The organism is Bradyrhizobium sp. ISRA442 (genome assembly GCF_038085055.1).
In the GTDB taxonomy this organism is placed as follows: domain Bacteria; phylum Pseudomonadota; class Alphaproteobacteria; order Rhizobiales; family Xanthobacteraceae; genus Bradyrhizobium.
In genome coordinates, this window is sequence record NZ_JALGCN010000007.1 from 108,759 (window position 1) to 223,737 (window position 114,979).

Consider the following 114,979-nt stretch of genomic DNA (forward strand, 5'->3'; position numbering starts at 1 on the left):
CGATCGCCTTGGCGCGAACCGTCGGTAGCCACTCGGCTTCACTCATCGTGAGCAGCTTGTCGCCGTGCTCCTTCGCGAGGGCGGCGCCGACTGGCTTGAGATAGTCGCCCGGATAGAGCCCATCGGGGATCGGGCCGATGCTCTCGCCCAGCGCCTCGCGATACCTGAGGAAGGCGGACCGTGCCAGCACGTCGACCTGGGCGCCGGCATCGTTGATGTAGTACTCGCGCGTCACGTCGTGGCCGGCGAACTGCAGCAGGCTGGCCAGCGCATCGCCGAACACGGCGCCGCGGCAATGGCCGACATGCATCGGTCCGGTCGGGTTGGCCGAGACATACTCGACATTGACCTTCGACCCGCCATGGATGCGGCCGTACTCGCCGCCCTCGCGCAGCACGGTCCGCAGCGACTCGGTCCAGGCGGCGGGCTTCAGCGTCAGGTTGATGAAGCCGGGACCGGCGACGTCGACCTTGGCGATCAGCGCGTCAGCGCGGAGCCGCTCCGCAATCTGCTCGGCGAGGTCGCGCGGCTTGGTCTTGGCTTCCTTCGCCAGCACCATGGCGGCGTTGGTCGCCATGTCGCCATGGGACGGGTCGCGCGGCGGCTCGACCACCACGCGCGAGAAATCGATGCCCTCGGGCCAGTTGGCTTCCGTCGCGAGTGCGCGGCAGGCGGCGTGCACGCGCGCGAGCACGTCGGCGAACAGGTGCAGAGATGAAGGTGTGTCGGGCATGGGCGCCGCCTAACGCAAATCCGGGGTCGAGTCAAAGAGCCGCTGGTGCTCGGTCAGGGCGAAACGGTCGGTCATTCCGGCGATGAAATTGCCGATCCGGCGGGCCCGGTCGCCCTCGCTGTCGCCCTCCGCGCCCAGCAGCCATTCCGGCGGCAGTTCGGCCGGCGACGTCAGGTATTTTGCGAACAGGTCGAACAGGATCTGCTCCGCCTCCTCCATCACCCGCATCACCCGCTTGTGGCGGTACATGTGCTGATAGAGGAAGGCCTTGATGGCGGCCTCCTCCTCGGCCACGGCGGGCGGAAACGCTATCAGCGCCCGGCTCTGCCGGCGCACGTCCTGGGCCGACTGCGGCTTGACGGTGGCGAGGTTCTTTTGCGCCTCCGCGAATACCGCGCCGATCAGGTGCGAGATCAGCTCGCGCACCAGCTCGGCGCCACGCCTGACGTCCTCTAGATCGGGATAGTGGGCCGTAGTCTCGGCGATGATCTCGGCCGTGAGCGGCATCACCCTGAGATCATCGAGGTGGAACAGGCCGGCGCGCAGGCCATCGTCGATGTCATGGGCGTCGTAGGCGATGTCGTCGGCGATCGCGGCCACCTGCGCCTCCAGCGAGGCGAAGCTCCACAATTCGAGATCATATGTCCTGACGTAGTCGGCGATACCCACGGGAACGCCGTGCTCGCGGTAACGCCCGACCGGCGCGCCGCTACGATCCGTCAGCGGGCCGTTGTGCTTGACGATGCCTTCCAGCGACTCCCAGGTGAGATTGAGCCCGTCGAACTCGGGATAGCGGTGCTCGAGCGCGGCGACGACGCGCAGGGTCTGGGCGTTGTGGTCGAAGCCGCCGAAGCTTTTCAGGCACGCGTCGAGCGCCCGCTCGCCGGCGTGACCGAATGGCGGATGGCCGAGATCATGGGCCAGCGCCAGGGTTTCCGTGAGATCCTCGTCCAGTCCAAGCTGCCGGGCCAGCGCACGGGCAATCTGGGCAACTTCCAGCGAATGGGTCAGCCGGGTGCGGTAGTGATCCCCCTCATGGAACACGAACACCTGGGTCTTGTACTTTAGGCGGCGGAAGGCGGTGGAGTGGATCACACGGTCGCAATCGCGCCGGAACGGGCTGCGAGTCCGGCTCGGCGGCTCCGCAACCAGCCGGCCGCGGCTGCGATCGGGATCGCAGGCATAGGGCGCGCGGGGGGCAGCCATTCCGACAGACACGACGAATTTAGTCCCTATCCATTTGATTCTGCGGACCCTTGCACTTAACTATGCCGGACGCGGGATACCAAATGAATCGGTAAAGTGAATTCGGTATGACGCGCGATCGGAGACGAACGATGACAACTGACGTGACCATCAGCGACCGCGCCGCCCGCCGGATCGGGGAAATCCTCAAGGGCGAGGGTTCCGGCGCGATGCTGCGGATCTCGGTCGAGGGCGGCGGTTGCTCCGGCTTTCAATATAAGTTCGACATCGACCGCGCGCGGGCCGACGACGATCTCGTGATCGAGCGCGACAACGCGGTGGTGCTGGTGGATTCCGCGTCCCAGCCGTTCCTCGCCGGGTCGGAGGTCGATTTCGTGGACGATCTGATCGGCGCCTCGTTCCGTGTCAACAATCCCAACGCGACCGCCTCGTGCGGCTGCGGGACGAGCTTCTCGATCTAGACGCCTGCCACGGTTTTCCCCTCGCCCGCCAACTCCGCTTCGAACGGCGCCTCCGGCTGAAGTGGTGCGTCGTCTGACGCCACGTGGTTCAGCGCCCGCAGCAGCGCCGCGATCAACGCAGGCTGGCGCAAAGGTTTTGCCAAAAAGTCCGACATGCCGGCCTCGCGGCAGATCTTGACGTCCTCGGGGAAGGCGTTGGCCGTCAGTGCGATGATCGGCAACGCTGCGAAGCGCCCGCCCTGCGCGCGGATCGCACGGGTCGCGGCAAGCCCATCCATGTCGGGCATGCGCACATCCATCAGGACCACGTCGTAGCCGACTTCGGAAACGGCCTCCACGGCCTCGACGCCGTCGGTCACAACCCGCAGCTCGACGTCGAAGGCGCCGAGCATCTTGCTCACGACCATGCGGTTGACGGCGTCGTCTTCCGCGACGAGCACGTTCAACGGCCGGTCGAGATCAGCGATGCGGGCTTTGAGCTCGTCCGCCTCGTCGCGGCCGGCCTCCTGGTCGGAGGCCAGCGCCTGGCCCCAGGGCAGCACCAGCGTGAAGCGGAAGGTCGATCCCTTGCCCGGTGTCGAGGTGACGCCGATGGTGCCGCCCATCTGCTCGATGATGCGCCGGGAGATCGCGAGCCCAAGTCCGGTGCCGCCGAAACGGCGGCTGATCGAGGCGTCGGCTTGCGAGAAGTCGGTGAAGAGCTGGCCGACCTTCTCCGGTGCGATGCCGATGCCGCTGTCGGTCACGGTCCATTCTACGGTGGCGAGCAGGTCGCGCCGCGCCTGGCAGGTCACGGCGATGGTCACCTCGCCGGTGTCGGTGAACTTCACCGCATTGGAGGCGAGGTTGAGCAGCACCTGACGGATGCGCGCGACGTCGCCGCGTAGCGCGGGCGGCAGGTTGGGATCGAGCTCGACCTTGACCGCCAGCCCCTTGCTCTTGGCGCCTGCCCGCACCACGGTCGCAACCGTCTCGACCAGCGCCCGCGGCGCAAAATCGATCGCCTCGAACTCGAAGCGCCCAGCCTCGAGCTTGGAGAGGTCGAGGATGTCGTTGAGGATGCGCTGCAGATTATCGCCGGATTCGCGGATCGTGGTGACGGCCTCGTGCTGCTCCGGATCAAGCTTGGTCTCGAGCAGCATCGTGGCAAGTCCGAGCACGCCGTTCATGGGCGTGCGGATCTCGTGGCTCATCACCGCCAGGAAATCCGATTTCGCGCGGCTCTCGGCCTCGGCCTTCTCGGCGCGCCAGCGCTCGGTCACGTCGCGGCCGAAGCCGCGATAGCCAAGGAACTGGCCGTCGCGGTCATAGGCAGGCTTCGCAGTCAGCGACCACAGCCGCGCCTCGCCGCCGGCGACGACCTTGACGCTCATCTCATGCAGCGGCTCGCCCTGCTCCATCAGGCCGACGACGTTGTAGGCCGCCGTCTTGTCCTCGGGACAGAGCATGTCGAGGACATCGGCGAAGTGCGATCCCTTCAGCAGCGGAAGGGGGAGCTGCGCGACGGCGGCAAAGCGCTCGGGCACGTCGGTCAGATGTCCGTCGGCGTCGGTCTGCCACAGCCAGTCGCTGGCGTTTTCCTGGAAGTCCTTCAGCAGCAGCGAAATGATCTCCGTCTGCCGTTCGAGCGCGAGCTGTGCCTTGAGATTGCCGAGGAAAAGGTTGCCCTGCGAGACGATGTTGCGCGCCATGAAAAACGCGAACAGCAGCAGGAACACCGAGGTCACGAGGTAAGGCCCGGCGCCGCACAGCAGCAGCGCTCCGGCGCAGGCGATCGTCATGGTCGCGAGATAGACAAGGCCGGCGCGGGGGAAGGTCGACAGCGTGAAGGCACCGCCAGACATCATCCCGACCATCAGGCAGGCGAGGATGAGCTGGCTGGTCGGCTCGACGCGGCTGAACAGCGCGAGCGGCAGCGTGCCCCAGATCGCCGCGAGGAAAAACGCCCGACGCATCATCTGCCGCATGGCGCCGCTCGAGGCCTCCTGCGGCGCCTTCTGATGCGATCGCTGCCATGAGCGCACCGCGAGCGAAGCGGCGGCGGCGAGCGTCAGGCCCCAGACCGCCAGGAAGCCGTTCCAGCCCCTGCCCCAGAACAGGATCAGCACGATCGCAACCGTGAGCAGGTTCACGGCCATCGTCACGGGGATGAGCCGCATCACCGCGTCGATCTGCTTGGCGCGGATGCGGCGCATCTCGCGCTCGCCGAGATCGGCGGTCAGGCCATCCTCGATCTCGAAGCCGCCGAGCCAATACAGGAACGCACCGACAAGGCCGTCACGCGGCTGATGTCGACTTAAGGACTTTTCCGGCCATCCCATCCGAGCAACCTTTTCGCCAATCAATGGCCCAGAGCCGGCTTAAGCCGGGTTAATTTTGTGGGCGATTTTGTGCCCGCCGGGGCGCCGCCTTGACGGGCGCGTTTGCAGTTTGTTCTAACGGTGGCCTCTCGCCTGGAGCCGCCCGACATGTCCATCAGAGTAGCTACTTGGAACGTGAACTCGGTCCGGCAGCGGATCGACCCTCTCCTGACCTGGCTTCGGGAGTGCCAGCCGGACATCGCCTGCCTGCAGGAGATCAAATGCGTCGACGAGGCCTTCCCGCGGCTCGAAATCGAGGCGCTCGGCTATAACGTCGTCACCCATGGGCAGAAGACGTTCAACGGCGTCGCCCTGCTCTCCAAATTCCGTTTCGACGAGACCAAGTCGGGGCTCGCCGGCGACGACGAGGACGCCCACGCCCGCTTCCTCGAGGGAGTCGTGACGCTCAAGCGCGGGGTGCTGCGCATCGCCTGTCTTTATCTGCCCAACGGCAATCCGGTCGGCAGCGACAAATATCCCTATAAGCTCAAATGGATGTCGCGACTTCTTGAGTATTCGAAGGAGCGGCTTAAGACCGAGGAGCCGCTGATCCTCGCAGGCGACTTCAACGTTATCCCCGCCGCCCGCGACGTCTACAACCCGGTCGCTTGGACCGAGGACGCCCTGTTCAAGGCCGAGACACGCGAGAGCTTTCAGTCCCTGCTCGGCCTCGGCCTGACCGACGCATTACGAGCGGTCACCGACGAGCCGGGGCTCTACACCTTCTGGGACTACCAGGCCGGCGCTTGGCAGAAGAACCAGGGCCTGCGGATCGACCATCTGCTGATGTCGCCGCAGGCGAGCGACCGGCTCGCCAATGTCGGCATCGACAGCTATGTGCGTGGCTGGGAGAAGCCCTCGGACCACGTGCCGGTGTGGGCGGATCTGGATCTCGAGGCGGTGTGAACTATGGTCTGATGGCGGGCACGGCGCCGAGGCGCCTTCGCCCACCCCACGGCGCAGTGATCACTCCCGGCGGCCCTGCACCCACTGCTCGAGCATTTGCAGGCACATCGCACGGTCGTCGTCGGAGGCTTTGGCGAAGGCGCGGTTATAGCTTTCCTTGATCCAGGTCTCGTCGGCCCCGGCGCTGTCGCGCGCCAGGGTCAGCCACATCAGGCCGCGCGCGGCCTGCCGCGGCAGGCGGTCGCCGTTGAACAGCATCTGGCCGAGCAGCGCCTGCGCCTCGTGCTGGCCCTTCTGAGCCGCAAGCCCGAGCCAGCGCGCGCCATAGCGGAAATCCTCGCGGGAGGCGTCCGGCGTCTTCAGGTACAGGCGGGCGAGATCGTACTGCGCATCCGCATTGCCGAAATAGGATGCGGCATAGGAGAACATCTCTCGTGCCCGGTCCGGGTCGGCCTTGATCTTCGAGTTCGGGATGCCGCTGAGATAGTAGCGGCCGAGCGCGACGAAGGCGTTGGCCACGATCTGCGCCTGCGGCGCCGACGGGCTGTCCTCGGCATGGGCATTGGCGATCCGGCTGAAATATTCGAACGCGCGCAAGTCGTCCTGCGCGACGCCGTCGCCATTGGCGTACATGCGGCCAAGCTTCCACTGCGCGATCGGATGGCCGCCTTCGGCAGCATATTGCAGGGCGCTGAGCGAGGTTTCCTGGGTTACGGCCGGCGGTACGGCCTTGCGCAGTGCACCGGCAGCGTTCGGTGCTGCCGTGACAACCGGGATAGCCGTATCCTTCTGGTTGACCGGCGCACCGTCGAAAGCGAGCGCAGGCGCGGCCAACGCTAAAGCCCCGAACGCAAACGCAACTATGGTACGCCTAGATGTCCGCATAGCACTGCTTCTCGTGCGCGCCACCCGGATGGGTTACTGCCCCACCGAGCGCTGGCCCAACCTGCTGAGCATACTTCCAGAGCGCACCCGACGTATGGTTAGTCGCGCGAGGCCGCCACTTGGTCTGGCGCTGAGCCAGCTCATCGTCGCTCAATTTTACGTTAAGGGTACCGGCGACCGCATCGATCTCGATGATGTCGCCGTCCTCGAGCAGCCCGATCGGGCCGCCGACGGCCGCTTCGGGCCCGACATGGCCGATGCAGAAGCCGCGGGTGGCGCCCGAGAACCGGCCGTCGGTGATGAGCGCAATCTTGCCGCCCATGCCCTGCCCGGTCAGCGCCGCTGTGGTCTGGAGCATTTCCCGCATACCGGGGCCGCCTTTCGGCCCCTCGTAGCGGATCACGATGACTTCGCCTTCCCGATAGGTGCGCTTCTGGACCGCCTCGAAAGCGTCCTCCTCACGGTCAAAGCACCGGGCCGGACCGGTAAACCTGAGGTTGGACATTCCCGCGACTTTCACGATCGCACCTTCTGGCGCCAAATTGCCCTTCAGACCCACCACACCACCGGTGACGGTGATCGGCTTGTCCGCCGGGTGCACCACATCCTGGTGCGGATTCCACTTCACGCTCTTGAGGTTTTCGGCGATCGTGCGGCCCGTAACGGTAAGGCAGTCACCGTGCAGGAAGCCGTTGTCGAGCAGCGTCTTCATCAGAAGCGGTATGCCGCCAACTTCAAACATGTCTTTGGCGACATAACGGCCGCCCGGCTTCAAATCCGCGATATATGGTGTCTTTTTGAAGATTTCGGCGACGTCGAACAGGTCGAACTTGATGCCGGCTTCGTGAGCGATCGCCGGCAGGTGCAGCGCAGCATTGGTCGAGCCGCCGGAGGCGGCGACCACGGCAGCGGCATTTTCCAATGACTTACGGGTAACGATATCGCGCGGCCGGATGTTGTCGGCGATCAGGTCCATGACCTTCTCGCCGGCCGTCATGCAGAAGGCGTCGCGGATTTCGTAAGGCGCGGGGGCGCCGGCCGAGTACGGCAGCGCCAGCCCGATGGCTTCCGAGACGGTCGCCATGGTGTTGGCGGTAAATTGCGCGCCGCAGGCACCGGCCGAGGGGCACGCCACGCGCTCGATCTCGTCGAGGTCCTCGTCGGACATGGCGCCGACCGAGTGCTTGCCGACCGCCTCGAACATGTCCTGCACCGTGACCTGCTGCCCGCGGAAATTACCGGGCAGGATCGAGCCGCCGTAAATGAAAATCGAAGGCACGTTGAGGCGGACCATCGCCATCATCATACCGGGTAGCGACTTGTCGCAGCCGGCAAGGCCAACGAGGGCGTCATAGGCGTGGCCGCGGACCGTCAGCTCGACGGAGTCGGCAATGCATTCGCGCGACGGCAGCGAGGACCGCATGCCGTCATGACCCATGGCGATGCCATCGGTCACGGTGATGGTGCAGAATTCGCGCGGGGTGCCACCGGCCGAGGCGACGCCCTTCTTCACCGCCTGGGCCTGGCGCATCAGGGCGATGTTGCAAGGCGCGGCCTCGTTCCAGCAGGAGGCGACGCCGACGAAGGGCTGGTGGATCTGTTCGGTGGTCAGACCCATGGCGTAGAAGTACGAGCGATGGGGGGCGCGCGCAGGGCCTTCCGTCACGTGACGGCTCGGCAGCCTGCCCTTGATGTTCGTCTTCGCGTCCATCGCAAACCAGTTTCCCCAGCCAACCCTTTCAGACCCGAAAAGTTAGACCCAAGATTTGAATCGACCCTGGGATTTTTCTCGTCGTCTGCGCCGGCCGCCGTGTGCCCCTAAAACATTAGAGGGATTTTATTCATGTTAGGGTGTGGCCAAAAAGCGGCGCTGATGCGAACGGACTGCGGTGAGGGCTAAATCGCAAGAAACTGTTGCATGGATAGCACGATCGTGGCTCGCAAGACACGGACAGGCTTACTGACATACCTCTCGAGCGAGACCGATCCACAATCTCAGATTTCGTGACGGCGTCTGCGCGCCTGTGTCCGTCGCGATGATCGGACGCACATGAACTGAGTCGCTGCTGCTGTCCCTCTCCACTGTCATGGTCGGGCTTGTCGGCCATCCACGCACCGCCCTGCGTGAGGGTAGATGTGGATGTCCGAGGAAAGTCCCGGGCATGACGACCAAGGTTGTGACGTGCACCTGTCTCCACGTCGTCATTGCGAGCGCAGCGAAGCAATCCAGACTGCTGCCGCGGTGGGGTTCTGGATTGCTTCGCTGCGCTCGCAATGACGGAGAAGGTGCGGGGTCTCGACTAGTCCAAATCACATTTCAAATCGCAGACACACCTTCGCCTTCTCGCGGCGGATTTCGCCCGAGCTTTGCTTCGTCTTGCCACCCCCTTTTAGCCAAGAGGGCGCAGGGAAGGCCGGATGCCGGCTGGCACCCGAAAGATCCGCTGTGCGCATGTAGCGCAAAGGAGATGCACAGCGGCAGACAGGTGAAGCCCAACACACGGCCTTCCCTGCGCAGTGGGTTGACGGCTTATGCCGCGCTCTCCCGGGAGCCGATTTCCTTCTGGCCTCCCTCACTCCGCGAATTGACGGTGCCGTCCGCCCGGTTGGGCTCGCGTGCACCTCCGCGAGAGCTTGACCGTAGCAACGACGGCCAGGACCACCCGGTTTTGCCGTACGCGCGTTCGCCGATCGCCACAGGGTTCGACGGCGTCGTGCACGTAGCCATCGAAATGTTGGCGAGACGAACCTTACAGCGCCGCTCGTCTGCACGCTGCCCTCGGGCTCACAGGGACGACCCGCCCTGCCCGCGCCTCTCGTGCCGACGCTGCCGCGTCCACCGCAACCCGGCCCGCGAAATCGCGACGACGTACGATCGCCCCTCTTGGTGAGCCGGGATGGCCAACACATACGACAAATCCGAATTTCGGTAAAGCGGAATCCTTTCGCGACGCAGGCTTGACAACGGCCAGTCGTCGGAAAGCATCAAGTGTTTTGCCCGTCGGGCAGATCAAAAACCTTTATTCGGCAGCTCGCTGGATACCTCTCGATCCGGTGGAATGGTTCGCGGCCCGCTCCGCGAACCTCGCATAGAGTGCTGGCAACACGACTAGCGTCAGCACTGTGGCGGTTAACAAGCCGCCGATGACGACGGTGGCAAGCGGCTTCTGCACCTCGGCGCCGGTCCCAGTCGCAAGCGCCATCGGCACGAAGCCGAGCGATGCCACCAGCGCCGTCATGACGACGGGACGGAAGCGCGTCAGGGCTCCGTCGCGTATTGCCTGAGCAAGTGGCACACCTCCGTCGATCAGCGACCGTATCTGGGTCAACATGACCAGACCGTTGAGCACGGCGACTCCGGACAAGGCAATGAAGCCGACCGCGGCAGATATCGAAAACGGCATACCCCGCAGCCACAACGCGGCGATCCCGCCGGTCAACGCGAGCGGTACGGCACTGAAGACGACGAGCGCATCGCGCGCCGATCCCACTGCCCCGAAGAGAAGTAGGAAGATCATCGCGAAGCATGCTGGGACGACGATGGTTAGCCGCTGGCGCGCGACCGAGAAGCTCTCGAACTGTCCGCCCCATGCCAAGTAGCTCCCCGGCGGCAACTTCACCTCTTCCCCGACTTTCGCTTGGGCCTCAGTGACCAGCGATCCGATGTCCCGCCCGCGGACCTCGGCTGTCGTGACGACGCGCCGCTTGCCGTTCTCGCGACTGATCTGGTTGGCCCCTTCGGTCTGGTCAAACGTTGCGACAGCCCGCAAGGGCACCGTTGGCGCAGGCGCGTTCGGGTTCGAATGCGGCAACGGCACCGGGAGGCTTTCGAGCGCGGAGATGTCGCCGCGCAGCGCGTCGTTCAGCCGGACTACGATATGGAAGCGCCGGTCTCCCTCGAACACCAGCCCCGCCGCGCGCCCGCCGACGGCAGTCTCGATCAGGTCCTGGACGTCTGCGAGATTGAGGCCCCGCCACGCGATCTCAGCCTTGTCGATCCGGATCTCCAGGAACGGCAGCCCGCTGGTTTCTTCGACTTTCACGCTTTCGGCGCCCTCGATCTTTCTCAGGACGTCCGCGATGCGGGACGCCGTGCGCTGCATCTCGGTGAAATCATCGCCGAACACCTTGATGCCGAGATCCTCGCGGACGCCGGCGATGAGCTCGTTGAAGCGCATCTCGATCGGTTGCGAGAAGCCGACCTTGTTTCCGGGCATCTTGGTCGCCTCCGCCTCGATCTCTCGGATCAGATCGTCCTTCGTCATCGACGGGTCCGGCCATTCGCTTTGCGGCTTGACGATGATGTAAGTGTCGGACGCGCTCGGCGGCATCGGATCGGCTGCCAGGTCCGGCGTGCCAGTGCGCGAGAAGACGAACGCGACCTGCGGGAACTTGCTGATCACCTTCTCGATCTCGAGCTGCATGGCCTGAGCCTGCGCCAGCGCCGTACTCGGCACGCGCTTCACCTCCATGACGATGTTTTTCTCGTCGAGCGTCGGCGTGAATTCCTGACCAAGGCGGGAGAATACGACGAGCGATGCGGCAAATAGGACGGCAGCCGATGCGACGACCAGGCCGGTATTTGCGATGCTACGCGACAGGATCGGCGCGTACGCGTTCTTCAGCCACCGAACCACAAAGTTCTCGTTCTCCCTCACCGGCCTGGTCAGGGCGATCGCAGTTGCAGCGGGGACGAAGGTAAGGGAGACCACGAAGGCCGTGGCCAGCGCGATCATCACCGTGAGGGCCATGGGCTCGAAGGTCTTGCCCTCTACGCCGGTGAAGGCGAGCAGCGGGACGTAGACGAGGATGATAATGAGCTGGCCGTAGACGGTCGGTCGGATCATCTCGACCGCTGAATCGGTGACCGTCTTGAGTCGTTCGTTACGCGTCAGGGTGCGCCCCAAGGTGACCTGCCGTTCGGCGAGGTGCCGGAGACTGTTCTCGCAGATGATCACCGCGCCGTCGACGATCAAGCCGAAATCGAGCGCGCCAAGGCTCATCAGGTTCGCGCTGATGTGCCCCCGCAGCATTCCCGTCGCCGTCAACAACATGGTGACCGGAATGACGCAGGCGGTGATCAGGGCCGCCCGGAAGTTGCCAAGCATCAAAAACAGCACGGCGATCACTAGCAGCGCGCCTTCCGCCAGGTTGGTCGCGACGGTGCGGATCGTGGCGTCAACGAGCTGCGTACGGTTGAGCACCGTCCGAGCGTGGATGCCCGGGGGAAGCATCTTGCTGATCTCCTTGATCTTGGCGTCCGCCGCAGCGGCAACGGTGCGGCTATTCCCGCCGATCAGCATCAGGGCCGTTCCAAGCACGACCTCGCGGCCATCAACGCTGGCGCTTCCGGTTCTCAGCTCCTTCCCGATGGTGACTTCGGCCATGTCCCTGATCCGCACCGGCACGCCGTTGCGGGTCGAGACCACTATCTGTCCGATGTCCTCGACGTTCTCGACGCGCCCGGCGGCGCGGACTACATAACCCTCGCCGTTCTGCTCGATGTAGTTGGCGCCCCTGCTGGCGTTGTTGGCTTCGATCGCCTCGATGACTTGCTTGAAGGAGAGACCGTAGCCGACGAGCTTCACGGGATCCGGCTGCACCTGATACTGCTTTACGAAACCGCCGATCGCATCGGCGCCTGCCACCCCAGGCACGGTCTTCATCTGCGGACGGACGATCCAGTCCTGTACCGTCCTGAGGTAGACCGTCCGGCGAAAATCGTCGGCCAATCGCTCGCCCTCGGGGGTGAGATAACTGCCGTCGCTCTGCCAGCCGGGCTCGCCATCACGCACGACCGCGGTGGCGCCGGGCTTTTCGTACTCTACGGCCCACCAATAAATTTCGCCTAGACCGGTCGAGACCGGCCCCATCTTCACCTCGACGCCCGGCGGCAGCGAGGATTTGGCGTCGTTGATGCGTTCGGCGACGAGCTGCCGCGCGAAGTAGATGTTCGTGCCGTCGACGAAGACGATGGTCACCTGCGCGAAACCGTTCCGCGAGAAGGATCGCGTCGACTCCAGGCCGGGTATGCCGGCCAAGGCCGTCTCAAGGGTGACCGTGACCTGTTTCTCGATCTCGACCGGGGTCAGCGCCGGCGCCACGGCGTTCACCTGCACCTGGACGTTGGTCACGTCGGGAACCGCGTCGATCGGCAGTCTGGTCAACGACCACACGCCGGACGCCGCGGCAACCAGCACCACCAGAAGAACGAGCCAGCGACGCCTGACGGAGAAATCGACGATACGCGCGATCATCTCAGTCCTCGTCGCCCGGCTTGGAGAGCTCGGCCTTCAATGGAAAAGTATTCGAAGCCGCGATCGTTTCGCCGGCGGCAAGCCCGGACGTCACTTCGACCATCCCATCGTCCCGGCGACCGAGCACCACGTCCCGCTTCTCGAAGCCGTCGGAGGTCCGCACGAATACGACCTTCCGCCCATCCACGGTCTGGATGGCGGTCACCGGCACCACCACCGGGACCTGGCGCGACTCCACGGCAATGGCCGCCGTCACGAACGAGCCGGGCCGCCAGAACCGATCCGGATTATCCAGGACCGCCACGACGCGTGCGGCCCGCGTTTCCTTGTCGAGCAGTGGGCTGACGAAGATGATCTTGCCCGTCCCGACGCCGCTTGCGCCACGAATGGACACTGCGACGCTCTGCCCTTCGCGGACCGCCGGCAGATCGGAGGAATTAACCGTCATCTCGACCCAGACCCGGCTGAGGTCGATGATGACGAAGAGCTCGGTCTCGAGGTTGTCCCTCCCGACGGCGGTCCCGAGTTCAACCTTGCGTTCCACCACCCTTCCGGAGATCGGCGCACGGACGTTCTGAAGTCTCAGCGTCCCCTCGGGCGCCTGTGGGATCGCGGTAATCTCGCTTTCGTCGACCCCGAGCGCGAGCAGCTTTTGCCGGGCGATGTCGAGACGCATCGCCGTCTGCGATGCGGCGTTGCGCGACCTGATGTACTGCTGCTCGGGTATCGCCTTGCTACCGTCCCAGGCAGCCTTGTCGCGGGCTGCCAGATCCTGCTGCAGGTCATTCGACAGTCGGGCGGCCATGTATTCGCTCTTCGCGTCGGCCACTTCCCGGCTCTCCAGCGCTCCGAGAACCTGGCCCTTCTCGACCTCGTCTCCAATGTTCTTGCGGAGCTCGGCGACGGTTCCGGACAGCTTCACCGACACATGGGCGACGCGGTCGGCGTCCGGTGCGATGACGGCCGGGACCGACAATCTCGTCGCCATCGTCGCTGGCACAGCCTTGGCCTGCTCGATCTTGGCCAACGCGATCCGCTCGTCGTCCATCCGGATGATGGACTTCCGCTCCTCCGCCTGCGATTTCGAGTGCTGCGGCGGCTCCGCCGCGGCCAGGCCCACCGTCTTGCGCAGCGCCGATACGCCCGGTCCCCAGGCCGCGAGCGCGCCCGCTGCGACGACGACGGCGAGACCCAGCGTCCAAATGAACTTTCGAGAGGACATCGGCCGACTTCCGGTCAGAGGTAGCGCGAGATCGCCTTGAACTCGGCGAGCACGTTCTTGGTCGGCTTCGAGGAGCCGCCGTTGGCCGCGACGTCGAGGCAGTTGTCGACGTGATCGTGGATGAGCGTCCGCTTCGCTTCCGTGATCGCTTTCTCGACCGCGTGAAGCTGCTGGGCGAGGTCCAGGCAGGATCGGCCGTCGTCGAACATCTCGATGACGCGGCGAAGGTGCCCCTCCGCGCGCTTTAGGCGCTTGACGATCTGGCCGTGGCTTTCGTGGACGTGCTGTTCCGTCATCCTGCTCATCCTATCCTCTAGGAGGGGATACTCTAATCCGGATTGGGCGGAGCTGCGACTCCTCCACCGAAGTTGACCTTCGCGGCACTTAGCCGAGGCACTGGGGCGGCTTCAGTCGCTTCGCCACCTTGCGCCCTACGTTTCAGTGGCTTTGATCGTCCTGGTCAGCATTTGCACTGGGTCGGCGGGCTTGCACCAACTCCTTTCGTAATGCGTTTCGAGCGGGCGCCTCAGCGCGCAGCGACAATATGCCCTAATCGGCCAGCACCAGGACGCCACCATGCCTGGGCGAGATCACGTAAAGCCGGTCGGGCGCCACGATCGCCGTAGTATGCGCACCCTCCGCCGTGACCGTCTGCATTCTGCTTCCGGTCCTCGGATCGATCGTCTCGATCACGCCGGGGTCACCGATCGCCACATGCACGCGGCCGGTCGCCGGGTTGAAGAACGTTACGTCAGGCGGTCCGGCAATCGGCCATATGTTGGTGACTTGCCCGGATGTGCTGTCGACTTCGACCAGATCGCCGCCATCGCAGGCCGCGTAGAGACGATTGCGCGCATGATCGATATCGAGACCATGCGCGCCCCCGGACGGCAGCGGCCAATGGACGATGTCGTCCAAGCCGGGCAATCGCGCCGTCAGGATCATCGACGGTTCGCGGATGCAAAGGAACACACGCTGGGCGTTCGCGTCGGTGACGCACCAGCGCGGCCTGCCCGGCAGATCGATCGCCCGCTGTGTCACCTCCCTCAAATTGATGACCTGCAGTGTCGGGCCTTGATGGGCATCGCCGATGCAGGCGGCTATGCCGATACCCGATCGCTTGACGAGCGCCGCGCCGTTCGGCCGCGGCCCCGATGGGAAGACGCCCTTGATGTCATAAGTGTTGGCATCCATCCACGTGATTGTCGCGGCACCGCGATTGGTCGTCAGGATATCGCCGTCATCGGCGACGGCACCGGCGATCGCCGGAAATCCCGGAAGCGTCGCAATGTGCTTCTGCGCATCATGGTCGACGACTTCGATGCAATCGCGCGCCGTGTGAGCAATGAAGACGCGACGGGTCTTGGAATCGAACGCGGCGTGATCGAAGTCGCTGTCCAAACCGTTGGGTATGGGGACAACGCCAAAAGTCGTCAGGGGCATGCTCGCCTCGTCAGCTAGCGGGAAACAAACGGCGACACGGAGACGATCAACGACAGTCCCGAGAACAACAGAAGCACCAACACGGTCTTGCGGAACGTCTCGTCGTCAATCTTTCCGAATAGCCTGAAGCCGGACCAAAGGCCGGCGATCATAAAAGGGACGCCGAGCGCGTAGAGCGCCAACGTGTCCCTGGTAATGGTGCCGGCGGCTGCTTGAGACAGCGAGATCACCACGAATGCCGAGAACAGCACCGGCTGAAACACCGCACGCTGCACGTCCTTGGACCAGCCCCGCCATTGGCAGGAGATCGTCGAGATCACGCCGCCGAGCCCGGTCAAGCCGCCAAGCAAACCGTTCGACAGGCCGATCGCGATATCGGCCCCGGTTCCGATCTTCATCGGAGCGAACGCGGGCCGGAGCAGTCCGTAGATCGCATAGGCAATCAGCAGGACCCCGACCCCAAATCGAAGGTAAGCGGGATTGAGGTAGGTCAGAATGCCGACGCCGATGGGTACGCCGACGACGGTCCCGAGTGCGAGTGGCCACGCCTTTCGCAAGTCGAGGACATGCCGCAGCTTGAGGACACCATAACCCTGCGTGAGCAGACCATAGCCGGCAATCAAGGTGGCGGTTTGAACCGGCGTGATGATGTGCAGCCATACGCCTGACACGACGAGGCCCATGGCAAAGCCGGAAAAGCCGCTGACGAAACCGCCGACCAGGGCGGCCAGAGCAAAGACAACGAAGACGAGTTCGTCCATAGGATCGCTCCCCCGAAACGAGGCGGCGAACGCTTGGATGGATACCCATCTGATGGGGAGGTCGCGGATCCCCAAACTGCATCAATTTATACTGCCGTGCCGGCCGTCAGCCCTTCGTGCTCGCAGTCTTGTCGAGCGCGGCGCGCAGGCCCTTGGCGAGCTTGATTGCGTCGTCGTTCGCCCAGAAATGCATGAAGAACATCCGTGGCTGCTCGTTCAGCATGTGGCTGTGCAGCGCCGTCACCTCGATCCCGTTTGTCCGCAATGCGGTGATCACCGGGTTCACCTCCTCACCCGTCAGGATGAAGTCGCCGGTGATTGCGGCTTTGCCGGCGCCGGTCGGCTGGAAGTTGATGCCTATTGCAACGCCCATCGGCCCGACCGGGGTCAGCGCCATGCCGTCTTCGGTGATGGGATCTCGCCGTGGCACGTTGAATTGATAGACGCCGCCATTGGCCTGTCCTTTGACACCGATGATCTGATCGAGCTGCGCCGTGTCGAGATCGACCGCAGGCGGCGGATTGGCCGGTGCCGCAGCCGTCAGCGGGGTCTTGCTCTCGGCAAGCGCATCGCGGATTGCCGAGGCGAGCTTGGCCGGATCGCCGTGTCCCAGGATATGCATGTAGAATGTTGCGGGGTTTGCCCGCAGCAGGTGGTTATGCACCGCGGTGATCTCGATCCCGCTCGCAATCATCTTTGTCATCACCGGACTGATCTCGGATTCCAGCAGGACCAGATCGCCCATGGCCATCACGCCGTCGTGGGCCGGTTTGAATGCGACCCAGCCGCCGAGCGCGAGTGCCGGCTTGATTGTCACGCCGTCGAGCGTCACGGTAAGATCGGACCGCGCAAACCCGTAGCGATGCACGTCGCCGCTGACGGCGGGTTTTCTGCCCAACGCCTCATCGACCTTTTGCCAGTCGACATCCGGCGCGGCTTGCGCCGTCGAAACGAATGCTTCGGCGAACTTGCGCCAATCGGCGATGTACGCGGTCGTGCCGAGGGCCAAGAGGCAAGCGCTGGCGGCAATCAACGCTGAGATTCTGCTGCGCATTGTTCTGCTCCTTGAATTGGATTTCGGAGGCTCTTGCAGACCTCGCACACACTCATTTCTGCGGCTTGATCTGGCCGCTGCTGTCGACGACGAGCCGGACTTGCTTGCCGTCCTTCACCGCCCGGACGACCATGCCTTCAGCGGTCGACTTGATGTCGCTGACCTCCGAATAGCCGGCGGCCTGAATCTTGGCGACAAGCTCCTCTTTGGTCAGGGCTTGCGCCGGTCCGGCCGCAATCGCGAGCAACATGGCGGCAGAAGAAATGACCCGTTTGCGCATGATTGTTCTCCTGGTTGTAACTCTCTGCCCCAGGTGAAGTTCGTTCGATCGCCGGTTTCCGCGGCCCACACGGCGCGGATCAACGGCGTCGATCATCGTCGGCGCGCTGGTGGTGACACCGATCGGTCGGGAAAGCTTGTCGGGAAAAACTGAGCTGTATGTAGACATGCTGCGTCCTTCGTGATCAGGACGCGATTCTTCGGCATGTCGCCTCGCGGGGAGATCGCTTTCCCCGTCGCGCGAATTAAATATCCGCCGCGCGCGATGTCAACCCGCGCGCGTTCACGATGGGCAAGGAACCGAGCCGCACCTTTTCAGTTTGCTGGACGTGAAGCCCGCCCGATTTAGGCGCTCAGCTCCGCTCCACGATCGAAACGCGCGAAGAGCGCGCTCGTCAACGAACCTAACAGGCTCCAGAAAACCAGACTGGTGAGCGTCACCGCGACCATGAACTGATGCGACAGCGAGCTCGGCACGTTGGTCTCGACGTGTTCCAGCTCGGGCGCGCCGATCAAATGTGGCAACGTCAGCAGGATCACGCCGGCGATTGCCGCAGGCACCGAGCGGCGGAAGACGATCATCGCAAGGCCCGCAGCCGTTGCCAGCACGGCGGTCAGCCACCAGATCTGGCGCGACAGCAGCGGTGCGGACGGCACGCCCGGCAGTTCCGGTGGCAGGCCGAGGCCGGGCGCGATCGTGAACACGGCAAAGCCAGCCAATCCCCACATCAGACCTTCGTGCCAGGAGATGCTCTCGCCGATCGCTCCACTGCGGACAGCGAAGAAGCCCGCCAGAAGCAGTGCGAAGCCGATCGCGGTCAGCACATTGGCGGCCGCCGTGTAGGCGTTGCGCTCGAGGCCCTCGCGCGGCTCCCAGGCCCCGGCCCCGTGGTCATGGTCGGCGTGGCTGTGCCCCGCGTGATCATGGCCGGTCGCGGCCGCTTGCGGCGCCGCAGCAGCCTCATGCTGGTGCGTCTCCGCGGCCTTCTCGAAGACCTCGGCCTTCAGGATCAGGGGGACGGTGCCGAACTGCTGGACCGCCGTGACGATGAGACCAACGATGAAACCGGCAATGACCGACGAGAAGACGATCGAGCGAAACGTGCCCATGCCACCCCGGTCAGTGGCAGGGGAAAGCGTTCGAATGGCGCACGTCGTGCGCAGCATTGTGGATGACATCGATGTGGGAAAAGCCCACGACGCCGACGACGAAGAGGCCTAGCACCATGGCCATCAGGGCTTGCGAAAGCCGTCCCACCTGCACGGCCGCGACCGGCAGATGCGTAACCTGGGCATTCGTGAGCTGGGATTGGCTCATAGCTATTCTCCACTTGCGATTTGGGCGTCTTCTAGCAGCTTCCGGGCGATGTCGCGACTGGTAAGATGCACGCTCGTGCCCGCCGGAATGCCCTTGCGGGCGATCTTGGCACCAGCGGCGGCCCGGAAAGCCCCCTCAAAGCGCCGGAAATAGCCGAGGCAATCCTCGACCGCGGGCTCGGCGCCGAGCAGCGTCCGGAACGCGCCCCGATGCACGGCGCAAATAGCGCCATGCCCCCGGACCGGAAAGACCAGGGAGGTGATGTCGGCGCGCCAGTGCACCTCGTCGTTCAAGTCGAGATCGCGCGTTGCTGCCCGAGCTGATTGAGCAGGCGGACGATTTCGCAGGCCGCAACGAGACTGATCAGCCAGACGGCGCTCAGCAACCCAAGCCGCGTCACGATGGCAGCAGTAAAAGCCATCTCCCCGCCGAGGAACGGCGTGACGGCAAACAGCGCGAGCTCATAGGCGGAATAAGCGCAAGCGAGCGTGAGCGTCAATGCCAGCGGCGTGCGGTTCGGCGGCAGCACGCGGAGAACGGCCGACGAGACGGCTGTAGCAGCGAGCGCGGCGGCGCCGACAACAAAACCCCAGGCGATGGTGCTGGCATCGACGGGATAGTGCAGTGCGCCGAAGCCGATGGTCTGATTGACGAGCCAAGCGCCGGTGACGACCAGCAGCGCCGGACGCAGCGGCAGCATCGCCGCCGCCACCACGGCGAAGGCCGCGAACGGTGTCGCGCAGGCCAGCGCAAAGCTCGCGAGCGCGCACGATACGGTCAGCAGCGCAAAGCAGAACAGCGCCGCATGGCGCGGCTCGACCGGACACATACGGCAACGGTCGGCGTGAACCGGCAGGATGTCGAGAGCCATGAACGATCTCCTTGCCGGACGTCTTAGCACATTTGCCGAGGTGCGACAGGGATTGACGGCGAAGCCGAGCGACGCAGCTTTCCCAAGACTACGTCGACGCGCGAGACGACGCGGCTGCGCTGCACCGTGACCGAGAGCGCAGCAGCTCAGGTCCGCCCTCTCGGACGCTGAGCCTGGGCCCACGCCATCTCAACGTCGCGGGGCGGAGCATCGAGCCGCCGGACCGGAGTCAGCTCGCCGGATGCCGAGATGATCGCGGTCTCCTCGCGGTGGCAGCGCGGGCAAACGAAGCGAACTTCGTGCGGCGACGCCGACCAGCTCGACTGCTTGACATTGGCCGCCATCGGCCAGGCTTCGCAATGCGCGCAGGACACCAGGAACCGACCGGGATCGAGCATACCCATCTTGAAAGCCTCCGGCCTGCCCGCCTCCCCAATGATTAACTCGCGTGAATCGTTCCGGAATCAGCCTTCACGGTGGGCCTGCGGCTCAGTGCGCGCCCTTGAGCGTGCAGGACGTCGTGCAGGTGACCGTGGTGCCGTGGTCGCATGCCTTGCAGGCGTTCACGCATTGTGCCATGTCGCGCGGATTGTAGGAGCTGTAGTTCCGCACCGGGCATGCCGCTGTCGAACCTGTGACGTCTTGCTCGGGCTCGCAAGCCGCCGTCATGAGCGCAAGGAAGATGACCGCAGAAAGCCGCATGGGATCGCCCTGTGAGACACTGGCAAAAGCGACGTCCTCGGGGCGCACGCCATGTGGCAACAACCCCGGCATTCCCACCGGGAGCAGTCGCAAATCACGACGCTCCGCATCCATGAGGATGCGCGCCAAATGTTAAAAACGGATTGCCGGCGTCAGGCCGCGGCCTTGCTCGCGATGACCTGCCGCATGTCGTTCGCGAGCTGGTAGTAGTGTCCCGCGAGCTTGAGGTAAAATTCGCGCTTGGCGCTATCGGTGGCGAGCTTGGCGATCAACTCGCATTCGGCGGTGAGTGTCTCGAAGCGTTCCAGCCTGTCCTGATGCTCTGTCATCGCCGTGTCCCCATTTTACGCAACAAGGACACTAAACCTAAGCCCGGGAAATAGGTCACTGCCAACATCGTTATTAGGTAGCATCAATTTTTCCCGGCGCAGGCAGCGCCGGCCGGCGCGAAGGACTATTTGCTGTCCATTCGCCAGGCACCGTCCCAATCGGCGGACGGCGGCTTGGCCTCAAACTGCGCGATGCGAGCGAGCATGGTACGTGACGGGCCATCGCCGGGGACGCTCTCCAAGGCGGCATTGAAGGCGGCGCGCGCATCGTCGAAACGGCGCGTGCGATAGGCGGCAAGGCCCTCGGCATAGCGGGCCCGCAGGCTGGTCTGCGCCTCGGTCAGCGCGCCGGCTCTTCCCAGCACCTCGAAGACGGCTTGCGGAATGCTCTGGCCCACGACGACGAGACGGTCGACCTCGCGCAGCTCGCAGCGCGACCCGATCGCATCCGCCGTCGTCTGCGAGATCAGGATGCGGGTACCGTAAGCCTTGTTGACGGCCTCCAGCCGCGAGGCGAGGTTCACCGCGTCGCCCATCACGGTGAAGCTCATCATCAGATCGGAGCCGATGCTGCCGGTCAAAACCTCGCCGGTGGCGATGCCGATGCGCAAGTCGCATGGCGCCGGCATGGCGCGAATGCCGAGCAGGTCCGGCAACTGCTTCTGAAGCCCGGGCACCTGGTCGGCCATGTCGATGGCGGCAAGGCAAGCAAGTTCGGCCTGCTCCGCATCCTCGATGAAGGGCGGGCCCCAATAGGCCATGATGGCATCGCCGATATATTTGTCGATGATGCCGCGATTGTTTCGGATCGGGCCGGACATCACCGTGAAGTAGTGGTTCATGACCTTGACGAGGCCGCGCGGGGTCATGCCCTCGCTCATCGAGGTGAAGCCGCTCATGTCGCAGAACATGATCGTCATCACGCGGCGCTGGCCGTCGATGGCGACCTCCGGCCGGTCAATCAGCCCCTGCACCACCTTGGGATCGATGTAGCGGCCGAAGGTCTCGCGGATGCGCTCGTTCTGGCGCAACTGCTCGATCATGCGGTTGAAGGCGCGGGCAAGCTCACCGATCTCGTCCTGGGTCGAGACGGTGATGGGCTTGTCGAAGCGACCCGCCTCGACCTCGCGGGTACCGGCGAGCAACAGTCGCACCGGCCGCGTGATACCGCTGGACACTAGGAGCGCAAAGGCAAGCCCGACGATCGCCGCGAGCGCCGTCACGATGCCGGAGATGATGATCGCCTGATGCTGGTGGCGGATCACCTGCGCGGTACTCGCGAAAACCTGTGACAGCATGTCGGCGCGGACGGCGTCGATGCGCTGGGTGAAGAGGTCGCGGAGCGTATCGATATGCGCAAGCGTCGCTCGCGCCTCCGCCATATCCTTGTTCACGTCCTTGGCGTCGAGCAGCCTGAGCAGCTTGGCGTGGTCCTGCTCGAGTTCGCGGCGAAGTTCTGTGACCGCGTTTTCGACCCGGGTCTCGATGCGCGCCAGTGCGGCATTGTCCGAGGGCGTGCTGGGATCGTCGATGATCGCGAGGATCAGTTTCCGCGCTGCTTCCGCCTCCGCCGCGATCTTGCTGTCCTCGTCCCGGAACTCGCGAAGGCGCGCTGCATAGGCCTCCTCATCCGAGGGCGTCTGCATCCTGACGATCACCATGCGTCGTAGCGCCAGCGCCCGCTCCAGCGAATGGATATTGGCACGCGCGAGGTGGCCATAGGCGGGAATGTAGCGGTTGGTCAGCTCATCCAGGAGATGACCGACGCGGCTCGACATCACCATCGACAGGATCGCGGTGACCAGCATCAGGATGATCAGTCCGAGGGCGATACCGACGATCTTGCGCCGGATCGACTGGTTGAATATCGGCATAAGTGCAAGCAAAGGGCTGAAGAACGGCTCGGGAACCTCAATACACCGGATTTGACCGTGGGAACACGTGCAATCTGACCGCGAAAGCGGGCGGCGGGCGCGCTGAAGCGGCGCAACTGGTGCGTGCGGCAAGACCAAATCGAAGTCCTTCCCCTCCACCGGAAAAGTTCCCGCTCGTTCCATCCGTTTTTTGCCGCAATGTTGCGTGAGCGTGACCGGCGCGAAACGATGCCCTATCATCACTGCCGCATCGCTTCTGAGTCTCAAGCCGCATCCGATCGCGGACCTTGGTTTGTAGTGGTTTCGCAGGGGGACCATCGAATGAACCAGTGCCTACGCTCGCTCGCGTGTGCCCTCGCCATTGCCGCGCTTGCTCTGATCTCGACCGAGGCAACGGCGAGAGGCAGTCACAAATCATCCGCACCGAAGAAAACGCATGAAGCCAAGTCTGGCAACAAGGCTGGCAAGCAGCGCCATGCCGCAGCGGGCAAGGCGCGGCACGGCAAACAGGCCGAAGCCAAACGCAGGTCGAAGAAGCCGGACGACGATGAGCCCTCGGACAAGCCGACGGCACCGCCCCTCACCGGCGACCTCGCCGCGCTGAAGGATGCAATCGACCTCGCGCGCAAGGGCAAGACCGGCGACGCTACCGCGGCGCGCGACCGGATCACCGACCCCGCGGGGCAGAAGCTCGCGGAATGGTTCATCCTGCGCCACTCCGAGACCACGGCGAATTTCGACCGCTACGCAGCCTTCATTGCCGCCAATCCGGACTGGCCGAGCAGCGCGCTGATGCGCCGGCGCGCGGAAGCGCGGCTCTGGCAGGACAAGAGCGCTGCGGCCACCGTGCACAAATTCACGATGGACCGGCCAACCAGCGCCAAGGGCAAATTTGCGCTCGCCCGCGTGCTGCTTGCCGAGGGCGATCGCGACCGCGCGCAAATCCTTGTCCGCAGTGCCTGGCGCACCGACGAACTGTCCGAGCGCAGCGAAGAGGATGCCTATGAGGCGTTCGGCGATCTCCTGACCGCGGACGACCATCGCGCACGCATGGACAAGCGCTTGGGGGCCAAGGACTACGCCGGCGCGAAGCGCGCGGCCAAGCGGCTCGGCAGCGACGAGCTTGCGATCGTCAAGGCCTGCGCAGCGGTCACCGGCAAGGCGAACAAGGCCAAGGACTATCTCGACGACGTGGCGACTGAAACGCGCCGCGATCTCGGCTACGTGCTGTGCCGCGCGCAGTGGCACCTGCAGAAGGACCACATCGATGATGCGGCCGAGGTGATCCTCGCAGCCGCGCCCGCCACCATGGCGGCCCAGGATACCGACGCCTGGTGGCGCGAGCGGCGCCTTCTGGCGCGCAAGCTGCTCGACCAGGGCAAGTCCAGGACCGCCTATGACGTGGTGCGCACGGCCGCAGTGCCGGAAAAGGAGGTCTATCGCATCGACTACCACTTCATGTGCGGCTGGATCGCACTACGTTATCTCGACGACCCCAAAACAGCGATGGCGCACTTCGCCTCGATCGACGAAGGCTCGGTCAATCCGATCGCGCTGTCGCGGGCCCATTACTGGCGCGGCCGCGCCGCCGAGGCGATGGGCGCGACGGCCGATGCCCGCCAGAGCTATCAGGCGGCGGCGCGTTATTCGACCGCCTATTACGGTCAGCTCGCCCGCGCCAAGCTCGGCCTCCACCGGATCGAGCTGCGCGCGCCCTCGCCCGTACTGGCCTCGGCCGACACACCGCCCGCAGACGAGCGCGTGCGCGCGGCCGACATGCTCTACGCCATCGGCGAGCGCGACGTCGCGTTCTATTTCGTCGGCGATTTCGCCGAGCAGAGCAGCGACGTAGCCGCCCTCGAGGGGCTCGGCGAGCTCGCTGGCCGGCACAACGACGCCCACGCAATGCTCGAGATCGGCAAGTCGGCGCTGGCACGCGGGCTGGCGCTTGACCATTACGCCTTCCCGACCATCGGAATCCCCGCGCACAAGCAGATCGCGCCCGAGATCGAGCAAAGCGTGATCTACTCGGTGGTGCGCACAGAAAGCTCCTTCGACCAGCGCGACAAGTCGCCCGCTAACGCGGTCGGCCTGATGCAGGTGACGCCGGAGGCGGGGCGCGACACGGCCAAGCGCTTCGGGGTGAGCTACGACTGGGACCGCATGGTCTCCGATCCCGTCTATAACACGCAGATGGGCGCGGCCGAGCTCAGCGCGCTTCTGTCGGAGTATCGCGGCAACCAGATCATGACCTTCGCCGGCTACAATGCCGGCCGCGGCCGGGTGCGCGACTGGGTGCAGGCGCATGGCGATCCGCGCGACCCCAATGTCGATCCGGTCGACTGGGTCGAGCGCATTCCGCTGTCTGAGACGCGCAACTACGTGCAGCGCGTGATGGAGAACGTGCAGGTCTATCGCCAGCGGTTCGAGGGCATTGGCGTTGCGACAGCGAAGTCCGAGCAGCGCGTCCCGACGCACGAAGTGAGCGCGGCCCCGACGGCATCGGCCGCAGCCCCCGCGCCCTAGGCGTGCACCGCCGGGGCTGGACGCGGCGCGACGCTGGACGCGGTGACTGCGGCCGACGGCTCTGCGCGGCGCGCATCATTCGGCTAGCCGTCACCTCCTTCCCTGGTCAGAAGGTCGTGCGTGCGCAGATATGCCTCGGTCAGCGAGCGCGAGAGCGCGCCCATGTGCATCATGCAGCTCCAGCCCGAAATCGCCGCCAGCACCGTGATCGCTTCGAGCGAGCTGCGATAGGGCCAAAGCATGTCGATGGCCGTCTGGTGATATCGACGGTAGCAATCGTAGTCGCAATACCGCTCTTGCTTGGATACATGCCGTACGTAGCTCGACCCCAGCGGCTGGGCGCACGCACTGCAGGCTGCGCCATGGCGGGGACATTCCTGATTGACGAGCATGAATCTCAACGCCGTGTCCTTTCCTGCCGAAAGGTGCATGCACCGATCGTCTCGCCGCAACCTGCTCAAGACGCCGCTCGCGCGCGCTCCCCGATCGACGACACCGCTTCGTGATGACGCGCGTAGCATGCGTGGTCGCAGTAGGGCAGCGATGTTCGGACGTCGCGCAGATAGCCGCCGCTGATCTCCTCGCAGCACCACAGGCAGAACGTCTTGCGAAACGGCGTCCTGCCATTCACCAGTATGAACCTCACGTGGCACCTCCCAGCGCGAAGCAGTAGACCGTATCGACCATCGAGGCGGACGGCGGCGGCGCGCAAAGATGATTGCGGCCGTCGGGATTGTCTCTGTTGCGTTCAACCTTCTGGGGCGGGATGAGGATGTATTTCCCGTCTTCCCGGCGGCGCGCGTAGATCCTGCCGTCGACGTACCGTATCTCGGTCGGGTAGCAATCCGCGTCGTTGCAGCAGCTCAGCGCTGGATTGTCGGGCATGTGCCAGCCCGAATAGAACTTCTCGTGCAGCAGTAGATCCTGCGGCGGATGGTGACGATGTGCGCCGTCCTGCCCAGCCTCCTCAGCCTCCACCGCCGTCATCGACGGAAGCGAAAGCATCATGACCAAGAGGAGCTTGCAAGCACGGCGCACCGCACGACCTCCCGATTCAGAGTCTGCCGAATGGACCACATCCGGCGGCCGATCCTCACGCCGCCTGAAATCGGAACAGCCAGCGGCGGTCGCGCTCGCGACGCGCCCTGAAGTGGTCGAGACATTTCCTCGAGCAGAGCGGCGCTTTCCAGGAATAGTATCGGATCAGACCAAACTTCCCGCCACAGACGGCGCAGCCTTTGGAGTCAGCGCGGCGCTCGGAGTGTTCAGACCTATCGCACATTGTCCTCTCCTTTGACCTCTCGGGGGTCCTGGCTTCCTTGTGCGCAAATGCGCGGTCACCACGGTCGTCACGGAAAATGCGGCTTCTCAATCGTGCCCCGCCAATTCATCCGGGAAGTCAGGGCGGCGGAGGCGGAGCCCGGCTCTTTGGGTGCAGCACACCGAGCTTCTCGGCAATTTGTGCTCCGCAAATCGACTCCTCTCGATTGGCCGCAAGACTATTCCCCGCGCAACCGCTCGCTCAATTGTACGGAGGTAAATGCGCGCTAGAACTAGGGATGGGCGAGCTATACGTAGGTTTGTTCCGTAGTACTCCGGAGCTTTTGCCGACCTCGCGCAACGAGACGGCGCAACGCTCGCAGGCTGCACGGTGCCCGCGAAACGGACGCAAAGCCCGGCTTTGGTCAGAAGGAGAATTGCTCCCCTTGTTCCAAAGTGCTCTACTCACATCGACCATGCGCGCCGGGACGCCTGCGATGATGCCTGGCCAGATCGCAAAATTTGGGAATTCGGCCGCACAATTGCTGCTCGGCGGCCTCGCGGCGCTTCGATCATTCGGCAATGGCGAGAAGGACAAGCCCGCGGTCGGAGATGATCCGCGGCAGGACATCAGCGATCTGCGCGACGCCGTGAAGCAGTGGCGCGAGGTGTTCGAGCACAATCCGGTCATGTACTTCATGGTCGATCCGGCCGGAACCGTGCTCAACGTGAATACGTTCGGCGCCGCACAGCTCGGCTACACGGCGCCCGAGCTAATCGGCCAATCCGTGCTGAACGTCTTCTTCGAGGAGGACCACGACGCCGTCCGTCGGTGCATCGCGTTGTGCCTGGAAACCGTGGACCAGTCGCATACCTGGGAGATTCGCAAGTTCCGGAAGGACGGTTCGGTGCTCTGGGTCCGTGAAAACGCCAAGGCGATGCTGCGCGGCGACGGCACGCCGATCGTGCTGGTCGCCTGCGAGAACATCACCCAGCGCAAGGAAGCGGAGGATGCGCTCCGGCAGAGCGAGGCCTACCTCGCCCAGGCACAGGAATTGAGCCGCACCGGCAGCTTCGGCTTGAGCCTCGCGACAGGCGAGGCCGTCTGGTCAAGGGAGACCTTTCGCATCTTCCAATGCGACCCGGCGACAAAGCCGACCCTGAACTTCGTCTTTCAGCGCATCCATCCCGAAGATCGCGACACGGTCCGAAGGACGCTTGATCGGGCTTACCGCGAAGCAGAGGATTTCGACCACGAATATCGCCTGCTGATGCCGGATGGATCCGTCAAATATCTGCACTCCGTGGCGCGCGCGGTGCGACATGCGTCCGGGCGCATCGAGTTCGTCGGGGCTGTCACCGATGTCACGGTTGCAAAGGAGGCGGAACAGAGGCTGCGTCGCAGCGAGGCCTATTTGGCCGAGGCCCAACGGCTCAGCCACACAAGTAGCTGGGCCTGGGACGTGCGCCGTCAGGAGTTCGCCTACCGGTCGGCTGAACTGTACCGCCTGTTTGGATTCGAGCCGGACCAGATCGATCTACCGGCGCGGGCTTTCCAGCAACGTATCCTGCCCGAGGACTTTCGACGAATTGTCGAGGTGGAAGCCCAGGCAATCCGGGAAAAGAAGCCCTTCGAAGTCGACTTTCGCATTGCGCGCCCGGACGGCTCGATCAGACGTGTCCATACCGAGGGGCATCCCGTCATAGGGAGCGACGGCGAAGTGATGGAAATCATCGGCACACATGTGGACGTCACCGAGCAGGTCGCCGCCAAGGAAGCGCTACAAAGGGCATTCGACGAGCTCAAGACATCCGAGCAACGATTCCGCGACTACGCCGAAACCGCATCGGACTGGTTTTGGGAGACCGGCCCGGACCACCGCATCACGCGGATATCGGAACACACCGATACGTCCACCGCCCCGCCGACGGGTTTGATCGGCCTGACCCGTTGGGACATTCCTCCCGATGCCGAGCTCGAGCCGGAGAAGTGGGAGCAGCATCGCGCGGCGCTCGATGCCCACCTTCCGTTCCGCGACCTGATCTACCACAGCAAGGATCGCAACGGATCTCCAATCTACGTGCGCACCAGCGGCAAGCCCTTCCATGACGCGAGCGGCAATTTTCTCGGCTATCGTGGCGTCAGCACCGACGTAACGGCGGCGATCCGCGCCGAGCAGGCCGAAGAAGCGCTGCGCAGAGCGCAAGCCGAGCTTACCCACGTCACGCGCGTCACGACGCTCGGCGAGCTCACGGCCTCGATTGCCCATGAAATCACCCAGCCTATTGCCGCCGTGATCTCCAATGCGGACGCCTGCATCGGCTGGCTCGGCCGCCAACCTGCTGATCTGAAGGCTGCGCGCCGTTCCGCGGAATGGATCGTCGAGGATGCCAATCGGGCCAGCGAGGTGATCCGCCGGATCAGGGCACTTGCGAAGAAGACCGAGATCGAAGTGGGTCCACTCGACATCAACCAGGTCGTCAGGGAGGCGGTGGCCCTCGTTCGGCGCGAGCTCGCCACCCATGCTGTGTCGGTGCGAATGGAGTTGACGTCCGACCTGCCCAGCATTTGCGGCGACCGGATTCAGCTCCAGCAGGTGCTGATCAACCTGGTGATGAACGGCATCGAAGCCATGCAAACCAATGTCGACCGCCCGCGCGAGCTGACGATCCGCTCCAGCCGGGCGAGCGATGACGGCGACGGCCGGCTGCTCCTCACCGTGACGGATTGCGGTGTCGGTCTTGGCAAGGACGTAGCGGACCGCATCTTCACGCCCTTCTTCACCACCAAATCAGGCGGCCTGGGGATGGGGCTCTCGATCTGCAGATCGATCATCGAGGCTCATGCAGGTCGGCTTTCGGCCTTTCCCAACGACGGAGGCGGTGCAACATTCCAGATCGCCCTGCCCTTGCCGCACGAGGACACGTCGTGATCGACCACCCCAAGCCGACCCAGACGCAGGCGAGCGCCGATGGTCCGATCGTCCTGATTGTCGACGACGATCCGTCGATGCGTCGCGCACTCACCAATCTCTTTCAATCGGTCGGCCTCAAGGTCGAGGCCTTCGGCTCGGCGGCCGAGATCATGGACGCCAAACCGCCGGCGGTGCCGAGCTGCCTCGTGCTCGACATCCGCCTACCGGGCTCAAGCGGCCTCGACCTCCAGGCGGACCTCGCCAAGGCCAATATTCACACGCCCATCATCTTCATCACCGGCCATGGCGATATTCCAATGACCGTCAGGGCGATGAAAAGCGGCGCGGTCGATTTTCTGACCAAGCCGGTGCGCGACCAGGACATGCTGGATGCGGTGCAGGCTGCGATCGAACGGGATCGCAAGCGGCGCGATGCGGAGAAGTCGGTCTCGGGCGTGCGGTCCCGCTTCGAAAGCCTGACAGTGCGCCAGCGCGACGTCCTCACCTTGGTCGCGTCCGGCCTGATGAACAAGCAGGTCGCTGCCGAGCTTGGCTTGGCGGAGATTACCGTCAAGATCTATCGCGGGCAGATCATGCGGAAGATGGGCGCGAAGTCATTGGCCGATCTCGTCAGAATGACGGAGGCACTCGGGATCTCTCGCACCAGGGGGAACCTGCAAACCTAAGTATGCTTTTCAAGTTCGCTCCGGGGGCCCACTTTCCAGTGGGCGGCTGCGCCAAGGTCGGCGGCTCCCCGATCAGGAGCGATCTTCTTGTCAGTCCCTTCGATCATTTCTGTCGTCGACGATGATCCATCCGTCCGCCTTGCGACGAACAATCTCCTGACGTCGCGGGGATACACGGTCTACACCTTTGGCTCCGCTCGCGAATTTCTCCAATCGGCCGAACTCAACACGACCTCCTGCGTGATCGCGGATGTACAGATGTCGGCCATGAGCGGCGTTGATCTGTTGACGCATATGCGCGGCCTCGGCCGCCGCACGCCCTTCATCTTCGTGACGGCCTTTCCGGACGATGCCGTGCGTGACCGCGCATTGAGAGCCGGCGCGATCTGCTTTCTCGCCAAGCCATTTTCCACGCCCGCCCTGATTCAATGTCTGGAGACGGCGCTGTCGGCGCCCGGTGACGCCGCCATCTGATGCGGCCACACTCGCCCTGGCGAGGCGCCTCAATCCACCTTGATATTGGCGGCCTTGATGATCGGCCACCATTTTGCGATCTCGGCTTTCTGGCGTGCGCCGAGGGCTTCTGGGGTGAGCTGATCCTTGGGCGTCATCTCCAGGCCCTGGTTTTCAAGCTGCTTCTTCACCGCGGGATCGTTCAGCGCTTCCACCGCCGCGGCGTTGAGCTTGGTCACGATCTCCTTCGGCGTGCCCTTCGGCACCCACATTCCCGACCACAGCGTCATGTTGAAGCCTTTAAGACCCGCCTCTGCCGCGGTCGGAATCTCCGGCGCCGAGGACAGGCGCTTGTCGTCGCTGATCGCATAGGCGCGGATGGTGCCGGCGCGGACCTGGTTGATCGAGTTGGAGGTCTGGTCGACGATGATGTCGATCTGCCCCGCGATGAGATCGTTCAGGGCGGGGCCGGTGCCGCGATACGGTACGTATTGCAGCTTGATGCCGGTGACGCTTTCGAAATAGACGCCGGCTATGTGGCTGCCGGAGCCCGCGCCGGCCGTGCCGGCGGTCGCGGGTGACGGCCGCGATTTGAGCCAGGCCAGCAGGTCCTTCAGCGAGGTCGCAGGCACGGCATTTTTGCTGACGACGATCATCGGGTTGCTCGGCAGCAACACCACCGGTTCGAGATCGGCAACCAAATCGTAGTTGAGCTTGTAGACGGCGCCGTTGGCGACATGGGTGCCGAGATGGCCGAAGGAGATGGTGTAGCCGTCGGGCGGCGAATGCACGGCACGGCCGACGCCGATCGAGCCGCCGGCCCCGGTGACGTTCTCGATCACCACGGCCTGTCCGAGCGTCACCCGCATCCGCTCGGCAAGCACCCGCGCCATCGCGTCCGAGGGGCCGCCGGCCGCGAACGGCACGATGATGGTGATGGGGTGTGAGGGAAAATCGTCGGCACGCGCAACGCCCGTCAACGCGAGAATGCCGATCAGCCCGGCCCAGACGGCCTTCTTCATTGTCGTCTCCCCAGCAATGTCATTCTTATTTTTTGTCCTCTCCCCGCGTAGGGGAAGAGGGATCATTCGTGACGTATTGCCGCGCCGGAGCGCGTTCGTCGCGCTCCGGCCGCTTGGTCCCGCGCTAGAACTGCGAGTAGTCGATCGGCTTGTGGCGATCGAGCGTGCGGGTGACCGGCGGCAGCGGATATTTCAGACCGGTCGCGCAGTTGAACAACATCACGCGATCGGTCTTGCCGACGCGGCCGTCGGCCAGACTCTGCTTGTAGGCGGCGTAGGTGGCGGCGCCTTCCGGGCACAGCAACAGCCCCTCCTCGCGCGCAACCTCGTTCAGCGCGGACGAAATCTTGTCGTCGTCGACCGCGATGGCAAAGCCCTTGCTCTCGCGCACGGCGCGCAGGATCAGGAAATCGCCGATCGCCTGCGGCACGCGGATGCCGGAGGCGATGGTGTGGGCATCCTCCCAGCGCGTCGCATGCTCGGTGCCCGCCTCATAGGCGCGGACCATCGGCGCGCAGCCCGACGCCTGGACCGCGACCATGCGCGGGCGCTTGGCACCGATGAAGCCGATCTTCTCGAGCTCATCGAAGGCCTTCCACATGCCGATCAGGCCGGTACCGCCGCCGGTCGGGTAGAAGATCACGTCGGGCACGTCCCAGCCGAGCTGCTCGGCGAGCTCCAGCCCCATAGTCTTCTTGCCCTCGATCCGGTACGGCTCCTTCAGCGTCGAGGTGTCGAACCAGCCGACCTTGGCCTTGCCCTCGCCGACGATCTTGCCGCAATCGTCGATATAGCCGTTGACGCGGTAGACGGTCGCGCCCTGGAGCTCGATCTCGCTGACGTTCACCTCGGGCGTATCGGCCGGGCAGAAGATCGTGGTCTTGATGCCGCAGGCCGTCGCATAGGCCGCGACCGCGGCGCCTGCGTTGCCGTTGGTCGGCATCGCCATGTGCTTGATGCCGAGCGCCTTGCCCATCGACACCGCCATCACCAAGCCGCGCGCCTTGAACGAGCCGGTCGGCAGGCGCCCCTCGTCCTTGACGATGATCTCGCCGCCGCCGAGTTTTGCCCCGAGCTTCGGCAGCCGGATCAATGGCGTGGTGACCTCGCCGAGCGAGACGATGTCCTTGCATTTGCGGACCGGCAAAAGCTCGCGGTAGCGCCACATGTCCGCCGGACGTTGCGCCAGCGCATCCTTCGTCAGCGCCTTCTTCACGCCGGCGAGATCATAGCGCACCAAAAGCGGCTTGCCGGCCTTGGAGAGGTTGTGGACCTGGTCGGCGGGATAATGGTCGCCTTCCATCGCGCATTCGAGATGGGTGACGAAGGTCGGGCGTTCGATGGTGAGGTTGTCGTTGTCTTGCATGGGTTCGTCCCTCTTCTTGTTCTGGTCTATTCCCTACTCAATCCGTCACCCTGAGGTGCCGGAGCGAAGCTGAGGCCTCGAAGGCCGACGGCCCGCCTGCGGAATCCTGGCCGTTCATCCTTCGAGGCGCCCAGCGCGTTGCGATGCACTGCGCAGCTCGCACCTCAGGATGACGGGACTGCTATCGCCGCGCGACGCGGATCTTCAGCCCGATCAAATATTCAGCACCCGCCCGTAGGCATCCAGCACGGCTTCCTTCATCATCTCCGATAGCGTCGGATGCGGGAAGACCGTGTGCATCAGTTCCTCTTCCGTCGTCTCCAGGTTCATGGCGACCACGTAGCCCTGGATCAGCTCGGTGACCTCAGCGCCGATCATGTGCGCACCGAGGAGCTGGCCGGTCTTCTTGTCGAAGATGACCTTGACCAGCCCCTGGTCCTCGCCGAGCGCGATCGACTTGCCGTTGCCGACGAAGGGGAAGCGGCCGACTCGGATCTCGCGGCCATTCTCCTTGGCCTTGGCTTCGGTCAGGCCGACGGAAGCGACCTGCGGATGGCAATAGGTGCAGCCCGGGATCATGTTCTTTTCCATGGCGTGCGGATGCAAGCCCTTGATCGCCTCGACGCAGATCACGCCCTCATGCTCGGCCTTGTGGGCCAACATCGGCGGCCCGGAAACGTCGCCGATGGCGTAGATGCCGGGAACGTTGGTCTTGCCGTAGCCGTCGATCACGATACAGCCGCGGTCGGTTTTGACGCCGAGCTTTTCGAGCCCAAGATTCTCGATGTTGCCGACGACGCCGACCGCCGAGATCACACGCTCGAACTCGGTGGTGACCGGCTTGCCCTTGCCGTCGTCGATGGTCGCAACGACGCTGTCGGCCTTCTTCTCGAGCTTGGTCACCTTGGTCGAGGACATGATCTTGATGCCCTGCTTCTCGAAACGCTTTCGCGCAAGGCCTGCGATCTCTGCGTCCTCGACGGGCAAGATCTGCGGCAGCACCTCGACCACGGTCACATTGGAGCCCATGGTGTGGAAGAAGGAAGCGAACTCGATGCCGATTGCGCCGGAGCCGACGACGAGGAGCGACTTCGGAATCCGCTCCGGCACCATCGCCTCGAAATAGGTCCAGACCAGCTTCTTGTCCGGCTCGAGCCCGGGCAGCACGCGCGGCCGCGCCCCGGTCGCGACGATGATGTGCTTGGCCTGATAGGCCCCCTCGCCGAGCGCGCCCTTCGGTGCCTCGACGTCGGACTTCTTCACGGTGATCTTGCCCGGCGCATCGATCGAGGCGGCGCCCCAGATGACGCTCACCTTGTTCTTCTTCATCAGGAAGCCGACGCCGTCGTTCAGCCGGCTCGAGACGCCGCGCGAGCGCTGCACCACGGCTTTCGCATCGAACGAGACTTTCTCCGCCGACAGGCCGTAGTCCTTGGCGTGCTGCATGTAATGATAGATCTCGGCCGAGCGCAGCAGCGCTTTCGTCGGAATGCAGCCCCAGTTCAGGCAGATGCCGCCGAGATAGGACTTCTCGACGATCGCGGTCTTGAAGCCGAGTTGCGCGGCACGGATCGCGGTGACGTAGCCGCCGGGGCCGGAGCCGATGATGATGACGTCGAAGGATGTATCGGCCATGCTGTACGCTCGTTCCCGTTCGACCGGCCTGAATGTTCGAGACCGTCATTGCGAGGAGCTCTTGCGACGAAGCAATCCAGCCTGCCGGTAGCGCCCTGGACTGCTTCGCGGAGCCTGCCATCGGGCTGCGCTTTACGCAGAACCGATGGCTCGCAATGACGACGCGGATGCTTTCGTCGTCACACCATCATCATGACGGGGTTTTCGATGAGCTGCTTGAAGGCGCCGATCAGCTCGGCGCCGAGCGCGCCGTCGATGGCACGGTGATCGCACGACAAGGTCACGCTCATCATCTGCGCGATCTCGATCTTGCCGCCACGGACCACGGGGCGCTCTTCCGAGGTGCCGACCGCGAGGATGGTCGCGTGCGGCGGGTTGATCACAGCGGTGAAGTGGTTGATGCCGTACATGCCGAGGTTGGACACGGCCGTGGTGCCGCCCTGGTACTCCTCGGGCTTCAGCTTGCGTGAGCGGGCCCGCGCCGCAAAATCCTTCATCTCGTTGGAGATGGTCGAGAGTGTCTTGGTCTCCGCCTTGCGAATGATCGGCGTGATCAGGCCGCCGGGCATCGCCACGGCGACGCCGACGTCGGAATGGTGATGCTTGACCATGCCGGACTCGGTCCAGCTCACATTGCAGTTCGGGATCTTCTGCAGCGCGACCGCCATCGCCTTGATGACGAAGTCGTTGACCGAGATCTTGTAGAGCGGCTTCTTCTCCTTGTCCTTTGGAGCGGCCGCGTTGATCTCCTCGCGCGCGACGAGCAGCTTGCCGATGTCGCAGTCGATGGTGAGGTAGAAGTGCGGGACCTGCTGCACCGATGCGGTCAGGCGCTGCGCGATGGTGCGGCGCATGCCGTCATGCGGGACGATGTCGTAGGAGCCGGGCTCGAACAACGCCAGGATCTGCTTGTCCGACATGGTTGGCGCGATTGCGGGACCGGCGGACGGCGCGGCTCCGGGCGCCTTCAGGCCCTTGCCGGACTTGGCCTGTTCGACATCGCGCGCGACTACGCGTCCGTGCGGGCCAGTGCCCGTCACCATCGCAATCTCGATGCCGGCGTCCTTGGCAAGCCGGCGCGCCAACGGTGACGAGAACACGCGGCCGCCCTGGCCGTTGCCCTGCACGGCGGGTGTTGCGGCCTGCGGCGCCGGCGAAGCGGCGGGCGGTGCAGCCTTCGGCGCAGCGGGCGCAGGCGCGGGAGCCGGTGCTTCGGCGGCCTTCTCAGGTGCCTTGGGCGGTACGGCCGAGGCGCTGGGCTTCGCAGCGCCCGCGCTCGCGGCCTTCACGTCCTCGCCTTCCCCGGCGAGAACTGCGATGACGTCGTTGACCGCGACGTCCTGGGTGCCTTCGGGCACAAGGATTTTGGCAATCGTGCCCTCGTCGATGGCCTCGACCTCCATGGTGGCCTTGTCGGTCTCGATCTCGGCGATGACGTCGCCCGATTTGACCTTGTCGCCCTCTTTCTTCAGCCACTTGGCGAGGTTGCCCTTCTCCATCGTCGGCGAGAGAGCTGGCATCAGGATGTTGATGGGCATGCTGACCTCACGAAGAACTTCTCAAAACGTCGTCCTCCACAGGAAGACGAACAGACCAGGTTTAGTTGCCGATGTCGCCCTGCCACAGGCGCTCATTGGCGGGATTGGAACGCCACGTCTTCATCATGGTGATGGAGCGGTCGTCGGCAAGATCGATCCAGGGGATGGCGAACTTGTCGAGAATGTCCTTGGAGCCGGGAAACGTGACGGACTCCCCGATCACCACCAGCGAGACCTTGAACAGGCCAAGCGCGCCGGCGCACATCGAGCATGGCGACAGCGTGGTGTACATGACGGTGTCGTGAAACGAGATCACGCCGGCGTCGCGCAGGCAGCTCATCTCGCCGTGCAGGATGACGTTCTTTTCCTGCACACGGTTGTTGTGGCCGCGGGCAATGATCTTCTTGTCGCGTGTCAGCACGGCACCGATCGGCAGGCCGCCCTGCGCGATCGAAGCCTCCGCCTCGCGGATCGCCTCCAGCATGAAATCATAGTGATGGGATTCGACCGCCACGCTCAGTGCCCCTTCTGTCCGCGCGGCGTGGTGGCGCCCATGTCAGTCGGCCGGTCGATCTCGGCCTGGAACATGTCGAGGATCCGGCCCAGCGCCTCTTCTTCGGTGTACTCGCTCTCGCGGGCATAGGCGCGTGCGGCGTGGCGGGCGAGATCGACCAGCAAAAGACCCCACATGTCGGGCTCTTCGAAGGCGCGCTGGAATGCCATCGACAGCCCGCCCTCCAGCACGAACACGCGCAGGATCTCGACCGCGTCCTCGCGGGCGATAACGTCGGGCGGTAATGGCTGCTCCTTCGGGCCCGCCATGGTCTACCTGTAGCAGACCGCTTTGGCGGCCTCGACCACTTCAGCCGCCGAGGGCAGCGCAAGCTTCTCCAGGTTCGCGGCATAGGGCATCGGCACATCCTTGCCGGAGACGCGCGTCACCGGCGCGTCGAGATAGTCGAAAGCGTGCTCCATGATGCGGGCGGCGATCTCGGCGCCAACGCCGCTTTGCGCCCAGCCCTCCTCCACCGTGACCGCCCGGCCGGTCTTCTTGACCGAGTTGACGATGGTCTCGGTGTCCATCGGCCGCAGCGTGCGCAGATCGATGACCTCGGCCTCGATGCCGTCCTTGGCAAGCTCGTCGGCGGCCTTGAGCGCGTAGGTCATGCCGTTCGACCAGGAGATGATGGTGACGTGGCCGCCCGAGCGCACGATTCGCGCCTTGCCGATCGGGATCACGTAGTCGTCGAGCTTCGGCACCTCACCGGTATGGCCGTAGAGCACCTCGTTCTCGAGGAAGATCACCGGATTGGGATCGCGGATCGCGGCCTTGAGCAGACCCTTGGCGTCGGCCGCCGAATAAGGCGCGACCACCTTCAGGCCTGGAATGTGCGAGTACCAGGCGGAGTAATCCTGGCTGTGCTGCGCGGCGACGCGGGCGGCCGCGCCGTTGGGTCCGCGGAACACGATCGAGCAGCCCATCTGGCCGCCGGACATATAGAGCGTCTTGGCGGCGGAGTTGATGATCTGGTCCATCGCCTGCATGGCGAAGTTGAAGGTCATGAACTCGACGACCGGCTTCAGCCCGGCCATCGCGGCGCCGATGCCGACACCGGCAAAGCCGTGCTCGGTGATCGGGGTGTCGATCACGCGCCTCGCGCCGAATTCCTGGAGCAGGCCCTGGGTGACCTTGTAGGCGCCCTGATATTCGGCGACCTCTTCGCCCATCACGAAGACGTCGGCGTCGCGGCGCATCTCCTCGGCCATGGCATCGCGCAGGGCTTCGCGGATGGTCTGCGTCACCATTTCGGTGCCGGCGGGCACTTCCGGATCGGGCTCGGCGACGGCCCGCGGCGCGGAGGGCGCAGCGGGCTTCGGCTGCGGCGCCTCGGCCTTCGCTGCGGCAGGCGGCGCTTCCGCGGCCTTCTCCTGCTTGGCGGGCGCCGGTGCCTTGGCAAGATCAGCGGCGCTCTCGCCGTCGGCAAGGATCGTCGCGATCGGCGTGTTCACGGCAACGTCGGCGGTGCCTTCGGGGATCAGGATCTGGCCAAGCGTCCCCTCGTCGGTCGCCTCGACCTCCATGGTCGCCTTGTCGGTCTCGATCTCGGCGATCACATCACCCGACTTGATCTGCTCGCCCTCTTTTTTCAGCCATTTGGCGAGGTTGCCCTTTTCCATCGTGGGCGAGAGCGCGGGCATCAGCACTTGAATTGGCATATCGACTCCAAAAGAAAGCTTGCGCGCGTTCAGCGGTAAACGTCGGTCCAGAGCTCGGAAGCATCCGGCTCGGGGTCATGCTGGGCAAAGTCGGCGGAGGCGTTGACGATGTCGCGAACCTCGGCGTCGATCGCCTTGAGATCCTGTTCGCTCACCTTGGCCGCCAGCAGGCGGTTGCGCACCTGCTCGATCGGATCCTGGTCGTGGCGAACCTTCTCGACCTCCTCGCGCGTTCGGTACTTTGCGGGATCGGACATCGAGTGGCCGCGATAGCGGTAGGTCTGCATTTCCAGGATGACCGGACCCTTGCCGGCGCGGCACCAGGCGACCGCCTCGTCGGCGGCGGCCTTCACCGCGCGGACGTCCATGCCGTCGACCTGATGACCGGGGATGTTGAAGGACAGGCCGCGCTTGGAAAAATCCTGCTGCGCCGAGGCGCGCGAGACCGACGTGCCCATGGCGTAGCGATTGTTCTCGATGACGAAGATCACCGGCAGTTTCCAGAGCTCCGCCATGTTGAAGCTCTCATAGACCTGGCCTTGATTGGCAGCACCATCGCCGAAATAGGTGACGGCGACGTTGTCGTTGCCGCGATAGTGATTGGCGAAGGCGAGCCCCGCACCGAGCGAGACCTGGGCGCCGACGATGCCATGGCCGCCGTAAAACTTCTTCTCCACGCTGAACATGTGCATGGAGCCGCCCTTGCCCTTGGAATATCCGCCGCGGCGGCCGGTGAGCTCGGCCATGACGCCCTTGGCCTCCATGCCGGTGGCGAGCATGTGGCCGTGATCGCGGTAACCGGTGATGACCTGATCGCCGTCCTTCAGGGCCATCTGCATGCCGACCACCACGGCCTCCTGGCCGATATAAAGATGGCAGAAGCCGCCAATCGCGCCCATGCCGTAGAGCTGGCCAGCCTTTTCCTCGAACCGCCGGATCAGGAGCATGTCGCGGAGCGCCTTGAGCTCCTGTTCCTTCGTGAATCCCGGTGGCGAGCCGCCGTTGGTCTTGTCCTGTGGAGCGCTTGCGGCGGCTTTCTTGGGTGCGGCCATGGGAATTCCGGGTCAGAGAAAACTTTCGCCCTCTCTAACCCAAGTCAAACGCATGCGAAAGCGCTGCGGCGCCGCGGCGCGGCTTTCATTTATGCCGCACTGCAACGTGGCCGAAATATTGCAAAATGTTTGGCGCCGATCGGGCAACAAATCTAATCGCCGCGGCGTGCGGACCAGATTCGAGACCGCGTCAAGGTGCGAGGTATCGATTTGGAGCAAGGCGGCGCCGCAACGGCGCCGCCCTCTCCGCTCCGCCGATCGATCAAGTCCTTGTCGGCTCTGCCGATCAAGTCCTTGTCAGAAGAAGCCGAGCTTCTTCGGGCTGTAGCTGACGAGCAGGTTCTTGGTCTGCTGGTAGTGATCGAGCATCATCTTGTGGGTCTCGCGCCCCACGCCCGACTGCTTGTAGCCGCCAAACGCTGCGTGCGCGGGATAAGCGTGATAGCAGTTGGTCCAGACCCGACCGGCCTGGATGGCGCGGCCGAAGCGGTAGCAGCGGTTGGCATCGCGGCTCCAGACGCCGGCCCCAAGGCCGTAGAGCGTGTCGTTGGCGATCGCGAGTGCCTCATCGTCGGTCTTGAAGGTCGTGACCGAAACGACGGGCCCAAAGATCTCCTCCTGGAAGATCCGCATCTTGTTGTGACCCTGGAATACGGTTGGCTGGACGTAGTAGCCGCCGGCGAGATCGCCGCTCAGGCTGGCGCGGCCACCGCCGGCCAAAACCTTTGCGCCCTCGCTCCTGCCGATGTCGATATACGACAGAATCTTCTCCAACTGCTCGCCGGAGGCTTGGGCGCCGATCATCGTATCGGCCTCGCGCGGATCGCCCTGCTTGATGGCAGCGACACGCTTTAACGCCCGCTCCATGAAGCGGTCGTAGATATCCTCATGGATCAGCGCGCGGCTCGGACAGGTGCAGACCTCGCCCTGATTGAGCGCAAACATCACAAAGCCTTCGATCGCCTTATCGAAGAAGTCGTCATCTTCTGCAGCCACGTCCTTGAAGAAGATGTTCGGCGATTTGCCGCCGAGCTCGAGCGTGACGGGAATGAGGTTCTGGCTGGCATATTGCATGATCAGCCGGCCCGTCGTGGTCTCGCCGGTGAAGGCGATCTTGGCGATCCGCGGGCTCGAGGCGAGCGGCTTGCCGGCTTCGAGGCCAAAGCCGTTGACGATGTTGAGGACGCCGGGCGGCAGAAGGTCGCCGATGATCTCGGCCCACACCATGATCGAGGCCGGCGTCTGCTCGGCGGGCTTGAGCACCACGCAATTGCCGGCGGCGAGCGCCGGCGCAAGCTTCCAGCACGCCATTAACAACGGGAAATTCCAGGGAATGATCTGGCCGACGACGCCGAGCGGTTCATGGAAATGGTAGGCGATGGTGTCGTGATCGATCTCGCCGATCGAGCCTTCCTGGGCGCGCACGACGCCGGCGAAATAGCGGAAGTGATCGATCGCGAGCGGCAGGTCGGCAGCGCGGGTCTCACGGATCGGCTTGCCATTGTCCCAGGTCTCGGCGATCGCAAGGCGCTCGAGATTCTGCTCCATGCGGTCGGCGATCTTGTTCAGGATCGCGGCGCGTCCGGCGGCGCTGGTGCGGCCCCAGGCGGCCTTGGCGGCGTGCGCAGCGTCGAGCGCGACCTCGACGTCTTGATGGTCGGAGCGCGCGATCTTGCAGACGACTTGGCCATTCACCGGCGAGGCGTTGTCGAAATACCGCCCCGAGATCGGCGCGACGAACTTGCCGCCGATGAAATTGTCATAGCGTGCGGCGAAGGGAACTTTGGTGACGCTGAGGAATTCCACCTTGTTCATTGATCACTCCCGATGTTGCTGTTTGCGCAATTCGTCGCGTGCGTTTGCGCCTGTGCGACTTGCACCGACGATCTCGCGGGAGCGATTTCCTGTCAGCCCGGGCGGAAGCGATGGTCAGGCCGACCTGTCGCAGTTCTGCGACAGGTGACGTGGCCACAAGATACCCCGGCCTCATCCCGAGGAGCACGCCCGTTGGGCGCCTCGAAGGATGGCCGCGGGCGACAGCGGGGCCTTTCATGGTTCGAGACGGCGCTTCGCGCCTCCTCACCATGAGGGTTCAGTTATGTGCGTGGAAAGGAACTGGGGCTTAGTGCTTCAGTTCAAACCGCTTAAGCTTTCGATGCAGCGTGGCACGGCTGACGCCGAGGGCCTTGGCGGCCGCCGAAACATTGCCGCCCGCGCGCAGCAGCGCCCGCTGCAGCACCGCGCGCTGACCGCCGGCAAGATGATCGTGCGCCGTATCGCCGCCGAGAAGATCGGCCGCAGGCATCGGCCGTAACGGGCGACCGGGCGCGATCCCGAGTCCCACCCGGGCGGATCGGGTCGCGCCAATCACGAGATCATCAGCATCGACCGCGACGAGACCGCCGCCCTGGCCGTCGGAGGCAGGCGTCAGCAGGATGCGGGCATGGGCAAAGGCGCGGCGAAACAGATCGGCCTCGATGCGCTTTGCCGCTTCGCCCGCCGCAAGCGCGATCAGGCTGGAGATGGCGTCGGTGCGGTCGGCGCGGCAGGAGGAGACGTCGAGTACGCCGGCAAACATCCCGTTATGGTCGTAGATCGGAACGGCGGTGCAACTCAGAAGCGTATTGCGGGTGAAGAAGTGCTGGTCGCGGTCGATCGTCAGCGGCCGCTGCTCGACAACGCAGGTGCCGATGCCGTTGGTGCCCTCGTGCTCCTCGCTCCACAGCGCGCCGGTCCACAGGCCCCAGGATTGAAACGTCGCGTCGTCGGCCGGCGTGCCGCGACGGTCGACCGGCACGCCCTTCCCGTCGGCAAGCAGCACGCAGCAGCCGGCTGCGCCCACAGCCTGATAAAGCCGGTCCATCGCGGCTTGCGCGGCCGCCAGAAGCGGCCCGATGCGCTCGCGCGCCTGGCGCAATTCGGCGTCGCTCAGCCGCAGCGGCGGGCTGCGGCCGCCAGGATCGAGGTGATGCAGTCGGGACGCGCGCCGCCACGAGGCCACGAGCGCGGAGCGGGCCGCCTGGCCTGATACGATGGCGGCCTCGACGCGGGCCGCGTGATGCCGGGACATTGGCCCATTCATCACTGTTTCCTCCGAGAACAGTCTACGCGGTGGCGGCACAGCCCGATTGATCTGCGTCAACCTTGGCCGGCCCTGCACGCAGCCCATGCCATGAACCCAGCGCCGCGCCGCCGTCAAGGCGACAATCCGACAACGCCTTACGACTTTCGGTACGAGGCTATCGGAAGTCGACGCCGACTTTCGACACCAGTTGCGGAAGTTTCGGAAAGCGTCAGTTCGTCGGGTTCATCCGAACGAGATCATGCGGATTGACGTAGTCGAGCTGGAAGCGCGCCCGCTCGTCGAGCATATCCGGGTCGATCTTTTCCCTGCGGAGCAGTGACACGCGCTGCTCGCTCCTGGCGCGCTCGCGCTTGAGCTGCGCCAGTTCGCTGGTCAGCGCGATGATCTCCTGGTCGAGCTCCTGGCGCGCGTTCAGGCCGTACTTGCCGGTATAGGCATTGATGCCGAAATAGCCGACGATGGCGGCCGCCATCGTGTAGAGAGCAAGGCCGGTCAGGATCGACTTCAGGCGCGCGCGGGAGACCATGTCCGGCAAGATGGGACAGGTTGGTTAAGGGAGTGCTAATTCCAGCTTGCTGGCCTACCCCTGCCCGACCACGCGACCAGACCCTCATGGCGAGGAGGCGCGAAGCGCCGTCTCGAACCATGAAGGCCCGGCTGTCTCCCGCGGCCATCCTTCGAGATGACCGCTTCGCGGTCTCCTCAGGATGAGGACCTACGATGTTGCGGGCAGTGTTTACGTCAGCCCTGGTTCTTCGCGACGTGCGCGGCGAAGGCGTCGAGGTACTGCTGCAGGACGGTCTTCAGGGAGTCCTTGGTCAGGTTGCCCGCGGCATCGAAGGCGTCGCCGACGCCGTTCAGGTAAATCTCCGGCTGCTGGAGGATCGGGCCGGCAATGCCGGGCAGGATGTTCTGGAGATGCTTGGCTGCGCTGACACCACCGAGCGGACCCGGCGAGTTGGAGATGATGCCAGCCGGCTTGCCGTTGAAGGAGCTCTTGCCATAGGGCCGCGAGGCGACATCGATGGCGTTCTTCAGCACGCCCGGGATCGAGCGGTTGTATTCGGGGGTGACAAACAGCACGCCGTTCGACTTCTGGAGCTTTTCACGGAAGGCCAGCCAGTCGGCGGGCGGCGCGCCCTCGAGGTCCTGGTTGAAGAAGGAAATGCCCGCTGGCGTCACCACTTCGAGCGAGAGCGAGCTCGGGGCAAGCTTGGCGAGGGCATTGGCGATCTTGATGGAAAAGCCTTCCTTGCGCAGGCTGCCGACGAGCGTGACGATGTGATAGGCCATGGTTTGTGTCCTTAATCTCCAGCGGGATAGTCGCGCACTTAATCCGGCTGCATCAGTGGATGCAAGTGCATGAACCGTGCCGATTTGGAAACGCTGCGTTCACGGAATTGAACTGTTGCCCAAAACAATCAGGCCGCCCGAAGGCGGCCTGATGTTTCCGATGGCGTGCGCGATCAGATCGTCGGATTCCAGGCCGACGGGATCAGGCGATATTTCGCGCCGTCTTTCTCGACATGGCCGACCGAGGGGAAGGTGAAGTGGAAGCCGACCACAGTCGCCTTCTCCGCCGCCGCCATGTCGTAGAACTTGTGGCGGGTCTCCTGCGCCAGCGCTGCATCAGTGTCGAATGCCACGTGCCAATCCGGATTGCGCAGGAACAGCTCCGGAATGTTGGTGACGTCGGACTGGATCAGCACTTTCGCGTTGCCCGAGGCAACCGCGAACGAGGTGTGGCCAGGCGTATGGCCGGGCGTCGCGATCGAGGTGATGCCGGGCGCAACTTCCTTGCCCCATTCGTACTTCGTCACCTTCGACTCGAGCCCGGCGAACGTCTTCTTCACGTTCGCGAAGTAGTTCTTCATCATGTCGCTGGAGGCCTTGCCCGCGTTCTCCTCGCTGGCCCAAAACTCCCAGTCCTTCGCCGGCACCATGATCTCCGCATTCGGGAAGGCAAGCGAGCCGTCGGCCAAACGGATGCCGTTGGTATGGTCGGGATGCAGATGCGACAGCAACACGATGTCGATGCTCTTGGGATCGACGCCGGCGGCCGCGAGGTTCTGCAGGGTACGGCCGACCGCGCCCTTGCTCGCCTCGAAATTCGCAACGCCGTTGCCGCTGTCGATCAGCACCAGCTTGGAGCCGGTGTTGATGAGCTGCGGATTGAACGGGATCGTGACCATGCCCTTCGGCATGTAGGCGGCATCGGCGGCGGCGAGCGCCTCTTCCTTCGGAACGTTGACGACGAACTTGTCGGGCATCGGGAAGCTGCGCGCGCCGTCGTTGATCGAGGTGCATTCGAAGCTGCCGATCTTGTAGCGGTAGAAGCCCGGCGCCTGTGCTCCGCTTTGCGGCACTGCGCCATTGGCAACGGTCGGTCCCAGTCCGGTCACGGCAGCCGCGCCGACGGCGGCCGCGCCCGCGAGCAAGTGGCGGCGATTGAGATCTGTCATGGAGATGTCCCCTTTGCGTGCGGTTTGTCCCGCTTTCAATTGCGGCGCGAATGTTCTCCCGCTTCGCTCAGAAGGCAAGACCTTCTTTGGGCGACGTGCCCTAGCACATCACGAAGATTTATTTGGGTTGATGAGGAATTTTTCGCCGGTAGCCCGTTTGGCGTACACGGCGATGTTGGCCGGATCGAGCGCTTCCTGGAGCGAGACCACCCTGGTGTAGTGGCTGGCAAAGGTGGTCTTCAATTCGTCGACCACGCGCTGACGCAGCTTGGCGGCATCGGCCTGCCCGATCTTCATCAGGAACGGAAACAGCAGCCAGCCGCCGACGCCCCAGGCCATGCCGAAGCCGCGCGGCAGTTCGATCGGTCGCGTGTCGAGCGCGCCGTAGACATAGACCTGCTTGTGCACGTTGGAGCCGTAGCGGCTATATTCTTTCGCGGTCTTGTTGATCGCGGCTTCCATGCAATTGAGGATGTCACCGGCGAGCTTGCCGCCGCCGATGGCGTCGAAGGCGATGGTGGCGCCGGTCTCGACCAGCGCGTCGGTGAGATCGCCAAGAAAGCTCGGCGAGGTGGAGTCGACGACATGCTTTGCGCCGATCTTCTTCAGGATGTCCGCCTGCTCTTTGCTGCGCACGATGTTGACGAGCGGGATGCCGTCCTTGAGGCAGATCTTGTTCAGCATCTGCCCGAGATTGGAGGCAGCCGCGGTGTGCACCAGCGCCTTGTGGCCTTCGCGACGCATGGTCTCGGTCATGCCGAGCGCTGTGAGTGGATTGACGAAGCAGGATGCGCCTTCGGCGGGCGTCGTGCCGGCCGGCAGCGGCAGACACTCCCTCACCTTCAGCGTGCGATATTGCGCGTACATCGCGCCGCCGATCATCGCCACCGTCTTGCCCATCAGCGCTTTCGGAGCATCCGACGAGCCGGTCCTGATGACGACGCCGGCGCCCTCATTGCCGACCGGCATGGACTGGTCGAGCCGGCCTGCCATCGCCCGCAGCGCGGCTGCGGGCACCTGTGCGGTGATCACGGGCGAAGCTTTCGTACCCGAGGCCTTGGCCGTGCTCATGTCGGCGGCGCCGACGAGCAGGCCGAGGTCGGACGGGTTGATCGGCGTCGCCTCGACGCGGACGACGACCTCGTCCGCGGCGGGTTCGGGGGTCGGCACGTCGACGAGCGAGATTTCCAGCTCACCGCTCGCCTTGATCAGCGAACGCAGTTGCAGTCCGGTCTTGCCGTCGCTCATGTCGATCCTCCCGTGTTCTGTCAAAGCGCCGGCTTATGCCAGCGCCTTCAGCGCCGCCTTGCCGGCATAGAGCGCCTGCTTGCCGAGCTGCTGCTCGATGCGCAGGAGCTGATTGTATTTGGCGGTGCGATCGGAGCGCGCAAGGGAGCCGGTCTTGATCTGACCGCAATTGGTGGCGACCGCGAGATCGGCGATGGTGGAATCCTCGGTCTCACCGGAGCGGTGCGACATCACCGAGGTGTAGCCGGCCTTGTGCGCCATCTCGACGGCGGCGAGCGTCTCGGTCAGCGTACCGATCTGGTTGACCTTGATCAGGATCGAGTTGGCGCGTCCTGCCTTGATGCCGTCCGACAGGCGCTTGACGTTGGTGACGAAGAGATCATCGCCGACGAGCTGGCACTTGTTGCCGATCAGGTCTGTGAGCTCTTTCCAGCCGTCCATGTCGTCTTCGGACATGCCGTCCTCGATGGTGACGATCGGATAGCGCGAGACGAGATCGGCGAGATACTTGGCCTGTTCGGACACCGAGCGGGTCTTGCCCTCGCCTTCATAGACGTACTTGCCGTCCTTGAAGAACTCGGTCGAGGCGCAGTCGAGGCCGAGCACGACGTCGCTGCCCACCTTGAAGCCGGCCTTGCCGATCGCGTTCACGACGAAGTCGAGCGCGGCGTCGGCCGACGGCAGATTCGGGGCGAAGCCGCCCTCGTCGCCGACATTGGTGTTGTGGCCGGCCTTCTTCAGCTCGGACTTCAGCGTGTGGAAGACTTCGGCGCCGTAGCGCAGGCCCTCGGCGAAGGTCGGCGCACCGACCGGCAGGATCATGAATTCCTGGAAGTCGATCGGATTGTCGGCATGCACGCCGCCATTGATGATGTTCATCATCGGCACCGGCAGAAGCCGCGCCGAGGTGCCGCCGACATAGCGATAGAGCGGCATGTCGAGCGAGTTCGCGGCCGCCTTGGCGCAGGCGAGCGAAACGCCGAGGATGGCGTTGGCACCTAACCGGCTCTTGTTCGGCGTGCCGTCGAGGTCGATCATGATCTGGTCGATCTGGACCTGATGCTCGACATCGATGCCGCTCAAGGCCTCGAAGATCTCGCCGTTGACGGCACCGACGGCCTTGGAAACGCCCTTGCCGAGATAACGGGCCTTGTCGCCGTCGCGCAGTTCCACCGCCTCGTGGGCACCGGTGGACGCGCCGGACGGCACCGCGGCGCGGCCGAGCGAGCCGTCCTCCAGCACGACGTCGACCTCGACGGTGGGATTGCCGCGGCTGTCCAGGATTTCGCGGCCGATGATGTCGACAATGGCGGTCATGATGTTGCACTTCCGTTCGTTGGAGCTGATCGGTTCGCCGCGCGTCTTACACGGAGCGCAAGCAAATGTGAACGCTTGGACCGGCCGCTTCGACTGACGCGTGAAGTGCCTCAGACTAAGCTCGACCGCATCTGATCTGCGCGTCCAACCTCAATCTGAAACAGTCGGGGTAACGCCATGAATCGTCGCCAGTTTCTTGCCTCGAGTGTCGCCCTTCTCACGGTTCGCCCAAGTTTTGCCCAAGAGGCCCCGTTCCGGACGAAATATTTCCCCATCAGCCCCGGCATCGGCCTGCACGATCTCACGCCGGCGCCCGATGGCCGCATCTGGTTCACCGCACAAGGCAAGGGCATGCTCGGCAGGCTCGATCCGAAGGATGGCTCGTACGAGACCGTCAGCCTCGGACAAGGCGCAGCGCCCCACGGCGTGACGATCGGTCCCGACGGCGCGCCGTGGATCACTGAGGGCGGCCAGAACGCGATCGCGCGTGTCGACCCTAGCGACCTCAAGGTCACGTTGTTCCGCCTGCCTGAGAAATTCGCTTCCGCCAATCTCAACACCGGCGTGTTCGACAAGTCCGGGACCTACTGGTTCACCGGACAATCCGGTTACTACGGCCGCCTCGCGCCGAAGTCCGGCGAGATGAGCGTGTTCAAGGCGCCGAAGGGCGTCGGTCCCTACGGCATCACGGCCACGCCCAAGGGTGACATCTGGTACGCCTCGCTTGCGGGGAGCTATATCGCCAAGATCGATCCGGCCACCGGCAATGCTCATGTCGTCGAGCCGCCGACGCCGAACCAGGGGGCACGGCGCGTCTGGTCGGATTCGAAGAGCCGGATCTGGGTCAGCGAGTGGAACAGCGGGCATGTGTCGGTGCACGATCCCGCCGACGGCTCATGGAAGAGCTGGAAGCTGCCGGGCGAGCGCCCCCGCACCTACGCGGTCTATGTCGACGACAAGGACAAGGTCTGGCTGACCGACTTCTCGGCGAACGCGATTCTCCGGTTTGATCCGGCGAGCGAGCAGTTCAACGTGTTCGCCAGCGACAAGGCGAATGCCAATGTCCGTCAGCTCGACGGCCGGCCGGGCGAGCTGTGGGGCTGCGAATCCGGCAACGACCGGATCGTCATGATCCAGACCATCGCCGCCGGTTGACGACGGCCACAATTGCGTCCATCCCGACATCCGCAAAAGGATGACGACGATGGCGAAAAAATCTCTCCAGCTCGGCCGCGCGGTCGAGTGGCCGCACACACCGGAAGAAGCCCAGCTCGACCGCGTGCCCAATCCGCAAAAGGGTACGGACTATCTGGTGCGCTTCACCGTGCCGGAATTCACCTCGCTCTGCCCGGTCACGGGCCAGCCGGATTTCGCGCATCTGATGATCGATTACGCACCGGGCGCGTGGCTGCTGGAGTCGAAGTCGCTCAAACTCTACATCGCGAGCTTTCGCAATCACGGCGCCTTCCACGAGGATTGCACCGTGATGATCGGCAAGCGCATCGCCTCCGAGATCAAGCCAAAATGGCTGCGCATCGGCGGCTACTGGTACCCGCGCGGCGGCATTCCGATCGACGTATTCTGGCAGACCGGCCGCGTGCCAAGGGGCCTCTGGGTACCCGAGCAGGGCGTCGCGCCCTATCGCGGGCGGGGTTAGTTTCTTTCAGGCACGGATTGAATCAGCGCGCCACGCCAAAACTTGCGTCAAACCAACGGGAGCACACCTCAGCTCTCTCTCCATTAATTTAATCGAAGGTTGCTCAGGTCTTCTTGGTCGGACTGTGATCGCGCGCCGGATAGTTGGCGCCGGATTCGGCAATGTGGCGCCGCACTGCTGCAATGAGTGCAGCGAGATCGCGAGACTCGATCGCATCGACAATCTCGACGTGGTGTGCAGCACTTCTTTGCAACTCGGCATTCGACGGCCACAAGGCGATCGGTCCTGGTCTGGCGCGATTTCGGATTTCGACGATGAGCCTGGCGAGCGATTGGTTTGCTGCATGGCGATAGATCTCGTCGTGAAAGGCTGCGTTAGTATTTGCTTGGTCCGCTTTGCTGCCGCGCGCCACAGCATCTTCAAAGAGTTTCTGGGCTTGCTTGATTTTTCCAAATTCGATGGGGCCGATATTCGGTAACGCCTGCGTTGCCGCTTCAACCTCCAGCAACATGCGGATCTCCAATATCTCGCGAACGACATTCAGGTCGGGTTGTGCGACCCGGTACCCACGATTTTCGACATGGGTCACCATCCCGCTTGCGGCGAGTTGGGTCAGTGCACTTCGGACGTCGAAACGTTTCGCAACGAAGGCCTCCTCCAGGTCGATCTGGCGCAACCATTCGCCCGGCCGATAGTCGCCTTGCAGGATGGCGGCACCGATTTCCACCGCCAACAGTCTCTTCTGCTCCTTCCGTACTTTCATGGCTGCTTCCCTTTTCGGAGCGCTTGACTTGTCAAAGCTAGTTGCGCACAAATTGGCGCCAATAAATGTGCATAACAAATCGCGGCGGCGGGAGGAACATGGATGTCGGGCATCGATCGTAGAAGCTTGATGGTGATGTCGGTCCTCGGCGCGACTGTAGGACTCCGGGGCACGGCGCAGGCTGCGCCGAACGGATATCCTGAGAATTATCAAAAGATCATCGAGGACGCCCAGAACGAGAGCAGCCTACTCATTTATTCGATCATGTCGCCCGAAAACTGGCGGCCCGTGATTGAAGGCTTCAACAAGCTCTACCCGAAGGTCAAGGTCGAGACGCTGGATCTGCCCGCGTCCCGCGAGAGCTTTGAACGTTATCTGGCCGAGCGGAGCACCAACAGCCGCACCTGCGACCTCATCGCAACGGCTGATCCGGGCGGATGGATCGACTTCCAGGAGCGCGGTGAAATCCTCGACTATGCGTCACCCGAGGCGCAGGCGTGGCCGGACTGGTCGAAGCCGTTTCCCGGCGTCTACACCGTTTCGTCCGATCCGATGGCGCTGATCTGGAACAACACGCTGGTGCCGGACGGCAAGCGCCCCAAGACGCTTGCGGAGTTCGTCGAGCTTGCGGTGACAAACGAGAAGGCCTGGCGCAACCGCATCACCAGCTACGGCGTGCATCAAACCACCTTCGGCTATGGCATCAGCTACGCGTTCGTGAAGAAGCACGGCGAGAAGGCCTGGGACTGGTTCGCTCAGCTTGCGAAGCTTTCGCCTCGGTTCGAGCGCTCCGGCGGGCCGATGACCGAAAAGGTGACCTCCGGCGAATACGCCACGGGCTGGTTTGTTTCGGCCATCACCTTCTGGCCCCGCCTGAATGATCCGGCGCGCGCTCGCATCCTCGGCTGGAGCTTCATCGGCGATGGTCAGCCGGTTGTGCTGCGTGGCGTCGCCATTCCGAAGGGGTCGAAAAACGTCAACGCCGCCAAGTTGATGCTCGACTACATCATCTCGGAGGACGGTCAGCGCGCATTCGGACGGGGTGGCCTGACGCCGGCGCGACCAGGTGTGCAGCCGGGCGACGGCATCCGCCATACATACTCGTCAATCGTGCAAGCCGTCGGCGAGCAGAACATTTGCTACATCGGCTACGATCGGGACGCCCTGCGGGACTACGACAGCTTCCTGGCGCGCTGGAAAAAGACTTTCAATGTCGCTTGACGCAAGCAGCGCGCTAGCGCCGACGGCTACGGACGCACTGCCGAAGCCGCTGCCCGGCCGCGATACGGTCATCCAGTACGGCATGGCGCTGCTGACAGTTGTTCTGATCGCAGCGCCTCTGCTTCCCGTTCTCTATCAATCTATGCTGGATCGCGCGCTCTACGATTCCGGCCAGCAGCTCACGCTGAGCAACTTCGGCCGCCTGCTTCGCACCGACGGCTTTGCACTCGTCATCTGGAACACGTTTGTTTTCGCCACCCTCACTACCGTGATTTCGCAGGCGCTTGGCACGCTGGCAGCGGTGCTGTTCGGCCGCACCGACATGCCGTTTGCGCGGCTGTTTGGCGAGCTGTTCCTGTGGCCGATCTATCTCTCGGCGCTGGTGCTGTCGTTCGGCTGGTACACGATTTACGGACCGGCCGGTTACTTGACGCTTCTTGTTCAGTCGATCTTCGACGGCGCGCCGTGGAATCTCTACTCGCTGCCGGGCATGGCGATGATCGCCGGCGTCTCGCAAGCGCCGGTCGCCTACATCTACTGCATGTCCTCGGCCTCGATTACCGATCCGACGCTGGAGGAAGCCGCGCGCGTGGCTGGCGCCGGCACCTTGAGGACCTTGTGGCGGATCACGCTGCCCCTGCTGATGCCGGCGATCGCCTATAGTGCGGTGCTGAACTTCACGGTGGGATTGGAACTGCTCGCGATTCCGCTGGTGTTCGGAGATCCCGCCGGCATCACTGTGCTGACTACGTTCCTCTACAACAACGGCGTGGCGTCGGCGCGCCCCGATCACGGGCTGGTGGCAACGGCAGCCGTGCTGATGCTTGCCGTTGTCTGCGTCTTGGTCTGGCTGCAAGGACGCCTGCTCGGCAGCACCCGGCGTTTTGTCACACTCGGTGGCAAGGCCACGCGACCGCGCCCTTTCCGCCTGAGCAGTCTGCGCTGGCCGCTTTGCATCGTCTCGGCGATCTACATCACGGCAACAGTTGTGATGCCGATCGGCGCGCTGCTGCTGCGCGCCTTCACCAGCCTGCTGTCGCCGATGGTGCCGATCACCGAGGTGCTGACTCTCGGCAACTTCGCCAACATGCTCGAGTATCCGGTCTACCCGCGCTCGATCTGGAACTCGTTCATCGTCAGCACGCTCGGTGGCGTCATCGCCACCGCGATGGTCGCCCTGATCGCAATCATCGTTCTGCGCTCAGATTTCCGCTGGCGAGCGCCGCTGCACTACATCGCGTTGTTTCCTCGCGCGGTGCCGGGCGTCGTCGCGGGCATCGGGTTCTTCTATGCGTTTGCGCTTGTTCCGGGCCTGGGAGGACTTCGAAACACGATCTGGATTCTGATCGCCGCCTTCACGATGCACTTCATCCCCGTGGGGTTGGGGGCGGTTGCGCCGATGCTAATGCAGATGAGCCCGGATTTCGATCGCGCCGCGCGGACGCAGGGCGCGGACTGGTGGACGACGAGCCGGCGGATCGTTTTGCCTTTGCTGCGGCCGGCGCTCGTTGCTTGCTTCATCATCCTCTTCATTACGTTCTTCAAGGAGTACACAACCGCGATCTTCCTGTTCGCTCCCGGCAGCGAAGTGATCGGGACCACGCTGCTCCAGGCCTGGACGCAGGGCGAGGTCGGTCTGGTGTCCGCGCTGGCAACCGTACAGATCCTGGTCATCGGAGTCTGTGTCACGGCGGCGCGTGCTTTTCTCGGAGTGAAGCTCTATGGCTGAGTTGTTGATCGAGAACCTGCATAAGCGGTTCGGACCGGTCAAAGCGATCGACGACGTCAACATCCACGTTGCGGATGGTGAGTTCATCACGCTGCTGGGTCCGTCCGGGTGTGGCAAGTCAACGACGCTCGGCGCCATTGCCGGACTGGATCAGCCGACGAGCGGACGTATCCGCGTCGGCAACAAGACCTATTTCGACGGCGAAAAGGGCATCTTTCTGCCGCCAGAAGCCCGCCATTGCGGACTCGTGTTCCAGAGCTACGCATTGTGGCCGCACATGACGGTCTACGACAACGTCGTGTTTCCGCTCAAGCTGCGGAAAGTGTCGACCGCCGATTGCAAGCGCCGCGTCGAGGAGAGTCTCACTCTCGTCGAGATGGAGCGCTTTCAGGATCGCTATCCGCATCAACTCTCGGGCGGACAGCAGCAACGTGTCGCGCTCGCGCGAACACTGGTTTACCAACCCGAAATCCTCTTGCTCGACGAACCCTTGTCGAATCTCGACGCCAAGCTGCGCGACCGTGCCCGGGCCTGGCTCGCTGAACTGCGCACGCGTCTCGGCTTGACGACAATCTACGTGACGCACGACCAGGTCGAAGCACTGGCCTTGTCCGACCGCATCGTGGTCATGAATGGCGGCCGGATCAATCAGATCGGCTCGCCTCAGGAGATCTACACCCGGCCCGCAGACAGTTTCGTGGCCGACTTCATCGGAACGACAAATTTTCTGAACGGCGACGTCGTCGGGGCACCCGATGGCGATGGACAGACGCTGGTCAGTCTCGCCGACGGTCAGCGCGTCCTGATCAAGTCCGACAAACGTCCATCATTGGGCGACAAGGTCACGTTTGCCTATCGCCCCGAGCAGATGCGCCTGGCAGCGGCCCATGACCAGGCGATCGGAGGTTCGATCATCGAAGCGGACGTGGTCAGCCATTCCTACGTTGGCGGTCGTTGGCAGATCGGATTGAGCGTCGGCGGAAATCAGATCCGCATCGAAACCCAGGATGCAACGACTGACCGCCAGTTGCGCCTGTGGCTGCCTGTAACCGGCGGCATCCTGTTTACAGAACGGAACCATGGCAAATCCCACTGACGCCACCTCTCCCGAAGGCGGACTGCATCGGGCTGACTATACACCCGGTGTCCGCGGCCCACTGACAGGGCTCCGCGTCATCGATCTTTCGAGGCTGGTTGCGGGTAATCTGCTCACCCAACATCTCGCCGACTTCGGCGCCGACGTCATCAAGGTCGAGCCGCGCGAAGGCGATACCCTGCGCGGTTGGCGCACAAAGGGCGTCGAAACGAACTGGAAGATACATTCGCGCAACAAGCGCAGCATTTGCCTCGAATTTCGTCACGATGATGCGGTGCCGTTGATCCGCAAGCTCATTCCCGGCGCCGCGATGCTGATCGAGAGCTTCCGTCCAGGTACGCTCGAGCAGATGGGGCTTTCTCCCGAAGAACTGCTGCGGCTCGAGCCCAAGCTCGTGATCGTTCGAATATCGGGATGGGGGCAGACCGGCCCCTATCATCGCCGGCCCGGCTTCGGGACGCTGGTGGAAGGCTTTTCCGGCTTCGCCGAGATGAACGGATTCCCTGATCGCGAGCCGGTATTGCCACCGATGTATCTGGCCGACGCATTGTCCGGTCTCACCGGAGCGTTCGCAGCCATGGCCGCGTTACGGGAGGTCGAAATCAACGGTGGAAAAGGACAGGTAATCGATCTGCCGCTGCTCGACCCGATCGTCAACTCGCTGGGGCCCCAGGCGGCAAATTATCGTTTGACCGGCGTGGTCAAACCGCGCAGCGGGAGCCGCTCGAGCGGCTCGGTACCGCGCAATGTCTACCGTACACTCGATGGCGGTTGGGTTTGCCTGTCGGCTTCCACGCAAGGCATGGCCATGCGGGTGCTGCGTTCGATCGGCCGCCCCGAACTTTGCGATGATCCGCGGTTCAAGACCAACGAACAGAGGCTCGTCCATGTTGCCGAATTGGACAAGATTATCGGCGATTTCATTGCGACGCGGACGGTCGAAGACAACGTGGCCTTCTTCGAAGCGGCCGAGGTCACGATCGGTCCGGTCAACGATACCGTCCGATTGATGAACGACCGCCACGTGCAGGCCCGCGGACTGCTGGCCGATTATCCTGACGACGATATGGGAACGTTCCCGATGCACGCCGTCCCGGTGCGCCTGTCCGAGACGCCCGGAAGCATCCGGACGCCAGCGCCCCGCCTTGGTGAGCACAGCCGCACCATTCTGGCCGAATCCGGCCTTAGCCCTGAAGATATCGATGCCGCTCTCGCCTCGGGCGTCGTGAAGGAAACCAGAAAATGACAATTCAGCGAAAATTCCCCGTCTGGCGATCTGCGCTGTTCGTACCCGCAAACGTAGAGCGGTTCGTCGTCAAAGCCGTCGAGCGCGGCGCGGACGCACTGATCATCGATCTCGAGGATAGCGTGCCGCTTGCCGAAAAAGCGACCGCCCGCGCGCTGATACCGGGCATCGTTCAGCGCTTTCGCGACACCGGGAATTCGGACGTCATGGTGCGGATCAACCAGCCGCTCGAATTGGCGGTGCCCGATCTGGAGGCGGCCGTCATCCCGGGCGTGGACGCGATCAAGATCACCAAGGTCGAAGGCGCCGAGCATCTGCGCCTGCTCGACGAGATGGTGACAAGATTGGAGATCGATCGCGGATTGCCACCCGGCAAGATCTGGTTTGTTGGCCTGATCGAGGCGCCCGGCCCGCTCGCCAGAGCCCATGACATCGCACGATCGATCCCGCGGCTGGCGGGCATTTCATTGGGTGCCGAAGACTATGCGACCGCCATCGGCGCGAAACCGACGGAGGAGACCTTGTTGATGCCGAAGCAACAGGTGGTGCAAGCGGCGCGAGCCGCCGGCATCATGCCGCTCGGCACCATCGGCTCGGTGGCGGATTTCTCCGATCTGGACGGGTATACCAGGATCGTGAGGCGGTCGGCGGATTTTGGCTTTGTGGGCTCTGCCTGCATTCACCCATCACTGGTGCCGATCCTCAACGCGGGTTTCAGCCCATCACCACAGGATGTGGCTGACGCCGAACGCGTCGTTGCCCTCAACAAGCAAGCGGCTGCCGAGGGGCGCGCATCCTTCGCCATCGATGGCAAGATGATCGATATCCCTATCGTTCAGCGGGCAGAAGCGCTGCTCGAGCGCGCGCAAGCGATCGCCGCACGCGCGCATCGGCCTCGTTGATTGTGTCGGCCTCAGCGCATCAGGCGCGCGCGTCAGACGGTGCGCGCGGCCTGAGCAACTGCGCGCAGACGAGGCCCAGCACCACCATGATCATGGCGCTCGCGACCAGGGTCGACATCTTGCCGGCATGTTGCAGGCCAAGGCCGTAGGCGAGCGGGCCGACCGTCTGCCCCATGAAGAAGAAGAACGAGTGCAGCGAGAGCGCGGTCGCGCGCGCCTCCACCGAGAGCTCGCTGGCAAAGACCTGGAGGCAGCCATGGGCCATATAGAAGCCCCAGCCCATGACGATGAGATTGAGGGTCTGGACTTCCCAGCGCGGGCCGAAGGCGACGGCGACGAGTTGCGAGGCCACCAGCGTCATGCCGGCGATCATCATGCCCTTGACGCCGAGCCGCGGCAGCAGGCGCGACACCGTCAGCGTGTAGAACAGACCGCCGACCGCGAAGCCCGCGATGACGATGCCGGCGATGGATAGCGAGGTCTGCCCGAGATCGAACAGGAACGAGGCGATGTAGGGAAACAGGCCGAGCACGCAGCAGCCCTCGACGAACACGGCCGAGTAACACACATAGGCGTTCGGATTGGTGAAGATGGTGCGATAGCCGGCTTTCAGGGCCGACAGGCTCGTCTTCGGCGGATGCTTGATCTTCGCGCCGTGAAAGCCTGCGCCGACCGCGATCGAGGCGACGATCACCAGCGCGCCGAGCACCGCCAGCACGCCGCGCCAGCCGAGGAAGTCGCCGATCAGGCCCGAGGCTGAGGCGCCGAGTAGATTGCCGGTCATGGCGCCGGCCAGCGTGCGGCTGATTGCAACCTGACGCTTCTCCGGGCCGACAAGATCGCTGGTCAGGCTCAGCGCGATCGGAAACACGCCGCCTGAGCCGATGCCGGCAAGGATGCGAGTGGCGAACAGCAGCGAGAACGAGGTCGAGAGCGCGCCGAGGATGTTGGCGAGGCCGAGCAGCGCAAGGCAGCCGATCATCAGCCGCGTCTTGCCGAAAAGATCGGCGGCAGCACCGATCAGCGGCTGGATGATCGAGAAAGTGAAGGCAAAGACCGCCGAAAAGCCCGCAGCGGTGGCGATGCTGACGCTGAAATCCTCGGCGATGTGCGGCAGCACCGGATCGAGGGCGCGCGCCGACAGCGCCGCGGCGAAGCTCGCACCGGAAATGACATAGAGCGCGGCCGGCAAGCCGTGGTCGTACGGCCGCACTTCGCGTTGCGACATCAGCTCTGATTCTTTGCGAGCGCGTCGAATGCCATCAGCGTGCGGATCAGGCCTTCGAACTCCCGCAGCGGCACCATGTTGGGCCCGTCCGACGGCGCATGGTCGGGATCGGGATGAGTCTCGATGAATACGCCGGCGACGCCGACGGCCACCGCTGCGCGCGCCAGCACAGGCACGAACTCGCGTTCGCCGCCCGATGAGGTCCCCTTCCCGCCCGGCTGCTGCACCGAATGGGTGGCATCGAAGATCACGGGCGCACCGGTGGTACGCGCCAGGATCGGCAGCGCGCGCATGTCGGACACGAGTGTGTTGTAGCCGAACGAAGCGCCGCGCTCGGTGACGAGCACGTTGGGATTGTTCGCGCTCGTGATCTTGGTCACGACATTGGCCATGTCCCACGGCGCCAGGAACTGGCCCTTCTTGACGTTGACGACCTTGCCGGTCGCAGCCGCGGCGAGGAGGAGATCGGTCTGCCGGCACAGGAAGGCCGGGATCTGCAAGATGTCCACCGCTTGCGCCACCTCGGAGCATTGCGCGGCCTCGTGCACGTCGGTCAGCACGGGCAGACCAACTGAGGAGCGGATCTCCGCGAAGATCGGCAACGACTGGGCGAGCCCGAGGCCGCGGGCCGCAGACGCGCTGGTGCGGTTGGCCTTGTCGAAGGAGGTCTTGTAGACGAGGCCGACTTTCAGCCGCGCGGCGATCTCCTTCAGCGCGGACGCCACCTCCAGCGCATGCTGGCGGCTTTCGAGCTGGCACGGCCCGGCAATGATCGAGATCGGCAGATCATTGCCGAATTTGACCGTGCCAATGGTGACGACCGGCGCTGCTGACGGTGAAGAGCTCAAGGCCAATTTCCCTCGTTTCGGCGCGACCATAGCGGCGATGAGGGTCGGATCAACCCTCTTCGGCCCCTAGCCGTTCGAATATCAGGGTTGCGCCCGGGCTGCGCGCGCCGGCAGGCCGGAGATCATTTCACCACCGAGAAGGCGGTCGGCGTCAGGAGCTGGCTGACGATGTTGGCGACGATCTGCCCGTCCGCTTCCGATTTCGCCCGCGCGTCGAGCCAGTCGGGATCGGTCATGAACGCGCCCCACTTCTTCTCACGCTCGGCAAGCGACTCCCAGGCCAGGAAATAGGTCAATTCTTGATTGGATTCGCCGATCATCGTGGTGAAGAAACCGGCCTGGCGGATGCCGTGCCTCTCCCACAGCTTCAGCGTGACCGTCTCGAATCGCTTGAGCAGTGCCGGCAGACGGCCGGGCACGCAGCGATACTGACGCATTTCGTAGATCATCCTGGTTCCTCCCTGATCAAGTCCGGCGGTTATAGCGGCCGGCCATGAAGCTGTCTTGAGCCCCGCCCGGCTCCCCCGGTGGCATTCCGCGCATGGCTGGCAGCCTTTCGCGGCCACCCGGTCGCAGCCGGTTCCCGCAATGCTGCCGCAATGATACGGCGGCTAGAACAGCTCGGTTGAGGTTGAGGTGCCGGATCATGCGGATTTTGCTCGTCGAGGATGAGGCGGAGATGGCCGGTGCGCTGGCCTCGGCGCTGACGCGCTATGACATGGTAGTGGACCACGCGCCGACGCTGGCCGAAGCGGAAGAGGCGATTTCCGCCGCCGTCCACGCCGCCGTCCTGCTCGACCGCCAGCTTCCCGATGGCGATGGCCTTACCCTGATCCCGAAGCTGAGGGCGCGCGCCGACGGCGTCCCGATCATCGTCCTGACCGCCCGCGGCGAGCTCGCCGACCGCGTCGCCGGGCTCGACAGCGGCGCGGACGACTATCTGGCCAAGCCTTTCGCGGTCGAGGAATTGCTGGCGCGCCTGCGCGCGGTGTTGCGGCGGCCCGCAGGCCTCACGCCCGACATCATCCGAGCGGGCCGCCTCGCCTTCGATGTCGGCCACCGCGAGGCCAGCATCGACGGCTGCCCGTTCGAGCTGCCGCGACGCGAGCTCCTGGTGCTCGAAGCCCTGGTCCGCCGCATGGGCCGGACCGTCCTGCGCTCGGCGCTGGAGGAAGCCGTCTACAATTTCGACGACGAGATCCAGTCCAACGCGCTGGACACTCATGTGTCGCGGCTGCGCCGCAAGCTTGCCGAGGCGGATGCGGGTGTCGAGATCCACGGCATCCGCGGCGTCGGCTATCTCCTGAAGAAACTGCCGTGAGCAAGCAGGCCGATCCATATTGCCTGCGCTCGCGGCTGAGCTGGCGCCTACTCTCGCTCCAGGCCGCACTGCTCCTTGCGCTGGTAGCCGTCATCATCCTGGCGCTGTGCGCATCGGGCTTCGTGCTCGCCGAGCGCGACGAAGATCGGGTGATCGACGTGGTGCAGCATGCGCTCGCACGCGATGCGCAGGGCGGCCTGATACTACGGTCGACGGCGGAGCTGAAGCAATTGCGCGCAGAGACGCCCGACCTCTGGTTCCTGGTCCGGGACCGACAGGGCCGTTCGCTCAGCGAAGGCTCCGTGCCGGCCGAGTTCGCCGCCATCGGCGGCGCGCTCGACCAGATCAGCCAGGCGCGGCTGGGATGGCAGCTTTTCGAGGACGATCCGCGCAAAGCGCCGGCACGGCTGAAGCGCGTCGACACGGATGCCGGCAACGTGCAGGTCATCACGGCGACGCAAGGCAGGCTCACAGGCGCCAAGGCCGTGTTCATGACCTCGCTCATGTTCCTCGGCATCGCCCTGCCCGGCCTGCTACTGATGGGAACGGCGACATTCATCGCGACCCCGATGATCGTGCAGCGCGCCTTCAAAGGGCTGGACATGACGGCGGACCAGGCGCGCCGGATCGACATCCATCAGCGCGGCGCGCGGCTGTCGGTGGACCGCATCCCGCTCGAGGTCGTGCCGCTCGTGACTGCGGTCAATGATGCGCTGGCGCGGCTCGATGAAGGCTATGCCCGCCACAAGCGGTTCGTCGCGGACGCCGCGCATGAGCTGCGCACGCCGATCGCAATCCTGAACACGCGGTTGGAGTCGCTTCCATCGGGACCGGAGAAAACCCGCCTGATCGAGGATGCCGCCCGGCTCGCAACGCTCGCCGAGCAACTGCTCGACATCCAGCGGCTCGACCGCTGCGGACATCCCTTCACACGCGTCGACCTCGTCGCTGTCGCTCAGGGCGTCGCGGCCGAGCTTGCGCCGCTGGCGATCGCTGCTGGCTACGAACTGGCCCTCGACGCGCCCGAGACGCGGATCGAGACGCTCGGCGATGCCGCAGCACTGGAGCGCGCGCTGACCAATCTCGTGCAAAATGCGATCCAGCACGGGCCTCGCCGCGGCACGATCGGCATCCGCGTCAGCAAGCCCGCATGCATCGAAGTCACCGACGAGGGCGCCGGCATTCCGCCCGATCAGCGCGAGATGATCTTCGAGCCCTTCTATCGGCTCACCCCGCTTGATCACGGCGCCGGCCTCGGCCTCAACATGGTTCGCGAGATCATGCTGCTGCATCGCGGCCACGTCTCGGTGCTGGACGGCGCTAATGGCGGCGCTCGCTTCAAAATTACGCTGCCACCGATTGGCGACAATTGATTTTAGTCCGCATTCCGCGCCCGCAATGCTGTCGCAATGCACTCCCGCGACATTGCAAGCGGCCTCACCTCTCATTGCGAGGCGCGAATCAAAACGCCGGAGTGCGCATGCCCAACGATCTTCTCTCGTTCTTTCTTGCCTGGATGTCGGCGCCGCGTCGGGTCGGCGCGATCGCCCCGTCAGGCGCGGCGCTTGCCGATCTCATCACGCGCGAGATCACCGCGGCGACCGGCCCGATCCTCGAGCTCGGCCCCGGCACCGGCGCCTTCACCTATAAGCTCTTGAAGCGCGGCGTCCGTCAGGAAGACCTCACGCTCATCGAATACGGCTCCGACTTCATGAAGCTCCTGCAAATGCGTTTTCCCGGCGCACGCGTCCTGTGGATGGATGCAGCACGGCTCACCGCGCACCGTCTCTATGACGGCGCCCCCGTCGGCGCCGTCGTCAGCGGCTTACCGCTGCTCAACATGTCGACGCGCAAAGTCGTCTCGATCATCGGCGGGGCATTCACCTACATCCGCCCAGGCGGCGCGTTCTACCAGTTCACGTATGGGATGAGCTGCCCGGTGCCACGACCCGTGCTCGACCGGCTGGGCTTACGGGCCAAGCTGGTGGATCGCGCGATGCTCAACGTGCCCCCTGCCGCCGTTTACAGGCTCACGCGGCGGCCGCAGATGAAGGTCATCACCGGATTGCTTGCGCCCGAATCCTCAGCGCCGGTCAAGCCGAATCGTCAGACCAGCCGCGACTGCACCACCGCCGCCTGAATGAACGACGCAAACAGCGGGTGCGGCTCGAAGGGCCGCGACTTCAGCTCGGGGTGGAATTGCACGCCGATGAACCAGGGATGGTCCTCGTACTCGACGATCTCCGGCAGCACGCCGTCCGGCGAGAGGCCCGAAAATTTCAGGCCGTGCTGCTCGAGGCGGTCCTTGTAGGCCGTGTTGACCTCGTAGCGGTGGCGGTGGCGCTCGGAAATCTCGGTCGCGCCGCCATAGACTTGGGAGACGCGGCTCCCACGGTTGAGCGCCGCGGGATACGCGCCAAGCCGCATCGTACCGCCGAGGTCGCCGGCCTGGGAGCGCTTCTCGAGCTCGTTGCCACGCAACCATTCCGTCATCAGGCCGACCAGCGGCTCCTTGGTCGGGCCGAACTCGGTGGAATTGGCCTCCTCGATGCCGACGAGATTTCGTGCGGCTTCGATCACCGCCATCTGCATGCCGAAGCAGATGCCGAAATACGGCACGTCGCGCTCGCGCGCGAACTGCGCCGCGCGGATCTTGCCCTCCGCGCCGCGCTGGCCGAAGCCGCCGGGCACCAGGATGCCGTTGACGTGCTCGAGGAACGGCGCGGGATCTTCCTTCTCGAAAATCTCACTCTCGATCCAGTCGAGATTGACCTTCACCTTGTTGGCGATGCCGCCGTGCGAGAGCGCCTCGATCAGCGACTTATAGGCATCCTTCATCCCGGTATATTTGCCGACGATCGCGATGGTGACGTTACCCTCGGGATTGCGGATGCGCTCGTTGATCTGCTGCCAGCTCTGCAGAGCCGGCGGAATCCGCGAGCCGATGCCGAAGGCGGCGAGCACCTCGTCGTCGAGGCCTGCGGCGTGATAGGCCTCGGGCACGGCATAGATGTTGTCGACGTCGCGCGCCTCGATCACGGCGCTTTCGCGTACGTTGCAGAACAGCCCGAGCTTGCGCCGCTCCTCCTTCGGTATCTCGCGATCGGTGCGGCAGAGCAGGATGTCCGGCTGGATGCCGATCGAGCGCAGCTCCTTCACCGAATGCTGCGTCGGCTTGGTCTTCAGTTCGCCGGCGCTCGGGATGTAGGGGAGCAGCGTGAGATGAATGTAGACGGCATGATCGCGCGGCAGCTCGTTCTTGAGCTGGCGGATCGCCTCGAAGAACGGCAGGCCCTCGATGTCGCCGACGGTGCCGCCGATCTCAACCAGCACGAAATCGTAGTCGTCATTGCCGTCGAGGACGAACTCCTTGATGGCATTGGTGACGTGCGGGACCACTTGGATCGTCGCGCCGAGATAATCGCCGCGCCGCTCCTTGGTGATGATGTCCTGATAGATCCGGCCTGTCGTGATGTTGTCGGCTTTTGTTGCGGGACGGCCGGTGAAGCGTTCGTAGTGACCGAGATCGAGATCGGTCTCCGCGCCGTCATCGGTCACGAACACTTCGCCGTGCTGATACGGCGACATCGTTCCGGGATCGAGGTTGAGATAGGGGTCGAGCTTGCGGAGGCGGACCTTGTACCCGCGGGACTGCAGGAGGGCACCGAGTGCCGCTGAAGCCAGACCCTTTCCGAGCGAAGAAACCACGCCGCCGGTGATGAATATGTACCGCGCCATGGGACTTAACCTTTAATCCCCCGAATTCGATTCGCCAAAGCGATTCGTCTTCCGCCCCAAAGATTCTGCGGGCCTGTGGGTGAGCCAAAACTAAGAGTGGTGACAGAGCCTTGATGGGGCTTGTTGATGCAGGACGGTAGCCGCCGCCCTGCATGGCCCCCCTGCTTTATTGCGACCGCGGAACCTGCGGCCCAGCAGGCGCTTGGTTCTGCTGCTGCTCGTCAGCCTTCTTCAACGAATCCAGGATGCCGCCCGAGGTCGGTGGCGCGACCGGCGCGCCTCCGGCCGGCTGCGTCTGCGACGCCGGCTGGCCGATGATCGACGACGGCTTGCGGTCGTAGCCTGCATACCAGGACAGGAACAGGCTGGTGAGGAAGAAGCCGGCGGCGAGGATCGCGGTCGTGCGCGACAAAAGGTTCGCGGTGCCGCGGCTCGACATGAAGCCCGCGCCTCCTCCCATGCCGAGGCCGCCGCCTTCCGACTTCTGAAGCAGGACGGCGCCGATCATCACGGCGACGATCATGAGGTGGATGACGATGACAACAGTGTGCATTGTACCCTTCCGTCACAAGCCGACAGCGCCGAGATCGGCGGCCCATCGCGCTTCGCGGGTTTTCCTGAAGTTGCGCGGTGTTACACGATCGGAACGGCCATTGCCACCCCCGATCGGGCAGTACTTTGACCCGCCGCGCTTCGCCTTTAGCTAGGGGCAGCCCTTGGCAATCGCAAGGAAATCGGCGGCCTTCAGGCTGGCGCCACCGATCAGCGCGCCGTTGACGTTGCTGACCGCCATCAGTTCGGCTGCGTTCGAGGGCTTGACCGAACCGCCATAGAGGATGCGCATCCTGGCGCCATCGGCCTTGAACCGGGAGGTCAGGAGTTCCCGGATAAAGCCATGAATCTGCTCGACATCCTTGGCCGTGGGGGTCAGGCCGGTGCCGATCGCCCAGACCGGCTCGTAGGCCACCACCAGATTGGCGGCAGTCGACCCATCCGGCAGCGAGCCGTTGAGCTGACCGCGCAGGATGTCCAGCGTCTGGCCGGCGTCGCGCTGGCCTTGGGTTTCGCCGATGCAGACAATCGCGATTACCCCGGCGCGCCAAGCCGCTTCCGCCTTCTGCTTCACGAGAAGGTCGCTCTCGCCATGGTCCGCGCGGCGCTCGGAATGGCCGACGATAATGGCAGTCGCCCCCGCATCAGCCAGCATTTCCGCGGCAATGTCGCCGGTATGGGCGCCGGAGGCCTTGGGATGGCAATCCTGCGCTCCCACGGCCACCGCCTTCCCGCGCGCCTTCTCCGCAAAAGCCGCGACCAGGGTCGCCGGCGGACAGACCAACAGGTCGGCCTTCGCGGTCACGTCTGCCGCACCGTTGAGCATGGCGTCGAATTCGGCAGTCGAGGCCTTTAGGCCATTCATTTTCCAGTTGCCGGCGATCAGAGGTCGGATGGCATCGGTCATGTCGGATTCCAGCGAAATTGGGTTTGCAATGCGCTAGCAGAGCGAGCGTCTCAGTTCCAGAGACCGCGATCCGTTAACACAGCTTAAGGCCGCGGCAGGTTGCGGGGGAAAAGCCGCCACTTTATGATGCCATATCAATTCGGTGACGCCCTTTCGCGGAATCTGCTTTAAGGCGCGCTCCGGTTCCCTTCCTGCCAAACAAGTTGGACCCAATGCTTCGAGGAATGCGCAAGGCCTCATCAAACTGGCTCGGCAAGACCATTATGGCCGTGGTGATGGGCGTGTTGATCATCAGTTTTGGCATTTGGGGCATCGCCGACATCTTCCGCGGCTTCGGGCAGTCTACGGTAGCCAAGGTGGGCAGCACCGAGATTTCGCTGAACGAATTCCGCCAGATCTACACCGATCGCCTGCAGCAGATCGGCCGCCAGTTCGGCCGTCCGTTGACCCCTGACCAGGCCCGCGCTTTCGGGCTCGACCGTCAGGTGCTGCAGCAGACGATTGCGGAGGCCGCGCTGGACGAAGAGGCGCGGCGGCTCGGGCTCGGCCAGTCCGACGAGCAGATCCGCCAGTTCATCATGAACGACCCGAACTTCAAGGGCGTCGGCGGCAATTTCGATGCCCAGCGCTTCCAGGCCGTGATCCGCAATTTCGGCTACACCGAGCAGCGCTACGTCGCCGAGCAGCGCAAGGTCTCGCAGCGCCGTCAGATCACCGGCACGATCGGCGCCGGGCTCGAGCCGCCGAAGGCGCTGATCGACGCTCTCACGCGTTTCCAGAATGAGCAGCGCACGATCGAATTCGTCAGGCTCGACGCCGCACAGGCCGGCACCATCGATGCGCCCTCGCCTGAGACGCTGGCGGCTTATTTCGAGGACCACAAGGTCCAGTTCCGCGCGCCCGAATACCGCAAGATCGCCTTTGTGGTGATCTCGCCGGAAGAAATCGGCAAGTGGAGCGAGGTCTCCGACGACGACGCGAAGAAGCTGTTCGAGCAACGCAAGGATCGCCTCGGCACGCCGGAGAAGCGGCAGATCCACCAGATCGTGTTTCCGAACGCCGCCGAAGCGCAGGCCGCGCGTGAGCGCCTGACTGGCGGGATGTCCTTCGAAGACCTCGCCAAGGAGCGCGGGCTGAGCGCCGCCGATGTCGATCTCGGGCTCGTGACCAAGTCGGCGCTCAATCCCACGGTTGCGGACGCCGCCTTCGCGCTGCCCGTGGGCGAGATCAGCCAGCCGATCCAGGGGCCCCTCGGCACCGCGATCGTCAAGGTCGACAAGATCGAGCCGGGCGTTGAGGCCAACTACGCCAGCGTCGCGGCCGACCTCAAGCGGGAGATCGCGACCGAGCGCGCACGCGTCAAGGTCGCGGACCTCCGCGACAAGATGGAGGATGAGCGCGGCGGCGGCGCCAGCGTGGTCGATGCGGCGCAGAAGCTCGGGCTCACCGCCGTGACCATCGACGCGGTCGACCGCTCCGGCCGTGCGCCGAACGGCCAGCCCGTCGCCAACATCCCGCAGGGCCTCGACGTGGTATCTCAGGCCTTCAACAGCGACGTCGGCGTCGACAACGATCCGATCTCGTTCCAGGGCGGCTACGTCTGGTACGACGTGCTCGCCGTCACGCCCTCGCGCGACCGCAATCTCGACGAGGTCCGCGACCAGGTCGAGGCGCGCTGGCGCCAGGACCAGATCGCCACCAAGCTGAAGGCCAAGGCGACCGAGATGGTGAAAAAACTCGAACAGGGCGGCAAGCTCGCCGACGAGGCCGGCGCGATCGGCGCCAAGGTCGAGACCGCAACGGGCTTCAAGCGCGACGACTCGCCGGCCGGCGTGCCCTCGGTCGTCGTCACCGCCGCCTTTCGCACCGCCAAGGATGGCGTTGCACAAGCGCCTGTGAGTGGCGGCAGCGACGTGATCGTCTTCCGCGTGACCGACATCGTCGACCCGAAGGTCGACTTCGCCTCCGACGCCGTGAAGAAGCTGAAGGAGACGATCGACCGCGCGCTGACCGAGGAGCAGGTCGCCTCCTACGTCAACAAGCTTGAAACCAACATCGGAACCAGCATCAATCAGGCCGCCTTCGCGCAGGTGACGGGCGCGAACCAGTAATCAGTGAAAGCACGCGATGGACGACCTGAAATCGATCATTGGAAAAGTGGCGACCGGCGCCAGCCTGTCGCGTGACGAGGCGGCTGCCGCCTTCGACGCCGTGATGTCCGGCGAGGCCACCCCCTCGCAGATGGGCGGCCTCCTGATGGCGCTGCGCGTGCGCGGCGAGACCGTGGACGAGATCACCGGCGCGGTCGCGGCGATGCGCTCCAAGATGCTCAAGGTCACGGCGCCCGGCGACGCCGTCGACATCGTCGGCACGGGTGGCGACGGCTCGGGCTCGGTCAACGTCTCGACCTGCGCCTCCTTCATCGTCTCTGGCGCGGGCGTGCCGGTGGCCAAGCACGGCAACCGCGCGCTGTCGTCGCGCTCTGGGGCCGCCGACGTGCTCGCCTCGCTCGGTGTGAAGATCGACCTCAAACCCGACGAGGTCGGGCGCTGCGTACGCGAATGCGGCATCGGCTTTATGTTCGCCCCTGCCCATCATCCCGCCATGAAGAACGTCGGTCCGACCCGGGTCGAGCTCGCGACCCGCACGATCTTCAATCTGCTCGGACCGCTGTCCAATCCGGCCGGCGTGAAGCGGCAGATGGTCGGCGTGTTTTCGCGGCAATGGGTGCAGCCGCTGGCGCAGGTGCTGCGGAATCTCGGCTCCGAATCCGTCTGGGTCGTGCACGGCTCCGACGGCCTCGACGAGATCACCCTCACCGGCCCGACTTTCGTCTCCGCGCTCGAGAACGGCGAGATCAGGAATTTCGAGGTGACGCCGGAGGAAGCCGGCCTGTCACGCTGTGCGGCCGGCGCGCTGAGGGGCGGTGACGCCGATGCCAATGCGGCGGCGCTGCAAAGCGTGCTGGACGGCAAGCCGAGCCCCTACCGCGACGTCGCGCTGATAAATGCGGCGGCCGCACTGGTCGTGGCCGGACGCGCCAAGGACCTCAGGGAAGGCGTCGCGATCGGCGCCACGTCGCTCGACAGCGGCGCAGCGAACGCGCGGCTGAAACATCTGATCGCCGTCTCCAACGACTGAACCTGGCATGTCGGACATCCTGACCAAGATCGAGGCGTACAAGCGCGAGGAGATCACCGCTGCCAAGCGCGCGCAGCCGTTGTCGGCCCTCGAGGCGAAGGCCAAGGCGCAAACCGCGCCGCGCGGCTTTGTACGTGCGATCAAGGCCAAGCATGCCAATGGCGATTACGCGCTGATCGCCGAGGTCAAGAAGGCGTCGCCCTCGAAGGGACTGATCCGTGCCGATTTCGATCCGCCGCGGCTTGCCAAGGCCTACGAGGCGGGCGGCGCCGCATGTCTGTCGGTGCTGACGGATGCGCCCTCGTTCCAGGGACATCTCGACTTCATGGTGGCCGCACGCGCGGCGACGTCGCTGCCGGTACTGCGCAAGGATTTCATGTTCGACACCTATCAGGTGGCTGAGGCGCGCGCACACGGTGCCGACTGCATCCTGGTTATCATGGCGGCGCTCGACGATGCGGCCGCCTGGGATCTCGAGGACGCGGCGCTTGCCTATGGCATGGACGTGCTGATCGAGATCCACGACCGCGCCGAGCTCGACCGGGCGCTAAAACTTCGCTCGCCGATGATCGGCGTCAACAACCGCAACCTGCGCACCTTCGAGACGACGCTCGCGACCAGCGAGGCCCTGGCGCCGCTGATTCCGCAGGAGCGGCTGATGGTCGGCGAGAGCGGCATCTTCACGCCGGCCGACCTTACCCGGCTCGAGCGCGTCGGCATGTCGACCTTCCTAGTCGGCGAGAGCCTGATGCGGCAGGCGGATGTGACCGCCGCCACGCGTGCGCTGCTCACGCGCGGCGTTGATGCGGCGCGCACGACGGGCACGCGTTGAGATGGCGCCCGCCAAGACGGACACGAAGGCCAAGCCAGCCCTCACCCATATCGGCGCCTCGGGCGAGGCGCGGATGGTGGACGTCTCGGATAAGCCCGCGACCGAGCGGGTCGCGGTAGCAGAGGGGTGCGTCGTCATGAGCAAGGCGACGCTCGACCTGATCCGTTCCGGCAATGCCAAGAAGGGCGACGTGCTCGGCACCGCACGCATCGCCGGCATCATGGCGGCGAAGCGCACCTCGGAATTGATCCCGCTCTGCCATCCGCTGGCGTTGTCCAAGGTCACGGTCGACATCGAGCCCGATGCCAAACTACCGGGCTGCCTCGTTCGCGCCACCGTGAAGGTGACCGGCCCGACCGGTGTCGAGATGGAGGCGCTCACAGCGGTGTCGGTCGCCTGCCTCACCATCTACGACATGATCAAGGCGGTGGAGCGCGGCGTGCGCATCGAGCGCATCCATCTCATCGAGAAGATGGGCGGCAAGTCCGGCCACTACCGCGCCTGATCGCCCGATCTGGTCTATTTCGCCTCGCGCTGCCGCTCGCGATAGGCGCGCGTCTTCATCCGGTTGCCGCACAGCGTCGACATGCACCACCGCCGCGTCGATGGTTTCGACCGATCGAAGAATACCCGACGGCATTCCTCCGACGCGCACATCTTCAGCCGGTCAAGCGTTCCCACAAGCGTTGCGTCATGAAGCTCGATCGCAATTGCTGACAGGCCGGCCAGCGCATCCTCGCGCGCCGCCGATAATACTGCGCCGCGCCCGGCGCGAGCCTCGACCCGCAGCGGAAACGGCGCGAGCGCGTCATCGAGCGCGCCGAGAATGTCCCGGTTCCGGCGCCGCTCGGCCGGATCGCACTGCAGATAGGCGCGCAAGGCGGTGCGCAGCCGCAGCGCGGCCTCGAACATCGCCGGCGTAATGCGTCCGCCCTCAGTGCCGAGGCCGCGTTCCCGCATCCAGTCTGCGAGTTGCTTCGGCCCGGCGAGCCCGTCGCTCTGCGGATGCTCCACGCCGAAATGCGTGAAATGGCGGACATCGAGCGTGTTGGCGAAATCATAGACGTTCGCCAGCGCGTCGGGAACCTTGAACTTGCGCGACTCTTTCGACATCGGAACACCAGAAATTGGCACACCAGTAAAACATATTTACTGGTTGACGGCAACCAAACACCTGTATCTTAATTATACTGGTGTTGATCTTTCGGAAATCGAGCGTCATTGCGATAGAAAATGGAGAACGCGAGCCGTGGCCGACGCCCTGCACTATCTCGAACTCACCGAGCTCGCTGCACGCCTCAAGACGCGCGAGATCTCCGCGCTGGAGCTGACGCGTGCGCAACTCGACCGTATCGACGCCCTCGACCGTGAACTCGGCAGCTACGTTCACGTGATGGCGGAAACGGCCATCACTGATGCGAAAGCCGCCGACGCCGAAATCGCGCATGGCCGCTATCGGGGTCCGCTGCATGGCGTGCCGATTGCGCTCAAGGATCTGTTCTGGACCAAAGGCATTCCGACGGCGGCCGGCACCACGCTTCATCGCGATTTTCGTCCCAATGAAGACGCGACCGTCGTGCAACGGCTGAAGGACGCAGGCGCCGTGGTGCTCGGCAAGGTGCAGCTCAGCGAGGGTGCCTATTCCGATCACCATCCGTCGGTGACGCCGCCGAAGAATCCGTGGAATCCGGCTTACTGGCCGGGCATCTCATCCAGCGGCCCAGCGGTCGCGACGGCCGCCGGACTTTGCTTCGGCTCGCTCGGCTCCGACACCGGCGGCTCGATCCGCTGGCCGTCCGCCGCCAACGGCCTGACCGGGCTGAAGCCAAGCTGGGGTCGCGTCAGCCGCCACGGTACGTTCGAGCTGGCCGCGACGCTCGACCATGTCGGGCCGATCGGCCGCAGCGCTGCCGATGTCGGCGCACTGCTCGGCGCCATCGCCGGACACGACCCGAACGATCCGACGTCGCTGCTCGATCCGGTGCCCGACTATCTGACCGCGGCCACACAGGACGTGCGGGGCTTACGGATCGGCGTCGACGCCGTCTGGAACAACGACGACGTGGACGTCGCGACACAACGCGTGCTGGCAGACGCCATCGATGCCTTCCGCGCGCTTGGCGCTGACATCGTCGATGTCAGATTTCCCGACGTCACGCAGGCGATCGCCGACTGGATGCCGAATTGTGCGGTCGAAGCTGCGGTCGCGCACGAGGCGACCTATCCTGCCCGCAGGGATGAGTATGGTCCGATCCTCGCCTCGGTGATCGAGGCCGGTCGCGCGCTCTCTGCTCTCGATTATCAGAAGATCCTACTGCGGCGGCTGGCGCTGCGCGGCCGGGTGGCTGCGCTGTTCGAGACCATCGACCTGCTGCTGATCCCGGTGCACCCGTTCCCGCCTGTGACGCTGGCCATGATCCGGACGCTCGGCGAGCAGCCGGATCTGATCGCGAAGCTGCAGCGCTACACCTGCCCGTTCGACATGACCGGTCATCCCACGATCACGCTACCGGGTGGCGCATCGGCGGACGGACTGCCGACCGCGTTCCAGCTCGTTGCCGCCCATCTCGGCGAGGCCATGCTCGTGCGCGCCGGCGCTGCGTTCCAGCGCGCCACGTCCTGGCATCGTCGCCATCCTTCCCTCACCTCGCGGAGGCAACAATGACCATTCAATCCACGCTCCCTCAGCGGAGCATTTTCCATGGCTGGTTTGTCGTCGCCGCGGCATTCGCCGTGATGTTCGTCGGCTTCGGCTCTGCCTATACGTTCAGCGCGTTCCTGGAGCCGCTGCAGCGCGATTTCGGCGCCTCGCGCGGTTCGATCTCGCTGGTGTTTTCGATCGCGGGCTTCCTCTACTTCGCGCTCGGCCTCGTCAGCGGTCCCCTCGCCGACCGGTTCGGCTCACGGCCGCTCGCCGTCGCCGGCATGATCCTGCTCGCGGCCGGCCTCGCGGCCGCGAGCGCTGCGCGCTCGCTTGTCGAGGTCTATCTCGCCTACGGCCTTGGTGTCGGCGTCGGGATGGGCTGCGCCTTTGTTCCGGCGCTCGGCGCGGTGCAACGCTGGTTCGTCAGGCGCCGCGGCTTTGCCTCGGGGCTCGCGGTCAGCGGCATCGGGCTCGGCACGCTGGCGATGCCGCCGCTCGCCTCCCTGCTCATCGCATCGGTGGGCTGGCGCGGTGCCTATCTGGCGCTGGGTGCGATTGCACTGGTGGTGGGTGGCGCGCTGTCGCTGCTGATCGAGAATGACCCGAAGGACCGTGGCCTCGGTCCCGACGGCGATCCGCCCCGCGAGGCCTCGGGCGCAACCCACGCCGGCGGCGCTTCGGTGCGCGAGGCCGTCCGGTCGATCCGGTTCGTCGGCCTCTATGTGTCGTGCCTGGTCTGCTCCTTTGGCGCATTCGTCCCGTTCGTCCATCTCGTGCCCTATGCGCGCGACCACGGGGTCGCGGCGTCCTCCGCCGTGCTGCTGCTCGGGATGATCGGGGCCGGCAGCACCGCAGGCCGGTTCTTTCTTGGCGCCATCGCCGACCGGATGGGCCGCGACCGCTCGCTGATCATGGTACTGATCGGCATGGCGCTCGCCATGGCGATCTGGGCCTTTGCGAGCGATGTCTGGAGCCTCGCCGCCTTCGCCTTCGTCTATGGCGTGTTCTACGGCGGCTGGGTTGCAGTCCTGCCGACGGTGGTGATGGACTATTTTGGCGGACGCAACGTCAGCGGCATCATCGGCATTCTCTACACCAGCGTTGCGTTCGGCACGCTGGTCGGCCCGAGCGCCGCAGGCTTCGTCTACGACGTCAGTCACAGCTACACGCTGCCTATCCTGCTCAGCGCCGGCGCGAACGTCGTCGCGGCGCTGATCGTAGTGGCGATACTGGAGCGCAGCGGAACGTACGCGATCAGCGCAGCGAAGCGCTGATCGATCCGAACTTGGTGTTGAGCTTGGAGCCCGTATTCAATCGCGGCCGCACCGGATTCATCGATCCGGTGGTTCTCACATCGCTTGCATTTGCACGTGCCGATTCACCCGGCATTAACCGCGCTTCCTAACGTCGCCTCCATACCGTTCCCGTAAACCAACGGATGTCTCCGGGCTCAAGCACTGATCCTGGCGTGTGCACGACAGCGATCGAGATCATGACGAGATACCGCAGCCGCCTCCTCGACCAGGTATTCGTCCGCAGCGGACCGATCCGCTGGCTGGTGGTGGGCGGCGCACTCCTGATCGCGGCCATTGCCATCGGCGCGACACTGATGGCACAGAACTTCCGCGAGCGCGCGCTGCGCAACAGCGGCCGCGAGCTGGAAAACACCGCTCTGTTGCTCGCCCATCATTTCGATCAGCAGTTGCAGGATTTCGCGGTCATCCAGAAGGACTTCATCGACCACGTGCGCCTGACCGGCATCGCGAGCGCGGAGGACTATCGCAAGCGCCTCTCCGGCCAGGACATCCACCGGATGCTACGCTCGAAGATCGAGGCACTGCCCTATATGGGCGGCATCAACATCATCGATGCCGACGGCAATGTGATCAATTCGTCGACGGCGTGGCCGGCTCCAAAGGTCAACGTCGCCGACCGCGCCTATTTCCGGACCTTCAGGTATGATCCCCAATCGCCGGACGTGCTGATCGAGCCGTTGCACAGCCGTATCTCCGGCGCCTGGACCATCCTGATCGTCCGCGGGATTGTAGGGCCGAACGGCGAGTTCATGGGAGTCATCGGACGCGGCATCGAGCCCGCCAATTTCGAGAAGTTCTTCGAGACCGTGGTCCTCGGCGAAGGCGCCACGATATCGATGCTGCATCGTGACGGCACGCTGCTCGCCCGCTATCCCCATTCGAGCGAAATGATGGGCAGGAATTTCAAAGCCGGTCCGTTCGAGCAGCAGAGGATCTTCGGGCTCGATCACTTCGCCGGGCGCATCATCAGTCCGGTCGACGGCGATGACCGGCTGATCTCCGCGCGCGCCCTGCCCCACTTCCCGATCCTGATGATGGCCACCACCACGCGCGCGGCGGCATTGACCGACTGGCGCGAGCAGATCGGCATCCTGATCTCGGTCGCAGCCGCCTCCGCGCTCGCCATCGCAGGCGTGCTGATCGCGATCGTGCGCAAGCTCCTGGAACAGCACCGCCTTTCGCGCGGGCGGCTGACGCTGGAGAAGCAGCGCCTCGACCGCGCCGTGAACAACATGAGCCAGGGCCTCCTGCTGTTCGACGCGTCGCAGCGCCTCGTGGTCTGCAACGAGCGCTACATCGAAATGTACGGATTGTCGGCCGAGGTCGTGAAGCCCGGCTGCAGTTTCCACGACATCATCGCGCACCGCAAGGCTACGGGCTCGTTCACCGGCGATGTCGACAAATATATCGCGCGGGTGCTGCGCGACATCCACCTGCGCAATTCCATGGTCATCGATACCTCCGACGGCCGCTCGATCCAGATCCTCAACGAGCCGCTTGCGGATGGCGGCTGGGTGGCGACGCACGAGGATATCACCGAGCGGCGGCGCATCGAGGAGCGCATCACGCACCTCGCCCATTACGACGCGCTGACCGACCTGCCCAACCGCGCTATGTTCCACGAGCACCTGCGCGCGGCGCTGTCCGGCCTCGTCGACGGCGAAGAGATCGCGGTGCACTACATCGATATCGACGAGTTCAAGGGCGTCAACGACGCGCTGGGCCATCTCGTCGGCGACGAGCTTCTGAAGTCGGTCGCGACCAGCCTCGACCGCTGCGCCGGGCCTGGCGATTTCGTGGCGCGCCTCGGCGGCGACGAGTTCGCCATCGTGCAGAGCGCGGTGACGTCGGTGGACCAGGTCAACGATCTCGTCGCGAGGGTCTTCGCCGCGATCCGCACGCCGTTCGACTGCATGGGCCACCATCTCACCACCGACGCCAGCATCGGCATTGCGCAGGCGCCGCGGCACGGGACGGCGCTGGACCAGATCCTGAAGAACGCGGACATGGCGATGTACGCCGCCAAAGCTGCGGGCCGGCGTACCCATCGCTTCTTCGAACCGGAGATGGACGCATGCGTGCGCGAACGGCGGCAGCTCGAGATCGATCTGCGCCACGCCATCGCCCATGGCGGCCTCGAGGTCTACTACCAGCCCTGCCTCAGCCTGAAGGACGACCGCATCACCGGCTGCGAGGCCCTGGTGCGTTGGCGCCATCCCGAACGAGGCATGGTCTCACCGGCCGAGTTCATCCCGATCGCGGAGGATACCGGCCTGATCAACGAGATCGGTGAATGGGTGCTGGCGACCGCCTGCCGCGACGCGGCGAGCTGGCCCGACGACATCCGTCTCGCCGTCAACGTCTCGCCGGTACAGTTCAAGAGCGGCACGCTGGCGCTGAAGATCATGGCGGCGCTCGCCGCGTCCAACCTGCCCGCGAGCCGGCTCGAGCTCGAGATCACAGAGGCCGTGCTGATCCGCGACGACGAGACCGCGCTTGCGATCCTGCACCAGCTCCGCGCGATCGGCGTGCGCATCGCGCTCGACGATTTCGGCACCGGCTACTCGTCGCTGAGCTACTTGCACCGCTTCCCGTTCGACAAGATCAAGATCGACCGCTGCTTCGTCAACGACATCGCCGGTCCCGACGGCTCGTCCAGCATCGTGCAGGCCGTCGTCAACCTCGCCAGCGCCCGCCGCATGACCACCACGGCCGAGGGCGTCGAGACCGAGGAGCAGCAGCGCCTGTTGCGCACGCTCGGCTGCTCCGAGATGCAGGGCTATCTGTTCAGCGCCGCGAAATCGGCCGACAAGGTCCTGGAGCTATTCGCGCTGCACCGCAGCCGGCTCGCGCGGCGCGGCGGCCATCAGGGCCGCCGCCGCGAGGCGAGCTAGTTCGGCACCGCCGCCTTCGGCGCGGGCTTCGCAGCCGCCGCATTCACCGTAACGCCGTGCAGGAAGTCGTAGGCCGCATGCAGGGCCTTGTCGTCCTTCTCTTCCGGCGGAACGTAGGACTGCGAACCGGTCTGCTCGGAGCCGCCGACGGCGGAGAGATGGCCGCGCATCGAGGCTTCACCCATGGTGTCGACGCGGCCCTTCAGCTCCGCCGGCACGTCCTGGAGGATCTCGATGTCGGGAGCGATGCCCTGGGCCTGGATCGAACGGCCCGACGGCGTGTAGTAGCGCGCCGTGGTCAGCGCCAGCGCGCCATTACCGGAGCCGAGCGGAATGATCGTCTGCACCGAGCCCTTGCCGAACGAGCGCGTGCCGATCAGCGTCGCGCGCTTGTGGTCGTGCAGCGCGCCGGCCACGATCTCGGAGGCCGAGGCGGAGCCACCATTGATCAGGACGATCAGCGGCTTGCCCTTGGTGAGATCGCCGCCATGCGCGGTGAAGCGCTGGGTCTCTTCCGGATTCCGGCCGCGGGTCGACACCACCTCGCCACGCTGCAGGAACGCGCTCGACACCGAGACGGCCTGGTCGAGCAATCCGCCCGGATTGTTACGCAGGTCCATCACGTAGCCGGCGAGCTTCTCCTGCGGGACCTCCTTGGAGATCGAGGCAATCGCCTTCTTGAGGCCGTCGGTGGTCTGCTCGTTGAAGGAGGTGACGCGGATATAGCCGATGTCGCCGTTCTCCACATGGAATCGCACCGGGCGCACATGGATGATCTCGCGCGTGATGGCGATGTCGAGCGGAGCATCTGCGCCCTTGCGCACGATGGTCAGCTTGGTCTTGGTGTCGACCGGCCCCTTCATCTTGTTGACGGCCTGCTCGAGCGTCATGCCCTGCACGGCCTCGCCATCGATCTTGCTGATCAGGTCGCCGGACAGGATGCCGGCCTTGGAGGCCGGCGTGTCGTCGATCGGAGAGACGACCTTGACCAGGCCGTCCTCCATGGTGACTTCGATGCCGAGGCCGCCGAACTCGCCGGAGGTGGTCTCCTGCATCTCGGTCCAGGACTTGTCGTTCATGTAGCGCGAATGCGGATCGAGCGAGGTCACCATCCCCGTGATCGCGCCCTCGATCAGCTTGGCGTTGTCGGGCTTCTCGACATAGGTCGCCTTTACACGCTCGAAGACCTCGCCGAACAGGTTAAGCTGGGAATAGGCGTCGTCCACGCTCGCCGCCGCCCTCGCCGCCCAGTGTCCGCCCTGCGGACCGGTCATCAGAAGGGTCAGACACGCGCCGGTGAGCGCGCCGAGGGGAAACAGCAGGGTTTTCCGCATGGATTGATTGGCCTTTTTCGCTGGCGGTTGGCAGGCGCCATGCAAATGGCGATCCAACCCGCTTCTCACAACACCATTCTGGTTTCTTCAAGGCCGGCCTGACACGCCGGCGGGTACACCGCAAAATCCGCTTCGTGCCGGCCTAAATTTTTGGCAACGTTCCGAAACCGTTTCGCGCAATGCGAGAATCGGCCGCCGGACCACGCTTCGCAGCTATGCGATTTTAGGATGGTTTTGGAGGGCCGAACGGGATAGGCGATGACTTAAGGCTTCAAATTCTCGGGAGGATAACAATGAACGAAGCGCCCCGCATCCGGCCGGAACGGAACGTCGAACTCGGCGCCAGCAACGAGCCGTTCCAGAACCTGCACGAATTTATCCGGAAGGCGCGCTCCAACCTCAACCAGAACGCCTGGGACTACATCGTCGGCGCCGCCGAGACCGAGACCACCATGCGCCGCAACCGCATGGCGCTCGACGAGATCGCGTTCCGGCCGCGCGTTCTGCGCGATGTCCGCAAAGTCGACGGTTCCGTCGAGCTGTTCGGCCGGAAGATGCGCCTGCCGGTCGTCCTGGCGCCGGTCGGAGCGCTCGAGATCTTCGATCCGCATGGCGCGGCCAGCGTGGCGCGCGGCGCCGGCGCGTTCGGGGCAGCGCATATGCTGAGCTCGGTATCCGACCCGGGCCTGGAAAAGACTGCCGAGGCCGCGCCCGGTGCGCTACGCTTCTATCAGCTCTATGTCCGCGGCGACGACGCCTTCGTCGAGGATGTCGTCAGCCGGGCCGTGAAGAACACCTATGCCGCTTTTTGCCTGACCGTCGACACCGCCCATTACAGCCGCCGTGAGCGTGACATCGCCAAACGCTATGTTCGCGAGAGCCGCCTGCGCGCCACCGGTGGCGACTTCCAGAAGGGGCTGGAGTGGCGGACCGTGAAGATGATCAAGGACAAGTTCAAGATCCCGCTGATCCTCAAGGGCATCGCCACCGCCGAGGATGCGTTGATCGCGCTCGATCACGGCGTCGAATGGATCTACGTCTCCAACCATGGCGGCCGCCAGCTCGATCACGGCCGCGGCGCCATGCATGTGCTGCCCGAAATCGTCGAGGCAGTGAAAGGACGCGCCAAGATCATGGTCGATGGCGGCATCTGCCGCGGCACCGACATCGTCAAGGCGATCGCGGCGGGCGCCGACATGGTCGGCATCGGCCGGCTGCAATGCTGGGCGCTGGCGGCCGCGGGCGAAGCTGGCGTGACGCGGATGCTGGAGCTGTTGGAGGACGAAGTGCTGCGCTGCCTCGGCCTCTTGGGCGCCACCTCCTTCGCCGAGATCGACAAGTCCTGCCTGCATCCGGCGACCGCCACCAACGCGCCCAGCGTGTTCAGCGCATTTCCGCTGCTCGACATCGAGCCCTATCGGTATTGATCTTGCCGATACTGACCTGAAAGGACGCAATGACATCGCTCTCTCCCGGCAGCGCGGATGCCCTCCTCTTCGATCTCGGGCGCGTCGTGCTCGACATCGATTTCTCCAGGACGATCGCCTGCTGGGCGGGACATGCCGGCTGCAAGCCCGAGGCCATCGTCGCGCGCTATGTGCGTGACGAGGCCTACAAGCTGCACGAAGTCGGCAAGCTCAGTGACGCGGCATATTTCGACTCGCTGCGCTCATCGCTCGGCATCAGCCTTTCGGACGCGCAGTTCCTGGAGGGCTGGAACGCGGTGTTCACGGGGGAGATGCCCGACATCGCGGAGCTGTTGCCGCGTGCGGCGAAGCACATGCCGCTGTACGCCTTCTCCAATACCAACCAGCCGCATGTGGACTATTTCTCGAAGGAATATGCCGACCTGCTCGGCCATTTCCGCGAGCTGTACCTGTCGTCCAGCATCGGTCTGCGCAAACCGGACGCCGAAGCCTTCGACCATGTGGTGGGCGCCATCGGCGTGCCGGCCGAGCGGATCGTCTTCTTTGACGACCTCGCCGAGAACATCGAAGGGGCGCGGGCGCGCGGACTGACGGCGGTACACGTGACCTCGCCCACCGACGTCGGACATGCGCTGACGGCGCTGGGGATCTGAGGGCCGGCGTTCTGGTGGCTTTGCTTGATCCTGCCGACGTTCACGGGAACCCATCGGCCCGCGACGAGGAACCAAATCACTTTGTGCATTTTTGTGCAGAGTTCCTGGAACGGAATGCCTGATTCCGGACTCTTGAGTTCGTCGGGGATTTCTACATCGGACTGATCGTCGTGTTGGGTAAAGCCTACCTCACCAAGCAAGCCTCTCTCCTGCTCGAATTCGCCAGAACCACGTCGGACTCGGATCTCTCAGCCAAGCTGATTAGCAAGGCCGCCGATCTGAAATCGCAGGCCGATCCCCTGCCCGACAAGGATCAAAGTCCCAACGCGCCCGATGTGGCCAAGGATGCTAGTCGGAACGAGCCGACGGGAGCGGATTGATGTTGACCATGGCCCTTGTTGCTTTCGTTCTTGCGATCGCTGCGCGGGTGCCAGTCTGCAGCGTCATCCAGATCATGTCGCACCGGACCTGAATCCAATCATCTCACAAGCGTAGAAGCCGGCACGATCGTTCGTCCGGACGCCGGGTTTTGCTTCGGCGCACGCGCTCGGCTAGAACCCTTGACGCCGAGACGGTTCGATTTGCCAATCGACTTGCCAAGCAGGAGATTTCGCCCGTGGCCCTGATGCCGGTTTCTGACGCGCTTGCCGCGGTGCTGGCCGGCGTGGAGCCGCTATCCGAAGAGATGATCGCGCTGGAAGGCGCCTTTCACCGCGTACTGGCACGCGACGTCACCGCCCGGCGTACGCAGCCCCCCCAGGCAATGTCGGCGATGGACGGCTATGCCGTGCGCGCGAGCGATGCGGCCAAGGTCGATGCGCAGCTCAGCGTGATCGGCGAGGTCGCGGCGGGCCGGCCGTTCGCGCCAACGCTGGGTGCCGGCGAGGCGGTCCGGATCTTCACCGGCGGCGTGATTCCCAACGGCGCAGATGCCGTCGTGATCCAGGAGGACACGGTCGCGGACGGCAAGCGCATCACGATCAAGGAGGCCGCCGTCGCCGGACGGCATATCCGGCGCGCCGGCGTCGACTTTTCCGAGGGCGACGTGCTGCTACGGGCAGGCGCCCGCCTCACCGAGCGAAGCCTGGCCCTCGCCGCCGGTATGAACCATCCTGACCTTCCCGTCCGCCGCCGCCCGAAGGTCGCAATCCTCGCCACCGGCGATGAGCTGGTGATGCCGGGCACAACACCCGGCCCCGGCCAGATCGTCTATTCCAACGGCTATGCGATCCACGCGCTGGCGCGCCGGGAGGGCGCCGACACGATCGACCTTGGGATCGCCGCCGACACCCTGGAGGCCACCACCGCCGGTATCCGCTCCGCCCGCGAAACCGGCGCCGACGTCCTGATCACGACCGGCGGTGCGTCGGTCGGCGATCACGATCTGGTCCAGCAGGCGCTCAAGGCCGAGGGCATTGCGATGGCGTTCTGGAAGATCGCGATGCGGCCGGGCAAGCCGATGATGCATGGCCATCTCGGCGCGATGCGCGTGATCGGCCTGCCCGGCAATCCGGTCTCGTCTTACGTTTGCGCCTTCCTGTTCATGGTGCCGTTGATTCGCGCGCTTGCGGGCCGTCAGCCCGTTCACCACCGCCGCGAGCGCGCCGTAGTCGGGGGCGAGCTCGCCGCCAACGACATGCGCGAGGACTATCTTCGCGTGCGCCTCGAAGAGCGCGACGACGGCACGCTGGTCGCGGTTCCCGTCAACAATCAGGACTCTTCTCTGCTTGCAAATCTCGCTGCGGCACAGGCACTTCTCGTGCGGCCGCCGTTCGCGCCGAAGGCCGAAGCAGGCGCGCCCTGCGAGGTGTTGCGGCTGCCCGCTTGAACGAGCCGGCCGCGCGTGTTCCGCGAAGTTTATCGTGTTCACGCAAAATTAAGCAGTTGCGGAACACATATCGAACATATAGTGTCCGTTCATGATTTGTTTCGAGCATCTAGCGGTGCGCCGCTAACTTCAGCGTCTCGGAATCGAACGACATCAACCGGGGGATTTGGTCGAGATGTTAACGCGCAAACAATACGAGCTTCTGCGGTTCATCAGCGAACGCCTGAAGGAAAGCGGCGTGCCGCCCTCCTTCGACGAGATGAAGGACGCGCTCGATCTGCGCTCGAAGTCGGGCATCCATCGCCTGATCACCGCACTCGAGGAGCGCGGCTTCATCCGCCGCCTGCCCAATCGTGCCCGCGCCATCGAAGTGATCAAGCTGCCCGAGCTTCAGGCCGCGGCCGGCAATCGGCGCGGCTTCACGCCGAGCGTCATCGAAGGCAATCTCGGTAAGGTACGCGGCTCCAGCGCCCCCGTGGACGAGGGTGAACGTCCGGTCGCTGTGCCCGTGATGGGCCGCATCGCGGCGGGCACGCCGATCGAGGCCTTGCAGACCCGCAGCCACACCATCAGCGTACCGCCGGACATGCTCGGCTCGGGCGAGCATTACGCGCTCGAAGTGCGCGGCGATTCGATGGTGGAGGCCGGCATCCTCGACGGCGACATGGCGCTGATCCAGCGCAACGAGAGCGCCGACACCGGCGACATCGTGGTGGCCCTGATCGACGACGAGGAAGCGACCCTGAAACGCTTCCGCCGGCGCGGCGCCTCGATCGCGCTCGAGCCGGCCAATGCGGCCTACGAGGTGCGCATCCTGCCGCCGAACCGCGTAAAGATTCAGGGCAAGCTGATCGGGCTGTACCGGAAATACTGAGCGTCTTCGGCGAGGCGTGAGCCGATGCAAGTCGCGTGGAGCAATCGACCTCCGCCGCGTGTTGTGCAGCGCCGGTGAATTCAGGATTGATCTCGACGAGCGCAACAGAAGAAAATTCGCACGAGCCTGCTTTGTTCCAAAGGCTCTTGCTCAACGCAGAAAAGATAATGTGATCGGCAGGTCTGCACGCAAGTCGCAGATTTGCCCTCAACATCGCATATCATCGGAGCCTTCCTGATAGAGGCCTGGGCCTCCGGGGGCACGGGTCGCTATCTCTTATGAGGAGCACTTGCGATGTGTGACTACAGCCTGCATGCCGTCGCGACCCGTCCCGCCCAGGTCGGTGAGACGATCGTCACGACAACCTTCCGCGGCACCTCGACGCGCGGCTTCGCTTCGGAAGCCGATCTCTCCGTCGCGGTCTGCCTGCTGCCGGGAACGGAGCTCGCCTTCGCCGACAACGTCCGCTACGACAATCGCTGGATCTGGACGCGCACCATCAACTCCCGCGTCGGCAAGTTCGGCAAAGTCGATCCGCACATTCCCGATCGCCATCATGACGCGATCGAATTCCCCGACGGCAAATATGTGCTGGTGACGCAGCTCGTCGAAGGCCAGCGCGCAACCGTGCTGCAATTGCCGGTGACCCAGCCGGCCGGTGAGCACAAGCCGCAAGTCGCCGCTGACAGGCCGCAGCCGACCGTTACGCGCCTGCCGATCGGCTGACGCGTAATATTTGAGCATGATCTCCGCGCAAACGCATTCCGCGTTTGTCGCGAAGGGAAAAACGCTACACACTTTTCCGGATCATGCGTCAGTCCTCGACCTGAAGGTCGGCCTCCGACGGCGTTGCGTCCCTGGAGCGCGGTGCGGCCGGCCGTGGCGCGAGGTTTGGTTCATAATAGCCATCGCCGGCGATTGCCGGCGACCAGGGGCGATTTGCGCCCCTCGCCCTCACCGCCTGCACCGCAAAGCCGTCGCCGCGGCGCGCGAGCGCCAAGCCGCCCTGGCTCATGAGACGATCCCGGTCGACCACCATCGCCGCACAATCGGGCGGCGCGGGTCTCGCTGTCACCACCAGCGCAGCCCGGCTGCAATCATCCGAGAGCGCATCCACGCGCAGCGCCAGCGCGATCAGGCGGCCGTCGGCGAGCGGGGTCACGCATCCGGATTCGTCGCATGACACGCCGCTACCGAGCGATGCATCACCGGCGCTGCGCGGATCGGCATCGGCCGCAAGCCACTCCTTGGCGAGGAACGCGTCCTTGTTCGCCGCGATGAGATGCAAGCGGCCGTCGCTGCCGCGCACTGCGATGTTACGCCCGTCGCCTGCGATCAGGACGTCCGGCTGGCGCACGGACACCGCCCACACAATCGCTGCGACCAGCACGAGCGCACCGGTCCAGCGCAAGGGCGTGCGCAACAGGCCCATCAGGACGATGCCGATGCTCGCCGCGATCAGCGGGGCGATGCCGAAAGCGGCAATGCGGCCGACCGCGCCCGGAAGATTCGCAACCCACTGCGCGACCACGACCATCCAGTCGATGCCGACACCCATCAGCCACCAGAACACGCCGTCGAGCCCGAACGGCGCTGCGATCAATCCCAACAGCCCGGCCGGCATCACCAGCGCCGAGACCACCGGCATCGCCGCGAGGTTCGCGAGCACACCGAACGGCGTGACGCGGTGAAAGTGGAAGGCGGCATAGGGCGTGGTCGCAAAGCCCGCGATCAGCGAGGCCAGGAACAGCATGGCGATCTCACGGCCGCCCCACAGCGCAATCCGCGCCGTCGCCGAATGATCGGGTGAGGCAAACAGGTTCGGCATGCCGATCTGCACCAGCGCAACCAGCCCAAGCGTTGCCGCAAACGACATCTGGAAGCTCGGATGCACCAGCGCCTCCGGCGCGACCGCAAGCACGATCAGCGCGGCCACCGCCAGCGTGCGGAACGTGATGGCTCGGCGATCGACCATGACCGCGATCAGCACCACTGCGGTCATGAAAAACGATCTTTGGGTCGCGACCTCCGCGCCGGAGAGCAACAGATAGAACGCCGCGGCGACGAGCGCGGCAGCGGCCGACCACTTCTTGATCGGAAAGCTGACGGCCAGACCCGGGATCAGCGCGAGCAATGCGCGGATCGCGAAGAAGACGACGCCGGCGACGACCGCCATGTGATAACCCGAAATCGAGAGCACATGGCCGAGGCCGGAGATGAACATGGCATCGTTCACCGGCGTGGTGATCGCATCGCGCCGGCCGGTGAGCAGCGCAGTGGCGATCGCGCGATTGTCGCCGTCGAGCGTGGCGCGGATGCGCGCATCGATGGCATCGCGCAGCCCCTGCATGAAGGCTGCATAGCGCAGTCGCAAGCCTCCGCCGTCGGGCGGCGCGGAAGCCGTGATCGTACCCATCACGAAGCCGGAGGCGCCGATACCCTGGAAGAACATGTCGCGGGAGAAATCGTAGCTGCCGGGACGCAGGGGCGAGAGCGGCGGCATCAGCCGCGCCTTCAACTGCACGAAGCTGCCGACTTCGGGCGCAGTGCCCTTGCGCACCGAGAGGCGGACGCGTTCGAGCGTGACGTCGCTGCGCTGGGCCTCCATGCCGGTGACGCGCAGCACGAAACGGTCGGTGCGCTCGCGGATGTCGCGGGTCTCGACGAAGCCCGACAACGACACGGAATAGAGCGGCTTTGCCAGCACGGTGTGCGCGATGCGCGCGGTCTTCCAGGTCGCCATGGCAAAACCGGCCGCTGCGGCGGCGACCATGATTGCCACGACAAATAGCCGGCTGCGGCGCAACAGAACGGCGCCAACCATCAGCAGCAAGGCCATGGTCGCGGTCGCCCAGAGCACCGGCTCGTGATCGGCAGCGAAATAGAGCGCGATGCCGGTGCCGAACGCCACGGGCACCCACGGCAGCAGCCGCCCCGCGCCCGCTTCGGCACGCGCCCAGGCCCGCAATGTGTCCGCAAGCAACGACCAGCGGCCGAGGTCCGCCGGCACCAGGCCACCGGCTGGTGCGGCGCGGCCGACCGGCCACGTTCCGGCTACTACCCCCTGGGACCGCACTGGCCGGCCCGGCTCCGCCATTCCCCTGCACCTTGCGATACGCGATGGGGGCGGAGGCTACCGGAACGTGCAGGCGCCCGAATAGCGGTACGGATCAGGAACGGACCGGGGGAGCCCCTACTTTTCCTCTTCCATCGTCACGGCCACCGCTGCCTTGGCGGAGAGCCGCACCTTATTGCCCTCGATGTCGGCGACCAGGCCCTTGTCGATGAAATGATGATGGCCCTTGTGGCTGCCCTCGCCGCTGTCCTTCTTGGTCAATTTGATGCGGTTGCCCTCGACCCGGTCGACGGTGCCGATGTGGACGCCGTCGGCGCCGATGACTTCCATATGCTCTGCGATCGTCTGCATGATCGGACCCCTTTCTGGATCCCTCACAACGCCTGAGACGCTTTTCCGTTCGCCGCTCCACCAGAAGTCGCGGAGAATTCGAGCCCTTGCGATCGCTTTCGCAAAACGTCCCGTGGTCAAATTGAGCCGAAAGTCTCATAAGTTGTCGGCCCGTGGTGGGACTACACTACGGTTCCCCGCCTCCCCGACAGATGGGCAAGGCAGGGGTGGCTCGCGGTTCTAAGGCCGCCGGAGCTCAGGTGGCGCAAAGCGCGCCTGAGATCAGACGTTGCCGACGCAACTTTTTGAATTGGCGCCTGCAACGCCGCGCATCACGCTCTCCGCGAGAAGATCGACCGCTGAAACAAGCGAGGAGACGTTTTGAAACCATAGGAGTCGCACATGCAGGTACCGAGCGATTTTCGCCGCGTGATCATCGCTGCGTCGGTGGGAAACATCATCGAATGGTATGATTTCTATATCTTTGGCAGCCTGGCCGCAGTTCTATCGGTCAAGTTCTTCGAGCAATCCCACCCGGTTGCAGCCCTCCTCAGCACGATCGCGCTCTTTACGGCAGGATTTCTCATCCGTCCGCTGGGGGCTTTCCTGTTCGGATGGATGGGAGACCGGGTCGGCCGCAAGTATACCTTTCTCATTACCCTCAGCGGAATGGGACTCGGCACGGGAGCGATCGGGTTGATCCCGACCTACCAGTCGATTGGTCTAACGGCCGCCTTCGTGCTCTTCGGCCTGCGCATGATCCAGGGCCTGTGCCTGGGCGGCGAATATGGTGGCGCCATCACCTATGTGGCCGAGCATGTGCCGGACGATCGGCGCGGCTACTATACCGGCTGGCTGCAGACCTCGCCTACTCTCGGGATCGTGGTGTCGCTGGCCGTCATCATCCTCACGCGGACATATGCCGGCAACCAGGCCTTCGACGAATGGGCGTGGCGCGTTCCGTTCCTGGTGTCCTTCCTGCTGGTGGCGATTGCGATCTACATACGGCTCCAGCTCCAGGAGACACCGATCTTCCAGGAGATCAGGTCCCGTGGCCAGATGACGAGGAATCCCTGGAAGGAGGCCTTCCTCAGCTCGAACATCAAATATATCGGGATCGCAATTGTGGTCCTGATCGGACAGGGCGTGGTCTGGTACAGCGGTCAGTTCTGGGCGCTGTATTTCCTGCAGCAGGTCTCCAAGGTGGACGCGCTGACCTCCTCTTACATCGTGGGAGCAGCCCTGCTTATTGCAACGCCGAGCCTGATCTTCTTTGGCTGGCTGTCGGATCTGATCGGCCGCAAGCCTGTGATACTCGGCGGCATGCTGCTCGCTGCGATCACGTATTATCCGCTCTATCTGTGGCTGGGGGCGGTCACGCAGCCCGGAAACATCAACTATCCGGTCGCGAGCTTCATCATCTTCATCCTCGTTTGCTATGTCGGGATGGTGTATGGGCCGGTCGGCGCGTTTTTGGCGGAATTCTTCCCCGCCAGGATCAGGTACACATCGGTCTCAGTGCCGTACCACATCGGCAATGGCTGGGGTGGCGGATTGGTGCCGTTCATTACGTCGGCGGCATTCGCTGCGACCGGCAGCGTCGGCTACGCGCTGATTTACCCGATCGTAGTTCCCGCGGTGTGCTTCGTGCTTGCCGTCTTCCTGATGCCGGAGACGCGCAAAATCAGCATCTGGCAGCCGATCGAGCCGAGAGCCGCATTGTGATGGGTTGATCCGGTGCAGGACCGCATGGCCCTGCACCGGAGACGTGTCTGCGCGCAGTGACGATCGTTCCCCTCGGCGCCGCGCCCGAGCGGGTCGACTTCGAGCCCCCGACCGCCAGCAGATAGCGGTCTGCAAAACGCTCGGCTAACACCTCTCCTCAGCCGGCCAGGTGATGCCAGCGATCGTGCCACCAGGTGCTGAAGTCGCGATCGGTCATCAACTCCCAGACAGCGAGCAGGATCACCACTATGCCGGACGCTACGCTGCTCACCGTGGCCGATACCGACTCATAACCAATGGTCCAAGGTGCCAGCAGCAAAGCCAGGCCCAGCAGCATCTCTCCCCACTCTTCCAGATAGGATGGGACGACAAATGCCTCGATGGCAAACAGCATGACGCCGAGCCCGAGCACGATGGAGACCCAGACAGCCGCCCCGGACAAGCCGAGGATAAAGGACGAAAGGACCAGCCACAGGCCCACCAGGAGGCTGGCAGCGTCTTGCCAATGTTGGATGCGCATGATGCTCACCTCCTCTCTCCCAGTTAAGTGGGGAGGCAGCCGAGAAAATACATCCCTCCAACCCGCGCAGGTGTTGCCGCTACTGAAGCTGCGGCCCATGCCCCGGAAAGGGCCCTTGCGAGTGCGCTGCACCAGGATGCAGACTAGCTGCGCTTGACAGGTGTCGACGTCTATCGTTCCCGGCCCCACCGAGTTCGCGTGGCGCCCGGACAAGAGGGAAGTGACGCCATGCGAGAAATCGAAATCCACGACTATGCGCGGCAGTTGCTGGAAGCACATGGCCCCAAGGCCATTGCGGAAGCAGCCCGGAACGCGATCGATCTCGAGGCAAAGGGCGATCTCGAGCTTGCCAAGACCTGGCGGCATATCGAGGACGCCATGAAGCTGATGCGCGGACCTCACCAAAGCTGAAAGCAGCCGGCGTGCGTAGCCGCCTGACTGCAAATGCCGCCAAACCGGATTGAGGTTGGAGGGGCGGCAACACAGAATATGGACCACAATCCGTCGCAAGCCGTTCGGCTGCGGCTGAACGGCAACGCGACCCGCAAGACGTGCACCTCAATGATGCTGGGAGCGAGCCATGTTTCCGAAATGTGCAACAGCCGAAGATCTCGTGAAGGCGATCAAGGACGAGAAGGTCCAGATGATCGATCTGCGGTTCACTGACCTGCCGGGGGTATGGCAACATTTTTCCGTCCCGCCGAGCGCGGTGAGCGTTGATGCGCTCGAGGAGGGCATCGGGTTCGACGGCTCATCGATCCGCGGCTTTCAGGAGATTCAGGAAAGCGACATGCTGGTCGTCGCCGATCCAGCGACGGCCTTCGTCGACCCCTATAGTCCGGCAGAGACGCTGGTCCTCATCTGTAACATCCGCGACCCCGTGACCGGCCAATCCTATAGCCGGGATGCTCGCTACATCGCCCAGAAGGCTGAAACCTATCTCAAGGGCACTCGGCGCGCCGACACGAGCTACTTCGGCCCGGAGGCGGAGTTCTTCGTCTTCGACGACGTGCGCTACGGTCAAGGCATCAACTATGCCATGCACGAGATCGATTCCGGCGAAGGGAGCTGGAACACCGGCGCGGAGGAAGCGCCGAATCTCGGGCACAAGCCGCGCCCGAAGGAGGGATATTTTCCCGTTCCTCCGACCGACAGCATGCAGGCGCTACGCACCGAAATGGTGCTGACCATGGAACAACTCGGTATCCAGATCGAAGCTCATCACCACGAGGTCGCAACCGGCGGCCAAAACGAAATCGACATGCGCTTCACGAGCCTCACCCGCATGGCGGACAATTTGATGATCTACAAATATGTGGTGAAGAATACTGCGCATCAGCACGGCAAGACCGCGACCTTCATGCCGAAACCGCTGTTCGAGGACAACGCCTCGGGCATGCATGTTCACCAGTCGCTGTGGAAGGGCGACACCAACCTGTTCTACGACAAGGGTGACTACGCCGAATTGAGCCAGCTCGGCCGCTATTACATCGGCGGGCTCCTGAACCACGCCTGGGCGTTGTGCGCGCTTTGCGCCCCGACGACCAACTCCTATCGGCGTCTGGTGCCGGGCTATGAGGCTCCCATCAACCTAGTCTACTCCCAGCGCAATCGCTCGGCCTGCTGCCGGATTCCAATGTACTCGCCAAATCCACGGGCAAAGCGCGTCGAGTTTCGTTCGCCCGATCCCTCCTGCAATCCCTACCTGGCCTTTGCCGCAATGCTGATGGCGGGCCTCGACGGTATCGATAACCGGATCGATCCGGGCAGCCCCATCGACAAAAATCTTTACGACCTGCCACCCGCCGAAGCCAAGGAGGTGAAGTCGACACCGGGATCGCTGGATCAGGCGCTCGACGCGCTCGAGCGCGACCACGCATTCCTTCTGCGCGGCGACGTCTTCACCGCCGATGTGATCGCGACCTGGCTCGACTACAAGCGAAAGAAGGAAGTCGATGCGATCCGGCTGCGACCGCATCCTTACGAGTTCCATCTTTACTACGACATCTAGCGGCGGTCCTCACTGTGGGATCGTCCACGGTGGACGAAAATACATGTTCGCCTCGTACCCCCTGTCCAGGCACAGCCCCGGCGCAGCCACGCAAGAACAGAGGGATCGGCCAGGATTGTGCGCAGCTTACTTACGTGCACCGCCCCTGGCCTTTCGCCGGCCTACCTCTCATACCAACCGACAAGGATCGCTTCCGCGATGACGTGCTTGCGCGCCTCTCGTTCAATGTCACGACAAGACGCATTGGCCTTTGCGGGAAGGTCCTCCATCGAGAGGGCCAGCAGCCGGAAGTGATAGTGATGCGGCCCATGGCCATGCGGTGGACACGGGCCGCCATAGCCCACTTTGCGAAAATCGTTGACCGCCTGCTTCAGTCTGGTGTTCTGCGCGGTGTTGACTGCAAACTCTGTTACGGTTGGCGGAATATCGTAAACTGCCCAATGATGCCATGTACCGGCGGGAGCATCGGGATCGTCGCATAGCAGGACAAAACTCCGCGCCCCCTCTGGCGCGTCGGACCATTGCAGAGGGGGCGAAAGATTTTCGCCATCACAAGTAAACCGTCGCGGAATTGCGGCACCATCGGCGAAGGCGCTTGAAACGAGTTTCATGGATCTCTCCTCGGGCTGCGGGACACATCGGGCTCGCGCTTGACGAGATCTTTCAAGGTCCGGCCCGCGGCTGACGCAGCCGAACCACGGATCGAAAGTCGGCGCCTGCGAGCGGGACCGGACCGCCGATCTCAATACCAATTGCGCTCTGGCGAGGAACCAATGGTGCTGCGCAATACCGACCGCATGCCCTTGATGATGCCCGGCACGAGTGCGATCCAACTTGTAGTCTAACTCGATCTTGCCGGGTGCGGAATCCATCAACGTTGGCTAAATACTGGAAATCTATCGAGCGCTGTTGCAGCAGAATAGTTTGCCATGCGACCACTTTTCCATCCGAGCCTGGTCAACGGTCGCTACGGCGACCCGACGGTCTATGTCGAAACGCTGTTCGAAAAGCGAAGTCTGCTGTTCGATGTCGGAGAGATTGCTTCACTAGCGCCGCGGAGGATACGGCGCGTCGACCGGGTCTTTGTCTCGCATGCACATATCGATCACTTCGTGGGCTTCGACCATCTGCTTCGCTTGCTCGTCGGGCATGAGAAATCGGTGCAGCTGTTCGGTCCGTCCGGCTTTGCCGAGCACGTCTTTCACAAGCTTCAGGCCTATTGCTGGAACCTGGTCGAAACCTATCCCTGCGAGCTCGTTTTCGATGTAAGCGAACTCCGAACGGCGGATTCCATCTTGACCACGCGGTTCCACCTGAGGAAGGCGTTCGCAGCAAAGCCATCAGTCTCTCGTAAGACCTTTGGCGGCGTACTCTGCGATGAGCCGACCCATCGCGTGTCAGCCGCGATCCTTGAACATGGCACGCCCTGCCTCGCCTTTGCGCTGCAGGAGGCAGCGCATGTCAACGTATGGAAGAACCGGCTGTTGGAGCGCGGACTGCCCGTTGGTCCCTGGTTGCTCTCGCTGAAGAAGGCCGTCGTCGAGCGTCGCGCCGACGATCATTTGATTCGTATCGGTGAAGCAGCAACGGCGGACCACCTCGTCCCACTCGCCAGCCTGCGCGATCTCCTGACGATCACAGCCGGCCAGAAAATCGCCTATGTGACCGATGTCGCCGACACGCCGGCCAATCGTGCCGCCATCGCGGCGCTGATTGAGAATGCGGACATCCTGTTCATCGAGGCGGCGTTTGCGGGGGCCGACGCTACATTGGCGCGGGAGCGGGGTCATCTTACCACCACGGCTGCCGGAGAAATCGCGCGGGAAGCCAATGTACGGCGCATCGAGCCCTTTCACTTCTCTCCGCGCTATGCGGGAGAGCAGGAGCGGATGCTGGCGGAGGTGATGGCGGCTTTCAGGACATCTCGCGCCTGACGCAAAGACCTGAGCGGCAGGACCTGAGTGGAAAATCATGGCCGAGGAACGACATCTGCCAACTGGGTATCGGAAACCGGTGCGGCTCTTCCTATGCGGAGACGTCATGTGCGGCCGCGGCATCGACCAGGTGCTGGCGCATCCCTGTAGCCCCGAGATTTACGAAGATTACATGCGATCGGCGGCGGGCTACGTGCTGCTCGCCGAGCAGGCGAACGGGCCTATTCCGCGGCGCAATGGATCGTCCTACGTCTGGGGCACTGCACTGGACCAATTGGAGTCCATGCAGCCGGACGCGCGGATCATCAATCTCGAAACGGCTGTGACGGGCAGCAACCACCGCGCGAACAAGGGCATCAACTACCGAATGAGCCCCGAGAACGCAGACTGTCTCGCGGCCGCGGGGATCGACTGCTGTCTATTGGCCAACAACCATGTGCTCGATTGGGGCCGCGCCGGCCTGGTAGAGACGCTGACGACTTTGCAGAAGCTCAACATCAGGGTGGCGGGCGCAGGCCGCAATGATCGGGAAGCGCGCGCACCCGCAGTGCTCAACCTCGCCGAGGCCCGGCTCCTGATCTTTGCGTTCGGATCGCCATCGAGCGGAATTCCGTTCAAGTGGGTTGCGATGTCAGACGCTCCGGGCGTCAACCTGCTGCCTGACCTCAGCGGGGCGAGCGCGTCAGAGCTGGCTGACCAGGTCATGGCGGCCAGAAGGCCGGGCGATCTCACGGTGGTGTCGATCCATTGGGGATCCAATTGGGGATATGACATTCCCGATGAGCAGAGGATTTTTGCCCGGGCCCTGGTCGACAAGGCAGGCGTGTCGATCGTTCACGGGCATTCTTCGCATCATCCGAGAGCGATCGAAATCTATCGAGACCGCCTCATACTCTATGGCTGCGGTGATTTTCTGAACGACTATGAGGGGATCCGTGGTTACGAGCGCTACCGCGACGACCTGGCGTTGATGTATTTCGCCGACCTGGATCCAACCAGTGGAATCCTCCATGCGCTCAAGCTGGTTCCCATGCAGATCAAGAACTTTCGTCTCTCCATTCCATCGCGGCGCGACATCGAATGGATCCAGCAAACACTAGACAGGGAATGTCAGCCGTTCGGAACAAGGGTCATTTTTGAATCCGAACAGCAGCTTTCATGTGTCGCTCAGAGGGCAACGACCTGACTCTCCGCGATAGAATTGGCGGGCCGGCGCGCCTGGGACTGCGTCCCCGCCCGGCAGCTGACCTAATCTTCGACTCCCGCTAGCCGACGCATGCTGTGGCTTTGCCAAAGGCCGCCCTCGGATGTCTTATGCTCAATGTCCGCCGCCGGAGGTTACGCCCGATGTTGACCCAGGTTTATGAAATCTCCACCATCGAAGAGGCGTCCGCTGTTTCAGCCATTGGCGTCAATCATATCGGCGTGCTCGTCGGAGACGGCCGATTTCCGCGCGAGCTGTCGATCTCAGCAGCTTCCGATATCGGCGCGGCGATTGTACCGCCATCGAGGTTCTCAGCGCTGTTTCTGACCTGCGATCTCTCCTTGATTGCGTCATGGGCGCGCGAACTCAACCCCGCGATCGTCCATTTGGGTGCCAGCGCCGAATTGCTTTCGCCGCAAGACGTTGCTTCGCTCAAACGCATGTTGCCCGGGATCGTCGTGATGAGAAGCATACCTGTGTTCGGCGAGGAGAGCGTCGCGATTGCCCGCAGCTACGTTGGCATTGCAGACTTTCTGCTTCTCGACAGCTATCGAGTCACGGACAAGCAGATCGGCGCGCTCGGCGTGACGCACGACTGGGGTATCAGCCGCCGGATCGTGGACCTTGCCCCTGTTCCTGTGGTCCTTGCCGGTGGCCTTGGACCGGACAACGTCGCAGAAGCGATCCGAACCGTCCGTCCAGCCGGTGTTGATTCCAAGACGAGAACGGATCAGGACGGATCGCATGCCAAGGACCTGGATCGAGTCCGCCGGTTCCACGAAGCGGCTCGGGCGGCGGCACCGCCATAGTGTGGAGCAGCTGACATCATGATCGTTCTGTTCACGGATTTCGGATTGCACGGCCCCTATACGGGCCAGATGAAGGCCGTGCTGCACCAGATGGCGCCTGGCATACCCGCCATCGACCTCTTCACCGATGCGCCCATGGGCAATCCCAAGGCGTCGGCGTACCTCCTGGCGGCTTATGCCGCCTGGTTTCCGCCGGAAACTGTCTTTCTCTGCGTCGTTGATCCCGGCGTCGGCGGGACGCGCCCGGCCATTGTGCTCGAGGCCGACGGCCGGTGGTATGTCGGCCCCGGCAACGGCTTGTTTGAGTTGGTCCAGCGCCGCGCCGCAAGGACGCGCAGTTGGGACATCGACTGGAGGCCGCAGCGCCTCTCGGCCAGCTTTCACGGGCGCGACCTCTTCGCACCGGTCGCAGCCATGCTGGCGCGCGGCGAACCGCCGCCCGGGCAGCCGCGAGGGAATGGCGGGGATCGCCGCACGGACTGGCCCGACGACCTCTGCGAGATCGTTTACATCGACCACTTCGGCAATGCTATGACTGGGTTGAGAGCCGCCGTGCTGCCGCCCAACGCCAGGCTTGCCTTGGCGGGTCACATATTGGAGCGCGAGAGAACCTTCAGCGATCGGCCGCCAGGCTCAGCCTTCTGGTACGAGAACTCGAACGGGCTCGCCGAAATCGCCGTCAACCAGGGCCGTGCGGACCGCGATCTTGGCCTTTCGACCGGGAGCCCGGTCGAGATCGTCCCTTAGATGGTTATGTCGCAACGTGGTCTGCAGCTATGCGCACGCCAAGGAAGCAGAGCCCAAGATCGGATTGGCCAAAGCCGAAGACGCGCCACGTCAGGCCGCCGGCGGCTAGCAATATGCGGCTGGCCGATCAGACCCGCAAGATTCTCGGCAAGCACTACGCGAGCAAATATCGGGTGCGGTAATCGCGATCGCTGCCTGCGCGGCTTGCAATCGCTTTCCGGCGGCCTAACATGAATTGCATAGCTCTCCCACCAGGAGCGCGGCCATATAGTGGCTGGACGAAGCAGGATGCGATCAGGTACGCGTCCGGCGTTAGATCAGCGCAGCCCTGGACGACACGTGGTGGCTCGCGATCTTCCAGTCACCATCTTCGCGCACGATCACCCAGGTGAGCTTGACCGACAGCGGCGCGGCCTCCTCGCCGAGGTCGAACGAGGCGATCGCGGCCATGTTGATCACATCGGGCCCGACCTGCGCTGCAGCCACCTCGGAAAAGCGGACGCTCGGCGAGCGCCAGCGCGGCAGGCTATTGAAATAGGCCGCAACTCCGTCTCTGCCCCGATATAGCGTCGGGTTGGAGCCGAAGAAGAAGGCGCTCTTCGAATAGAGCGAAGCGAGAGCGCCGGCATCGAGCTTCCCGAAGGCGGCGGACCACTTCGTCACAATCGCAGAAACTACGACGTCGGCTTCAGCCCGCATGCGGCTCCTCAGCCCTTGGCGACTTCCTTCGCAAACGTATCGCGCAGACCTATCGTCCTGGAGAACACCGGCTTGCCGGGCGTGGAGTCCTTGTCGCGCACGAAATAGCCCTGCCGCTCGAACTGCATCGGCTCGGTGGAATTGCTCTCCGCGACCGACGGTTCGATCCGCGCGTCAGAGAGGATTTCCAGCGAGTCCGGATTGAGGTCGGCGGCGAAGTTCGAGGCGTCCGGGCTCGGGTTGGAGAAGAGCTGATTGTAGATGCGGATCTCGGCCGGCTTCGATGTGGCCGCCGGCAGCCAGTGCATCGTCGCCTTGACCTTGCGGCCGTCGGGCGCGTTACCGCCCCTGGTCGCGGGGTCGTAGGTGCAGCGAAGCTCGACCACCTCGCCGGCCTCGTTCTTGATGACGCCGGTGCACTTGATGAAATAGGCGTAGCGCAGCCGCACCTCGTTGCCGGGCGACAGGCGGAAGAACTTCTTCGGCGGGTTCTCCATGAAGTCGTCGCGCTCGATATAGATCTCGCGGCCGAACGCGATCTTGCGCGCGCCGGCGGAGGGGTCGTCGGGATGGTTGATCGCCTCGATCTCCTCGACCTGCCCTTCCGGATAGTTCTCGATCACCACTTTCAACGGGCGCAAGACCGCCATGCGCCGCTGCGCCGTCCGGTTCAGCTCCTCGCGAATGCAGAATTCGAGCATGCCGACGTCGACTACGCTGTTGGCCTTTGCGACGCCAATGCGCCTCACGAATTCCCTGACGGCAGCCGGCGGCACGCCGCGTCGCTTCAGGCCGGCGATCGTGGGCATGCGCGGATCGTCCCAGCCCGCGACATGGCCGTCGCGGACGAGCTGGGTGAGCACGCGCTTCGACAGCAGCGTGTAGGTCAGGTTCAGCCGCGCGAACTCGTACTGGTGGGGCTCGGACGGCACCGGCAGCTTTTCGATGAACCAGTCGTAGAGCGGCCGGTGATCCTCGAACTCCAGCGTGCAGATCGAGTGCGTGATGCTCTCGATCGCATCCGACTGGCCGTGCGCGTAGTCGTAGCTCGGATAAATGCACCACTTGTCGCCCGTGCGCGGATGATGCGCATGCAGGATGCGGTACATTACGGGATCGCGCAGGTTGATGTTGGGCGAGGCCATGTCGATCTTCGCCCGCAGCACGCGCGCGCCGTTCGGGAATTCGCCCGCCTTCATGCGCCGGAACAGGTCGAGATTCTCCTCGACCGTGCGGCCGCGGAACGGCGAGTTCTTGCCGGGCTCGGTCAGCGTGCCGCGGGAGGTGCGGATCTCCTCCTGGGTCTGGTCGTCGACATAGGCAAGCCCGTCGCCGATCAGCTTCTCCGCCCATTCGTACAGGCGGTCGAAATAGTCCGAGGCAAAGAACAGGTTCTTGCCCCAGTCGAAGCCGAGCCAGTGCACGTCAGCCTGGATGGAATCGATATATTCCTGCTCTTCCTTGACCGGATTGGTGTCGTCGAAGCGCAGGTGGCAGCGGCCGGGAAACTCCTGGGCGATGCCGAAGTTGAGCGCAATCGACTTGGCGTGGCCGATATGCAGGTAGCCGTTCGGCTCCGGCGGGAACCGGGTCACGATCTCCTTGTATTTGGCCTGATCGAGGTCTGCCTGGATGATGTCACGAATGAAATCGCGCCCAACCTCAGTCGCCACCGGTTCTGTGCTCATCCGAAAATCCTGTAGGGAAATCAGCGGCCCTTCTGCCAAATTCGCCGGCCTCAGCCAAGGCCTTAGCGGGTCCGCCGTAGCCCTTTAGTTATGCACCGTTCCTGCTATACACCACCGCCTCCAACGCATAGGCCCTGCCAAGAATGACCGATTCCGTCGTCACGCGCTTCGCCCCCTCGCCGACCGGCTTCCTCCATATCGGGGGCGCCCGCACGGCGCTGTTCAACTGGCTTTATGCAAAGAAGCACGGCGGCAAGATGCTGCTGCGGATCGAGGACACCGACCGGGAGCGCTCCACCAAGGAGGCGATCGAGGCCATCCTCGACGGCCTCAAATGGCTGGAGCTCGGCTGGGACGGCGACGTCATCTACCAGTTCAGCCGCGCCGCCCGTCATCGCGAGGTCGCCGAGAAGCTGCTCGCCGACGGCAAGGCCTATCGCTGCTACGCCACGGCCGAGGAGCTCGGCGCCATGCGCGAGAAGGCGCGCGCGGAAGGGCGCACCCGCCTCTATGACGGCTTGTGGCGGGACCGCGATCCGGCAACGGCACCAAGTGACGTGAAGCCGACGATCCGGCTGCGCGCGCCGCAGACCGGTGAAACCGTGATCGAGGACCAGGTCCAGGGCCGCGTGGTCTGGCAGAACGAGAACCTCGACGACCTCGTCCTTTTGCGCGGCGATGGCACGCCAACCTACATGCTCGCGGTGGTAGTGGACGACCACGACATGGGCGTCACTCACGTCATCCGCGGCGACGATCACCTGATCAACGCCGCGCGCCAGAAGCAGATCTACGATGCGATGGGCTGGCCGCTGCCGAGCATGTCGCACATCCCCCTGATCCATGGCCCGGACGGCTCGAAGCTGTCCAAGCGCCACGGCGCGCTCGGCGTCGACGCTTACCGGGCCATGGGATATTTGCCCGCCGCGCTTCGCAATTACCTCGTCCGGCTCGGCTGGAGCCATGGCGACCAGGAGATCTTCTCGACCGAGGAGATGATCGCGGCATTCGACCTCTCAGGCGTCGGCCGCGCCGCCGCCCGCTTCGATTTCGCCAAGCTGGAAAGTCTCAACGGCCACTACATCCGCCACGCCGACGATCAATCACTCGTGAAGATGTTCGGGGACGTGCTCGACTACGTGCCAGGCCGGGGCGAGCTTAAGGCCAAGTTAAACGACACCACGCGCGCGCAGTTGCTCAAGGCCATGCCGGCCCTGAAGGAGCGCGCCAAGACTCTGATCGAGCTGATCGACGGCGCCTATTTCATCTTCGCAGACCGGCCGCTCGAGCCCGATGCCAAGGCGGCCGCGCTGCTGACGGGCGAAAACCGAAAGCTGATCGGCCAGCTTCATTCCGCGCTGGAGAAAGTCGAGACGTGGAGCGCTGCCAGCACCGAAGCGGCGCTGCGCACTTTCGCCGAGGAAAATAGTCTCAAGCTGGGCGCGGTCGCCCAGCCGCTGCGGGCAGCGCTGACGGGAAGGACGACGTCACCCGGGATTTTCGAGGTTTTGGACGTCCTGGGGCGCCAGGAAAGCCTCGGCCGACTTAGGGATCAGTCTACGACGTAAGTCGACCATGCGTGCGGCGATCTTGCAGCGCACACAGCAATAATATACCCATCTCACCCGTACCTTCTGGAATATCCGGCCTGCCCCGCCATCTCATCGGGGCCTCCGGGTCCGGTCCGTTTCACCACACATCGGGGACCTACGATGGACGCAAAACCAAGCAACAAGACCGCGACGCTGACGGTCGGAAACAAGAACTACGATCTCCCGATCCTCAGCGGCAGCGTCGGGCCTGATGTCATCGATATCGGCAAGCTCTACGGCCAGTCTGGTCTGTTCACCTACGATCCGGGCTTCACCTCCACCGCGAGCTGCCAGTCCAAGATCACCTATATCGACGGCGACGCGGGTGTGCTGGAATACCGCGGCTATCCGATCGAGCAGCTCGCCGAGCATGGCGACTTCCTGGAGACCTGCTATCTCCTCCTCTACGGGAACCTGCCGACAGCCGCACAGAAGAAGGACTTCGACTATCGCGTGACCCATCACACGATGGTGCACGAGCAGATGGCCCGCTTCTTCCAGGGCTTCCGCCGCGACGCCCATCCGATGGCGATCATGGTGGCGGCCGTTGGCGCGCTCGCCGCGTTCTATCACGACTCCACCGACATCAACGATCCGAAGCAGCGCATGATCGCCTCCATGCGCATGATCGCGAAGATCCCGACGCTGGCGGCAATGGCCTACAAGTACACCGTCGGCCAGCCCTTCGTGTATCCGAAGAACTCGCTCGGCTTTGCCGAGAACTTCCTCAACATGTGCTTCGCGGTGCCCTGCGAGGATTACAAGGTCAGCCCGGTGCTCGCCGACGCGCTGGAGAAGATCTTCATCCTGCACGCCGACCATGAGCAGAACGCATCAACCTCGACGGTCCGCATCGCCGGCTCCTCGGGCGCCAACCCGTTCGCCTGCATCGCGGCCGGCATCGCCTGCCTGTGGGGGCCGGCGCATGGCGGCGCCAACGAAGCCGCGCTTAACATGCTCTACGACATCGGAACGGTCGACAAGATTCCGGAATTCATCGCCAAGGTGAAGGACAAGAACAGCGAAGTCCGCCTGATGGGCTTCGGCCACCGCGTCTACAAGAACTACGATCCGCGCGCCAAGATCATGCAGAAGATGTGTCATGCCGTGCTCAAGGAGACCGGCCATGGCAACGATCCGATGCTGAACGTGGCGATGGAGCTCGAGAAAATCGCGCTCAGCGACCAGTACTTCATCGATCGCAAGCTCTACCCGAACGTCGACTTCTATTCGGGCATCACGCTGAAGGCGATGGGCTTCCCGGTCTCGATGTTCACCGTGCTATTCGCCGTCGCCCGCACCGTCGGCTGGATCAGCCAATGGAGCGAGATGATCGAGGATCCCCACCAGAAGATCGGTCGTCCGCGCCAGCTCTACACCGGTGTCGCCAAGCGCGACTACGTGCCGATCGACAAGCGGTAAGTAAGATCGGCCATCAGCCCTTTCGAAGCGGCGCCACTCGCGGTGGCGCCGTTTTCGTTTTGCGCGGACATTGTAGGGTAGGCAAAGCACAGCGTGCCCACCGCCTCTGCCAAACTGATAGGAATGGTGGGCACGCTGCGCTTTGCCACCCTACGACGATGTCGCCCGCCTATGAGCGCACTCCTTCAGTCGCAAAGCGGATCACCTGCAACGAGTTTCCTACTGGCATCATCTCATAGGGCGGCCGCCAGCCCGGCAAGGCCGCAATGCGCGCGCCATGCATTGATCGCCGGGAAAGCCGTGGGAAGATCGAAACCTGTCTCTTCAACCGGATAGTACAGATATCCAACGAGCGAGAAATCGACGATGGTTGGCCGGTCGCCCAAGATGAAAGATCGATCGACGAGATGCTTATCGACGATCGAGAAGGCGCTCTGAACCCTCGACCTCACATAGGCCAGCACGTCGGGATTCGGCGGCGGCGCCGTCATGGATTGCAGCACCCGGTGAGCGGCGAAATTGCCGGTGAACCTGTGATTGTCGAACAACAGCCAGCGCGCCGTCTCGAACCTCTCCTCCGCATTCGCGGGACCAAACACGCCGTGGATCTCGGCCAGCCAGGATAGGATCGCACCCGACTGGCTCAGGCGCAGTCCGTCGATTTCGAGCACCGGGATCTCGCCCATCTCGTTGATCTCGGCGCGCCAAACGGCGTCACGGGTCTCACCACCGGCAAAATCGACGCCGACTGGGTCCCAGTCGACCCCGGCGCAGTTGAGAAACAGCGCGACCTTGAACGAGTTGCCGGACGCACCCACACAATGTAGCCGATATCGCGCCATCGCTCAGCCCCAAGCACGCGCTCGATCATTGTCGGGATCATCCTCGCCGGCTGCTGACACCGTCATGTCAGCAACTCGCGGACTTCGGCGAATGCGCTACCTCGACGCCCGCCCCTTCCGCATCGTCGCAAGAACGATATCGGCGGCGAGCACGCTCGGCGATTTATTGCCGGTCGACATGATGGTGTCGAGCTGCGCGAAGGCTTCGACCTGCTGCCGGCGCAGCGGCGAATCCGTCAGCACCTCGGACAGCGCCTGCGTGAGTTTTTCCGGCGTGCAGTTCTCCTGCAGGAATTCCGGGATTACGTCCCGGCCGATCACGAGATTGGCGAGGATCACCGAGGAGACGCGGATCGCCCGGCGCAGGATGAAGGCCTCGGCCGCACTGACACGATAGGCCGTCACCATCGGAATGCCCGACAGAGCCAGCTCGAGAGTCACCGTGCCGGATTTCGCTAGCGCCGCGCGCGCGATGCGGAAGGCGGCGCGCCGCTCGGCCTCACCGACCACGATCTGCGGTTTAGTCTGCCAGTTCGCAACGCCCTCGCGCACCGTCGCTTCCAGATGCGGCATGGTCGGCAGCATCAGTTCGAATGCGCGCCCTTCGGCCTGCAACCGATCGAGCGTCGCGCCAAACACCTCGAGATGATGCCTGATCTCACTGCGCCGGCTGCCGGGCAGCACCAGGAGGACCGGCGGCTCGGCATCGCGGCGCCTCTGCTCCTCCGCATTCGGCCGCAGCGACGACAACTGCTCGATCAGGGGATGGCCGACATAGCTGCATGGCGGCCCGCGCAGCTTGCGATATTCCTCCGGCTCGAACGGCAGAAGGCCGAGCACATGATCGACATAGCCGAGCATGGTGCGCGCACGCCCCGGTCGCCAGGCCCAGAGCTGCGGCGACACATAGTCGACGATTGGGATCGCCGGATTCTTCGCACGCACGCGGCGGGCGACGCGATGGGTGAAGTCCGGGCTGTCGATGATCACGAGCGCATCGGGCGCCGTCTCGGTCACGGCATCCGCGGTCTGGCGGATCAGCCGCAATATCTTCGGCAATTGCTGCACCACCGCGGCGAAGCCGACGATCGACAGTTGCTCGATCGGAAACAGCGAGTTGAGGCCTTCGCGGGCCATGGTGCGGCCGCCGACGCCCTCGAACTGCACGGCATCGCCGAGCCGCTGGCGTAACACCTTCATCAGCGCCGAGCCTAGCCGGTCGCCGGATTCCTCCGTCGCGATCAGAAAGATCTTTCGCGTTGGATCGCGCCCCTGCATCACGCGGGCAAACCGATGACGAAGAGGTATTTTGCGTCGGCGAGCTCGATCATCGCCTGCGGTTCGGCGGCGATGGTGTTCCCGGCTATGACAGCGATGCCGGCGAGTCCTGCGGCGGCGACGCCCTCGATGGTGCGCGGGCCGATCGTCGGCAGGTCGAAGCGCAGATCCTGCCCGCTCTTCGGCGCCTTCACCAGCACGCCGCGCCCCGTCGCCGCACGGATGCGCCCCTCCTCGCGCAAGCGCGCGACGCGTGCGAGCAGCGCATCGGTCCCCTCGATGTCCTCGACCGCCACGACATGGCCGTCGATCACCACCGCCGCCTGGCCGATGTCGAATGGACCGAGCGCGGTCAGCACAGCACGTCCGCGCTCCATGTCGCTCCTGGCGTTGTCGGCCGGCCAGGCCCTCGTGATGCAGCCCTCGGGCATCAGCAGATCCGGCGCGACATCCTTGATGCCGACCATGCGAAAACCGTCCTGCTCGAGGAGGCGCCCGACGCCGGACAACAGATGATCGTCGCCGCCACGAAAGGCGCGGATGACGTTGCCGAGCAACCTCAGCGTCTTGACGTCGAACCGGATCTCGGAAAGCGAAGGCCGCACCAATGTGCCGATGAAGATCAGGTCGCGGCAGCCCTCCTCGCGAAACAGCCGCATCGCACGGCCGAGCTGGCCGACCGATATCCAGCGATGGCGGAATTTCTCCACCCGCGCCGGATCGCAGGCGCCGCGCAGCGGAAACAGCACCGGCGTGATGCCGCGGGCCGCGAGCGACTCCGCCACCGCGAACGGCATGGCACCGCCGCCGGCGACGACGCCGACAGGAGATGCAATCTCAGGAGCCGCTGACGTCATGATGCGGCCATCCCCCCGATCACTTCGCAATGGTGGGAAGACAGAGCGGGCGCTTGCCCTTGCCGATGAAGCCGAGGATCTCGGCGATCGCCGGATCTTCGCCGGCGAGCGGCTGCACCGCTTCGAGCCGCTCGGCGAACATGCCGGGCCCGTGGAACAGTCGTTGGTAGAACGTGCGCACGGTCGCGAGCCGCTGCTTGGTGAACTTGCGCCGCTTCATGCCGATGAGGTTGAGGCCCTCCAGCACCGCGTACTGGCCATTGGCGAGCCCGAACGGAATGATGTCGTCACGGACGCCCGAGAGGCCGCCGACCATCACTTGCGCGCCGATGCGCGTGAACTGATGCACCGCGGACAGGCCGCCGATATAGACGGAGTCGCCGATCTCGCAGTGGCCGCCGAGCGTCGCCGAGGTCGCGAAGATGACGTTGTTGCCGACCATGCAGTCATGGCCGACATGGCTGTTGTTCATGAAGTAGCCGCCGTTGCCGACGCGCGTCAGGCCGCCCCCCTTGACGGTGCCGACGTTCATCGTCGCGCCTTCACGGATGATGCAGCCGGAGCCGATCTCGAGTTTCGTCGGCTCGCCCTTGTAGCTGAGATCCTGCGGCGCACCGCCGAGTACGGCAAACGGCGAGATCACGCAGTCGTCCCCGATCGAGGTGTGGCCGATGACGGTGACCTGCCCGATCAGCTTGCAGTTCGCTCCGATCACGACATGCCGGCCGATCATGCAATAGGGCCCGATCTCGGTGCCCTCGCCGATCACAGCGCCGTCTTCCACCCGCGCGGTGGGATCAATCTTACTCATCAAGAAGGTCTGATTGTGTGTTGAAGTCGCTGGGTTTTTCCGGTGGTTAGCGCGACTTTGCCCGATCTGTCCAGTGACGTATCATATCGGCCTGTTTCAGCGCGCGAAGCGCGCAGGCCGGAATCCATTTCACCGCCTGTACTGAGGCCCAATGGATTCCGGGCTGGCGACTTTGTCGCGCCCCGGAATGACGGGGCAAGATAACGGCCGCCGAAGATTCGACCGCCACGTAGCCACCCTCGTCGCGTTGGCACGTTGCGAGCTGCGTAGTGGGCTGCGCCCGCGATGCCGAGCCCCGCACTCAGTCCGTCAGCATGGCGCCGACATCGGCTTCCGCGACGACCTGACCGTTGACCTTGGCGTCACCGTGAAACCACCACATCGCCTTGCGGCGTCCGAGCGAACGCATGTGGTACTCAATGGTATCGCCGGGCAGCACGGGTTTGCGGAACTTGCACTTGTCGATGGTGAGGAAATACACCGCCCGCGGCTTCTCCGTGCCCTCGACCGACTTGATGCCGATCACGCCCGCAGTCTGCGCCATCGCCTCGATCATCATGACGCCGGGATAGACCGGACGCTCCGGGAAATGCCCTTGGAAGGCCGGCTCGTTGAAGGTGACGTTCTTAATACCGATGCCGCTGTAATCGGTGCGGATGTTGATCACCCGGTCGATCAGCAGCATCGGAAAGCGGTGCGGGAGCGTCTGTAGAATCATGTTGATGTCCACGAGCTCGAACCTGACCGGTGCCTCCTCCATCACGCTTGTCCCTCGTCCTTCCGATCCGCCTTGCTGTCGTGCACCAGGCGCTCCACCGCGATGATCTCCTTGAACCACTGCTTGGTCGGCTTGGCAAAAAAGCCGCCCCAGCGTCCGCCGGCCGGGATGTCGTCCTTGACGCCGCTCATGGCCGTCACCTGGGCTCCGTCGCCGATCTTGAGGTGGTTGTTGATGCCAACCTTCGCTCCCAACGCCACGTTGTCGCCAATGGTCAGGCTGCCGGCGAGCCCGATCTGGGCGGCCAACAGGCAGTGCCGGCCGATCGTCACATTGTGGCCGATCTGGACCTGATTGTCGATTTTGGTGCCCTCGCCGATCACGGTGTCGCGGAGGGAACCGCGATCGATGGTGGTACCGGCGCCGATCTCGATGTCGTTCTGGATCAGCACCCGGCCGGTCTGCGGCACCTTCAGGTGTCCCTCGGGCCCGAAGAACACGAAGCCATAGCCATCCTGGCCGATGCTGCAGCCCGGATGAATCAGGACGTTGTTGCCGATCAGCGCACATTGGATCACCGTGCGGGCGCCGACATCGCAGTCCCGGCCGATCTTGACGCCGGGTCCGATCACCGCGCCGACGCCGATCACCGTACCGCTGCCGATCTCGACCTCCGGGCCGATCACGGCGAGAGGGTCGACGACGACGCCGTCCTCCAGCCGCGCCGTGGGGTCGATGATGGCCGACGGCGAGATGCCGTCATTGCCGACCGAGGATTGCGGCCGGAGCGCATCGCCGTGCCATTCCCAGGCGATCCTGACGAAAGCGCGGAACGGCTGCCCCACGCGCAACACGGCGACATGCGCCGGCACCTCGGCCTCGAAGCGCGGGCTCACCAGGCACGCGCCGGCCTTGGTCGCCTTGAGCTGATCCGCATATTTCAGATTGTCGAAGAAAGCGAGGTGCATCGGGCCGGCTTCGTCGAGCGAAGCGAGACCCCTGATGATATGGCCGCCCCTGGAGGGATCGACCAGTTGCGCCTTCGCCAGCGCGGCAACATCAGCCAGCGCTGAGGCAGGCGGTTTCCTGAAGAAGGTCGGCTGCGCCATTCCACTCCGTCGCGGTCCGGCTTGGGCATGATGCGGTCAAACCGCATCATGCTACATTTTCATGGATTGGGCACGATCCCTCGTAAACCGGATCCACTCCTCCGGATCGTGCCCTGCTAATCGAACTAGAACGAGGTGCCGCCGCCGAACCTGAACTCCTGCGTACGGTCGTACTTGCCCTTGGTGAGAGGCACCGCGTAGTCGAAGCGGAGCGGACCGAACGGCGAGGCCCAGATCAAGCCCACACCGACCGACGAGCGGATGACCTTGCTGTCGTCGTACACGAGGCCCGTGCAAGTTCCCGGCGTCGCGGTCGGATTGATGGTCGACGGGATACAGTTCGAGTTCCTTGTCGTGGTGACTTCGTTAGTCGCCAGCCACGTCGTCGGGCCCTGGTAGTCGTAGAGGCCGCCGGCATCGGCGTAGACCGCACCCTTCAGACCCACTTCCTTGGGCAGGAACCAGAACGGCATCTGCAATTCAAGCGAAGCACCCCAATATTTGGTGCCGCCGATTGCGTCCTGCGTGCCGTAGGGATTGAGGTCACGCGGGCCGATGCCGTTCGGAGCAAAGCCGCGGACCAGATTCGGTCCCATCTGGAAGTGATCCAGCATGCGGATCTCATTGTTGCCGATCTTGGTCAACACGCCGCCCTGGAGGTGGACGAGGCCGACGAGATCCGACACCAGCGACTGGTAGTACTTCGCATCGACGGCGGACTTCAGGTAGGTGACGTCGCCGCCGACGCCTGCGAAGTCCTGGCGGAAGTCGACGAGCAGACCGTCGGTCGGGTTCTTGTTGTTGTCCAGCGTGTTGTAGCTCAGCGTGTAACCGAGCGCCGAGGTCAGCGTCTTGCCACCTGCGAGCTCCTTGCGCACCGGCAGCGAGGCTTCGCCGTCGCTGTAGCAGCCAAGACCGTTGGTCGAGGCAAGGCTGATACCGTTGGCATTGGCAAAGGCAGGGCTCGGGTTGAAGGCCGGATTTGGGCTGCCATCAGCCAGGAACTGCACGTTGTTACAGTTCGCCAGATAGGACGGAAGCGTGATTTCCTGCTGGTAGACCGAATAGCGCACCTGGAGCGCCAGATCTTCCCGCAGGCTGAAGCCGAGGCGCGGGCTGAAGCCGAGCGTCTTGGTGCCGTAGGAGATGAAGCTGTTGGCAAGCTGGGTGCGCTGATAGAGGTCGAGACCCAGCGCAACGCGGTAATCGAGCAGATATGGCTCGACGAACGACAGCGAGTAGCCACGCGCATACTGGCCGTAGGTCACCGCCGCCTTGGCGAACAGACCGCGCCCCAGCAGGTTGCGCTCGGAGATCGAGACTTCGGCCAGCGCGCCGTCGGTCGTGGAGTAACCGCCCGATATCGAGAAGTCACCGGTCGACTTCTCCTCGAGATCGACGATCAGGACCACGCGGTCGCTGGAGGAGCCCGGCTCCGTGGTGATCTTGACGCTCTTGAAGAAGTCGAGGTTCTTCAGGCGGCGCTCGGCACGATCGACCAGCGCGCGGTTGTAGGCATCACCCTCGGAGATGTCGAACTCGCGCCGGATCACGTAGTCGCGCGTACGCGTGTTGCCGCGGATGTTGATCCGCTCGATGTAAGTGCGCGGTCCCTCGTCGATGTTGAACACGACGGAGACGGTGTGCGCCTCGAAATTGCGGTCGCCGCCGGGACGCACCACCGCGAAGGCATAGCCGCGCCGGGAGGCCTCGATCTGCATCTCCTCGACCGACTTCTCGACCGATTCGACGTTATAGAGCGAGCCGACACTGACGCGCGAATAGTTACGCATCGAGCTCGCATCGAAATTGGGAATGCTGGAGCGGAAATCGACGGTGCCGACGCGGTACTGCTGGCCTTCCTCGATCTTGAAGGTGACGAGGAAGCCCTTCCTCTCCGGATCGTATTCGGTGAGCGCGGCGACGACCTGCACGTCGGCGAAACCGTGCTTCAGGTAGAAGCGGCGAATCAGGTCGCGGTCGGCCTCGACGCGATCCGGATCGTAGATGTCGTTGCTGCCGAGCCAGCTCAGCAGATTCGTTTCGTGGGTCTTGATGACGTCCCGCAAGCGATAGGACGAAAAGGCGGTGTTGCCGACGAACTCGATCGACTTGACCGAAGTCTTCGCACCCTCGTCGATCGTGAAGATGAGGTCGACGCGATTGTTCGGCTGCTCGATGATCTCGGGCGTGACGCGCACGTCGTAGCGGCCCGAGCGGCGATAGATTTCGGCGATTCGCAGCGTGTCGGACTGCACCATGGCGCGGGAGAACGTACCGCGCGCCTTGGACTGGACCTCGGCGGTGAGCTGCTCGTCCTTGATCTTCTTGTTGCCCTCGAAGGCAATGCGGCCGATCACGGGGTTTTCGACCACCGAAACGATGAGGTGGCCGCCGGCGCCGCGGTTGATCTTCACGTCCTGGAACAGGCCGGTCTCGATCAGCGCCTTCAGGCCGTCATCGATCGCCGCCTGATCCAGGCGGCCGCCCGGGCCCGGCTTGAAATAGGAGCGGATCGTCTCCACCTCGACCCGGCGATTTCCTTCGACGGAAATCGACTGGACGGTCTGGGCAAGCGCAGACGAAGACACCAAAACAGCCCCAACCGGGGCAACCACCGGCGCGCCGAACATGATCAGGGTTGCGAGCAGGCCCCCCCGGAGTCGCAGTCCAAACTTCATGCGCAACGCGCCCTCATTCCGTACCAGACCCAACCCCAACGCCGGTCTGGGAGATTCCCCAAGTTTCACGCCGCTTGTAGCTAATTTCCCCGACGTCGCAAACGGCCGCGCGCGCCACGATTTCAATTTCGTTCCAAGACGTTGCTTAAAAACAACGTCACAAAAAAGCCCCTATCAGGAAGCCGCCATCCGCAGGATGTCGTTGTAGGTCGCAAACACCATCAACATCAGTACAAGTCCGAGCCCGATTCGGAACCCCATCTCCTGTGTCCGTTCCGACAGCGGCCGCCCGCGCACCACCTCCGCCGCATAGAACAAAAGGTGGCCGCCATCGAGCAGTGGGATCGGGAACAGGTTCAAGAGGCCGATCGAGACCGACAGCACCGCACAGAGGTTGATGACAAATTGGAACCCGGCGCTGGCCGCCTGTCCCGACATCTTCGCGATGCCGATGACGCCGCTCACCTCGCCCGGATTGCCGGTCCCCACGAACAGCGAGCCCAGGAATTTGAACGTGCTGGAGATGATGAACCAGACCTGCTCGACGCCGATCTTGAGAGCCTCGGCATAGCCGACGGGCGTGGTCGAGACCTCACCGGCCTGCGACTTGTGCTCGACGCCGAGCACCCCGATGCGATGCTTGTTACCGAACGGATCCTTACGCTCCTGGAGCGCCGGCGTCGCGTCGAGCGTCACGACGGCCCCGTCCCGCTTGACCTGGAAAACGAGCGCAGACCCCGCATTCATTGCGACGATCCGCTGCATGTCGGAAAAGCTCTCGATCGGCTTGCCATCGATCTGGACGACGACGTCGCCGACCTTGAAACCAGCCGCCGCGGCCACGCCATCGGCCACGACGCCGTCCACACGCGCGATCGTGCTCGGCTTGCCGTAATACAGGGCCATGCCCGCGAAAATCAGGGCGCCCAGGATGAAATTGGCGATCGGCCCGGCTGCGACGATGGCCGCACGCGGACCGACCTTCTTGTGATGGAAGCTGCCGGCGCGTTCCTCGGGGGTCATGGCCTCGAGCGTTGCGGCGGACGGCGTCGAGGCTTCGCTCTCGTCGCCGAAGAACTTGACGTAGCCGCCGAGCGGGACCGCGGAGATCTTCCAGCGCGTGCCGTGGCGGTCGTTGAAGCCGACCAACTCAGGACCGAAACCGAGCGAAAAGGTCAACACGCGAACGCCCGCCCAGCGCGCGACCAGGAAATGGCCGAGCTCATGGAAGAACACGACGATGGTCAAGACGAAGAGGAAGGGGACCGCGTAGCCGAGGAGCCCGTGGCTCAACGTATTGAAACCATGCAGGAAAAAGTCAGACATCGATTCCCCTTATCCAGCGCCGCAAGGCGCTGGCCTCGAACCAACTAGGATGCCTTTAAGGCAATTTGAGGCAATAGGGCGGCGGCCCTATTTCGCGCAACATAGTCAACGGAAATTGCATCGTCCGCCGACGTCAGAGGAGCCTGATTCCCGCCGCGGACCCAGTCGTCGAGCGTGGCTTCGACCAGCCGCGCGATGGCGCCGAACCGGATCTTTCCGGCGATGAAGGCAGCGACCGCGACCTCATTGGCGGCGTTGTAGACCGTGGTCGCCCCCTTCCCCGTCCGGAGCGCATCATAGGCGAGGCGAAGTCCGGGGAAGCGTTCGAAATCGGGCGCCTCGAAGGTGAGCTGGCCGATCTTGGCCAGATCGAGCTTGGCCGCCGGTCCCTTGATGCGGTCGGGCCAGCCGAGGCAGTGGGCGATGGGCGTACGCATGTCGGGCGCGCCGAGCTGCGCCACGACTGAGCGATCGGAAAATTCGACCATGCCGTGGATGATCGACTGCGGGTGAACGAGGACGTCGATCTCGTCCGGCGTCAGCGCGAACAAATAGGACGCCTCGATCACCTCGAGGCCCTTGTTCATCATCGAGGCGGAATCGATCGTGATCTTCTGGCCCATGCTCCAGTTCGGATGCTTCAAGGCCTGCTCGAGCGTTGCCTGCTCGATATCGGCGGGCTTCCAAGTCCGGAACGGGCCGCCCGAGGCCGTGATGATGACGCGTACGAGCTCGTCGCGATTGCCCGAGCTCAGCGCCTGGAACAGCGCGTTGTGCTCGGAATCTGCGGGCAGGACGCAGGCGCCCGCCTTGGCGGCACGCTGCATGAAGAAATCGCCGGCGCAGACGAGGCACTCCTTGTTGGCGAGCGCGACATGCGCGCCGCGATCGACCGCAGCAAGCGCCGGCTTCAATCCGGCCGCACCGCTCACCGCCGCCATCACCCAGTCGGCCGGACGCGCGGCGGCTTCGATCACCGCACTTTCGCCGGCACCGCATTCGGTGCCGGTCCCGGCCAGCGCGGCCTTGAGCTCGGCAAGCTTGGAGGTGTCCGCGATGGCCACGAAGCGCGCGGAAAACTCCTTGGCGAGCTTTGCCAGCGCCGCGACGTTGCCGTTCGCCGTCAGCGCCTCGACACGATAGCGCTCGGGAGCTGACCGCAGCAGGTCCATCGTGCTGTCACCGATCGAGCCGGTGGCGCCGAGGACGGTCACGCTGCGCGCGGCGTCCGCCGCAGCCTTGTTGTTACGCAAAGGAACTGCGCTCATGTTCATCACCAAACCATAAGACCGCTTCCAGCGCTATGCACACCATGGCGTAGGAAGCCGACGATCCATGCCACCAGGATGGCAGCGACAAAGCCGTCCAGGCGGTCCAAAAGTCCGCCATGGCCGGGAATTAAGTGACTGGAATCCTTGACACCGAAGCGCCGCTTCACTGCGGATTCGAAGAGATCGCCGAGTTGCGAGACCACGGACAGCACGGCGCCGACGAGCAGAAGCGGAACCGCCTTTCCGAGCCCGGCGGCGCCAAAGCCGCCCGCAACCACAAGGCTGGCCGTAAAGCCGCCGAGCGCCCCGGCCCAGGTCTTCTTGGGACTCACGCGCGGCCACAGCTTCGGTCCGCCAATGCCGCGACCGGCGAAATAGCCTCCGATATCGGTCGCCCACACCACGAGCAGCACGAACATCAACGCGACGAAGCCATTGACGGGATCCTGCCGCACCAGGATCGAGGCGAGCAGCGCAGCCGATGCGTAGGCAAAGCCTGAGGCGGCCCAGACACGCTTGCCTCCGGCGAGCAACGCGATCACCGCGCCCCCGATGACGCCGATAATGACGGCGGCTTTGAGCGCGCCAAAGGCGACGCAGAACCCGATGATGGCAAGGACAATCGTCCCGGCGGCGGTCAGGGCGACCGCCCCTGCTCCCACCACCATGAGCCATTCCGCGAACAGTCCGATCGACACCAGGGTGACGAGAAACGCCCACAGCCAGCCGCCGGCATAGGCGAGCGCAATCGCGAGCGGCGCCAGCACGATCGCTGCGGCCGCCCGCATCACGAGATTGCTTGAGGCCGGCGCCGAGCCCGCCGGTGCGGCGTCGCGTTCGCTCACGAGGCGGTTTTCGCGACCAGACCGCCGAAACGGCGCTCGCGCCTGGCAAATTCCGCGATCGCGCCTTCGAGCGCCGCCTTGTCGAAGTCGGGCCAGTGGATCGGCACGAAAACGAGCTCGCTATAGGCGGCCTGCCACATCAGGAAATTGGACAGGCGCTGCTCGCCGCTCGTGCGGATGATGAGGTCGGGATCGGGAATGTCGGGCGCATCCAGATGGGCACCGAGCGTCTCGGCGTCGATCGAGGCCGGATCGCGCCGGCCCTCCGCGACTTCGCGCGCGAGCTTTTGCGCAGCCTTCGCTATTTCCTGCCGCGAACCGTAATTGAACGCGACGACGAGCGTGAGGCGCGTGTTGTTGCGCGTCAGCTCCTCGGCCTCGTTCAGGAGCGCGCAGATATCGCCCTCCAGGCCTTCCCGCTCGCCGATGATGCGCACCTTGACACCATCGCGGTGCAGGGTCGCGAGATCGTTGCGGATGAAACGCCGCAGCAGGCCGAACAGATCGCCGATCTCGCTTGCCGGGCGCGACCAGTTTTCCGAGCTGAAGGAGAAGATCGTGAGGTAACGAATGCCGAGCTCGTGCGACGCACGCACGACCCGGCGTAACGCCTCGACGCCGCGGCGATGGCCTTCGGCCCGCGGCAGGCCGCGCGCAGCCGCCCAGCGCCCGTTGCCATCCATGATGATGGCGACATGCGCAGGCGCCTCTGACCGATCGGGTCCTTTCGTAACGGGCGCGGCGGCGTTGGACATAAAGGCAGCCTTAGACGGTGAGGATTTCTTTTTCCTTGGCAGCCAGGAGTTGGTCGATCTCGGCGATCGTGCCGTCGGTCGCCTTCTGCACCTCATCGGCGTGACGCTTTTGATCGTCCTCCGACATCTCGTGATTCTTCTCGAGCTTCTTGAGAACGTCGAGGCCGTCGCGGCGGACGTGGCGCACCGCGACCTTGGCGGCCTCGGCATATTTGTGCGCGACCTTGACCAGCTCCTTGCGCCGCTCCTGGTTGAGCTCGGGAATGCGCAGGCGCAGCACCTGCCCTTCCGTCGCCGGCGACAGACCGAGATTGGAATCGACGATCGCCTTCTCGACCGGCTTGACCATCGACTTGTCCCAGACCTGCACCGAGATCAGCCGCGGCTCCGGCACGCTGACGGTCGCGAGCTGGTTGAGCGGCATGTGGCTGCCGTAGGCCTCGACCTGGACCGGGTCCAGCATCGATGCCGACGCGCGCCCTGTGCGCAAGCCGCCAAGCTCGTGCTTGAGGGATTGGGTGGCGCCCTGCATGCGGCGTTTCAATTCGTTGATGTCGAAATTACCCGTGGCCATCACGCTTCTCCTTCAAAAACCTGGCGGCGTGCCCCGCGCCCAACTTGGGCGCCCGCTGGGCCGTCAGCCGGCGACGATCGTGCCGTGGCCGACGCCGCGCAGAATGGCGCCGATCGAACCGGGCTCGGCGATCGAGAACACGATGATAGGCAGCGACGTCTCGCGGGCAAGCGCGAAGGCGGTCGCATCCATCACCTTGTAGCCGCCCTCGATCGCCTGCGAATGGGTCAGGCGGTCGAATCGTTTGGCGGCCGGGTCCTTCTTCGGATCGGCCGAGTAGACGCCGTCGACATTGGTCGCCTTCAAAACCGCCTGCGCGCCGATCTCGGCAGCGCGCAGCACTGCGGTGGTATCGGTCGTGAAGAACGGATTGCCGGTTCCGCCGCCAAGCAGCACAATGCGGCCTTCGGCGAGATATTTGTGCGCCGCAGTGCGGGTAAACAGTTCGGAAATCTCGGGCATGACGAACGCCGAGAGAGTGCGCGCCGGCGTTCCCTTGCGCTCGATCGCCGCTTCCAGCGCGAGGCAGTTCATCACGGTGGCAAGCATGCCCATGGTGTCGCCGGTCGGGCGTGACACGCCCCGGGCGGACACCTCGACGCCGCGGACGATATTGCCGCCCCCGATCACGACCGCGACCTCGGCACCGAGATGGCGCGCGGCGATCAGATCATCGGCGACCCGGTCGACGGTCGGCTGATCGATGCCAAACCCCTGCTGTCCAGCGAGGTATTCGCCGGACAGCTTGATCACCACGCGACGATAGACCGGATCAGTCATGAGCGAGCACTTTCCTTGTCCGGGCGCCGCTTCCGGCGGCACGCCGGAAGGAACGTTCCGGCGCTTACTTCTTGCCGCTGGCCGCTGCGACTTCGGCCGCGAAGTCGCTTTCCTGCTTCTCGATTCCCTCACCGAGAGCATAGCGCACGAAGCCCGCGATCTTCACGGGGCCGCCGACTTTGCCCTCAGCTTCCTTCACCGCCTGCGCCACCGACTTGCCGGTGTCGTGGATGAAGGCCTGCTCGAGCAGACAGACTTCCTTGTAGTAGGTCTTGAGGCCTGACTCGACGATCTTCTCGATCACGTTCTCGGGCTTGCCCTGCTGACGATACTTGTCCGCGAGCACGTCCTTCTCGCGCTTGACGACCGCCGGATCGAGGCCGGATGGCTCGAGCGCGAGCGGGTTGGCGGCAGCCACATGCATCGCGATCTGGCGGCCGAGCACTGCGAGCTCGTCGGCCTTGCCGGCCGATTCCAGCGCCACGATCACGCCCATCTTGCCGGCGCCGTCGACGACCGCGCCGTGGACGTAGCTCGATACCACGCCCTGGCTCACTTCGAGCGAGGCAGCACGGCGCAGCGTCATGTTCTCGCCGATGGTGGCGATCGCGTCATTGATTGCGGTCTCGATCGTGACGTCGCCGACCTTGGCGGCCTTGATCTTCTCGGCATCGGCGCCGGCGTCGAACGCGACCTGGGCGATCATCTTGACGAGGCCCTGGAACTGGCCGTTGCGTGCAACGAAGTCGGTCTCGGAGTTGACCTCGACCACGACGCCCTTGGTGCCCTTGGTGAGCGCGCCGATCAGGCCCTCGGCCGCGACGCGGCCGGACTTCTTGGCGGCCTTCGACAGGCCCTTCTTGCGCAGCCAGTCCTGCGCCGCCTCCATGTCGCCATTGGTCTCGGTGAGCGCGGCCTTGCAGTCCATCATGCCTGCGCCGGTGGACTCGCGCAGGTCCTTGACCATCGCTGCTGTGATCGTTGCCATCGTTGAAAATCCTTCTTGCCTGCCGGTTTGCCGCGGCGTGGCGCCAAAACTGCCCCGCCGCGGTCCATCTCAGGAATTCGCGTCAACTGAAATGGTGGCCGGAACCTATCCGGCCAACCCATCACTCTTTTTGACTATTCCGCTTCCGCGGTCAGCGCCTTGGCCTTGGCCACCCAGGCGTCCGCACGGCTGGGCAAACCGACCTCTTCGCCGATCTTGTGCGCGGTGTCGTGATCGAGCTCGGCGAGCTGCCAGTAGTGGAAGATGCCGAGGTCGTTGAACTTCTTCTCGATCGCGCCCGACACGCCAGGGAGCTTCTTGAGGTCGTCGGCGGTGCCGCGCGGACCGGCAAGGCCCTGGAAGGCGCCGGTGGTCGGCAGGTCCTCGGCGAGCGGCTGGGCCGCTGCGCCGATGTCGATGCCGGAGTCGCCCTGGGCCCGCGAGATGCCGTCGATCGCCGCGCGCGCGACGAGATCGCAATAGAGCGAGATCGCACGGCCCGCGTCGTCATTGCCCGGCACCACATAGGTGATGCCCTTCGGATCCGAATTGGTGTCGACGATCGCCGCGACCGGGATGTTGAGCCGCTGGGCTTCCTGGATCGCGATGTCTTCCTTGTTGGTGTCGATCACGAAGATCATGTCCGGCAAGCCGCCCATGTCCTTGATGCCGCCGAGCGAACGGTCGAGCTTGTCGCGCTCGCGCTGCAGCGTCAGACGCTCCTTCTTGGTGTAGGAGTTGGCTTCGCCCGAGGACAGCACCTCGTCGAGATGGCGCAGACGCTTGATCGACG

106 protein-coding genes (2 of these 106 only partly in view) are annotated in these 114,979 nt (G+C 64.2%); 38 read left to right on the forward strand and 68 right to left on the reverse strand.

Going from position 1 to position 114,979, the window contains the following annotated elements:
- A protein-coding gene (gene argS / locus MTR72_RS17045; RefSeq protein WP_341510734.1) for an arginine--tRNA ligase crosses the window boundary here: on the reverse strand, positions 1-733 show its beginning. It extends 1,058 nt beyond the left edge of the window; the window shows 733 of its 1,791 coding nt (coding positions 1-733); it begins with the start codon at positions 731-733; the stop codon falls past the left edge of the window.
- 9 nt (positions 734-742) lie between these two features.
- Positions 743-1,951, reverse strand: a complete 1,209-nt coding sequence (locus MTR72_RS17050) for a deoxyguanosinetriphosphate triphosphohydrolase (protein WP_341510735.1) — start codon at positions 1,949-1,951, stop codon at positions 743-745.
- Between the two features lie 119 nt (positions 1,952-2,070).
- Between MTR72_RS17050 and erpA the strand changes: the two genes are divergently transcribed.
- On the forward strand, positions 2,071-2,400 hold the full coding sequence (erpA, locus tag MTR72_RS17055) for an iron-sulfur cluster insertion protein ErpA (RefSeq protein WP_280970806.1): 330 nt from the start codon (positions 2,071-2,073) through the stop codon (positions 2,398-2,400).
- On the opposite strand, the gene MTR72_RS17060 is transcribed toward erpA, so the two are convergent.
- Positions 2,397-4,721: an ATP-binding protein gene (locus MTR72_RS17060; RefSeq protein WP_280970805.1), complete on the reverse strand. Its 2,325-nt coding sequence runs from the start codon at positions 4,719-4,721 to the stop codon at positions 2,397-2,399. The two genes, erpA and MTR72_RS17060, sit on opposite strands and share 4 nt — an antisense overlap.
- Before the next feature lie 147 nt (positions 4,722-4,868).
- Here MTR72_RS17060 and xth point away from each other — a divergent pair, with 147 nt between their 5' ends.
- Positions 4,869-5,666 (forward strand): exodeoxyribonuclease III, encoded by a 798-nt coding sequence (gene xth / locus MTR72_RS17065; RefSeq protein ID WP_280970804.1) that lies wholly within the window; start codon positions 4,869-4,871, stop codon positions 5,664-5,666.
- Positions 5,667-5,726: 60 nt separating this feature from the next.
- Here the strand turns inward: xth and MTR72_RS17070 are convergent, their stop codons facing one another.
- The 17 genes from MTR72_RS17070 to MTR72_RS17150 all read right to left on the reverse strand — a co-directional run bounded on the left by MTR72_RS17070 (position 5,727) and on the right by MTR72_RS17150 (position 22,661).
- Positions 5,727-6,551: a tetratricopeptide repeat protein gene (locus MTR72_RS17070; RefSeq protein WP_280970803.1), complete on the reverse strand. Its 825-nt coding sequence runs from the start codon at positions 6,549-6,551 to the stop codon at positions 5,727-5,729.
- Positions 6,538-8,262, reverse strand: coding sequence for a dihydroxy-acid dehydratase (gene ilvD, locus MTR72_RS17075; RefSeq protein WP_280970802.1), 1,725 nt, complete (start codon positions 8,260-8,262; stop codon positions 6,538-6,540). The genes MTR72_RS17070 and ilvD overlap by 14 nt, the downstream gene beginning before the upstream one ends.
- 1,309 nt (positions 8,263-9,571) lie before the next feature.
- Positions 9,572-12,808 (reverse strand): efflux RND transporter permease subunit, encoded by a 3,237-nt coding sequence (locus MTR72_RS17080; RefSeq protein WP_280970801.1) that lies wholly within the window; start codon positions 12,806-12,808, stop codon positions 9,572-9,574.
- A gap of 1 nt (position 12,809) precedes the next feature.
- On the reverse strand, positions 12,810-14,030 hold the full coding sequence (locus tag MTR72_RS17085; protein ID WP_280970800.1) for an efflux RND transporter periplasmic adaptor subunit: 1,221 nt from the start codon (positions 14,028-14,030) through the stop codon (positions 12,810-12,812).
- 14 nt (positions 14,031-14,044) lie between these two features.
- The gene (locus MTR72_RS17090; protein ID WP_280970971.1) at positions 14,045-14,326 is read right to left on the reverse strand and encodes a metal-sensing transcriptional repressor; all 282 of its coding nucleotides are present in this window, start codon (positions 14,324-14,326) and stop codon (positions 14,045-14,047) included.
- A 253-nt stretch (positions 14,327-14,579) separates the two neighbouring features.
- The gene (locus MTR72_RS17095) at positions 14,580-15,473 is read right to left on the reverse strand and encodes a YncE family protein (RefSeq protein ID WP_280970799.1); all 894 of its coding nucleotides are present in this window, start codon (positions 15,471-15,473) and stop codon (positions 14,580-14,582) included.
- A gap of 14 nt (positions 15,474-15,487) precedes the next feature.
- Positions 15,488-16,309: a sulfite exporter TauE/SafE family protein gene (locus MTR72_RS17100; protein ID WP_280970798.1), complete on the reverse strand. Its 822-nt coding sequence runs from the start codon at positions 16,307-16,309 to the stop codon at positions 15,488-15,490.
- Between the two features lie 31 nt (positions 16,310-16,340).
- Positions 16,341-17,288 (reverse strand): DUF1259 domain-containing protein, encoded by a 948-nt coding sequence (locus tag MTR72_RS17105; protein ID WP_280970797.1) that lies wholly within the window; start codon positions 17,286-17,288, stop codon positions 16,341-16,343.
- A 52-nt stretch (positions 17,289-17,340) separates the two neighbouring features.
- The gene (locus MTR72_RS17110) at positions 17,341-17,736 is read right to left on the reverse strand and encodes a PepSY domain-containing protein (protein WP_341510736.1); all 396 of its coding nucleotides are present in this window, start codon (positions 17,734-17,736) and stop codon (positions 17,341-17,343) included.
- A 176-nt stretch (positions 17,737-17,912) separates the two neighbouring features.
- Positions 17,913-18,677, reverse strand: coding sequence for a CbtA family protein (locus MTR72_RS17115; protein WP_280970796.1), 765 nt, complete (start codon positions 18,675-18,677; stop codon positions 17,913-17,915).
- Positions 18,678-18,687: 10 nt separating this feature from the next.
- Entirely contained in the window at positions 18,688-18,885 is a 198-nt protein-coding gene (locus MTR72_RS17120) for a CbtB domain-containing protein (RefSeq protein WP_280970795.1), read from the reverse strand.
- 2 nt (positions 18,886-18,887) lie between these two features.
- Complete coding sequence (locus MTR72_RS17125) at positions 18,888-19,178, reverse strand: hypothetical protein (protein ID WP_280970794.1); 291 nt, start codon at positions 19,176-19,178, stop codon at positions 18,888-18,890.
- Complete coding sequence (locus tag MTR72_RS17130) at positions 19,175-19,756, reverse strand: hypothetical protein (RefSeq protein ID WP_341510737.1); 582 nt, start codon at positions 19,754-19,756, stop codon at positions 19,175-19,177. The genes MTR72_RS17125 and MTR72_RS17130 overlap by 4 nt, the downstream gene beginning before the upstream one ends.
- A gap of 146 nt (positions 19,757-19,902) precedes the next feature.
- Positions 19,903-20,160, reverse strand: coding sequence for a hypothetical protein (locus MTR72_RS17135; RefSeq protein WP_280970792.1), 258 nt, complete (start codon positions 20,158-20,160; stop codon positions 19,903-19,905).
- 85 nt (positions 20,161-20,245) lie between these two features.
- Complete coding sequence (locus MTR72_RS17140; protein WP_280970791.1) at positions 20,246-20,572, reverse strand: hypothetical protein; 327 nt, start codon at positions 20,570-20,572, stop codon at positions 20,246-20,248.
- 38 nt (positions 20,573-20,610) lie between these two features.
- Positions 20,611-20,787, reverse strand: a complete 177-nt coding sequence (locus tag MTR72_RS17145) for a hypothetical protein (protein WP_280970790.1) — start codon at positions 20,785-20,787, stop codon at positions 20,611-20,613.
- A gap of 125 nt (positions 20,788-20,912) precedes the next feature.
- Positions 20,913-22,661 (reverse strand): adenylate/guanylate cyclase domain-containing protein, encoded by a 1,749-nt coding sequence (locus MTR72_RS17150; RefSeq protein WP_341510738.1) that lies wholly within the window; start codon positions 22,659-22,661, stop codon positions 20,913-20,915.
- 321 nt (positions 22,662-22,982) lie between these two features.
- On the opposite strand from MTR72_RS17150, the gene MTR72_RS17155 reads away from it, so the two are divergent.
- Positions 22,983-25,187, forward strand: coding sequence for a lytic transglycosylase domain-containing protein (locus tag MTR72_RS17155; protein WP_280970789.1), 2,205 nt, complete (start codon positions 22,983-22,985; stop codon positions 25,185-25,187).
- An 83-nt stretch (positions 25,188-25,270) separates the two neighbouring features.
- Here the strand turns inward: MTR72_RS17155 and MTR72_RS17160 are convergent, their stop codons facing one another.
- From MTR72_RS17160 to MTR72_RS17170, 3 genes are all read right to left on the reverse strand, one after another.
- Entirely contained in the window at positions 25,271-25,429 is a 159-nt protein-coding gene (locus MTR72_RS17160; RefSeq protein WP_280970788.1) for a hypothetical protein, read from the reverse strand.
- 215 nt (positions 25,430-25,644) lie between these two features.
- On the reverse strand, positions 25,645-25,833 hold the full coding sequence (locus MTR72_RS17165; RefSeq protein WP_280970787.1) for a hypothetical protein: 189 nt from the start codon (positions 25,831-25,833) through the stop codon (positions 25,645-25,647).
- Positions 25,830-26,225 carry a hypothetical protein gene (locus MTR72_RS17170; RefSeq protein ID WP_280970786.1) on the reverse strand — a complete coding sequence of 132 codons (396 nt, stop codon included), beginning with the start codon at positions 26,223-26,225 and terminating at the stop codon, positions 25,830-25,832. Before MTR72_RS17170 ends, MTR72_RS17165 begins: the two co-directional genes overlap by 4 nt.
- A 719-nt stretch (positions 26,226-26,944) precedes the next feature.
- Here MTR72_RS17170 and MTR72_RS17175 point away from each other — a divergent pair.
- From MTR72_RS17175 to MTR72_RS17185, 3 genes are all read left to right on the forward strand, one after another.
- Positions 26,945-29,380, forward strand: a complete 2,436-nt coding sequence (locus MTR72_RS17175; protein WP_280970785.1) for a PAS domain S-box protein — start codon at positions 26,945-26,947, stop codon at positions 29,378-29,380.
- On the forward strand, positions 29,377-30,048 hold the full coding sequence (locus MTR72_RS17180) for a response regulator transcription factor (RefSeq protein WP_280970784.1): 672 nt from the start codon (positions 29,377-29,379) through the stop codon (positions 30,046-30,048). Before MTR72_RS17175 ends, MTR72_RS17180 begins: the two co-directional genes overlap by 4 nt.
- Before the next feature lie 87 nt (positions 30,049-30,135).
- Positions 30,136-30,522 (forward strand): response regulator transcription factor, encoded by a 387-nt coding sequence (locus MTR72_RS17185; RefSeq protein WP_280970783.1) that lies wholly within the window; start codon positions 30,136-30,138, stop codon positions 30,520-30,522.
- A 29-nt stretch (positions 30,523-30,551) separates the two neighbouring features.
- Here MTR72_RS17185 and MTR72_RS17190 read toward each other — a convergent pair whose 3' ends face one another.
- From MTR72_RS17190 to eno, 15 genes are all read right to left on the reverse strand, one after another.
- A complete protein-coding gene (locus MTR72_RS17190) occupies positions 30,552-31,523 on the reverse strand; it encodes a tripartite tricarboxylate transporter substrate binding protein BugD (RefSeq protein ID WP_280970782.1) in 972 nt (323 codons plus the stop codon).
- A 124-nt stretch (positions 31,524-31,647) separates the two neighbouring features.
- Positions 31,648-32,889, reverse strand: a complete 1,242-nt coding sequence (locus MTR72_RS17195; protein ID WP_280970781.1) for a threonine synthase — start codon at positions 32,887-32,889, stop codon at positions 31,648-31,650.
- 213 nt (positions 32,890-33,102) lie between these two features.
- The gene (gene lpdA / locus MTR72_RS17200) at positions 33,103-34,524 is read right to left on the reverse strand and encodes a dihydrolipoyl dehydrogenase (RefSeq protein ID WP_341510739.1); all 1,422 of its coding nucleotides are present in this window, start codon (positions 34,522-34,524) and stop codon (positions 33,103-33,105) included.
- Between the two features lie 179 nt (positions 34,525-34,703).
- The gene (locus MTR72_RS17205) at positions 34,704-36,062 is read right to left on the reverse strand and encodes a pyruvate dehydrogenase complex dihydrolipoamide acetyltransferase (protein ID WP_280970779.1); all 1,359 of its coding nucleotides are present in this window, start codon (positions 36,060-36,062) and stop codon (positions 34,704-34,706) included.
- 61 nt (positions 36,063-36,123) lie between these two features.
- Positions 36,124-36,576: a nucleoside deaminase gene (locus MTR72_RS17210; protein ID WP_280970778.1), complete on the reverse strand. Its 453-nt coding sequence runs from the start codon at positions 36,574-36,576 to the stop codon at positions 36,124-36,126.
- Positions 36,577-36,578: 2 nt separating this feature from the next.
- On the reverse strand, positions 36,579-36,884 hold the full coding sequence (locus MTR72_RS17215) for a DUF5076 domain-containing protein (RefSeq protein ID WP_280970777.1): 306 nt from the start codon (positions 36,882-36,884) through the stop codon (positions 36,579-36,581).
- 3 nt (positions 36,885-36,887) lie between these two features.
- Entirely contained in the window at positions 36,888-38,279 is a 1,392-nt protein-coding gene (locus MTR72_RS17220; protein ID WP_280970776.1) for a pyruvate dehydrogenase complex E1 component subunit beta, read from the reverse strand.
- Between the two features lie 29 nt (positions 38,280-38,308).
- The gene (gene pdhA / locus MTR72_RS17225; RefSeq protein ID WP_280970775.1) at positions 38,309-39,331 is read right to left on the reverse strand and encodes a pyruvate dehydrogenase (acetyl-transferring) E1 component subunit alpha; all 1,023 of its coding nucleotides are present in this window, start codon (positions 39,329-39,331) and stop codon (positions 38,309-38,311) included.
- 297 nt (positions 39,332-39,628) lie between these two features.
- Positions 39,629-41,146 (reverse strand): aldehyde dehydrogenase, encoded by a 1,518-nt coding sequence (gene adh / locus MTR72_RS17230; protein ID WP_280970774.1) that lies wholly within the window; start codon positions 41,144-41,146, stop codon positions 39,629-39,631.
- 307 nt (positions 41,147-41,453) lie between these two features.
- Positions 41,454-42,413, reverse strand: coding sequence for a GAF domain-containing protein (locus MTR72_RS17235; protein WP_280970773.1), 960 nt, complete (start codon positions 42,411-42,413; stop codon positions 41,454-41,456).
- 211 nt (positions 42,414-42,624) lie between these two features.
- Complete coding sequence (locus MTR72_RS17240) at positions 42,625-42,942, reverse strand: FtsB family cell division protein (protein WP_280970969.1); 318 nt, start codon at positions 42,940-42,942, stop codon at positions 42,625-42,627.
- A gap of 215 nt (positions 42,943-43,157) precedes the next feature.
- Positions 43,158-43,709, reverse strand: a complete 552-nt coding sequence (locus tag MTR72_RS17245; protein WP_280970772.1) for an NADPH-dependent FMN reductase — start codon at positions 43,707-43,709, stop codon at positions 43,158-43,160.
- 173 nt (positions 43,710-43,882) lie between these two features.
- Complete coding sequence (locus MTR72_RS17250; protein ID WP_280970771.1) at positions 43,883-44,878, reverse strand: MBL fold metallo-hydrolase; 996 nt, start codon at positions 44,876-44,878, stop codon at positions 43,883-43,885.
- 108 nt (positions 44,879-44,986) lie between these two features.
- Entirely contained in the window at positions 44,987-46,126 is a 1,140-nt protein-coding gene (locus MTR72_RS17255) for a zinc-binding dehydrogenase (protein ID WP_280970770.1), read from the reverse strand.
- A 33-nt stretch (positions 46,127-46,159) separates the two neighbouring features.
- The gene (gene eno, locus MTR72_RS17260) at positions 46,160-47,443 is read right to left on the reverse strand and encodes a phosphopyruvate hydratase (RefSeq protein WP_280970769.1); all 1,284 of its coding nucleotides are present in this window, start codon (positions 47,441-47,443) and stop codon (positions 46,160-46,162) included.
- A gap of 177 nt (positions 47,444-47,620) precedes the next feature.
- Between eno and MTR72_RS17265 the strand changes: the two genes are divergently transcribed.
- Both MTR72_RS17265 and queF read left to right on the forward strand, forming a co-directional pair.
- Positions 47,621-48,598: a Vgb family protein gene (locus MTR72_RS17265; protein ID WP_280970768.1), complete on the forward strand. Its 978-nt coding sequence runs from the start codon at positions 47,621-47,623 to the stop codon at positions 48,596-48,598.
- Between the two features lie 40 nt (positions 48,599-48,638).
- Positions 48,639-49,100 carry a preQ(1) synthase gene (gene queF, locus MTR72_RS17270; RefSeq protein ID WP_280970767.1) on the forward strand — a complete coding sequence of 154 codons (462 nt, stop codon included), beginning with the start codon at positions 48,639-48,641 and terminating at the stop codon, positions 49,098-49,100.
- Between the two features lie 103 nt (positions 49,101-49,203).
- Here queF and MTR72_RS17275 read toward each other — a convergent pair whose 3' ends face one another.
- On the reverse strand, positions 49,204-49,863 hold the full coding sequence (locus tag MTR72_RS17275; RefSeq protein ID WP_280970766.1) for a GntR family transcriptional regulator: 660 nt from the start codon (positions 49,861-49,863) through the stop codon (positions 49,204-49,206).
- Positions 49,864-49,965: 102 nt separating this feature from the next.
- Here MTR72_RS17275 and MTR72_RS17280 point away from each other — a divergent pair, with 102 nt between their 5' ends.
- From MTR72_RS17280 to MTR72_RS17300, 5 genes are read left to right on the forward strand one after another with little or no spacing between them, the layout of a single operon-like run.
- Positions 49,966-51,084 carry an ABC transporter substrate-binding protein gene (locus MTR72_RS17280; protein ID WP_280970765.1) on the forward strand — a complete coding sequence of 373 codons (1,119 nt, stop codon included), beginning with the start codon at positions 49,966-49,968 and terminating at the stop codon, positions 51,082-51,084.
- Positions 51,074-52,813, forward strand: coding sequence for an ABC transporter permease (locus MTR72_RS17285; protein ID WP_280970764.1), 1,740 nt, complete (start codon positions 51,074-51,076; stop codon positions 52,811-52,813). Before MTR72_RS17280 ends, MTR72_RS17285 begins: the two co-directional genes overlap by 11 nt.
- The gene (locus MTR72_RS17290; RefSeq protein ID WP_341510740.1) at positions 52,806-53,909 is read left to right on the forward strand and encodes an ABC transporter ATP-binding protein; all 1,104 of its coding nucleotides are present in this window, start codon (positions 52,806-52,808) and stop codon (positions 53,907-53,909) included. The genes MTR72_RS17285 and MTR72_RS17290 overlap by 8 nt, the downstream gene beginning before the upstream one ends.
- A complete protein-coding gene (locus MTR72_RS17295; RefSeq protein WP_280970762.1) occupies positions 53,893-55,155 on the forward strand; it encodes a CaiB/BaiF CoA transferase family protein in 1,263 nt (420 codons plus the stop codon). Before MTR72_RS17290 ends, MTR72_RS17295 begins: the two co-directional genes overlap by 17 nt.
- Positions 55,152-56,057: an HpcH/HpaI aldolase/citrate lyase family protein gene (locus MTR72_RS17300; protein ID WP_280970761.1), complete on the forward strand. Its 906-nt coding sequence runs from the start codon at positions 55,152-55,154 to the stop codon at positions 56,055-56,057. The genes MTR72_RS17295 and MTR72_RS17300 overlap by 4 nt, the downstream gene beginning before the upstream one ends.
- A 19-nt stretch (positions 56,058-56,076) precedes the next feature.
- Here the strand turns inward: MTR72_RS17300 and MTR72_RS17305 are convergent, their stop codons facing one another.
- The 3 genes from MTR72_RS17305 to MTR72_RS17315 form a co-directional block, all read right to left on the reverse strand.
- On the reverse strand, positions 56,077-57,285 hold the full coding sequence (locus MTR72_RS17305) for an MFS transporter (protein WP_280970760.1): 1,209 nt from the start codon (positions 57,283-57,285) through the stop codon (positions 56,077-56,079).
- Positions 57,285-58,133: a 3-deoxy-8-phosphooctulonate synthase gene (gene kdsA / locus MTR72_RS17310; protein ID WP_280970759.1), complete on the reverse strand. Its 849-nt coding sequence runs from the start codon at positions 58,131-58,133 to the stop codon at positions 57,285-57,287. Before kdsA ends, MTR72_RS17305 begins: the two co-directional genes overlap by 1 nt.
- A gap of 122 nt (positions 58,134-58,255) precedes the next feature.
- Positions 58,256-58,582 carry an NIPSNAP family protein gene (locus MTR72_RS17315; protein ID WP_280970758.1) on the reverse strand — a complete coding sequence of 109 codons (327 nt, stop codon included), beginning with the start codon at positions 58,580-58,582 and terminating at the stop codon, positions 58,256-58,258.
- A gap of 197 nt (positions 58,583-58,779) precedes the next feature.
- Here MTR72_RS17315 and MTR72_RS17320 point away from each other — a divergent pair, with 197 nt between their 5' ends.
- The 3 genes from MTR72_RS17320 to MTR72_RS17330 all read left to right on the forward strand — a co-directional run bounded on the left by MTR72_RS17320 (position 58,780) and on the right by MTR72_RS17330 (position 61,594).
- Positions 58,780-59,454, forward strand: coding sequence for a response regulator (locus tag MTR72_RS17320; protein WP_280970757.1), 675 nt, complete (start codon positions 58,780-58,782; stop codon positions 59,452-59,454).
- On the forward strand, positions 59,451-60,827 hold the full coding sequence (locus tag MTR72_RS17325) for a sensor histidine kinase (protein WP_280970756.1): 1,377 nt from the start codon (positions 59,451-59,453) through the stop codon (positions 60,825-60,827). Before MTR72_RS17320 ends, MTR72_RS17325 begins: the two co-directional genes overlap by 4 nt.
- Positions 60,828-60,934: 107 nt before the next feature.
- The gene (locus MTR72_RS17330) at positions 60,935-61,594 is read left to right on the forward strand and encodes a class I SAM-dependent methyltransferase (RefSeq protein ID WP_280970755.1); all 660 of its coding nucleotides are present in this window, start codon (positions 60,935-60,937) and stop codon (positions 61,592-61,594) included.
- Here the strand turns inward: MTR72_RS17330 and MTR72_RS17335 are convergent.
- The 3 genes from MTR72_RS17335 to tpiA form a co-directional block, all read right to left on the reverse strand.
- On the reverse strand, positions 61,561-63,192 hold the full coding sequence (locus MTR72_RS17335) for a CTP synthase (RefSeq protein WP_280970754.1): 1,632 nt from the start codon (positions 63,190-63,192) through the stop codon (positions 61,561-61,563). The genes MTR72_RS17330 and MTR72_RS17335 overlap by 34 nt on opposite strands.
- A 166-nt stretch (positions 63,193-63,358) precedes the next feature.
- Positions 63,359-63,745 carry a preprotein translocase subunit SecG gene (gene secG, locus MTR72_RS17340; RefSeq protein WP_280970753.1) on the reverse strand — a complete coding sequence of 129 codons (387 nt, stop codon included), beginning with the start codon at positions 63,743-63,745 and terminating at the stop codon, positions 63,359-63,361.
- A 150-nt stretch (positions 63,746-63,895) separates the two neighbouring features.
- Positions 63,896-64,651, reverse strand: coding sequence for a triose-phosphate isomerase (gene tpiA, locus MTR72_RS17345; protein WP_280970752.1), 756 nt, complete (start codon positions 64,649-64,651; stop codon positions 63,896-63,898).
- A gap of 212 nt (positions 64,652-64,863) precedes the next feature.
- Between tpiA and MTR72_RS17350 the strand changes: the two genes are divergently transcribed.
- The 4 genes from MTR72_RS17350 to moaC are packed head-to-tail and all read left to right on the forward strand — an operon-like array spanning position 64,864 to position 69,129.
- Positions 64,864-66,762, forward strand: a complete 1,899-nt coding sequence (locus MTR72_RS17350) for a SurA N-terminal domain-containing protein (RefSeq protein WP_341510741.1) — start codon at positions 64,864-64,866, stop codon at positions 66,760-66,762.
- Between the two features lie 16 nt (positions 66,763-66,778).
- Positions 66,779-67,792 (forward strand): anthranilate phosphoribosyltransferase, encoded by a 1,014-nt coding sequence (trpD, locus tag MTR72_RS17355; RefSeq protein WP_280970750.1) that lies wholly within the window; start codon positions 66,779-66,781, stop codon positions 67,790-67,792.
- 7 nt (positions 67,793-67,799) lie between these two features.
- Positions 67,800-68,624 carry an indole-3-glycerol phosphate synthase TrpC gene (gene trpC, locus MTR72_RS17360; RefSeq protein ID WP_280970749.1) on the forward strand — a complete coding sequence of 275 codons (825 nt, stop codon included), beginning with the start codon at positions 67,800-67,802 and terminating at the stop codon, positions 68,622-68,624.
- Between the two features lies 1 nt (position 68,625).
- Positions 68,626-69,129, forward strand: coding sequence for a cyclic pyranopterin monophosphate synthase MoaC (gene moaC / locus MTR72_RS17365; RefSeq protein WP_280970748.1), 504 nt, complete (start codon positions 68,626-68,628; stop codon positions 69,127-69,129).
- 14 nt (positions 69,130-69,143) lie between these two features.
- Here the strand turns inward: moaC and MTR72_RS17370 are convergent, their stop codons facing one another.
- Positions 69,144-69,737: a CGNR zinc finger domain-containing protein gene (locus tag MTR72_RS17370; RefSeq protein ID WP_280970747.1), complete on the reverse strand. Its 594-nt coding sequence runs from the start codon at positions 69,735-69,737 to the stop codon at positions 69,144-69,146.
- Positions 69,738-69,873: 136 nt separating this feature from the next.
- On the opposite strand from MTR72_RS17370, the gene MTR72_RS17375 reads away from it, so the two are divergent.
- The 3 genes from MTR72_RS17375 to MTR72_RS17385 all read left to right on the forward strand — a co-directional run bounded on the left by MTR72_RS17375 (position 69,874) and on the right by MTR72_RS17385 (position 75,478).
- Complete coding sequence (locus MTR72_RS17375; RefSeq protein ID WP_280970746.1) at positions 69,874-71,289, forward strand: amidase; 1,416 nt, start codon at positions 69,874-69,876, stop codon at positions 71,287-71,289.
- Positions 71,286-72,542, forward strand: coding sequence for an MFS transporter (locus MTR72_RS17380; RefSeq protein ID WP_280970745.1), 1,257 nt, complete (start codon positions 71,286-71,288; stop codon positions 72,540-72,542). Before MTR72_RS17375 ends, MTR72_RS17380 begins: the two co-directional genes overlap by 4 nt.
- 218 nt (positions 72,543-72,760) lie before the next feature.
- Positions 72,761-75,478 carry a bifunctional diguanylate cyclase/phosphodiesterase gene (locus MTR72_RS17385; RefSeq protein WP_341510742.1) on the forward strand — a complete coding sequence of 906 codons (2,718 nt, stop codon included), beginning with the start codon at positions 72,761-72,763 and terminating at the stop codon, positions 75,476-75,478.
- On the opposite strand, the gene MTR72_RS17390 is transcribed toward MTR72_RS17385, so the two are convergent.
- Positions 75,475-76,812, reverse strand: a complete 1,338-nt coding sequence (locus MTR72_RS17390; protein ID WP_280970744.1) for a S41 family peptidase — start codon at positions 76,810-76,812, stop codon at positions 75,475-75,477. The genes MTR72_RS17385 and MTR72_RS17390 overlap by 4 nt on opposite strands.
- 293 nt (positions 76,813-77,105) lie before the next feature.
- On the opposite strand from MTR72_RS17390, the gene MTR72_RS17395 reads away from it, so the two are divergent.
- The 6 genes from MTR72_RS17395 to MTR72_RS17420 all read left to right on the forward strand — a co-directional run bounded on the left by MTR72_RS17395 (position 77,106) and on the right by MTR72_RS17420 (position 82,320).
- On the forward strand, positions 77,106-78,239 hold the full coding sequence (locus MTR72_RS17395; RefSeq protein ID WP_280970743.1) for an alpha-hydroxy acid oxidase: 1,134 nt from the start codon (positions 77,106-77,108) through the stop codon (positions 78,237-78,239).
- A gap of 29 nt (positions 78,240-78,268) precedes the next feature.
- Positions 78,269-78,892, forward strand: a complete 624-nt coding sequence (locus tag MTR72_RS17400) for an HAD-IA family hydrolase (RefSeq protein ID WP_280970742.1) — start codon at positions 78,269-78,271, stop codon at positions 78,890-78,892.
- A 170-nt stretch (positions 78,893-79,062) separates the two neighbouring features.
- The gene (locus tag MTR72_RS17405; RefSeq protein WP_280970741.1) at positions 79,063-79,272 is read left to right on the forward strand and encodes a hypothetical protein; all 210 of its coding nucleotides are present in this window, start codon (positions 79,063-79,065) and stop codon (positions 79,270-79,272) included.
- A gap of 236 nt (positions 79,273-79,508) precedes the next feature.
- Entirely contained in the window at positions 79,509-80,720 is a 1,212-nt protein-coding gene (locus MTR72_RS17410; protein ID WP_280970740.1) for a molybdopterin molybdotransferase MoeA, read from the forward strand.
- 175 nt (positions 80,721-80,895) lie between these two features.
- Positions 80,896-81,594 (forward strand): transcriptional repressor LexA, encoded by a 699-nt coding sequence (gene lexA / locus MTR72_RS17415; RefSeq protein WP_280970739.1) that lies wholly within the window; start codon positions 80,896-80,898, stop codon positions 81,592-81,594.
- 294 nt (positions 81,595-81,888) lie between these two features.
- Positions 81,889-82,320, forward strand: a complete 432-nt coding sequence (locus MTR72_RS17420) for a hypothetical protein (RefSeq protein ID WP_280970738.1) — start codon at positions 81,889-81,891, stop codon at positions 82,318-82,320.
- Between the two features lie 88 nt (positions 82,321-82,408).
- Here MTR72_RS17420 and MTR72_RS17425 read toward each other — a convergent pair whose 3' ends face one another.
- Complete coding sequence (locus MTR72_RS17425) at positions 82,409-84,691, reverse strand: ComEC/Rec2 family competence protein (protein ID WP_280970737.1); 2,283 nt, start codon at positions 84,689-84,691, stop codon at positions 82,409-82,411.
- 96 nt (positions 84,692-84,787) lie between these two features.
- Entirely contained in the window at positions 84,788-85,021 is a 234-nt protein-coding gene (locus tag MTR72_RS17430; protein WP_341510743.1) for a DUF2171 domain-containing protein, read from the reverse strand.
- 381 nt (positions 85,022-85,402) lie between these two features.
- Here MTR72_RS17430 and MTR72_RS17435 point away from each other — a divergent pair, with 381 nt between their 5' ends.
- Positions 85,403-86,725 carry an MFS transporter gene (locus MTR72_RS17435; RefSeq protein ID WP_280970736.1) on the forward strand — a complete coding sequence of 441 codons (1,323 nt, stop codon included), beginning with the start codon at positions 85,403-85,405 and terminating at the stop codon, positions 86,723-86,725.
- A 157-nt stretch (positions 86,726-86,882) separates the two neighbouring features.
- On the opposite strand, the gene MTR72_RS17440 is transcribed toward MTR72_RS17435, so the two are convergent.
- Positions 86,883-87,245, reverse strand: a complete 363-nt coding sequence (locus MTR72_RS17440; protein WP_280970968.1) for an SPW repeat domain-containing protein — start codon at positions 87,243-87,245, stop codon at positions 86,883-86,885.
- A 228-nt stretch (positions 87,246-87,473) separates the two neighbouring features.
- Between MTR72_RS17440 and MTR72_RS17445 the strand changes: the two genes are divergently transcribed.
- Both MTR72_RS17445 and glnA read left to right on the forward strand, forming a co-directional pair.
- On the forward strand, positions 87,474-87,656 hold the full coding sequence (locus MTR72_RS17445) for a hypothetical protein (RefSeq protein ID WP_280970735.1): 183 nt from the start codon (positions 87,474-87,476) through the stop codon (positions 87,654-87,656).
- Positions 87,657-87,825: 169 nt separating this feature from the next.
- The gene (glnA, locus tag MTR72_RS17450) at positions 87,826-89,256 is read left to right on the forward strand and encodes a type I glutamate--ammonia ligase (protein ID WP_341510744.1); all 1,431 of its coding nucleotides are present in this window, start codon (positions 87,826-87,828) and stop codon (positions 89,254-89,256) included.
- A gap of 161 nt (positions 89,257-89,417) precedes the next feature.
- Here glnA and MTR72_RS17455 read toward each other — a convergent pair whose 3' ends face one another.
- Positions 89,418-89,867 (reverse strand): YbhB/YbcL family Raf kinase inhibitor-like protein, encoded by a 450-nt coding sequence (locus MTR72_RS17455; RefSeq protein WP_341510745.1) that lies wholly within the window; start codon positions 89,865-89,867, stop codon positions 89,418-89,420.
- A 318-nt stretch (positions 89,868-90,185) separates the two neighbouring features.
- On the opposite strand from MTR72_RS17455, the gene MTR72_RS17460 reads away from it, so the two are divergent.
- The 4 genes from MTR72_RS17460 (at position 90,186) to MTR72_RS17475 (ending at position 93,950) form a co-directional block, all read left to right on the forward strand.
- Positions 90,186-91,190 (forward strand): ribonuclease Z, encoded by a 1,005-nt coding sequence (locus MTR72_RS17460; RefSeq protein WP_341510746.1) that lies wholly within the window; start codon positions 90,186-90,188, stop codon positions 91,188-91,190.
- Positions 91,191-91,227: 37 nt separating this feature from the next.
- On the forward strand, positions 91,228-92,376 hold the full coding sequence (locus MTR72_RS17465) for a CapA family protein (RefSeq protein WP_280971360.1): 1,149 nt from the start codon (positions 91,228-91,230) through the stop codon (positions 92,374-92,376).
- Between the two features lie 161 nt (positions 92,377-92,537).
- A complete protein-coding gene (locus MTR72_RS17470; protein WP_280970730.1) occupies positions 92,538-93,203 on the forward strand; it encodes a phosphoribosylanthranilate isomerase in 666 nt (221 codons plus the stop codon).
- 18 nt (positions 93,204-93,221) lie between these two features.
- Entirely contained in the window at positions 93,222-93,950 is a 729-nt protein-coding gene (locus MTR72_RS17475; protein ID WP_280970729.1) for an SAM hydrolase/SAM-dependent halogenase family protein, read from the forward strand.
- Between the two features lie 312 nt (positions 93,951-94,262).
- Here MTR72_RS17475 and MTR72_RS17480 read toward each other — a convergent pair whose 3' ends face one another.
- Positions 94,263-94,649: a YybH family protein gene (locus tag MTR72_RS17480; RefSeq protein WP_280970728.1), complete on the reverse strand. Its 387-nt coding sequence runs from the start codon at positions 94,647-94,649 to the stop codon at positions 94,263-94,265.
- 8 nt (positions 94,650-94,657) lie between these two features.
- A complete protein-coding gene (locus MTR72_RS17485) occupies positions 94,658-96,337 on the reverse strand; it encodes a glutamine--tRNA ligase/YqeY domain fusion protein (protein WP_280970727.1) in 1,680 nt (559 codons plus the stop codon).
- Positions 96,338-96,480: 143 nt separating this feature from the next.
- Here MTR72_RS17485 and gltX point away from each other — a divergent pair, with 143 nt between their 5' ends.
- Positions 96,481-97,905 (forward strand): glutamate--tRNA ligase, encoded by a 1,425-nt coding sequence (gltX, locus tag MTR72_RS17490; RefSeq protein ID WP_341510747.1) that lies wholly within the window; start codon positions 96,481-96,483, stop codon positions 97,903-97,905.
- Between the two features lie 144 nt (positions 97,906-98,049).
- Positions 98,050-99,351 (forward strand): citrate synthase, encoded by a 1,302-nt coding sequence (gene gltA, locus MTR72_RS17495; protein ID WP_280970725.1) that lies wholly within the window; start codon positions 98,050-98,052, stop codon positions 99,349-99,351.
- 233 nt (positions 99,352-99,584) lie between these two features.
- On the opposite strand, the gene MTR72_RS17500 is transcribed toward gltA, so the two are convergent.
- From MTR72_RS17500 to MTR72_RS17570, 15 genes are all read right to left on the reverse strand, one after another.
- On the reverse strand, positions 99,585-100,193 hold the full coding sequence (locus MTR72_RS17500) for a glutathione S-transferase family protein (protein ID WP_341510748.1): 609 nt from the start codon (positions 100,191-100,193) through the stop codon (positions 99,585-99,587).
- A gap of 96 nt (positions 100,194-100,289) precedes the next feature.
- Positions 100,290-101,474, reverse strand: coding sequence for a lipid-A-disaccharide synthase (gene lpxB / locus MTR72_RS17505; RefSeq protein WP_280970724.1), 1,185 nt, complete (start codon positions 101,472-101,474; stop codon positions 100,290-100,292).
- The gene (locus MTR72_RS17510; protein ID WP_280970723.1) at positions 101,471-102,328 is read right to left on the reverse strand and encodes an LpxI family protein; all 858 of its coding nucleotides are present in this window, start codon (positions 102,326-102,328) and stop codon (positions 101,471-101,473) included. Before MTR72_RS17510 ends, lpxB begins: the two co-directional genes overlap by 4 nt.
- A 19-nt stretch (positions 102,329-102,347) precedes the next feature.
- Positions 102,348-103,139, reverse strand: a complete 792-nt coding sequence (gene lpxA / locus MTR72_RS17515; RefSeq protein WP_280970722.1) for an acyl-ACP--UDP-N-acetylglucosamine O-acyltransferase — start codon at positions 103,137-103,139, stop codon at positions 102,348-102,350.
- Positions 103,140-103,440: 301 nt separating this feature from the next.
- On the reverse strand, positions 103,441-103,899 hold the full coding sequence (gene fabZ, locus MTR72_RS17520) for a 3-hydroxyacyl-ACP dehydratase FabZ (protein ID WP_280970721.1): 459 nt from the start codon (positions 103,897-103,899) through the stop codon (positions 103,441-103,443).
- Positions 103,899-104,966 carry a UDP-3-O-(3-hydroxymyristoyl)glucosamine N-acyltransferase gene (gene lpxD / locus MTR72_RS17525; protein ID WP_280970720.1) on the reverse strand — a complete coding sequence of 356 codons (1,068 nt, stop codon included), beginning with the start codon at positions 104,964-104,966 and terminating at the stop codon, positions 103,899-103,901. The genes fabZ and lpxD overlap by 1 nt, the downstream gene beginning before the upstream one ends.
- Positions 104,967-105,091: 125 nt before the next feature.
- A complete protein-coding gene (bamA, locus tag MTR72_RS17530; protein ID WP_280970719.1) occupies positions 105,092-107,647 on the reverse strand; it encodes an outer membrane protein assembly factor BamA in 2,556 nt (851 codons plus the stop codon).
- Between the two features lie 174 nt (positions 107,648-107,821).
- Positions 107,822-108,973, reverse strand: coding sequence for an RIP metalloprotease RseP (gene rseP / locus MTR72_RS17535; protein WP_280970718.1), 1,152 nt, complete (start codon positions 108,971-108,973; stop codon positions 107,822-107,824).
- Between the two features lie 44 nt (positions 108,974-109,017).
- Positions 109,018-110,241 carry a 1-deoxy-D-xylulose-5-phosphate reductoisomerase gene (dxr, locus tag MTR72_RS17540; RefSeq protein ID WP_280970717.1) on the reverse strand — a complete coding sequence of 408 codons (1,224 nt, stop codon included), beginning with the start codon at positions 110,239-110,241 and terminating at the stop codon, positions 109,018-109,020.
- Between the two features lie 5 nt (positions 110,242-110,246).
- Positions 110,247-111,089 (reverse strand): phosphatidate cytidylyltransferase, encoded by an 843-nt coding sequence (locus tag MTR72_RS17545; protein WP_280970716.1) that lies wholly within the window; start codon positions 111,087-111,089, stop codon positions 110,247-110,249.
- Positions 111,086-111,844, reverse strand: a complete 759-nt coding sequence (locus MTR72_RS17550; RefSeq protein ID WP_280970715.1) for an isoprenyl transferase — start codon at positions 111,842-111,844, stop codon at positions 111,086-111,088. The genes MTR72_RS17545 and MTR72_RS17550 overlap by 4 nt, the downstream gene beginning before the upstream one ends.
- A gap of 10 nt (positions 111,845-111,854) precedes the next feature.
- A complete protein-coding gene (gene frr, locus MTR72_RS17555; RefSeq protein ID WP_280970714.1) occupies positions 111,855-112,418 on the reverse strand; it encodes a ribosome recycling factor in 564 nt (187 codons plus the stop codon).
- Between the two features lie 63 nt (positions 112,419-112,481).
- Complete coding sequence (gene pyrH / locus MTR72_RS17560; protein WP_280970713.1) at positions 112,482-113,198, reverse strand: UMP kinase; 717 nt, start codon at positions 113,196-113,198, stop codon at positions 112,482-112,484.
- 64 nt (positions 113,199-113,262) lie between these two features.
- The gene (tsf, locus tag MTR72_RS17565) at positions 113,263-114,186 is read right to left on the reverse strand and encodes a translation elongation factor Ts (RefSeq protein WP_280970712.1); all 924 of its coding nucleotides are present in this window, start codon (positions 114,184-114,186) and stop codon (positions 113,263-113,265) included.
- Positions 114,187-114,320: 134 nt separating this feature from the next.
- A protein-coding gene (locus MTR72_RS17570) for a 30S ribosomal protein S2 (RefSeq protein ID WP_280970711.1) crosses the window boundary here: on the reverse strand, positions 114,321-114,979 show its 3' portion. Its footprint extends 331 nt past the window's final position; the window shows 659 of its 990 coding nt (coding positions 332-990); the start codon falls outside the window, past its right edge — the gene reads right to left on this strand; the stop codon is at positions 114,321-114,323.

Bases quoted from the DNA above. Each gene is read 5' to 3' on its own strand.
- erpA (WP_280970806.1), top strand. From the start codon at position 2,071: ATGACAACTGACGTGACCATCAGCGACCGCGCCGCCCGCCGGATCGGG.
- MTR72_RS17060 (WP_280970805.1), bottom strand. From the start codon at position 4,721: ATGGGATGGCCGGAAAAGTCCTTAAGTCGACATCAGCCGCGTGACGGC.
- xth (WP_280970804.1), top strand. From the start codon at position 4,869: ATGTCCATCAGAGTAGCTACTTGGAACGTGAACTCGGTCCGGCAGCGG.
- MTR72_RS17070 (WP_280970803.1), bottom strand. From the start codon at position 6,551: ATGCGGACATCTAGGCGTACCATAGTTGCGTTTGCGTTCGGGGCTTTA.
- ilvD (WP_280970802.1), bottom strand. From the start codon at position 8,262: ATGGACGCGAAGACGAACATCAAGGGCAGGCTGCCGAGCCGTCACGTG.
- MTR72_RS17080 (WP_280970801.1), bottom strand. From the start codon at position 12,808: ATGATCGCGCGTATCGTCGATTTCTCCGTCAGGCGTCGCTGGCTCGTT.
- MTR72_RS17085 (WP_280970800.1), bottom strand. From the start codon at position 14,030: ATGTCCTCTCGAAAGTTCATTTGGACGCTGGGTCTCGCCGTCGTCGTC.
- MTR72_RS17090 (WP_280970971.1), bottom strand. From the start codon at position 14,326: ATGACGGAACAGCACGTCCACGAAAGCCACGGCCAGATCGTCAAGCGC.
- MTR72_RS17095 (WP_280970799.1), bottom strand. From the start codon at position 15,473: ATGCCCCTGACGACTTTTGGCGTTGTCCCCATACCCAACGGTTTGGAC.
- MTR72_RS17105 (WP_280970797.1), bottom strand. From the start codon at position 17,288: ATGCGCAGCAGAATCTCAGCGTTGATTGCCGCCAGCGCTTGCCTCTTG.
- MTR72_RS17110 (WP_341510736.1), bottom strand. From the start codon at position 17,736: ATGTCTACATACAGCTCAGTTTTTCCCGACAAGCTTTCCCGACCGATC.
- MTR72_RS17115 (WP_280970796.1), bottom strand. From the start codon at position 18,677: ATGGGCACGTTTCGCTCGATCGTCTTCTCGTCGGTCATTGCCGGTTTC.
- MTR72_RS17120 (WP_280970795.1), bottom strand. From the start codon at position 18,885: ATGAGCCAATCCCAGCTCACGAATGCCCAGGTTACGCATCTGCCGGTC.
- MTR72_RS17130 (WP_341510737.1), bottom strand. From the start codon at position 19,756: ATGGCTCTCGACATCCTGCCGGTTCACGCCGACCGTTGCCGTATGTGT.
- MTR72_RS17135 (WP_280970792.1), bottom strand. From the start codon at position 20,160: ATGGGTATGCTCGATCCCGGTCGGTTCCTGGTGTCCTGCGCGCATTGC.
- MTR72_RS17140 (WP_280970791.1), bottom strand. From the start codon at position 20,572: ATGGATGCGGAGCGTCGTGATTTGCGACTGCTCCCGGTGGGAATGCCG.
- MTR72_RS17145 (WP_280970790.1), bottom strand. From the start codon at position 20,787: ATGACAGAGCATCAGGACAGGCTGGAACGCTTCGAGACACTCACCGCC.
- MTR72_RS17150 (WP_341510738.1), bottom strand. From the start codon at position 22,661: ATGCCGATATTCAACCAGTCGATCCGGCGCAAGATCGTCGGTATCGCC.
- MTR72_RS17155 (WP_280970789.1), top strand. From the start codon at position 22,983: ATGAACCAGTGCCTACGCTCGCTCGCGTGTGCCCTCGCCATTGCCGCG.
- MTR72_RS17160 (WP_280970788.1), bottom strand. From the start codon at position 25,429: ATGCTTTGGCCCTATCGCAGCTCGCTCGAAGCGATCACGGTGCTGGCG.
- MTR72_RS17175 (WP_280970785.1), top strand. From the start codon at position 26,945: ATGATGCCTGGCCAGATCGCAAAATTTGGGAATTCGGCCGCACAATTG.
- MTR72_RS17190 (WP_280970782.1), bottom strand. From the start codon at position 31,523: ATGAAGAAGGCCGTCTGGGCCGGGCTGATCGGCATTCTCGCGTTGACG.
- MTR72_RS17195 (WP_280970781.1), bottom strand. From the start codon at position 32,889: ATGCAAGACAACGACAACCTCACCATCGAACGCCCGACCTTCGTCACC.
- lpdA (WP_341510739.1), bottom strand. From the start codon at position 34,524: ATGGCCGATACATCCTTCGACGTCATCATCATCGGCTCCGGCCCCGGC.
- MTR72_RS17205 (WP_280970779.1), bottom strand. From the start codon at position 36,062: ATGCCCATCAACATCCTGATGCCAGCTCTCTCGCCGACGATGGAGAAG.
- MTR72_RS17215 (WP_280970777.1), bottom strand. From the start codon at position 36,884: ATGGCGGGCCCGAAGGAGCAGCCATTACCGCCCGACGTTATCGCCCGC.
- MTR72_RS17220 (WP_280970776.1), bottom strand. From the start codon at position 38,279: ATGCCAATTCAAGTGCTGATGCCCGCGCTCTCGCCCACGATGGAAAAG.
- pdhA (WP_280970775.1), bottom strand. From the start codon at position 39,331: ATGGCCGCACCCAAGAAAGCCGCCGCAAGCGCTCCACAGGACAAGACC.
- adh (WP_280970774.1), bottom strand. From the start codon at position 41,146: ATGAACAAGGTGGAATTCCTCAGCGTCACCAAAGTTCCCTTCGCCGCA.
- MTR72_RS17235 (WP_280970773.1), bottom strand. From the start codon at position 42,413: ATGAATGGGCCAATGTCCCGGCATCACGCGGCCCGCGTCGAGGCCGCC.
- MTR72_RS17240 (WP_280970969.1), bottom strand. From the start codon at position 42,942: ATGGTCTCCCGCGCGCGCCTGAAGTCGATCCTGACCGGCCTTGCTCTC.
- MTR72_RS17245 (WP_280970772.1), bottom strand. From the start codon at position 43,709: ATGGCCTATCACATCGTCACGCTCGTCGGCAGCCTGCGCAAGGAAGGC.
- MTR72_RS17250 (WP_280970771.1), bottom strand. From the start codon at position 44,878: ATGACAGATCTCAATCGCCGCCACTTGCTCGCGGGCGCGGCCGCCGTC.
- MTR72_RS17255 (WP_280970770.1), bottom strand. From the start codon at position 46,126: ATGAGCGACGGCAAGACCGGACTGCAACTGCGTTCGCTGATCAAGGCG.
- eno (WP_280970769.1), bottom strand. From the start codon at position 47,443: ATGACCGCCATTGTCGACATCATCGGCCGCGAAATCCTGGACAGCCGC.
- MTR72_RS17265 (WP_280970768.1), top strand. From the start codon at position 47,621: ATGAATCGTCGCCAGTTTCTTGCCTCGAGTGTCGCCCTTCTCACGGTT.
- queF (WP_280970767.1), top strand. From the start codon at position 48,639: ATGACGACGATGGCGAAAAAATCTCTCCAGCTCGGCCGCGCGGTCGAG.
- MTR72_RS17275 (WP_280970766.1), bottom strand. From the start codon at position 49,863: ATGAAAGTACGGAAGGAGCAGAAGAGACTGTTGGCGGTGGAAATCGGT.
- MTR72_RS17280 (WP_280970765.1), top strand. From the start codon at position 49,966: ATGTCGGGCATCGATCGTAGAAGCTTGATGGTGATGTCGGTCCTCGGC.
- MTR72_RS17285 (WP_280970764.1), top strand. From the start codon at position 51,074: ATGTCGCTTGACGCAAGCAGCGCGCTAGCGCCGACGGCTACGGACGCA.
- MTR72_RS17290 (WP_341510740.1), top strand. From the start codon at position 52,806: ATGGCTGAGTTGTTGATCGAGAACCTGCATAAGCGGTTCGGACCGGTC.
- MTR72_RS17295 (WP_280970762.1), top strand. From the start codon at position 53,893: ATGGCAAATCCCACTGACGCCACCTCTCCCGAAGGCGGACTGCATCGG.
- MTR72_RS17300 (WP_280970761.1), top strand. From the start codon at position 55,152: ATGACAATTCAGCGAAAATTCCCCGTCTGGCGATCTGCGCTGTTCGTA.
- MTR72_RS17305 (WP_280970760.1), bottom strand. From the start codon at position 57,285: ATGTCGCAACGCGAAGTGCGGCCGTACGACCACGGCTTGCCGGCCGCG.
- MTR72_RS17315 (WP_280970758.1), bottom strand. From the start codon at position 58,582: ATGATCTACGAAATGCGTCAGTATCGCTGCGTGCCCGGCCGTCTGCCG.
- MTR72_RS17320 (WP_280970757.1), top strand. From the start codon at position 58,780: ATGCGGATTTTGCTCGTCGAGGATGAGGCGGAGATGGCCGGTGCGCTG.
- MTR72_RS17330 (WP_280970755.1), top strand. From the start codon at position 60,935: ATGCCCAACGATCTTCTCTCGTTCTTTCTTGCCTGGATGTCGGCGCCG.
- MTR72_RS17335 (WP_280970754.1), bottom strand. From the start codon at position 63,192: ATGGCGCGGTACATATTCATCACCGGCGGCGTGGTTTCTTCGCTCGGA.
- secG (WP_280970753.1), bottom strand. From the start codon at position 63,745: ATGCACACTGTTGTCATCGTCATCCACCTCATGATCGTCGCCGTGATG.
- tpiA (WP_280970752.1), bottom strand. From the start codon at position 64,651: ATGACCGATGCCATCCGACCTCTGATCGCCGGCAACTGGAAAATGAAT.
- MTR72_RS17350 (WP_341510741.1), top strand. From the start codon at position 64,864: ATGCTTCGAGGAATGCGCAAGGCCTCATCAAACTGGCTCGGCAAGACC.
- trpD (WP_280970750.1), top strand. From the start codon at position 66,779: ATGGACGACCTGAAATCGATCATTGGAAAAGTGGCGACCGGCGCCAGC.
- trpC (WP_280970749.1), top strand. From the start codon at position 67,800: ATGTCGGACATCCTGACCAAGATCGAGGCGTACAAGCGCGAGGAGATC.
- moaC (WP_280970748.1), top strand. From the start codon at position 68,626: ATGGCGCCCGCCAAGACGGACACGAAGGCCAAGCCAGCCCTCACCCAT.
- MTR72_RS17370 (WP_280970747.1), bottom strand. From the start codon at position 69,737: ATGTCGAAAGAGTCGCGCAAGTTCAAGGTTCCCGACGCGCTGGCGAAC.
- MTR72_RS17380 (WP_280970745.1), top strand. From the start codon at position 71,286: ATGACCATTCAATCCACGCTCCCTCAGCGGAGCATTTTCCATGGCTGG.
- MTR72_RS17385 (WP_341510742.1), top strand. From the start codon at position 72,761: ATGACGAGATACCGCAGCCGCCTCCTCGACCAGGTATTCGTCCGCAGC.
- MTR72_RS17390 (WP_280970744.1), bottom strand. From the start codon at position 76,812: ATGCGGAAAACCCTGCTGTTTCCCCTCGGCGCGCTCACCGGCGCGTGT.
- MTR72_RS17395 (WP_280970743.1), top strand. From the start codon at position 77,106: ATGAACGAAGCGCCCCGCATCCGGCCGGAACGGAACGTCGAACTCGGC.
- MTR72_RS17400 (WP_280970742.1), top strand. From the start codon at position 78,269: ATGACATCGCTCTCTCCCGGCAGCGCGGATGCCCTCCTCTTCGATCTC.
- lexA (WP_280970739.1), top strand. From the start codon at position 80,896: ATGTTAACGCGCAAACAATACGAGCTTCTGCGGTTCATCAGCGAACGC.
- MTR72_RS17420 (WP_280970738.1), top strand. From the start codon at position 81,889: ATGTGTGACTACAGCCTGCATGCCGTCGCGACCCGTCCCGCCCAGGTC.
- MTR72_RS17425 (WP_280970737.1), bottom strand. From the start codon at position 84,691: ATGGCGGAGCCGGGCCGGCCAGTGCGGTCCCAGGGGGTAGTAGCCGGA.
- MTR72_RS17430 (WP_341510743.1), bottom strand. From the start codon at position 85,021: ATGCAGACGATCGCAGAGCATATGGAAGTCATCGGCGCCGACGGCGTC.
- MTR72_RS17435 (WP_280970736.1), top strand. From the start codon at position 85,403: ATGCAGGTACCGAGCGATTTTCGCCGCGTGATCATCGCTGCGTCGGTG.
- MTR72_RS17440 (WP_280970968.1), bottom strand. From the start codon at position 87,245: ATGCGCATCCAACATTGGCAAGACGCTGCCAGCCTCCTGGTGGGCCTG.
- MTR72_RS17445 (WP_280970735.1), top strand. From the start codon at position 87,474: ATGCGAGAAATCGAAATCCACGACTATGCGCGGCAGTTGCTGGAAGCA.
- glnA (WP_341510744.1), top strand. From the start codon at position 87,826: ATGTTTCCGAAATGTGCAACAGCCGAAGATCTCGTGAAGGCGATCAAG.
- MTR72_RS17455 (WP_341510745.1), bottom strand. From the start codon at position 89,867: ATGAAACTCGTTTCAAGCGCCTTCGCCGATGGTGCCGCAATTCCGCGA.
- MTR72_RS17460 (WP_341510746.1), top strand. From the start codon at position 90,186: ATGCGACCACTTTTCCATCCGAGCCTGGTCAACGGTCGCTACGGCGAC.
- MTR72_RS17465 (WP_280971360.1), top strand. From the start codon at position 91,228: ATGGCCGAGGAACGACATCTGCCAACTGGGTATCGGAAACCGGTGCGG.
- MTR72_RS17470 (WP_280970730.1), top strand. From the start codon at position 92,538: ATGTTGACCCAGGTTTATGAAATCTCCACCATCGAAGAGGCGTCCGCT.
- MTR72_RS17475 (WP_280970729.1), top strand. From the start codon at position 93,222: ATGATCGTTCTGTTCACGGATTTCGGATTGCACGGCCCCTATACGGGC.
- MTR72_RS17480 (WP_280970728.1), bottom strand. From the start codon at position 94,649: ATGCGGGCTGAAGCCGACGTCGTAGTTTCTGCGATTGTGACGAAGTGG.
- MTR72_RS17485 (WP_280970727.1), bottom strand. From the start codon at position 96,337: ATGAGCACAGAACCGGTGGCGACTGAGGTTGGGCGCGATTTCATTCGT.
- gltX (WP_341510747.1), top strand. From the start codon at position 96,481: ATGACCGATTCCGTCGTCACGCGCTTCGCCCCCTCGCCGACCGGCTTC.
- gltA (WP_280970725.1), top strand. From the start codon at position 98,050: ATGGACGCAAAACCAAGCAACAAGACCGCGACGCTGACGGTCGGAAAC.
- MTR72_RS17500 (WP_341510748.1), bottom strand. From the start codon at position 100,193: ATGGCGCGATATCGGCTACATTGTGTGGGTGCGTCCGGCAACTCGTTC.
- MTR72_RS17510 (WP_280970723.1), bottom strand. From the start codon at position 102,328: ATGACGTCAGCGGCTCCTGAGATTGCATCTCCTGTCGGCGTCGTCGCC.
- lpxA (WP_280970722.1), bottom strand. From the start codon at position 103,139: ATGAGTAAGATTGATCCCACCGCGCGGGTGGAAGACGGCGCTGTGATC.
- fabZ (WP_280970721.1), bottom strand. From the start codon at position 103,899: ATGGAGGAGGCACCGGTCAGGTTCGAGCTCGTGGACATCAACATGATT.
- lpxD (WP_280970720.1), bottom strand. From the start codon at position 104,966: ATGGCGCAGCCGACCTTCTTCAGGAAACCGCCTGCCTCAGCGCTGGCT.
- bamA (WP_280970719.1), bottom strand. From the start codon at position 107,647: ATGAAGTTTGGACTGCGACTCCGGGGGGGCCTGCTCGCAACCCTGATC.
- rseP (WP_280970718.1), bottom strand. From the start codon at position 108,973: ATGTCTGACTTTTTCCTGCATGGTTTCAATACGTTGAGCCACGGGCTC.
- dxr (WP_280970717.1), bottom strand. From the start codon at position 110,241: ATGAGCGCAGTTCCTTTGCGTAACAACAAGGCTGCGGCGGACGCCGCG.
- MTR72_RS17550 (WP_280970715.1), bottom strand. From the start codon at position 111,844: ATGTCCAACGCCGCCGCGCCCGTTACGAAAGGACCCGATCGGTCAGAG.
- frr (WP_280970714.1), bottom strand. From the start codon at position 112,418: ATGGCCACGGGTAATTTCGACATCAACGAATTGAAACGCCGCATGCAG.
- pyrH (WP_280970713.1), bottom strand. From the start codon at position 113,198: ATGACTGATCCGGTCTATCGTCGCGTGGTGATCAAGCTGTCCGGCGAA.
- tsf (WP_280970712.1), bottom strand. From the start codon at position 114,186: ATGGCAACGATCACAGCAGCGATGGTCAAGGACCTGCGCGAGTCCACC.